This is a genomic window from Streptomyces sp. NPDC023838, assembly GCF_040639555.1.
GTDB lineage: Bacteria > Actinomycetota > Actinomycetes > Streptomycetales > Streptomycetaceae > Streptomyces.
The window spans coordinates 54,650-167,460 of record NZ_JBFAAD010000001.1 but is presented as its reverse complement, the minus strand read 5'-3'; the positions used below and the strand labels follow the sequence as shown (position 1 = coordinate 167,460).

Annotated in this window: 97 protein-coding genes, 1 tRNA gene and 10 pseudogenes (2 of these 108 running past the window's edge); 60 read left to right on the top strand and 48 right to left on the bottom strand. The window is 70.7% G+C overall.

Annotated elements, in window-relative coordinates:
• Both AB0G17_RS00820 and AB0G17_RS00815 read left to right on the top strand, forming a co-directional pair.
• Positions 1-504, top strand: partial view of a DUF1062 domain-containing protein gene (locus tag AB0G17_RS00820; RefSeq protein WP_361374048.1) — the 3' portion only. The gene continues 24 nt to the left of window position 1, outside the view; the window shows 504 of its 528 coding nt (coding positions 25-528); its start codon lies beyond the left edge, outside the window; its stop codon occupies positions 502-504.
• A 207-nt stretch (positions 505-711) separates the two neighbouring features.
• Entirely contained in the window at positions 712-1,764 is a 1,053-nt protein-coding gene (locus AB0G17_RS00815; RefSeq protein WP_361374046.1) for a PHB depolymerase family esterase, read from the top strand.
• A gap of 72 nt (positions 1,765-1,836) precedes the next feature.
• Here the strand turns inward: AB0G17_RS00815 and AB0G17_RS00810 are convergent, their stop codons facing one another.
• Positions 1,837-2,769: a hypothetical protein gene (locus AB0G17_RS00810; protein WP_361374044.1), complete on the bottom strand. Its 933-nt coding sequence runs from the start codon at positions 2,767-2,769 to the stop codon at positions 1,837-1,839.
• A gap of 283 nt (positions 2,770-3,052) precedes the next feature.
• Here AB0G17_RS00810 and AB0G17_RS00805 point away from each other — a divergent pair, with 283 nt between their 5' ends.
• The 4 genes from AB0G17_RS00805 (at position 3,053) to AB0G17_RS00790 (ending at position 8,395) form a co-directional block, all read left to right on the top strand.
• A complete protein-coding gene (locus AB0G17_RS00805; RefSeq protein WP_361374042.1) occupies positions 3,053-5,194 on the top strand; it encodes a M4 family metallopeptidase in 2,142 nt (713 codons plus the stop codon).
• Positions 5,195-5,503: 309 nt separating this feature from the next.
• The gene (locus AB0G17_RS00800) at positions 5,504-6,775 is read left to right on the top strand and encodes a MalY/PatB family protein (RefSeq protein WP_361374040.1); all 1,272 of its coding nucleotides are present in this window, start codon (positions 5,504-5,506) and stop codon (positions 6,773-6,775) included.
• 136 nt (positions 6,776-6,911) lie between these two features.
• Complete coding sequence (locus AB0G17_RS00795; RefSeq protein WP_361374038.1) at positions 6,912-7,841, top strand: class I SAM-dependent methyltransferase; 930 nt, start codon at positions 6,912-6,914, stop codon at positions 7,839-7,841.
• Entirely contained in the window at positions 7,838-8,395 is a 558-nt protein-coding gene (locus AB0G17_RS00790) for a hypothetical protein (RefSeq protein ID WP_361374036.1), read from the top strand. The genes AB0G17_RS00795 and AB0G17_RS00790 overlap by 4 nt, the downstream gene beginning before the upstream one ends.
• A 296-nt stretch (positions 8,396-8,691) precedes the next feature.
• Here the strand turns inward: AB0G17_RS00790 and AB0G17_RS00785 are convergent, their stop codons facing one another.
• A complete protein-coding gene (locus AB0G17_RS00785) occupies positions 8,692-11,421 on the bottom strand; it encodes a discoidin domain-containing protein (protein WP_361374034.1) in 2,730 nt (909 codons plus the stop codon).
• A 649-nt stretch (positions 11,422-12,070) separates the two neighbouring features.
• On the opposite strand from AB0G17_RS00785, the gene AB0G17_RS00780 reads away from it, so the two are divergent.
• A complete protein-coding gene (locus AB0G17_RS00780; protein ID WP_361374032.1) occupies positions 12,071-12,313 on the top strand; it encodes a hypothetical protein in 243 nt (80 codons plus the stop codon).
• 90 nt (positions 12,314-12,403) lie between these two features.
• Here AB0G17_RS00780 and AB0G17_RS00775 read toward each other — a convergent pair.
• Together AB0G17_RS00775 and AB0G17_RS00770 are read right to left on the bottom strand one after the other, a co-directional pair.
• Positions 12,404-14,212: pseudogene (locus AB0G17_RS00775) on the bottom strand (glycoside hydrolase family 3 protein); the annotation flags it as partial.
• A gap of 685 nt (positions 14,213-14,897) precedes the next feature.
• Positions 14,898-15,773, bottom strand: a complete 876-nt coding sequence (locus AB0G17_RS00770) for a LysR family transcriptional regulator (RefSeq protein WP_361374030.1) — start codon at positions 15,771-15,773, stop codon at positions 14,898-14,900.
• A gap of 232 nt (positions 15,774-16,005) precedes the next feature.
• Between AB0G17_RS00770 and AB0G17_RS00765 the strand changes: the two genes are divergently transcribed.
• Positions 16,006-16,701, top strand: a complete 696-nt coding sequence (locus AB0G17_RS00765) for an SDR family oxidoreductase (RefSeq protein WP_361374028.1) — start codon at positions 16,006-16,008, stop codon at positions 16,699-16,701.
• A gap of 90 nt (positions 16,702-16,791) precedes the next feature.
• On the opposite strand, the gene AB0G17_RS00760 is transcribed toward AB0G17_RS00765, so the two are convergent.
• Positions 16,792-17,271, bottom strand: coding sequence for a polyketide cyclase (locus AB0G17_RS00760; protein WP_361374026.1), 480 nt, complete (start codon positions 17,269-17,271; stop codon positions 16,792-16,794).
• Positions 17,272-17,386: 115 nt separating this feature from the next.
• Here AB0G17_RS00760 and AB0G17_RS00755 point away from each other — a divergent pair, with 115 nt between their 5' ends.
• Positions 17,387-17,623 (top strand): hypothetical protein, encoded by a 237-nt coding sequence (locus AB0G17_RS00755; RefSeq protein ID WP_361374024.1) that lies wholly within the window; start codon positions 17,387-17,389, stop codon positions 17,621-17,623.
• Positions 17,624-17,630: 7 nt separating this feature from the next.
• Here the strand turns inward: AB0G17_RS00755 and AB0G17_RS00750 are convergent, their stop codons facing one another.
• Positions 17,631-20,012, bottom strand: a complete 2,382-nt coding sequence (locus AB0G17_RS00750) for a phosphoketolase family protein (protein WP_361374022.1) — start codon at positions 20,010-20,012, stop codon at positions 17,631-17,633.
• A 52-nt stretch (positions 20,013-20,064) separates the two neighbouring features.
• On the opposite strand from AB0G17_RS00750, the gene ppk2 reads away from it, so the two are divergent.
• Positions 20,065-20,868: a polyphosphate kinase 2 gene (gene ppk2 / locus AB0G17_RS00745; protein ID WP_361374020.1), complete on the top strand. Its 804-nt coding sequence runs from the start codon at positions 20,065-20,067 to the stop codon at positions 20,866-20,868.
• 92 nt (positions 20,869-20,960) lie between these two features.
• Here the strand turns inward: ppk2 and AB0G17_RS00740 are convergent, their stop codons facing one another.
• The 3 genes from AB0G17_RS00740 to AB0G17_RS00730 all read right to left on the bottom strand — a co-directional run bounded on the left by AB0G17_RS00740 (position 20,961) and on the right by AB0G17_RS00730 (position 23,321).
• Entirely contained in the window at positions 20,961-21,701 is a 741-nt protein-coding gene (locus tag AB0G17_RS00740; RefSeq protein WP_361374018.1) for a universal stress protein, read from the bottom strand.
• Between the two features lie 43 nt (positions 21,702-21,744).
• Entirely contained in the window at positions 21,745-22,287 is a 543-nt protein-coding gene (locus tag AB0G17_RS00735; protein ID WP_361374016.1) for a ricin-type beta-trefoil lectin domain protein, read from the bottom strand.
• 332 nt (positions 22,288-22,619) lie between these two features.
• Positions 22,620-23,321 (bottom strand): universal stress protein, encoded by a 702-nt coding sequence (locus AB0G17_RS00730; protein ID WP_361374014.1) that lies wholly within the window; start codon positions 23,319-23,321, stop codon positions 22,620-22,622.
• Between the two features lie 395 nt (positions 23,322-23,716).
• On the opposite strand from AB0G17_RS00730, the pseudogene AB0G17_RS00725 reads away from it, so the two are divergent.
• From AB0G17_RS00725 to AB0G17_RS00705, 5 genes and pseudogenes are all read left to right on the top strand, one after another.
• A pseudogene (locus AB0G17_RS00725) lies at positions 23,717-23,932 on the top strand (universal stress protein); the annotation flags it as partial.
• Positions 23,933-24,012: 80 nt separating this feature from the next.
• Entirely contained in the window at positions 24,013-24,291 is a 279-nt protein-coding gene (locus tag AB0G17_RS00720; protein ID WP_361374012.1) for a glycosyl hydrolase family 65 protein, read from the top strand.
• A gap of 86 nt (positions 24,292-24,377) precedes the next feature.
• Positions 24,378-24,842: a cyclic nucleotide-binding domain-containing protein gene (locus AB0G17_RS00715; RefSeq protein ID WP_361374010.1), complete on the top strand. Its 465-nt coding sequence runs from the start codon at positions 24,378-24,380 to the stop codon at positions 24,840-24,842.
• Between the two features lie 466 nt (positions 24,843-25,308).
• Positions 25,309-25,941 carry a hypothetical protein gene (locus AB0G17_RS00710; protein ID WP_361374008.1) on the top strand — a complete coding sequence of 211 codons (633 nt, stop codon included), beginning with the start codon at positions 25,309-25,311 and terminating at the stop codon, positions 25,939-25,941.
• 28 nt (positions 25,942-25,969) lie between these two features.
• Positions 25,970-26,092 (top strand): annotated as a pseudogene (locus AB0G17_RS00705) (regulator); the annotation flags it as partial.
• Between the two features lie 32 nt (positions 26,093-26,124).
• Here AB0G17_RS00705 and AB0G17_RS00700 read toward each other — a convergent pair.
• A complete protein-coding gene (locus AB0G17_RS00700) occupies positions 26,125-26,697 on the bottom strand; it encodes a dihydrofolate reductase family protein (RefSeq protein WP_361374006.1) in 573 nt (190 codons plus the stop codon).
• A 316-nt stretch (positions 26,698-27,013) separates the two neighbouring features.
• Positions 27,014-27,133, bottom strand: a pseudogene (locus AB0G17_RS00695) (pectate lyase); the annotation flags it as partial.
• A 367-nt stretch (positions 27,134-27,500) separates the two neighbouring features.
• Between AB0G17_RS00695 and AB0G17_RS00690 the strand changes: the two are divergent.
• The 7 genes and pseudogenes from AB0G17_RS00690 to AB0G17_RS00660 all read left to right on the top strand — a co-directional run bounded on the left by AB0G17_RS00690 (position 27,501) and on the right by AB0G17_RS00660 (position 31,802).
• Entirely contained in the window at positions 27,501-28,157 is a 657-nt protein-coding gene (locus AB0G17_RS00690; protein WP_361374004.1) for a GntR family transcriptional regulator, read from the top strand.
• Positions 28,154-29,077 carry a dihydrodipicolinate synthase family protein gene (locus AB0G17_RS00685; RefSeq protein ID WP_361374002.1) on the top strand — a complete coding sequence of 308 codons (924 nt, stop codon included), beginning with the start codon at positions 28,154-28,156 and terminating at the stop codon, positions 29,075-29,077. The genes AB0G17_RS00690 and AB0G17_RS00685 overlap by 4 nt, the downstream gene beginning before the upstream one ends.
• Positions 29,074-30,840, top strand: a complete 1,767-nt coding sequence (gene araD, locus AB0G17_RS00680; RefSeq protein ID WP_361374000.1) for an L-arabinonate dehydratase — start codon at positions 29,074-29,076, stop codon at positions 30,838-30,840. Before AB0G17_RS00685 ends, araD begins: the two co-directional genes overlap by 4 nt.
• A 19-nt stretch (positions 30,841-30,859) precedes the next feature.
• Positions 30,860-31,090 (top strand): annotated as a pseudogene (locus AB0G17_RS00675) (gfo/Idh/MocA family oxidoreductase); the annotation flags it as partial.
• 1 nt (position 31,091) lies between these two features.
• Positions 31,092-31,253: pseudogene (locus AB0G17_RS00670) on the top strand (sugar ABC transporter substrate-binding protein); the annotation flags it as partial.
• Between the two features lie 53 nt (positions 31,254-31,306).
• Positions 31,307-31,531, top strand: a complete 225-nt coding sequence (locus AB0G17_RS00665) for a hypothetical protein (protein WP_361374589.1) — start codon at positions 31,307-31,309, stop codon at positions 31,529-31,531.
• A complete protein-coding gene (locus tag AB0G17_RS00660) occupies positions 31,518-31,802 on the top strand; it encodes a hypothetical protein (RefSeq protein ID WP_361374563.1) in 285 nt (94 codons plus the stop codon). Before AB0G17_RS00665 ends, AB0G17_RS00660 begins: the two co-directional genes overlap by 14 nt.
• 78 nt (positions 31,803-31,880) lie before the next feature.
• Here AB0G17_RS00660 and AB0G17_RS00655 read toward each other — a convergent pair whose 3' ends face one another.
• The gene (locus AB0G17_RS00655; protein WP_361373998.1) at positions 31,881-34,799 is read right to left on the bottom strand and encodes a glycoside hydrolase family 48 protein; all 2,919 of its coding nucleotides are present in this window, start codon (positions 34,797-34,799) and stop codon (positions 31,881-31,883) included.
• 291 nt (positions 34,800-35,090) lie between these two features.
• Here AB0G17_RS00655 and AB0G17_RS00650 point away from each other — a divergent pair, with 291 nt between their 5' ends.
• Together AB0G17_RS00650 and AB0G17_RS00645 are read left to right on the top strand one after the other, a co-directional pair.
• The gene (locus AB0G17_RS00650; RefSeq protein WP_361373996.1) at positions 35,091-35,591 is read left to right on the top strand and encodes a hemerythrin domain-containing protein; all 501 of its coding nucleotides are present in this window, start codon (positions 35,091-35,093) and stop codon (positions 35,589-35,591) included.
• Positions 35,592-35,733: 142 nt separating this feature from the next.
• A pseudogene (locus AB0G17_RS00645) lies at positions 35,734-35,826 on the top strand (cupin domain-containing protein); the annotation flags it as partial.
• Between the two features lie 33 nt (positions 35,827-35,859).
• Here AB0G17_RS00645 and AB0G17_RS00640 read toward each other — a convergent pair.
• From AB0G17_RS00640 to AB0G17_RS00620, 5 genes are all read right to left on the bottom strand, one after another.
• The gene (locus AB0G17_RS00640) at positions 35,860-36,633 is read right to left on the bottom strand and encodes a metallophosphoesterase (protein WP_361373994.1); all 774 of its coding nucleotides are present in this window, start codon (positions 36,631-36,633) and stop codon (positions 35,860-35,862) included.
• Complete coding sequence (locus tag AB0G17_RS00635) at positions 36,630-36,887, bottom strand: BON domain-containing protein (RefSeq protein WP_361373992.1); 258 nt, start codon at positions 36,885-36,887, stop codon at positions 36,630-36,632. Before AB0G17_RS00635 ends, AB0G17_RS00640 begins: the two co-directional genes overlap by 4 nt.
• Positions 36,884-37,579, bottom strand: coding sequence for a hypothetical protein (locus AB0G17_RS00630; protein ID WP_361373990.1), 696 nt, complete (start codon positions 37,577-37,579; stop codon positions 36,884-36,886). Before AB0G17_RS00630 ends, AB0G17_RS00635 begins: the two co-directional genes overlap by 4 nt.
• A 454-nt stretch (positions 37,580-38,033) precedes the next feature.
• The gene (locus AB0G17_RS00625) at positions 38,034-38,225 is read right to left on the bottom strand and encodes a CsbD family protein (RefSeq protein ID WP_361373988.1); all 192 of its coding nucleotides are present in this window, start codon (positions 38,223-38,225) and stop codon (positions 38,034-38,036) included.
• A 232-nt stretch (positions 38,226-38,457) separates the two neighbouring features.
• The gene (locus AB0G17_RS00620; RefSeq protein ID WP_361373986.1) at positions 38,458-39,102 is read right to left on the bottom strand and encodes a LysE family translocator; all 645 of its coding nucleotides are present in this window, start codon (positions 39,100-39,102) and stop codon (positions 38,458-38,460) included.
• A gap of 137 nt (positions 39,103-39,239) precedes the next feature.
• Between AB0G17_RS00620 and AB0G17_RS00615 the strand changes: the two genes are divergently transcribed.
• The 4 genes from AB0G17_RS00615 (at position 39,240) to AB0G17_RS00600 (ending at position 42,799) form a co-directional block, all read left to right on the top strand.
• Positions 39,240-39,314: transfer RNA gene (locus AB0G17_RS00615), tRNA-Trp, on the top strand.
• Between the two features lie 427 nt (positions 39,315-39,741).
• The gene (locus AB0G17_RS00610) at positions 39,742-40,203 is read left to right on the top strand and encodes a hypothetical protein (RefSeq protein WP_361373984.1); all 462 of its coding nucleotides are present in this window, start codon (positions 39,742-39,744) and stop codon (positions 40,201-40,203) included.
• Entirely contained in the window at positions 40,203-42,272 is a 2,070-nt protein-coding gene (locus AB0G17_RS00605; protein ID WP_361373982.1) for a hypothetical protein, read from the top strand. The genes AB0G17_RS00610 and AB0G17_RS00605 overlap by 1 nt, the downstream gene beginning before the upstream one ends.
• Positions 42,269-42,799 carry a hypothetical protein gene (locus AB0G17_RS00600; RefSeq protein ID WP_361373980.1) on the top strand — a complete coding sequence of 177 codons (531 nt, stop codon included), beginning with the start codon at positions 42,269-42,271 and terminating at the stop codon, positions 42,797-42,799. The genes AB0G17_RS00605 and AB0G17_RS00600 overlap by 4 nt, the downstream gene beginning before the upstream one ends.
• Before the next feature lie 98 nt (positions 42,800-42,897).
• Here AB0G17_RS00600 and AB0G17_RS00595 read toward each other — a convergent pair whose 3' ends face one another.
• Positions 42,898-43,434, bottom strand: a complete 537-nt coding sequence (locus AB0G17_RS00595; RefSeq protein WP_361373978.1) for a DinB family protein — start codon at positions 43,432-43,434, stop codon at positions 42,898-42,900.
• Positions 43,435-43,614: 180 nt separating this feature from the next.
• Here AB0G17_RS00595 and AB0G17_RS00590 point away from each other — a divergent pair, with 180 nt between their 5' ends.
• Both AB0G17_RS00590 and AB0G17_RS00585 read left to right on the top strand, forming a co-directional pair.
• Positions 43,615-43,845, top strand: a complete 231-nt coding sequence (locus AB0G17_RS00590; protein WP_361373976.1) for a hypothetical protein — start codon at positions 43,615-43,617, stop codon at positions 43,843-43,845.
• A 111-nt stretch (positions 43,846-43,956) separates the two neighbouring features.
• Positions 43,957-44,289: a hypothetical protein gene (locus AB0G17_RS00585; RefSeq protein ID WP_361373974.1), complete on the top strand. Its 333-nt coding sequence runs from the start codon at positions 43,957-43,959 to the stop codon at positions 44,287-44,289.
• Positions 44,290-44,324: 35 nt separating this feature from the next.
• Here AB0G17_RS00585 and lanL read toward each other — a convergent pair whose 3' ends face one another.
• From lanL to AB0G17_RS00565, 4 genes are all read right to left on the bottom strand, one after another.
• Positions 44,325-47,048, bottom strand: coding sequence for a class IV lanthionine synthetase LanL (gene lanL / locus AB0G17_RS00580; RefSeq protein WP_361374561.1), 2,724 nt, complete (start codon positions 47,046-47,048; stop codon positions 44,325-44,327).
• A gap of 109 nt (positions 47,049-47,157) precedes the next feature.
• The gene (locus tag AB0G17_RS00575; RefSeq protein ID WP_361373972.1) at positions 47,158-47,319 is read right to left on the bottom strand and encodes an SflA family class IV lanthipeptide; all 162 of its coding nucleotides are present in this window, start codon (positions 47,317-47,319) and stop codon (positions 47,158-47,160) included.
• 157 nt (positions 47,320-47,476) lie between these two features.
• A complete protein-coding gene (locus AB0G17_RS00570) occupies positions 47,477-48,757 on the bottom strand; it encodes a GNAT family N-acetyltransferase (protein WP_361373970.1) in 1,281 nt (426 codons plus the stop codon).
• Positions 48,758-49,001: 244 nt separating this feature from the next.
• Positions 49,002-49,415, bottom strand: a complete 414-nt coding sequence (locus AB0G17_RS00565; protein ID WP_361373968.1) for a hypothetical protein — start codon at positions 49,413-49,415, stop codon at positions 49,002-49,004.
• 368 nt (positions 49,416-49,783) lie between these two features.
• On the opposite strand from AB0G17_RS00565, the gene AB0G17_RS00560 reads away from it, so the two are divergent.
• On the top strand, positions 49,784-51,757 hold the full coding sequence (locus AB0G17_RS00560; RefSeq protein ID WP_361373966.1) for a translation factor GTPase family protein: 1,974 nt from the start codon (positions 49,784-49,786) through the stop codon (positions 51,755-51,757).
• A gap of 105 nt (positions 51,758-51,862) precedes the next feature.
• Here the strand turns inward: AB0G17_RS00560 and AB0G17_RS00555 are convergent, their stop codons facing one another.
• The 4 genes from AB0G17_RS00555 to AB0G17_RS00540 form a co-directional block, all read right to left on the bottom strand.
• Complete coding sequence (locus tag AB0G17_RS00555; protein WP_361373964.1) at positions 51,863-53,359, bottom strand: IMP dehydrogenase; 1,497 nt, start codon at positions 53,357-53,359, stop codon at positions 51,863-51,865.
• A gap of 239 nt (positions 53,360-53,598) precedes the next feature.
• Positions 53,599-54,651, bottom strand: coding sequence for a proline racemase family protein (locus AB0G17_RS00550; protein WP_361373962.1), 1,053 nt, complete (start codon positions 54,649-54,651; stop codon positions 53,599-53,601).
• Between the two features lie 143 nt (positions 54,652-54,794).
• Entirely contained in the window at positions 54,795-55,577 is a 783-nt protein-coding gene (locus tag AB0G17_RS00545) for an SDR family oxidoreductase (protein ID WP_361373960.1), read from the bottom strand.
• Positions 55,578-55,694: 117 nt separating this feature from the next.
• Complete coding sequence (locus tag AB0G17_RS00540; RefSeq protein WP_361373958.1) at positions 55,695-58,790, bottom strand: DUF4157 domain-containing protein; 3,096 nt, start codon at positions 58,788-58,790, stop codon at positions 55,695-55,697.
• A gap of 613 nt (positions 58,791-59,403) precedes the next feature.
• Here AB0G17_RS00540 and AB0G17_RS00535 point away from each other — a divergent pair.
• The 9 genes from AB0G17_RS00535 to AB0G17_RS00495 all read left to right on the top strand — a co-directional run bounded on the left by AB0G17_RS00535 (position 59,404) and on the right by AB0G17_RS00495 (position 75,065).
• The gene (locus AB0G17_RS00535; protein ID WP_361373956.1) at positions 59,404-60,744 is read left to right on the top strand and encodes an MFS transporter; all 1,341 of its coding nucleotides are present in this window, start codon (positions 59,404-59,406) and stop codon (positions 60,742-60,744) included.
• A 94-nt stretch (positions 60,745-60,838) separates the two neighbouring features.
• Positions 60,839-62,146, top strand: a complete 1,308-nt coding sequence (locus tag AB0G17_RS00530) for a non-ribosomal peptide synthetase (RefSeq protein WP_361373954.1) — start codon at positions 60,839-60,841, stop codon at positions 62,144-62,146.
• Positions 62,147-62,305: 159 nt separating this feature from the next.
• Entirely contained in the window at positions 62,306-65,467 is a 3,162-nt protein-coding gene (locus tag AB0G17_RS00525) for an amino acid adenylation domain-containing protein (RefSeq protein ID WP_361373952.1), read from the top strand.
• A complete protein-coding gene (locus tag AB0G17_RS00520; RefSeq protein ID WP_361373950.1) occupies positions 65,467-67,359 on the top strand; it encodes a non-ribosomal peptide synthetase in 1,893 nt (630 codons plus the stop codon). Before AB0G17_RS00525 ends, AB0G17_RS00520 begins: the two co-directional genes overlap by 1 nt.
• A gap of 1 nt (position 67,360) precedes the next feature.
• On the top strand, positions 67,361-69,238 hold the full coding sequence (locus AB0G17_RS00515; protein ID WP_361373948.1) for a non-ribosomal peptide synthetase: 1,878 nt from the start codon (positions 67,361-67,363) through the stop codon (positions 69,236-69,238).
• Positions 69,228-72,278: a condensation domain-containing protein gene (locus AB0G17_RS00510; RefSeq protein WP_361373946.1), complete on the top strand. Its 3,051-nt coding sequence runs from the start codon at positions 69,228-69,230 to the stop codon at positions 72,276-72,278. Before AB0G17_RS00515 ends, AB0G17_RS00510 begins: the two co-directional genes overlap by 11 nt.
• Before the next feature lie 414 nt (positions 72,279-72,692).
• Positions 72,693-72,896, top strand: coding sequence for a cold-shock protein (locus AB0G17_RS00505; protein ID WP_361373944.1), 204 nt, complete (start codon positions 72,693-72,695; stop codon positions 72,894-72,896).
• A gap of 313 nt (positions 72,897-73,209) precedes the next feature.
• Positions 73,210-74,673: a DEAD/DEAH box helicase gene (locus AB0G17_RS00500; protein WP_361373942.1), complete on the top strand. Its 1,464-nt coding sequence runs from the start codon at positions 73,210-73,212 to the stop codon at positions 74,671-74,673.
• An 83-nt stretch (positions 74,674-74,756) separates the two neighbouring features.
• Positions 74,757-75,065, top strand: coding sequence for an SCO5918 family protein (locus AB0G17_RS00495; protein WP_361373940.1), 309 nt, complete (start codon positions 74,757-74,759; stop codon positions 75,063-75,065).
• A 98-nt stretch (positions 75,066-75,163) separates the two neighbouring features.
• On the opposite strand, the gene AB0G17_RS00490 is transcribed toward AB0G17_RS00495, so the two are convergent.
• On the bottom strand, positions 75,164-75,598 hold the full coding sequence (locus AB0G17_RS00490; RefSeq protein WP_361373938.1) for a helix-turn-helix domain-containing protein: 435 nt from the start codon (positions 75,596-75,598) through the stop codon (positions 75,164-75,166).
• Positions 75,599-75,706: 108 nt separating this feature from the next.
• Between AB0G17_RS00490 and AB0G17_RS00485 the strand changes: the two genes are divergently transcribed.
• The 3 genes from AB0G17_RS00485 (at position 75,707) to AB0G17_RS00475 (ending at position 78,821) form a co-directional block, all read left to right on the top strand.
• On the top strand, positions 75,707-77,233 hold the full coding sequence (locus AB0G17_RS00485) for a tetratricopeptide repeat protein (RefSeq protein WP_361373936.1): 1,527 nt from the start codon (positions 75,707-75,709) through the stop codon (positions 77,231-77,233).
• 95 nt (positions 77,234-77,328) lie between these two features.
• Positions 77,329-77,856 (top strand): hypothetical protein, encoded by a 528-nt coding sequence (locus AB0G17_RS00480; RefSeq protein ID WP_361373934.1) that lies wholly within the window; start codon positions 77,329-77,331, stop codon positions 77,854-77,856.
• 323 nt (positions 77,857-78,179) lie between these two features.
• Entirely contained in the window at positions 78,180-78,821 is a 642-nt protein-coding gene (locus AB0G17_RS00475) for a DUF1772 domain-containing protein (protein WP_361373932.1), read from the top strand.
• Positions 78,822-79,018: 197 nt separating this feature from the next.
• Here AB0G17_RS00475 and AB0G17_RS00470 read toward each other — a convergent pair whose 3' ends face one another.
• The 4 genes from AB0G17_RS00470 to AB0G17_RS00455 form a co-directional block, all read right to left on the bottom strand.
• Complete coding sequence (locus tag AB0G17_RS00470) at positions 79,019-79,468, bottom strand: SRPBCC family protein (RefSeq protein ID WP_361373930.1); 450 nt, start codon at positions 79,466-79,468, stop codon at positions 79,019-79,021.
• A 187-nt stretch (positions 79,469-79,655) separates the two neighbouring features.
• Positions 79,656-80,147, bottom strand: coding sequence for a hypothetical protein (locus tag AB0G17_RS00465; protein ID WP_361373928.1), 492 nt, complete (start codon positions 80,145-80,147; stop codon positions 79,656-79,658).
• Complete coding sequence (locus tag AB0G17_RS00460; RefSeq protein ID WP_361373926.1) at positions 80,144-82,528, bottom strand: nitrate reductase; 2,385 nt, start codon at positions 82,526-82,528, stop codon at positions 80,144-80,146. Before AB0G17_RS00460 ends, AB0G17_RS00465 begins: the two co-directional genes overlap by 4 nt.
• Before the next feature lie 204 nt (positions 82,529-82,732).
• Positions 82,733-83,386 carry a type III effector protein gene (locus AB0G17_RS00455; RefSeq protein WP_361373924.1) on the bottom strand — a complete coding sequence of 218 codons (654 nt, stop codon included), beginning with the start codon at positions 83,384-83,386 and terminating at the stop codon, positions 82,733-82,735.
• 128 nt (positions 83,387-83,514) lie between these two features.
• On the opposite strand from AB0G17_RS00455, the gene AB0G17_RS00450 reads away from it, so the two are divergent.
• The 3 genes from AB0G17_RS00450 (at position 83,515) to AB0G17_RS00440 (ending at position 84,952) form a co-directional block, all read left to right on the top strand.
• The gene (locus AB0G17_RS00450) at positions 83,515-83,946 is read left to right on the top strand and encodes an Hsp20/alpha crystallin family protein (protein ID WP_361373922.1); all 432 of its coding nucleotides are present in this window, start codon (positions 83,515-83,517) and stop codon (positions 83,944-83,946) included.
• 105 nt (positions 83,947-84,051) lie between these two features.
• Complete coding sequence (locus AB0G17_RS00445; protein ID WP_361373920.1) at positions 84,052-84,447, top strand: DUF2267 domain-containing protein; 396 nt, start codon at positions 84,052-84,054, stop codon at positions 84,445-84,447.
• A 67-nt stretch (positions 84,448-84,514) separates the two neighbouring features.
• Positions 84,515-84,952: a DUF2267 domain-containing protein gene (locus tag AB0G17_RS00440; protein ID WP_361374559.1), complete on the top strand. Its 438-nt coding sequence runs from the start codon at positions 84,515-84,517 to the stop codon at positions 84,950-84,952.
• 94 nt (positions 84,953-85,046) lie between these two features.
• On the opposite strand, the gene AB0G17_RS00435 is transcribed toward AB0G17_RS00440, so the two are convergent.
• Positions 85,047-85,583 carry a hypothetical protein gene (locus AB0G17_RS00435; RefSeq protein ID WP_361373918.1) on the bottom strand — a complete coding sequence of 179 codons (537 nt, stop codon included), beginning with the start codon at positions 85,581-85,583 and terminating at the stop codon, positions 85,047-85,049.
• 256 nt (positions 85,584-85,839) lie between these two features.
• Positions 85,840-87,057 carry an erythromycin esterase family protein gene (locus AB0G17_RS00430; protein ID WP_361373916.1) on the bottom strand — a complete coding sequence of 406 codons (1,218 nt, stop codon included), beginning with the start codon at positions 87,055-87,057 and terminating at the stop codon, positions 85,840-85,842.
• A 58-nt stretch (positions 87,058-87,115) separates the two neighbouring features.
• Between AB0G17_RS00430 and AB0G17_RS00425 the strand changes: the two genes are divergently transcribed.
• Complete coding sequence (locus AB0G17_RS00425) at positions 87,116-87,907, top strand: TioE family transcriptional regulator (protein ID WP_361373914.1); 792 nt, start codon at positions 87,116-87,118, stop codon at positions 87,905-87,907.
• 87 nt (positions 87,908-87,994) lie between these two features.
• On the opposite strand, the gene AB0G17_RS00420 is transcribed toward AB0G17_RS00425, so the two are convergent.
• Both AB0G17_RS00420 and AB0G17_RS00415 read right to left on the bottom strand, forming a co-directional pair.
• Positions 87,995-89,065, bottom strand: coding sequence for a M14 family metallopeptidase (locus tag AB0G17_RS00420; RefSeq protein WP_361373912.1), 1,071 nt, complete (start codon positions 89,063-89,065; stop codon positions 87,995-87,997).
• Between the two features lie 21 nt (positions 89,066-89,086).
• Positions 89,087-89,401 (bottom strand): hypothetical protein, encoded by a 315-nt coding sequence (locus AB0G17_RS00415; RefSeq protein ID WP_361373910.1) that lies wholly within the window; start codon positions 89,399-89,401, stop codon positions 89,087-89,089.
• 203 nt (positions 89,402-89,604) lie between these two features.
• Between AB0G17_RS00415 and AB0G17_RS00410 the strand changes: the two genes are divergently transcribed.
• The gene (locus AB0G17_RS00410) at positions 89,605-90,012 is read left to right on the top strand and encodes a L,D-transpeptidase family protein (protein ID WP_361373908.1); all 408 of its coding nucleotides are present in this window, start codon (positions 89,605-89,607) and stop codon (positions 90,010-90,012) included.
• Between the two features lie 148 nt (positions 90,013-90,160).
• On the opposite strand, the gene AB0G17_RS00405 is transcribed toward AB0G17_RS00410, so the two are convergent.
• The 3 genes from AB0G17_RS00405 to AB0G17_RS00395 all read right to left on the bottom strand — a co-directional run bounded on the left by AB0G17_RS00405 (position 90,161) and on the right by AB0G17_RS00395 (position 92,660).
• Positions 90,161-90,853, bottom strand: coding sequence for a DUF6766 family protein (locus tag AB0G17_RS00405; RefSeq protein ID WP_361373906.1), 693 nt, complete (start codon positions 90,851-90,853; stop codon positions 90,161-90,163).
• 81 nt (positions 90,854-90,934) lie between these two features.
• Positions 90,935-91,318: a hypothetical protein gene (locus AB0G17_RS00400; protein WP_361373904.1), complete on the bottom strand. Its 384-nt coding sequence runs from the start codon at positions 91,316-91,318 to the stop codon at positions 90,935-90,937.
• Positions 91,319-91,796: 478 nt separating this feature from the next.
• Positions 91,797-92,660 (bottom strand): LysR family transcriptional regulator, encoded by an 864-nt coding sequence (locus AB0G17_RS00395; RefSeq protein WP_361373902.1) that lies wholly within the window; start codon positions 92,658-92,660, stop codon positions 91,797-91,799.
• Between the two features lie 163 nt (positions 92,661-92,823).
• Between AB0G17_RS00395 and AB0G17_RS00390 the strand changes: the two genes are divergently transcribed.
• The 3 genes and pseudogenes from AB0G17_RS00390 to AB0G17_RS00380 form a co-directional block, all read left to right on the top strand.
• Positions 92,824-93,423 carry a short chain dehydrogenase gene (locus AB0G17_RS00390; RefSeq protein ID WP_361373900.1) on the top strand — a complete coding sequence of 200 codons (600 nt, stop codon included), beginning with the start codon at positions 92,824-92,826 and terminating at the stop codon, positions 93,421-93,423.
• A gap of 142 nt (positions 93,424-93,565) precedes the next feature.
• Positions 93,566-94,693, top strand: coding sequence for a glutamate--cysteine ligase (locus tag AB0G17_RS00385; RefSeq protein WP_361373898.1), 1,128 nt, complete (start codon positions 93,566-93,568; stop codon positions 94,691-94,693).
• 256 nt (positions 94,694-94,949) lie between these two features.
• A pseudogene (locus AB0G17_RS00380) lies at positions 94,950-95,462 on the top strand (isochorismatase family cysteine hydrolase); the annotation flags it as partial.
• Between the two features lie 201 nt (positions 95,463-95,663).
• Here AB0G17_RS00380 and ligD read toward each other — a convergent pair.
• The 3 genes from ligD to AB0G17_RS00365 form a co-directional block, all read right to left on the bottom strand.
• The gene (ligD, locus tag AB0G17_RS00375) at positions 95,664-96,581 is read right to left on the bottom strand and encodes a non-homologous end-joining DNA ligase (RefSeq protein ID WP_361373896.1); all 918 of its coding nucleotides are present in this window, start codon (positions 96,579-96,581) and stop codon (positions 95,664-95,666) included.
• 20 nt (positions 96,582-96,601) lie between these two features.
• Complete coding sequence (locus AB0G17_RS00370) at positions 96,602-98,068, bottom strand: ornithine decarboxylase (RefSeq protein ID WP_361373894.1); 1,467 nt, start codon at positions 98,066-98,068, stop codon at positions 96,602-96,604.
• Positions 98,069-98,264: 196 nt separating this feature from the next.
• A complete protein-coding gene (locus AB0G17_RS00365; protein ID WP_361373892.1) occupies positions 98,265-99,458 on the bottom strand; it encodes an amidohydrolase in 1,194 nt (397 codons plus the stop codon).
• A gap of 315 nt (positions 99,459-99,773) precedes the next feature.
• On the opposite strand from AB0G17_RS00365, the gene AB0G17_RS00360 reads away from it, so the two are divergent.
• On the top strand, positions 99,774-100,190 hold the full coding sequence (locus tag AB0G17_RS00360) for a CBS domain-containing protein (RefSeq protein WP_361373890.1): 417 nt from the start codon (positions 99,774-99,776) through the stop codon (positions 100,188-100,190).
• Between the two features lie 137 nt (positions 100,191-100,327).
• Here the strand turns inward: AB0G17_RS00360 and AB0G17_RS00355 are convergent, their stop codons facing one another.
• The 3 genes from AB0G17_RS00355 to AB0G17_RS00345 all read right to left on the bottom strand — a co-directional run bounded on the left by AB0G17_RS00355 (position 100,328) and on the right by AB0G17_RS00345 (position 101,994).
• Positions 100,328-100,825 (bottom strand): N-acetyltransferase, encoded by a 498-nt coding sequence (locus AB0G17_RS00355; protein ID WP_361373888.1) that lies wholly within the window; start codon positions 100,823-100,825, stop codon positions 100,328-100,330.
• A gap of 215 nt (positions 100,826-101,040) precedes the next feature.
• The gene (locus AB0G17_RS00350; RefSeq protein ID WP_361373886.1) at positions 101,041-101,490 is read right to left on the bottom strand and encodes a MarR family winged helix-turn-helix transcriptional regulator; all 450 of its coding nucleotides are present in this window, start codon (positions 101,488-101,490) and stop codon (positions 101,041-101,043) included.
• Between the two features lie 3 nt (positions 101,491-101,493).
• Positions 101,494-101,994, bottom strand: a complete 501-nt coding sequence (locus AB0G17_RS00345; RefSeq protein WP_361373884.1) for a MarR family transcriptional regulator — start codon at positions 101,992-101,994, stop codon at positions 101,494-101,496.
• Positions 101,995-102,418: 424 nt separating this feature from the next.
• Between AB0G17_RS00345 and AB0G17_RS00340 the strand changes: the two genes are divergently transcribed.
• From AB0G17_RS00340 to AB0G17_RS00330, 3 genes and pseudogenes are all read left to right on the top strand, one after another.
• Entirely contained in the window at positions 102,419-102,796 is a 378-nt protein-coding gene (locus AB0G17_RS00340) for a hypothetical protein (protein WP_361373882.1), read from the top strand.
• 193 nt (positions 102,797-102,989) lie between these two features.
• Complete coding sequence (locus AB0G17_RS00335; RefSeq protein ID WP_361373880.1) at positions 102,990-103,481, top strand: Gmad2 immunoglobulin-like domain-containing protein; 492 nt, start codon at positions 102,990-102,992, stop codon at positions 103,479-103,481.
• Between the two features lie 114 nt (positions 103,482-103,595).
• Positions 103,596-103,748, top strand: a pseudogene (locus AB0G17_RS00330) (LysR family transcriptional regulator); the annotation flags it as partial.
• Between the two features lie 524 nt (positions 103,749-104,272).
• Here AB0G17_RS00330 and AB0G17_RS00325 read toward each other — a convergent pair.
• Positions 104,273-104,875 carry a TetR/AcrR family transcriptional regulator gene (locus tag AB0G17_RS00325; protein ID WP_361373878.1) on the bottom strand — a complete coding sequence of 201 codons (603 nt, stop codon included), beginning with the start codon at positions 104,873-104,875 and terminating at the stop codon, positions 104,273-104,275.
• A gap of 72 nt (positions 104,876-104,947) precedes the next feature.
• On the opposite strand from AB0G17_RS00325, the gene AB0G17_RS00320 reads away from it, so the two are divergent.
• Positions 104,948-105,775: a class I SAM-dependent methyltransferase gene (locus tag AB0G17_RS00320; protein ID WP_361373876.1), complete on the top strand. Its 828-nt coding sequence runs from the start codon at positions 104,948-104,950 to the stop codon at positions 105,773-105,775.
• Positions 105,776-106,137: 362 nt separating this feature from the next.
• Here the strand turns inward: AB0G17_RS00320 and AB0G17_RS00315 are convergent, their stop codons facing one another.
• Both AB0G17_RS00315 and AB0G17_RS00310 read right to left on the bottom strand, forming a co-directional pair.
• Positions 106,138-108,534 carry an Orn/Lys/Arg decarboxylase N-terminal domain-containing protein gene (locus AB0G17_RS00315; RefSeq protein WP_361373874.1) on the bottom strand — a complete coding sequence of 799 codons (2,397 nt, stop codon included), beginning with the start codon at positions 108,532-108,534 and terminating at the stop codon, positions 106,138-106,140.
• A 159-nt stretch (positions 108,535-108,693) separates the two neighbouring features.
• Entirely contained in the window at positions 108,694-109,167 is a 474-nt protein-coding gene (locus AB0G17_RS00310; protein ID WP_361373872.1) for a helix-turn-helix domain-containing protein, read from the bottom strand.
• Positions 109,168-109,276: 109 nt separating this feature from the next.
• Between AB0G17_RS00310 and AB0G17_RS00305 the strand changes: the two genes are divergently transcribed.
• Both AB0G17_RS00305 and AB0G17_RS00300 read left to right on the top strand, forming a co-directional pair.
• On the top strand, positions 109,277-110,158 hold the full coding sequence (locus AB0G17_RS00305) for an SDR family NAD(P)-dependent oxidoreductase (protein ID WP_361373870.1): 882 nt from the start codon (positions 109,277-109,279) through the stop codon (positions 110,156-110,158).
• 281 nt (positions 110,159-110,439) lie between these two features.
• Positions 110,440-111,165, top strand: a complete 726-nt coding sequence (locus AB0G17_RS00300; protein ID WP_361373868.1) for a DinB family protein — start codon at positions 110,440-110,442, stop codon at positions 111,163-111,165.
• A gap of 71 nt (positions 111,166-111,236) precedes the next feature.
• On the opposite strand, the pseudogene AB0G17_RS00295 reads toward AB0G17_RS00300, so the two are convergent.
• Positions 111,237-111,683 (bottom strand): annotated as a pseudogene (locus tag AB0G17_RS00295) (DUF4291 domain-containing protein); the annotation flags it as partial.
• A 135-nt stretch (positions 111,684-111,818) separates the two neighbouring features.
• On the opposite strand from AB0G17_RS00295, the gene AB0G17_RS00290 reads away from it, so the two are divergent.
• Both AB0G17_RS00290 and AB0G17_RS00285 read left to right on the top strand, forming a co-directional pair.
• Positions 111,819-112,511: a hypothetical protein gene (locus tag AB0G17_RS00290; RefSeq protein ID WP_361374587.1), complete on the top strand. Its 693-nt coding sequence runs from the start codon at positions 111,819-111,821 to the stop codon at positions 112,509-112,511.
• On the top strand, positions 112,397-112,811 hold the 5' portion of the coding sequence (locus AB0G17_RS00285; protein WP_361373866.1) for a site-specific integrase. It continues 149 nt past the right edge of the window; only the first 415 of its 564 coding nucleotides appear in the window; it begins with the start codon at positions 112,397-112,399; its stop codon lies off the right edge, out of view. Before AB0G17_RS00290 ends, AB0G17_RS00285 begins: the two co-directional genes overlap by 115 nt.

Below are 112,811 nucleotides of genomic sequence, written 5' to 3'. Positions count from 1 at the left end.
CTCCGCCGTTGCCACGCGTGCGCGTCCGAACGCTTCCGGGCCAACGGCAAGTTCCGCGTCAACGCCAACCACAAGCTCCTCGACGCCTGGCTCCTCGTGCTCTGTACCGCTTGCGGGGACACGGCGAAGCTCACGATCCTGGAGCGGGTGAACGTGCGCTCCGTACGGCCTGAACTGCTGGACCGGATGCACGACAACGACCCTGGCCTGGCAGCCCAGCTGCTCCAGGATCCGGTCGTGCGACGCCGCAATCGCATAGCCCTCGACTGGAACAACGCCTGGCGCCTCGACACCGGCGGATCGGACCACCTGGACCGCGAGGTGATCGACATTTCGGTCCGCTTCGCGGCGCGGATCCCTGTCCGGCCGGTGCGACTGATCGCTGAAGGCTGCGGTCTGTCGCGGGCCGAGGTCGAGAGGCTGATCGCGGAGGGGAGCCTCGTTTCGGCAGTCCGGCTGAGCGGCAAGCTCTCCGGCGACTTCACCTTCACGCTCAAGCGCTGAGCCCTCCTCGGGACCGGGCCTCCTCGGGACCAGGGGCCTGTCCGGCGGGATCCGCCGGACAGGCCCTGACGGTGTGTCCGGCGTGTCCAACAATGGCGACGCGCGCCACCCGAGGCCTGTCGAATGTGTCGCGCCCCCACGTCGCGACGCCAGGTGGCCGCTCCCAAACTGAGGGAAACCTGCCCCCCACCCGCACTTGGAGCCCGCATGCTTCACGTGAAGCGCCTCCGCGTCAGGAATCTGCTCGTGGCGGCCTCAGCGGCCGTCGCCCTGTCCATCAGCCCGGCCATTGACGCCGGTGCGGCCGTCCCCGCCCCCACTCCGGGATCGCTGCAGCCCCTCCACATCGACTCGGTCTACGTGTCCGGCGTCTCGTCCGGCGGATTCATGGCCAACCAGCTGCACATCGCGCACTCCGACATCTTCCGAGGTGTCGGGATCTTCTCCGCGGGGGCGTACGACTGCGCGCAGGGCAACCTCACCACCGCGTTGTACGCGTGCATGAACACGCTCCTCCCCCGCAAGACCCCCGCCCAGCTGGAGCGGGAAACGCGCGACCGGGCGGCGTCCGGCAGCGTCGCCCCGGTCGCGAACCTGTCGGGTGCGCCCGTCTGGCTCTCCCACGGCAGCTCCGACCGGACCGTGGACCGCAAAGTGAACGATGATCTCGCGACCTACTACCGCGACTTCGGAGCCGACGTCTCCTACGACACCACGTCGAGCGCCGGGCATGCCTGGGTCAGCCCACTCGGTGAGGTGTCCTGCACCGCAACGGCGGCGCCCTACGTGAACAACTGCGGCGGCGACCCCGAAAGGGCCATGCTCACCCACCTGTTCGGCACGGTCCGGCCCGCCACCACGACCACGCTGACCGGCAAGCTCGTTCAATTCGACCAGAACGCGTACGCGCCCGGCGCGAGCGCGTCAGCGATCAGCATGGGAAACGAGGGGTTCGCCTACATCCCCCAGTCCTGCGCGACGGGCGTCTCGTGCAAGCTGATGGTGGCGCTCCACGGCTGCTACCAGTACTACGGCCTGATCGGAAACACGTTCATGGCCGAGGCCAACCTCAACGAATACGCCGACACGAACAGCATGGTCGTCCTGTACCCCCAGGCCACCACCGCGAGCGACAACCCCCGTGGCTGCTGGAACTGGTGGGCGTACGGGGGCGACACCCACTACGCCGAAAAGGGCGGCCGGCAACTCACCGCGGTCACGAACATGGTGAACGCGATCGCCGGTACCCCGCGCGGGTGACCGCGGCCGGGCGTCCACCCGGGGGGCGCTGGTCAGGCGGCGGACCTGCGGCGGTCGCGCGCAGCGGTCCCGTCACTCCCATTCCCAGCGCATGGCCTGGAAGCCGGGGCCGGGGTCTTCGACGGTGAACGCGGCGCGGCCGGAGGCGCTGATCCAGACCTGTTCGGCGGGGTCCATGGGCCCGCCGGCGGTGGTGCCGGAGTAGCGGTGGCACCGGACGGGCACGGCGTCGGGGTGGAACTGGACTTCGAGGGTGTAGAGCCGGGCGGGGGCGCGGAAGCCGGTGCCGACCTCGCTGGTGCGGGCGCCGGTGGTCGAAAAGGCGTAGGTGTACTCGATCACGTCGGTCTCGCCCTTGGTGAGGACCCGGTCCAGGAGCAGTTCCGCGACGGACAGCGGTACGGACGTATCGGAACGTACCCGGCCTTTACGGGCATTGCGGATGCCGGTGATCTCGGGCAGTGCGCGCTGCGGGTCGTCACCCCGGCTGATGAGCACCAGCCGGTCCACCCGCTCGTGCTCGGCGCGCAGCACCATCGTGACGGTCAGCCGCCGTTCGGCGCCGTTCTCGTCGATCTCGTACCTGTCGTGCACGGCGAGCCGGGTCAGCCCGTCGTCGGTGGAGCCCATCGCGTCGAGCAGGCCGGGCAGGCTCTTGTACTGCTGCCACAGATGCTCGGTCTCCAGGGTCCGGGGCGGGCGGTTGACCCAGCGTCCGCGCGGGCGCTGGGGGCCCAGCAGGGAGACCAGGGAGTCGGTGGGCAGCCCCAGCAGTTCCTCCAGCAGCCGGACGGCCTGGCGGGACTGAGGGCGTTCGGGGCGGCTGCGGCCGCGACGCCAGTAGCTGAGCGTGGTCACGCTGACGGCGACTCCGCGGGCCGCCAGCCGGTGCTGGATACGCTCCAGGCTGAGGCCGCTGGCGCGCACAGCACAGTCGAGCGCGGTCTCGAACGGGCCGTGGCGCAAGGCGTCGGCCAGTTCGGGCAGCGGGGCTTGAGAGGGCACAGGTGATCCGTCCTGCGTGCCGTGCGGGGTTATCACATGCTAGCGACTTCCAGCCAAACGACGGGTGACGCACGTCACGATGTGAACAGTCTTGACCAAGGCCCCGGTTGCGCCGGAGCGAGCACCGACCGTTCGGTCTGCCCTGTGCACACACGCCCATCAGGGCAGGAAACAGCGGGGACACACCCCCGTTACTTGTCATGGCCGTTTCACAGGGATCCTTATTAAACAGAATTGGCATCTCATTGCCCCGGAGACGCAAATCCCGCCATTCTCCGGGCTCATGAAACGATCTCTGTACGTCGGCACGCTGTCCCTCGCGGTCAGTGGCCTTCTCATAGCCGGCGCGGGCAGCCCCGCCTCCGCCGCCAAGGGCCCCCGGACCGTCTCGCCGAAGGCGAGCAAGGCCCAGGCCCTGCGGGACGCCACCGCCGAGGTGGCCGCGAGCCCCGACGCGGTCCGGGCAGGCGTCCACGACACCTTCCTGTCGCACGACGTGACCGTCGACAAGGACGGCACCCGCCACGTCCACCTGGACCGCCGCTACCAGGGCCTGCCGGTCCTGGGCGGCGACGTCATCGTGCACTCGGCCCCCAACGGCGAGCTGCGCTCCACCTCGCTGACCCTCAAGGCCCCGCTGACGCTCTCGGTGACGCCCAAGGTCGGCAAGGAGCGCGCGGTGGCCGTGGCCGTCGCGCGGTTCAAGGGCGCCAGGAAGGGCAGCAAGGCCGAGCTCGTCGTCGACGCGACCTCGGCCACGCCGACGCTCGCCTGGCAGGTCGTCGTCGACGGCACCGCCCCCGACGGCTCGCCCAGCCACGTCCACACGCTGGTCGACGCGACGACCGGCAAGGCCGGGAAGTCCTGGAACACCTTCCACAGCACGGTGGTCCCGGGTCAGACCACCACCGCTCCGCAGACCACCACCGTCGCCGGTGCCGCCGCCTCGGGCACCGGCCACGGCTACCAGGTCGGCGACGTGACGCTGGGCACGAGCAGCGTCTCCGGCGGATACGAGCTCAAGGACCCGACCCGCGGTAACGGGGAGACGCGGGACGCCCAGAACAAGACCGTCACCAACGACTCGCCGCCGGCCGGCTGGGGCGTCGCCTTCACCGACACGGACAACGTGTGGGGCAACGGCACCCTCAGCGACCGCGCCACCGTCGCCGTGGACGCCCACTACGGCATCCAGGCCACCTGGGACTACTACAAGAACGTCCACGGCCGCAACGGCATCAAGAACGACGGTGTCGGCGCCCGTTCCTTCGTCCACTACGGCGTCAACTACGCCAACGCGGGCTGGGACGACGACAGCTTCAGCATGATCTACGGCGACGGCGCCTCCGGCCAGAAGCCGTTCACCGAACTGGACGTGGCCGGCCACGAGATGAGCCACGGCGTCACCGCGGCCACCGCCGGCCTCAACTACTTCGGTGACGCGGGCGGCATGAACGAGTCCACCTCGGACATCTTCGGCACCCTGGTCGAGTTCAACGCCAAGAGCCCCGCGGACACGCCCGACTACCTCATCGGCGAGAAGATCGGCACCACGCCGCTGCGGTACATGGACGACCCCAAGAAGGACGGCGTCTCCCAGAGCTGCTGGACCACCAACACCAAGAACCTGGACCCGCACTACTCGTCCGGCGTGGGCAACCACTGGTTCTACCTGATGGCGGTCGGCTCCGGCGCGTCCAGCTACGGCAACAGCCCGACCTGCGACGGCGGTACGGTCACCGGCCTCGGCAACGACGCCGCCGGCAAGATCTGGTACCGCGCGCTCACCACGTACCTGACGGCCGCCTCCACGTACGCGGACGCCCGTACCGCGACCATCAAGGCCGCGACCGACCTGTACGGCGCCACCAGCACCCAGTGCACCACCGTGGAGAAGGCCTGGAGCGGCGTCGCCGTCGCCCCGACCGCGACCACCTGCGGTGGCGGCGGCACCACTCAGCCGCCGAGCGGCTCCAACCTGCTGCTGAACCCCGGCTTCGAGTCGGGCGCGACCAGCTGGTCCGCGACCTCCGGCGCCATCACCAATGACACCGGCGCCACCGCCCACGCCGGCTCGTACTACGCCTGGCTGGACGGCTACGGCTCCTCCCACACCGACACCCTGTCCCAGTCGGTGACCATCCCGGCGACGGCCACGGCCCCGAAGCTCTCCTTCTGGCTCGCGATCGACACCAAGGAGACCGGCACCGCCGCGTACGACACCCTCAAGGCGCAGGTCGTCTCCGGCACCACGACGACCACCCTGGCGACGTACTCCAACGCCACGCCGAGCGGCTACGTCCAGCGCACCCTCGACCTGTCCGCCTTCAAGGGCAAGACGGTCACCATCAAGTTCACGGGCGCCGAGGACTCCTCGCTGGCGACCAGCTTCCTGATCGACGACACCTCGGTCACCACCGGCTGATCCAGCGCTCAACGCTGCACCGGCTTTGATCGACGGCCCGGGCGGGATGGCGGACAACGCCCCGCCCGGGCCGGGTCCGGCCCAGTGAGCGGGTCTCGCCCTGGCACGACCCCTTCGACAACCGCGTCAAGATCGGCTGGGGCTACAACATCTACAACCTGATCTGACCGTACGGAGAGGGCGTACCGGGCGGTGTGACCCACCGGCCTGCCGTGTCCGGCTGACAGCAGTGCGTCAGCCGGACACGGCGCTGCTCGGCATGGCGCCAGTCCCGTTCGGCACTTGCGCCGGGATCACGATGGCGGTCCAATGCTGAAGGTGACTGATGTTGGTGGGCGCGGCTCCCCGGACGCCGGGGCCGGGGCCGGTGAATACGCGAACCCTCTTGAGGAGCTCTCGCTCAAGCAGCTCCGTCAGCGCAGGAGCATGAAGTGGCGCACCCATTCGGCCGATGTGCTGCCGCTGTGGGTGGCGGAGATGGACGTCCCGCTCGCGCCCCCGGTCGCCGACGCGCTGCGCGAGGCCATCGATACCGGTGACACCGGATACCCCGCCGGTACCGACTTCGCCGAGTCGCTGGCCGGCTTCGCCTCGCGCCGTTGGACCTGGGACGGGGTGGCGCTCGACCGCACCGCCGTGATCCCGGACGTGATGATGGGCGCGGTCCAGGTGCTCCGGCTGATCACCGACCCAGGCGACCCGGTGATCGTCAACTCCCCGGTGTACGCGCCCTTCTACGCCTTCGTCACCCATGACGACCGCCGGATCGTGGAGGCCCCGCTCGGGCGGGATCTGCGGATCGACCTGGCCACGCTCGACGAGACGTTCCGGCGCACCCGGGAGCGGAGCGGCAAGGGAAAGATCGCCTATCTCCTCAGCAATCCGCACAACCCCACCGGCACGGTTCACACCATCGAGGAGCTCGCCGCCGTGGCGGAGCTGGCCCGCCGGTACGGAGTCCGTGTCGTCGCCGATGAGATCCATGCCCCACTCGTCCTGCCGGGCGCCGAGTTCACGCCCTACCTCAGCGTGCCCGGGGCGGAGGACGCCTTCTCCCTCATGTCCGCCACCAAGGGCTGGAACCTCGCCGGAATCAAGGCGGCGCTCGCCCTCGCCGGGCCGGAGGCCGCTGCCGATCTGCGCCGGATGCCCGAGGAGGTCCAGCACGGCGCCAGCCTCCTGGGCGTCGTCGCCCATATGGCGGCCTACCGCCACGGGGACGCGTGGCTCGACGCGCTGCTGGCAGGGCTCGACGCGAACCGGGCCCTGCTGGGCCGGCTCATCGCCGAGCATCTGCCGGAAATCGGCTACACCAGGCCGGAGGGAACGTATTTGGCCTGGCTCGACTGCCGGCCCCTGGGCCTCGCGCCGGACGAAGGCCCCGCGGACCTCGCGATCGTCACCGACCTGGCCGGCCCCGCGCGGGTGTTCCTGGAGCACGCCAGGGTGGCTCTGTCCTCCGGCCACATCTTCGGAACGGGAGGAGCCGGGCACGTCCGCCTGAACTTCGCCACGTCCCAGGCCGTCCTCACCGAGGCACTCACCCGAATGGGACACACCGCGGCTCGCCACAGGCGCTAGCGGACGAGCGCCGCCTCACCGTCGCGGCGCCCCCCAAGGGCGGCACAGCGCCCGCGCGAACGTGGCCCGGCCCGGCCCGCGGTGGGGCCGCCCAGGCCGGTGCGCGGACGAAGCCGTAGGGTTCTGCCTCGTGCCCGTGCTGGAGATTTCCGACCTGATCACCGCGGTGGATCCCCACACCGGCCGACGCCTCCCGGTGTCACGTAGCGAGGTCGTCCGCCGGCTCGACGAGGCCGGGGACGAGCGCGCCGCCCGGATCGTCGCCGGGCTGCCCACGGACCGGGACGGGCTACTGGACCCGCAGGCCGTGGACGATCTGCTGGTCAGCGTGCACACCGAACTTCAGCGTCTCAGCGAGGAGCTCCGGATCGGCGAACGCCTCCTGCACCTGCTCGGTCCGCTCTTCGAAGCGATCAGATCGACCAGCGGGAGGCCGGGCCGGTACCGCCTGGTCGATGTCGGCTGCGGTCTGGGCTACGCCGTTCGCCGGCTGGCGGCCACCGACGCGCTGGGACCGGAGGTCGATCTCGTCGGAGTCGACCTCGACGCCGCACTGGTGGCCGAGGCCGGCCGCCTGGCCCGCGCCGAGGGACTCGACTGCCGCTTCATCCACGGAAACGCGTTCGATCTGCCGGAGGCGGCGACCGTCTACATCTCCACCGGCCTGCTGCACCACTTCCCCGGCCCCGCCCTGGACGGGTTCTTCCGGTCCCAGGCCGCCTCGCCCGCGCAGGCCTTCTGCCACTTCGACATCGCCGCGACCCGCATCGCACCCCTGGGGGCGTGGATCTTCCACCGCGCCCGGATGCGCCATCCCCTCGGCCGCCACGACGGCGTCGCCTCCGCACGGCGCGCCCACAGCGACGAAACACTGCTTCGCGCCGCCCACGTCCCCGGGATCACACCACTGTTGTACGAGCCCCGCGGCGCGGCGAACCCGTTCTGCACCACGCTGCGCCCGGTCATCGGTGTGCGCCCGCACTTGGAGGAGCCGTTCCGACGGTCCCTGGGACGTGCCGCCCGCAGACTCGTCGGCCCCGAGTACCTCATCGAGTCCACCCGATGACACCGGCCGTGCCGCTCGCCCTGCTCGGCCTCGTCGACGCGGCGTTCAGCGGCTTCCGCGCCTACGCCGGCCGCGACGCCCGCATCCGCAAACGCCGTGCGACCACCCGAGCCGCCGTGCGTGGACTGGCCGTGGGGGCCGCCCTGCTGCTCGCTCCCGCGCTGGCCGCGGCCCTCCTGCTTCTTGCGGCGCCGGACGGATCTTCGATGTACGACTCCCTGACGGCCGGCGGGATCGGCTACATGGTCCCGCTCGCGGTCTACGCCACCGCCGTCCTGCTCTCACTCGCCGCCTACTTCCTCCTGCCGTTCCGCGCCAGCACGCTCGCCGTGGTCATCGGCCTCGGCCCGCTGACACTCCTACGCCCTGTCGCCGTCGTCGCCGCCTGCCTGGGCGCGCTCTTCAACGGCGGCGGTTGGCCCGCCCTTCTGGTAGGCGCGATCGCGGGAGCCGCCGTGCTGAGTGTCGAACCCGCGGTGCACCACCGCTGGTATCGCTACGTGCTCAAGCCGCGGTCTGCCGACGCCATGACGCGTGCCGCCTTCGGCGAATGAGCGTGCCTCGCGCAGGCTCGACTGATCTGACCTGCGAAACCCTGGTGCGCCCGGTCAGTTCGTCAGTGGACACTGGGGAAATGGAACAGATCACCGAGCTCGTCGAGCTGATCGACGACGTATGACTCGATGTGTGCCTGTACACGGCCGGGTGATGAAGCGCGCGCGCCGGCTGCCGCGACTCCACCGCCTCCCCCTCGGCGGAGGGCCTGTGCGGGCGATGCGCCCGGAAGGCGGTGGAGGCGGAGTAGCGGGCGACCGGCGTACACGTCACCACCGGACCCACCGGACAGGCCCTAGTTCACCGTCAGCTCCGCGATGCCCGGATGCTTCTTGGCCGCCGCGTCACCCTGCACCGTGACCCGTACGTACCGCGCGAGCCGCGCATCACCCGCCACGGCACGCTGCCAGTGCCGCCCGTCGAGGGAGAGCTCGACGCTGTACGAGGCGGGCTTGGTGTCGTTCCAGGTCGGGGTGACCTTCTTGACGCGGACGGGCCTGGCGAGGTCCGTCGTGAGCTCGCCGCGTGCGCCGTCGGGGACCCAGGCCGTGGCGCTGTTGCCGTCGACCGCGGCGCCCGCGTACATGCCGGGCTGCTGGGAGGAGGCGGTGGCGGTGGTGCAGCGGGCCGCGTTGGTGGTGGGGGTGAGGTCGGGGCGACGGGTCTTGAGGACGGCCGGGACGTCCCTGCTGACGGTCTGCTCGCCCTGCGGCGTGTCGAGCGTCATCGGCGCGCCGCTGGTGAGACGCACGGTGGTGTGGTGGGCGCCGAGTTCGACATCGTAGGTGCGTCCCTGCCAGGTCAGGCCGTGCAGGGTGACGCCGCGGGCCAGCTGCGGCGGCAGCATCGGGTCGAGGTGCAGACGGTTCTCCCGCATCCGCATGCCGGTCAGGCCATTGGTGAAGACCTGGAGGAAGCCTCCCTTACCGGTGAGGAAGTCGTGGGCGGGCGAGCCCGCCAGGGGGTCCGCGGCGCCCGCCTTGTCGCCGCGGGCCTCCGAGAACTGCGCGAAGGGTCCGCGTACGAACGGCTTGATGGAACGCTCCAGATAGGTGTACGTGGAGCAGCCCGGCTCGCCGATCCCGGCGGCGTCGATGGCGTGTACCGAGTCCGTCATGGCCGGGCCGTCCGGGTCGGTGCGCTGTGCGTAGTAGTCGAGGGTTGCGGTGTCGGAGCCCTTGGGCATCGGCCACTCCAGCGGGTACATCAGCAGGACCGTGTCGGCCTGCTTGATGGTGCTGCCGCCGTAACCGTCGTACTGCTGGAAGACCTTGCGCCGTGCGTCGTACGGGATACGGATACGGTCGGCGATCGTCTTCCACGCGGCGGGGGCCTGCTTGCCGAGCAGCTCGGCTGCGCGGGTGGCGTGGCGCAGGGCGGTGGCGGCGCCGGCGTTGGTGAAGACGGCGTCGTCCACGCCATTGCTGTACTCGTCGGGCCCGGCCGTGTCCTTGATCGAGTAGCTGCCGTCCGCGTTGGGGCTGACGCGGCCCGCCCAGAACTCGGCGATGCCCTGCAGCACCGGCCAGCCGCGCTCACGCAGCCAGCGCGTGTCCTTGGTGGCCAGATAGTACTGCCAGGTGGCCAGGGAGATGTCGGACTGAAGGTGGATCTGGGTGCGGCAGTGCGGTGGGTCGACGCTGTGGCACTCCTGGGTCAGATCGCCCGAACTCCCGCTGTTCCAGGGGTAGAAGAGCCCTTGATAGCCGAGCTTGCGGGCGTTCTCGCGCGCCCCCGCGCGGGTCCGGTAGCGGTAGTCGACGACGGACTTGGCGAGCTCGGGCCGGGTGGCGAGCAGGCCCGGGTACATCCAGGTCTCGGCGTCCCAGAAGATGAGGCCCGCGTAGTTGTCGCTGGTCAGGCCCGCCGGGGCGATGCTGTTGGCCGCACCCTCGCGGGTGTTCGACAGCAGCCCGTACTGGGCCGAACGCACCCACGACTGCATCTCGGGCTGTCCGGGCACCTCGATGTCGCTGCTCCAGAGCCGCGACCAGGCCGCGGTGTGCGAGCGCAGCAGGGCCGCCCAGCCACGGTCGGCGGCACGCCGCGAGGTGGCGGTGGCGTCACGGCGCGGTGCGCGTGAGGTGAGCGCCGTGTCGACGCCGACGTACTTGGTGACGTCGTACGACTGCCCGCTCCGGACCGGCAGAGTGAGGGCCTGTCGGGCGGTCATGTCCTTTGCCTGCCCGGCGCGTTGGGCCTTGACGCCAGACGTCCCGCCCCCGGCGCGCAGGGTGGAGGCCACAGCTCCGTCCACGTTGGTGCCGTCCGTACGGAAGGCCACATCCATGGTCGGTGCGGTCCTGCCGTCGCGGTGGGACCCACTGGTCCGGTCTCCGCCGCCGGTCTGCCGCATACGCCGCGCACCGCGACCGTCCAGCATGTCGGTCACGGTCGCCTCCCCGCTCCAGTGCGGCGTCATGCTCATACGTACGGCGCCCACGTGCGGATTGACGCGGTCGGCGAGCACCTCGTACACGAGGTCGGTCCGGCGGCCGTCGGCGGCGGTCCAGGTGAGCGACGTGCGCACCAGTCCGCAGTGGAGGAAGAGCGACTGCCGGTAGTGGGAGATCCGGCCGGACGGCGTCGAAGAGTTGAAGGTATCGCCGGTGGCGCCACCGGTGGTGAGGGCGAGCGCGGTCCAGGTGGGCAGCGCCGCGACGGCCTGCCGGTCGCCGGCGGTCTGCTTGTTGTGCGCGTACAGGCCGGAGACGAAGGAGCCGTCGTAGCGCGGGGTGAACAGCGGCCAGCCGGTCTTGGCCTCGCTGTCGGCGTACCCGGCGCCGTTGGGCGGCACGCGCTGGCCCAGGTAGCCGTTGCCGACGAAGGCATGGTGGGTGTCTGCCGCGTCCACACGGGTGGTGCCGAGCGTCCAGTCGTCGCTGTCGCGGCAGGTAGCGGTCGTGGCGGCGGTGTTCTTCGTCGGCTGCGAGGCCGCCGATGGCGCTGAGGTGACAAGCGCTCCGGCCAGCAGCACCGCGGTCAGTCGGGCGGCGCGCGGCCGCACACCGAGGGAGTACGTCATTGTTCTCCGTCACTCTGGTTCGCCTGCGAGGTTCCTGGGACCATAAATTTCCTGAACGATCCGCGTCAATAGCTGTGCGTTCTTCGTCAAGTCCCGAATTCATGGACGGGACGGTTCGGTGAGCGGGCTCAGATGTGTCAGTCAGTGCGCGGGGGCAGTGCGGCTGGGCCGAAGGGATGGCTGGGCCTGGGCGACTCTCCACCTCGTGGAGCCGCGCCCACTCGCCCGTCCAGGCCCGACAGTGGCCCTCGGCAGGGGTGAGGCTACGCATTCGGCGCAGGAGCAGTAGCTGAGGTGGTCGTCGTGTCGCACGGTGTGATGTGGACCAGGAGACGGGGTGTCCTTTCCCGTCGCCCCGGTATCCGCCGACCGATCACATCTCGAACAGGAGAACCATCTCTGATGCGTGCCACTTGGACCGCTGCCGTCCTGACCGCAGCCCTCAGCCTGACCCCGGTCGCCTCTGCCGCCGCTGTCGCGCTTCCCGGCATCGACACCCCGTAGCCGGTCACGGCCCCTGCCGCACCCATGTGGCAGCCGTCGGCGCCCCTCCCGGTGAAGCCGCTGCCGACAGGGGCGGATCCGGCTGCCCAGGGAAAGGCGCCGAGCCCGCCGACACCGCTGAGCACCGTGCCCGCGGCGCCCGCCGATGACGGAGGCGAGAGGCGGGCTGTTGTCGATCGTGACGGGGCTGGTGAAGACCCTCCAGGACGTGCTGGGCGGCCTCCTCGGCGTCAAGCTGCCGCCGTTGCCCAAGCTCCCCGCGGTGCCGGGCGCGCTCAACGGCCAGGCCACGACGACCCGGCACGTCCCCCTGGCCACGCTGGCCGAACTCCAGCGGACGCTCGACGCACTCCACGCCGCCGAAGCCGCCGCCCGCCCCACGCCCTGACCACGCGATGGCCGTGTCTGACCCGCCCGTGCCCGCCGCGCCGGGGTGGCGCGGCCGGCACCGAGGGAGTGGGGCGGGGGTTCAGGGCCTGGTGGTCAGGCCGTATCCATAGGGGAACAGCGGGTCGTAGTGCGCGTCGCCGATGTTGATCGGCTCCTGGGCCTCGCTGCGGGGCCAGGTGACGGGGAGCTTGCCGGTGAAGGGGCGCTTGCCGAAGAGGACGTCGGCGACTCCGTCGCCCTCGCTGCCCGGCAGCCAGGACATGACGAAGGCGTCCACCTTGGGCAGTTGGCCGGTGATGATCTGCGGGCGCCCCGCCACGTCGAGGACGAGGCAGGTCCTGATCGCGGAACATACGCGGTCGATGTTCGCCTGGTCCGTGGCGGAGAGGTTCAGGGTGTGCCCGCCAGTGCCGACGTCGCCGACGCCTTCGGCGTAAGGGGTTTCGCCGACGACGACGATGCCGACGTCGTGTCCGGCCGTGGGGGCGGTGGCGTCGGCGCTGTAGGTGACGTCCTTCGCGTCGCGCTGGATGCCCTGCAGGATGGTGGTGCCGGGGAAGGCGGTGTTGCCTGACTGGCCCTGCCAGCTCACCGTCCAGCCGCCGGCCTGGTTGCCGAGGTCGTTGGCATTGGCTCCGGCGACGTAGATGTGCTGGGAGGGCTTGAGCGGCAGTGTGTGGTGATCGTTCTTGAGCAGGACCTGGGATTCGGCGACCGCGCGGCGGGCCACGGCCCGGTGGGTGGGCGAGCCGACGGTGCCGATGCCGGCCCGGTTGGTGTAGGGGTGCTCGAACAGGCCGAGTTGGAACTTCGCACGCAGGATACGCGAGACCGCGTCGTCGATGCGCGACATCGGGACGCGGCCGGCCTGGACTTCGGCGGTGAGCGCCTGCTCGAACTCGGGGGCGTCATACGGCTGCATGAACATGTCCATCCCGGCGTTCACGGAGGTGCGCACCTGGGTGGCGAAGTCGCCCGGCAGCTGGGTGATGGCGTCCCAGTCGCTGATGAGGAACCCTTCGAAGCCGATCTTCCGTTTCAGGACGTCGGTGAGCAGTTCGTTGCTGGCGCTCATCTTGACCGGCCGGCTGCCGGGTACGTCGGTCCACTGGACGGACGAGTACGACGGCATGACGCTGCCCACCCCGTGGACCTGGACGGCGGTGACGTACGGCGCCAGGTCGACGGCGGCGAAGCGCCGGTGGCTGGTGACGGTGGTCCCCTGGTCGACGGTGTAGTCGTTGGTGGTGGAGGTCCCGTACGTGGTGTCACCGTCACCCGCGTAGTGCTTGACGGTGGCCAGCACCCGGTCGGGCTGGGCCAGGTCCTTCGCACGGGTGCCCTGGAAGCCGTCGATGGCGCTCTCCATCCGCTGCACCAGGGCGGGGTCCTCGCCGAAGCTCTCATACGTACGGCCCCAGCGGTCGTCGCGGGCGACGCACACGCACGGCGCGAAGACCCACTGCGGGCCGGTGGCCCGGGTCTCGGTGGCCGTGATGTGCTCTTCCTCGGCCACCAGTCGGGGATCACGCGTGGCGCCCATGCCGATGTTGTGCGGAAAGATCGTCGCGCCGATCAGGTTGCCGTCGCCGTGGACGGAGTCGATCCCGTACAGCAGCGGGATGTGCAACCGGGTGGCGAGAGCGTGGCTCTGGTAGCCGTCGACCATGTCCGCCCACGCCGCGGGCGTGTTGGGCGTGGGAGTGGATCCGCCGCCGGACAGCAGCGAACCCAGCTTGAGGTCCGTGATACGGGCGGGGTCGGCGTCGACCGAGCCGCGTTCGGCCTGGGTCATCTGGCCGATCTTCTCCGCCGTCGTCATACGGCCGAGAAGGTCGGAGACCCGCCGCCCCACGGGCAGTTCCGGGTTGAGATACGGCAGCAGGCGGCCATGGGAGACGGCGGCCGCGGAGTCGGGAGCGGCCAGGGCCGGGGCAGCCGGGACGGCGGTGGCGACCAAGGCGGCGGCGGTCAGCAGCAGGCCTGCCGTGCGCCGTCGGCCGGTGGTACGAGCGCGCGGCACGGTGCCGCGTACGGGCTGATGTGTCACGTCGGTACTCCTTGAGGTGACCCGGCGCCGAGTCTCGCAGCGCCGGGGGCGCTACTTCTGTTTCCAGACTTGGTTGGGCTGGGTTCCTTGGCACCGTTGGCCGTGGAACCGGCGGCCGTGTCGAGGCACTTGCCGCTGTGCGGGTTGACGATCCGGCCAATGGGGAGAGCGCTCCCCATGTGAGGCAGCGCCGACATCGACTCCTTTCGGGATCGATGCGAGGGGGAACTCGGGGGCAAGCGGCCCACGAGAACCGTCTCCGATAGATCCGGCACATCCGAACAGCCGGTACATCCAATACAGAAGGACCAGTGCGGGGCAGCGACATGCGAGCTCGCGCGGCTCGCTTACGCTGCGACAAATGAAGCCAGTGCCGCTGATTGACTGTCAAGCGGTCTGCATAGCTTCACCTTGTGAAGCCAAAGCGGCGTGCTTCTGACAAGCGCGAATGGGGCAGAGCTCACGACGTACCGCCGTGCGGGCCTGTGTTGCCTGCCGCTGGAGCGCGCATGCTCGGGCGTTGGACTCCCGGTCAGTCCGTGGCGGCCGCGAGTCCCGGGGGCACGGCCCCGAGTTCGTCCTCGCTCTCCGAATCGCCGGAGTGCCCGCGCAGTGTTGTGGTGGCGATGTCCAGGAAGTCGGCTACGGGGCCCGAGCAGTTGCTCTCCGGTACGGCCAGGCACGTCTCGACCGACGGGGCGTCGGTGACGGTCAAGAAAACGAGGTCGGGGCGGGAGTAAGAGCCCGCGATACTGGCGGGGACGAGCGCGATGCCCTGTCCGGAGGCGACGAGTTCGAACTTCTCCTCCAGCGACGACGTCCGTCGCGCCCTGACATCGAGGATCGTCTCCCTGTCGAGATCGGCCGGGGTGAGGGCGTCGCGGCCGGCCAGCGGGTGCGTCACCGACAGACACGCGACCTTGGTCTCGTGACCGATGGGGACGATGCATAGCCCCGAGTCTTCGAAGGGGCGCCGGAGGTACCCCACGTGCGCGCGGCCGTCGCGGAGTGGCGCGTCCCGCTCCCACCAGCGCAGCGGAAGGACATCGACCTCGATCTCGGGATGACTCGCCGTGAACGCCCGGATCGTGTCCGCCACGTGCAGGCCGGCCGCGAAGGCGACGACGAGCCGCCGTTCGCCGCGCTCGGCCTCCTGTACGCGCCGCAGCGCCATGTCCACCACCGTGGTGATCCTTGACGCCTCGTCATACAACTGCTGCCCCGCAGGGGTGAGCTCGACGCTGCGCGTGGTCCGCGTGAACAGGGAGCATCCCAGCTCCTGCTCGAACGCGCGGATCTGCCGGCTCAGAACCGGCTGCGCGATGAACAGCTCCTGTGCCGCCCGGCCGAAGTGGCGGTGCTCGGCCACCGCGACGAAGTAGCGGAGCTTTCGCAGATCCAGGTCCATGCCCTCACGGTATCAATGTGGTTGGAAGGGTATTGGACGCCCGCCTCGGACGCTCGGAGACTTGCAACGTGATCGCTCGCCGGCATCGCCGCAGCAGCCGGCGTCGACAGTCGGTTCCTGTGCTCTCCGACTGGAGAGTGCCGCTTCCACCGACGAACGATCGCCCATCGCGACGACCGCCGTCAACGACGCTTCGCGGCAGTCCTGACGCCCTGACCATCCAAGGAATCACATGAACGACACCCGCAAGACCGCCCTCGTCATCGGGGCTTCACGGACCCTGGGCCTCGGGCTCGCCGCCGAGTACCTCCGTCGGGGCTGGGACGTCATCGGCACGGTCCGTGGCAGCCGGCGCACCGGTCTCCACGACCTGGCCGACGCGTCCGGGGGGCGGCTGACCATCGAGTCGCTGGAGATGACCGACCCGGAGCAGATCTCGGCACTGCGCGACCGACTGGCGCGACGCGCTCTCGACCTGCTCTTCGTCAACGCCGCCATCACGCGCGGTGATCTGCCGATCGGCGAGGTCCCGACGGACATGTTCGCCGAGGTCATGATCACCAACGCGCTCAGCCCGATGCGCGTCGTGGAGACCCTGCGCCCGCTGGTCGCGCCGACCGGAACCATCGGCATCATGTCCTCGGACCAGGGAAGCATCGCCTTGAACACCGAGGGCGGACAGGACCTGTACCGCGCCAGCAAATCCGCGCTGAACCAGCTGATGCGCAGCTACGCCGCCCGCCACGCCGGTGACTCGCGGACACTGCTCCTCATGGACCCGGGCTGGGTCCGCACCGAACTCGGCGGCCCCCACGCCGAGCTCAGCGTCGAGGAGAGCGTTCCCGGCGTGGCGGAGACAATCGAGCGCCAGCAGGGGAAGCCCGGCCTCCAGTTCCTGGATTACGAGGGGCAGGTCGTGCCCTGGTAGGTCTGGGGCCACAGCGGCACTTCTTCCGCTGCTCGAGAAGTCGCTGACAGGGCAGGTCTCCGGTTCTGGTGCTCATCCTGGTCGGCGACATCACCTACCGGAGACCAACTCGGCTAGGTGCCGCAGCGAGTTGATGAGGTGGTCAGGGCCGAATGGCGGGAACTGGATGCCCCGGTCCCGGATGAACTGCGGCACCGCCGACCAGTCGTAGGTGAGCGTGACCTCGGTCTCCGACGGACCGAGCGGCTCAAGGTCGTAACGCCAGATCCAGCCGCCGAACTCCAGCCGCCCGTCGCCCTTCTCCGTCCCCGTCAGCCAGCCGATGGTGCGCGGCGGGTCGAACATGTGGACCTTGTTGACCACCCGGTAGTCGCCGTCTGGATGGCCAGGGTGATACATGTCCATCCGGAAGATCTGACCCGCCTCGGTCAGCGGCGCCCGGTCGGCCGCTTCCTGGACCCAGCCGGTGCCGTCGATCGCGGCATGGGCCGTCGGATCCGCCAGCACCGCGAACACCCTCGCGGCCGGCACAGCGACCGTGAGGGTGGCGCTCACTCTCTCCTGGTCCACGGTGTGCACGCTCCTTGTCGTCTCGTCCCGGGCCTCCCCCACGAGCAGAAGGAGGACGTTCCCCACATACAGACGACGCGGCGGGGCGGAACTCATCGGTCGTGGGGGGGGCATCGTGGGGGGCGTCAGGGGAGGGGGCATCCTGCGGCGGCGCCGGGAGCCGGTCACCATCCAGGTCATCGACGGCGTCGAACCCGAACCCCGCATCGACTCCGTCCGCCGCGGCGCCCGCCTGATGGGCCACCCGGACGCCCGCCGGGGCCGGTCGGCTCTTCCGCGGCAGCCGATCGGCCCCCTTCCGCTCCGCGCGGCCCGCTCCGTGTCGGCCGTCCGCGACCGGCGCCGGGAGTGAACGGCGGTCAGGCGTTCCAGGCCCACTCCGCGATCTCCGGCAGGTCGGTTCCGTGCTCACGGATCCAGGCGTGGTGGCGCGTGCGGGCGTCGGCCATCTGCTGGCGTACGGCGGCGGCGCGCACGGCGAGACCGGGGACGCGGTCGATGACGTCCATGACCAGGCGGTAGCGGTCCAGGTCGTTGCGGACGACCATGTCGAACGGCGTGGTCGTCGTACCGGACTCCTTGTAGCCGCGCACGTGCAGGTTCTTGTGACCGGTGCGGCGGTACGCGAGGCGGTGGATCAGCCACGGGTAGCCGTGGTAGGCGAAGATCACCGGCTTGTCCTGGGTGAACAGCCCGTCGTACTCGAAGTCGCTCATCCCGTGCGGGTGTTCCTCGTGCGGCAGGAGCCGGGTCATGTCGACCACGTTGACCATACGGACCGCGAGGTCGGGCAGGTGTCGGCGCAGCAGCTGCGCGGCGGCCAACACCTCCTGGGTGGGCACGTCGCCGGCGCAGGCCAGGACGACGTCCGGCTCGCCGCCGTTCTCCGTTCCCGCCCACTCCCAGATCCCGGCTCCCCGGGCGCAGTGGGCGCGGGCGGCGTCCATGGACAGCCAGTCGAAGCAGGGCTGCTTGCCCGCCACGACGACGTTGACGTAATCGCGGCTGCGCAGGACGTGGTCGGCCACCGCGAGCAGCGTGTTGGCGTCCGGCGGCAGATAGACCCGGACGACCTCGGGGCTCTTGTTGAGGACGTGGTCGACGAAGCCGGGGTCCTGGTGGGAGAAGCCGTTGTGGTCCTGCCGCCACACGTGCGAGGTCAACAGGTAGTTCAGGGAGGGGATCGGGGCGCGCCACGGCAGCCCGCGGGACGTCTTCAGCCACTTGATGTGCTGGTTGACCATCGAGTCGACGATGTGCACGAACGCCTCGTAGCAGGAGAACAGTCCGTGCCGGCCGGTCAGCAGATATCCCTCCAGCCAGCCCTGGCAGGTGTGTTCCGACAGGATCTCCAGCACCCGGCCGTGGTGTTCGAGGTGTTCGTCGACCGGAAGGTACTCGGCCTGCCAGGCCTTGCCGCTGACGTCGAAGACGGCCTGGAGCCGGTTGGAGGCGGTCTCGTCCGGCCCCACCAGCCGGAAGTCCCGGCGCCCCGCGGTGTCCTTCATCACCCGGGCCAGGAGGTCGCCGAGGACACGGGTGGGCTCGTGCAGGGTCGTGCCGGGCTTGTCGACGGGGACGGCGAAGTCGTCGAGCGGGGCGATGGGCAGCTCCCGCACGAGGAGTCCGCCGTTGGCGTGCGGGGTCGCGCCGAGCCTCCTGGCGCCCTCGGGGAGGCAGGCGAGCACGTCGGCGACGGGGCGCCCGTCCGGCCCGAAGAGCTCCTCGGGCCGGTAGGAGCGCAGCCAGCTCTCCAGCTGCCGCAGGTGTTCGGGGTTCTCGCGGACGCCGGCCAGCGGGACCTGGTGGGCGCGCCAGGTGCCCTCGACGGACACGCCGTCGACCTCGGCGGGGCCGGTCCAGCCCTTGGGCGTACGCAGGACGATCACCGGCCAGTGCACGCGCTCGGTGATGCCTTCCTCGCGGGCGGTCCGCTGCATCAAGGCGATCCGGTCCAGCGCGTCGTCGAGGGCGGCGGCCATGTCCCGGTGCACCTGCGCCGGGTCGTCGCCGCTCACATGGATCGGCTCGTGCCCGTACCCCCGCAGCAGCGCGTCGAGTTCCTCTTGCGGGATACGGGCGAGCACGGTCGGGTTGGCGATCTTGTAGCCGTTGAGGTGCAGGATCGGGAGCACCGCGCCGTCGTGCACCGGGTCGAGGAACTTGTTGGAGTGCCAGGCGGCGGCGAGCGGTCCCGTCTCCGCCTCGCCGTCGCCGATCACACAGGCGACCAGCAGGCCCGGGTTGTCGAAGGCCGCGCCGTAGGCGTGGGACAGCGAGTAGCCGAGCTCACCGCCCTCGTGGATCGAGCCGGGTGTCTCGGGCGCCACGTGGCTGGGCACTCCCCCGGGGAAGGAGAACTGCCCGAAGAGCCGCCCCATGCCCTGCGCGTCGCGCGGCACGTCCGGATAGATCTCGCTGTAGCTGCCCTCTAACCAGGAGTTGGCCAGCACGGAGGGCCCGCCGTGCCCCGGCCCCCACACGCACACGGCGTCGATCCCCCGTGCCTTGATCACCCGGTTGAGGTGGGTGTACACGAGGTTCAGGCCGGGCGAGGTGCCCCAGTGGCCCAGCAGCCGGGGCTTGATGTGCTCGGGCCGCAGCGGCTCGGTGAGCAGCGGGTTGGACATCAGGTAGATCTGGCCCGCGGCGAGGTAGTTGGCGGCGCGCCAGTGCGCGTCCAGGGTGCGCAGTTCGTCGTCGGAAAGTACGGTGGCGTCCTGGTGTTCGACCTTGGACATGGATGGGGCTCCAGAAGTCGTCGGGGGCAGGTCATCGGGTGGTGGAGGCGGCATGGCCGACAAGAAGGCGGCGGCGCTGCCGCGCAAGGTCTACGAGCGCGAACTGCTGCGCCTGCAGACGGAGTTGGTGAAGCTGCAGGAGTGGGTCCGGGCGAGCGGCACCCGTCTGGTGGTGGTCTTCGAGGGGCGGGACGCGGCCGGCAAGGGCGGCACGATCAAGCGGGTGGCCGAGCACCTCAACCCGCGCGTGGCGCGGATCGTGGCGCTTCCCAAGCCGACCGAGCGCGAGCGCACCCAGTGGTACTTCCAGCGGTATGTGGAACATCTGCCGGCCGCCGGGGAGATCGTGCTGTTCGACCGGTCCTGGTACAACCGGGCCGGCGTCGAGCACGTCATGGGCTTCTGCACGCAGGAGGAGTACCAGCGCTTCCTGCGCCAGTGCCCGATCTTCGAGCGGATGCTGGTCGAGGACGGGATCCTGCTGCGCAAGTACTGGTTCTCGGTGAGCGACACAGAGCAGCAGGACCGGTTCCGGCGCCGGCTGGAGGATCCGCTGCGGCGCTGGAAGCTCTCGCCGATGGACCTGGAGTCGATCACCCGCTGGGAGGCGTACTCCCGCGCCAAGGACGACATGCTGGTCCACACCGACATCGGCGAGGCGCCCTGGTACGTCGTGGAGAGCGACGACAAGCGGCGGGCACGGCTGAACACGATCGCCCATCTGCTGGCCTCCGTCCCGTACGAGGAGGCCGCGCCGCAGGTGCTGCGGCTGCCGGAACGGCCGCCGTCGACCGGTTACGAACGCCCGCCGCGCAACCTGCAGACGTATGTCCCGGACCACGCGGCGACCCTCTGAACAGCCGGCCACCCCGCTCACGTCCCTCCTGGTACGGCATCACATGCTCGTGCGGCCTCCGCCTTCGCCAGAGTTCTCCTCCTCGGAGTGTGTCAGCCGTGGGGGACGACGGCGACGGGAGCCGCGCAGTGGTGCAGTACCGCGTGCGCCACATGGCCGACATGGGCGCCCAGCGGGCCGCGCCGGGTGCGCCGGCCGACGACCACGAGGGAAGCCTCCTGCGCGGCCTCCAGGAGCAGCACGGCGGCGCTGCCGTAGCGGGAGTCCTCGACGACCTCGGCGTCCGGGAACCTCTGCCGCCAGGGGCGCAGTGCCTCGGCCAGCGCCTGCGATTCGCCCAGGGCGACGGCTTCGTGCAACGGAGGATTCGCGGCCATCCCGTACGCGTAGTACGGAGGCGGGAACCAGCCGTGCACGACGTGCAGCGACGTGGCGCGGCGCCAGGCGGCGTCGAACGCGAACTCGATCAGCGTGTCGTCGGGGCGGGAGGTGTCCAGCCCCAGGACGACGGGCCGGAAGGACGCCGCGGCGCCGGGGATTCCCGCCGGGTCGCTCTCGTGCTCGTCGGCGGCCTGCTCCCCCGGCCTGACCAGCACCACGGGCCGCCCGGTGCGGGCCACGACGCTGAGCCCGATGGAACCGACCATGAAGCCGCCGATTCCGCTCAGGCCACGCGATCCGAGGACGAGCAGTTCGGCGGTCTTCGCCACCTCGCAGAGCACGTCGCCGGGGTGCCCGGATCTCTGCTCGCTCGTGAACTCGACGCCCGGATGACGCAGACGGAGCCCCTCAGCGGCTTCCCGGCCGCGGTGCTCGCCTCCCAGCTGGAACATCCAGAGAGGGGCGAGCGCCCGACAGCCTGACGCGAGGCGGGGGCTACTGCTGATGCCACCTCTCGTACCTGACGGAGGCGTCACACGTGATCGTCTGCACGAGAGTGCCGTTTCCCACGCTGGGCGTGGACAGGCAGTACCCGCTCGACACGTTCTGCCAGACGTCGTACCAGCCCGAGGGCGGCCCATTGGGGTTGTCCGCGTAGAAGACGCGCCACTGCTGGCTGGGGTCGGCCGCGTTGCAGAACGCCATGGTGGCCGTCCCCGGCCCCCAGGCCGGCGCGGTGATGCACAGGCCCGTGCGCTGATTGGTGAAGGTGAACAGGCTCGTCTGGGTGTTGAACCCCTCCAGCCACTTCTGTTCGGTCGCGCCGCTGCACGACCACATCTGCAGCCGTGAGGCGTTCTGGGTGGCGTTGTCGAGGCAGTGGCTCGAGTTCCAGACGTTGATCGGGGTGAAGCCCGCGGCCTGCGCGGGTGTGCCGGTCACACCGATCGCCAGCACCGCCAGCCCGGCGGTGACCAGCGCGAGCAGGCCACGTCGTTGACGCCTGGGTCTGCTCCGGGTGTCTCGTTCGAAGATCACTGGCAGTTCCTTCCGGGTCATCGTGGTGTCCCAGGGGAAGGGCCCCCGATTGCCACGTCGTGGCATGGGCGATCGTCCAGGCAGTGCAGGTGGTGCGGAACTCGGTCACTGACGCCGCGGACCCCGGGTTGTCCCTCAACCGCCCGTCTCAGTAGGGCCGTTGTCCCCCGTTGTCCGTGCGGTGCGGTCGGGCATCCGGTCGGCGCGGGTCGCCACGCTACTCGGAACCGGGGAACCCCGACAGCCTCCGGACAAGGAAGCCGGGCCTCCGGGGAAGGCCGACTGTACGAGACGCCTCGGCGTGTATCACGCCGCCCCGGACGGCACCGGCGTCAGTCGTGCGGAACCACCGCCACCGGGCACAGCACATGGTGGGTCACGGAGTGGGCGACCGGGCCGAGGCGGGCGGCGCGACGGCCGACGACCAGGAGACTCGCACGGGTGGAGGCCATCACGAGATGGCGGCCGGCCCGGCCGTGGACCGTACGCTCCACCACCTCCAGGTCGGGGAACTTCGGCCGCCAGGGAGTCAGCGCCGCCGCCAGGGCGCGGGTCTTCTCCGCCACCAGGTCCTCCGCGTCCGCCGACGGCACCAGGGGAAAGGTCCAGGCATGCCAGACGTGGAGCGGGGCGCGCCGGGTGGCGGCCGCGTCGAAGGCGTACGCGAGCAGATCGTCGCAGGGGTGGTCCGGATCGAGACCGAGGACCACGGGCCGGTACGCCCCGGTGCCCGCCTCCCCCTGCCGCTCGTCCTCCGGACACTCCCCGGCCCGTACGAGGACGACCGGGCTCGCCGACCGCGCCGCCACCTCCAGGGCGACCGAACCGACGAGGAACGCGGCGCAACCGGTGAAACCGCGCGAGCCGAGGGCGAGGACCTCCGAGGTCGCGGCCGCCTCCAGGATCGCGGCCGTCGGTGGACCGGGCTCGACGGCCGGACGGATCTCCAAGGCGGGGTGGCGGTGGGCGAGTTGGACGGCCACCCCCTCCAGCGCCGTCCGCTCGCGCCCGCCAGGGCCGTCCAGCTCGGGCAACCCCGCCGCGCGGTGGGTCCGTCGTCCACATGGAGAAGGTGCAGCGGCAGGCGGCGTACCGCTTCGCGGGCCGCCCAGCCGGCCGCGTCCACGCTCTCGCGCGAACCGTCGATGCCTGCGGTGATGTGGCGTTGCATGATCAACCTCCGGTGTCGAGTCCGCCGGGCGGGGCCCCACGGCCCCACGCGCACAGTCCCACCGGCGCGCCCGCGCCGGGCAGGGGCGAACCGACCCTGCCCGTAGGGTCGTTCGGCCCCGCACCCGGCCCGATACACCGTCAACGGCTGCTGAGCACCGCACTCGACCGCGTCCGGCGCCGCGTACCGGACCTGGAGGCCCGTACGGCGAAGCTGACCGAGGACCCCGAGGCCACACTGCTGAAGGAGGCGCGCACCGCCTCCGCGCTGATCAACGAAGCGCTCCGAGTCCCGGTCGCCGAGCATCCCGGGGTCGAGGTGGTCCCCACGGCCGTCGAAGGCCCGGCCCACAAGGTGCTCCGCGACCGGTCGGCCACGGCGGATCTCCTGGTCCTGGGCGCCCGCCGGCGCCACAGCCACCTCGGCCTCCAGCTGAGCCGAGTGCCCCACGCCCTCCTCCACCACGCCGAATGCCGGTGGCGAACCTCCCTCAGCACGGCTGACCGCCGCATGATCCGCTGGAGCGAAGGAGGCGGCCACGGCCGTACAGGGCGGTGCCCGGGGGCACCCTGGACCTGGTCGAGCGCGGGCTCACCGGCCTGCGGGTGCGGCGGGACGCGCTGTGTCTGGATCCCGTACCGCTGCCGGAGCTCTCCGAATACGGCTTCGCTATCCGCTTCCGAGGCCACTGGGACGTACGGCTGCGCATCAGGCCCGGGCTGCTGCGCGTGGAGGTGCCGCCGTCCGGCCTGCCCCCTCTGGAGCTCGGGGTTCCGGACCGCTGCGTACCCGTACGGCCGGGAGAGGTATGCGACCTCCGGCTGCCCGATTGACGAGGCACACCCCTCCTCGGCGCTGGTGCCGCGCGAAGACCACTCCAGGGCGACACTGGAGAGGGAACCGGACAAGGAGGCCGTCCATGAGCAATCCGACCTCGATCACCACCGCGCTTTCGGTCGAGTACCGCGACCGCCTCATGGGCATCGCCCGCGAGATCAATTTCCCGGCCGGAACGCGGCTCTTCAGCGAGGGCGGCCACGCCGACCGGTTCTGGATCGTGCGCTCCGGCACCGTGACCCTCGACATGCACGTTCCGGGCCGACGCCCGGCCGTGATCGGGCAGCTCGGCTCGGGCGAGCTGGTGGGCTGGTCGTGGATGTTCCGGCCGTTCGTGTGGCAGCTGGGCGCCGAGGCGATGACGCCGGTCCGTACGTACGAGTTCGACGCGGCCGCCGTGCGGACCATGATGGACGACGACCCCGCTTTCTCCGCCGCGATCGGAGCATGGGTGGGACGCGTCCTCGCCCACCGCCTCCACGCGGCCCGCATCCGGCTGCTCGATCTGTACGCCCCGCACGGCAGCGGCAGCGACACCGTGCTGTGACCGCGTCGGCAGCGGCCGGTCAGCCCGCGGACCAGGAGCCTCGCACGACGGGCGCCGACCGGACCCGGCTGGGGGTCGGGCCGAACGGGTCGGGCGCGGCGACACGAGCACCCGGTGCCCAGCCGGCCGGCCCCTGGGACCCGGGCGGCCTCGACGGCGTAGTCGATCAGCGGGTCGCAGGGACGCGAGGGGGCAAGCCCCCGTGAGCCCAGGACCAGCGCCTCGGCCTCGTCGGCGGCCGCATGACGTCCTCCATGGGTACGGGACCTGGCGACCGGTCCCACCCTGTTCCGCACCCCGCCTCGGCCGCGAGGGCCGAACGGTCCTGACCGGCCCCACCCGTGGGACCAACGGTCCCACGGGTGGCCCGAACGCCCCCATCACAGCGGCCCGCGCCCGGCGCCACATTGTCCATGTCCACGCACTGGGCGTGAACATGAAGAACATGAAGAGAGGGCCGAGGACCATGGCAGTACATGGGCACCCGCATCCGCACGCAGACACCCGCTTCACCTTCCGGCGCGCGAACAGGGCGGACGGCACAGCGCGGACCGCGTCGGCCGACCGCGCCCTGGCGGCATCGCCGACACTCGGGCGCACACTGGCCGGACTGCGGCTCGTGACGGCGTTCACGTTCCTGTGGGCGTTCTTCGACAAGACCTTCGGCTGGGGCTACGCGACGCGCTCCGGCAAGGGCTGGATCGACGGCGGCTCCCCCACCAAGGGGTTCCTCAGCGGCGTCGCCGCCGGCCCGCTGGAGTCCACCTTCCACTCCTGGGCCGGTGACACCTGGGCCGACTGGCTGTTCATGCTGGGCCTGCTCGGCATCGGCATCACCTTGGCAACCGGCGTGGCGCTGCGCCTGGCCGCGGTGGCGGGAACCACCCTGATGGCGCTGATGTGGGCTGCCGAATGGCCCCCGGCGCGCCACCTCTCGGACGGCACCCTCAGCGCGTCCTCGAACCCGCTGATCGACTACCACGTCCTGTACGCGGCCGTCCTGATCACCCTCGCCGTGGCCGGCGCCGGCCGCACCTGGGGGCTCGGCCGACTGTGGGAGCGCCTGCCGTTCGTCGGCGACCGGAGCTGGCTGCGGTGAACCGCGAAGCCGGCGCATGCGCGACAGCGACCCACAGCTCGGTTCCTCGGTCGCGCTGTGGGTCGGCCGGGTCGTAGCCCACCGACTGCAGCAGGCTCGGACCCGGCTCCTCGACCTGTACGCACCGTACGGCAGCGGAGTCACGCGCTGACGGGCCTGTCCTCGACCGGTCGGCGTCACCTGTCAGCGGAGCACGTCGAACACGTTCTTCTGCAGGCCGTTCGCGTACGCCTCGTGCTCCACGAGCTTCAGCTTCTGGGTGTCCTTGTCCGTCGTGCTGAACAGGCGCTTGCCCGCACCGAGCAGGAGCGGGAAGACGAGCAGGTGGTAGCGGTCGATCAGGCCGGCGTCCGAGAGCGCCCGGTTCAGGGTGGCGCTGCCGTGGACGATGATCGGGCCGCCCTCGGTCTCCTTCAGGGCGGCGACCTCGTCGAGCGAGCGCAGGATGGTGGTCTCGCCCCAGTTCGCCACCAGGTCGTCCTCGGTGAGGGTGGTGGAGACGACGTACTTCGGCATCACCTTGTAGTCCGCGAAGTCCGCCATGTCGGGCCAGACCGGGCTGAACGCCTCGTAGCTGGTCCGACCCATCAGCATCGCGGTGGCTTCCTGCTGCTCTCGGCCCTTGATGTCGAAGGCCTCCGGGAGGAACTCGATGTCCTTGAAGGTCCACCCGGAGTTCCGGTAGCCGGGCTCGCCGCCCGGGGCCTCGACGACTCCGTCGAGAGAGATGAAAGCGGTGCTGATCAGGGTGCGCATCTAAGTTCCTCGGTGTCTGGTATCCGGTGACTGGTTCTCAGCAGGTCGGGTCGGTGCGTGGTTCGGCCGCACTGGCGGCCCGGCCACGTACCGACCATGATCTCTGACTGGGAACCGTGGAGAAACTCATCGGCCGTCGCTCTTCTCCTTTTTGCTCCTCCATACGGGCACCGACAGGTGCGCCGTTGCGGGGGGTGAGGAAGGCAGGGGCGGAGGGGAGCGAGCCATCGGGGTGCGCGGGCCGCCGCCCGGCATGGCCCGTCGCCGGGCGCGCGGCTTGCAGCTGAGCTACAGCTGAACCACAGCTGACAACCGGTCAGTTGTAGGTGATGTCGGCGGCCGAGTAGCGGCAGTACGCGCCGTCCGGGCCGCTGCCGAGCACCTTCGGCTCGGCGCCCGTGTTGTTGCCTTCGTAGCGCACGCACGGCTTGATCTGGTGGTGGGGGGAGGCCAGGCGGCCGCGGCGGTGGCCGCGTTCGCCGTTCCGGTGAGTGCGCCCCCGAGGATCGCGGTGGCGGCCAGGCCGAACGCGGCGGCGCCCGCCGCGAGGGCGCGGTGGCCCGCGAGCCGGCGGGGCCGCCGCATGCGGGTCTGCGCTGGTGAAGTCATCTCTCGTCTCCTTGTGTCGCTGGGCCCGCGGCCGTCAGAGCTTTCCGGCCCCGGCTCCCGCCGACAACGCCCCGGGCGGATCTGATGCCAGCGCGTCAGATCCGTTGACGGGCCCCGGAATCCGCCCTACTTTCATCGCGTCGTACCTGATGCGTCATATATGAGATGCCATACGTGACAGTCGAGAGGCGCGCATGACCTCTGTGCCCACCCCCATTCCCTCCCGGACCCAGTTCGTATTGGAGGCCGTCAAGCACCGCATCCTCACCGGCCAGTTGGCCCCGGGCCAGGCCCTCGTCGAGGTCGAACTCGCCGCGCAGTACGGGGTGTCCAAGACCCCCGTACGCGAGGCGCTCAAGACGCTGGCCGGCACCGGGCTCGTCGTGATGAACCAGTACAAGGGCGTCACGGTGCGCATGGTGGACGCGGACATGGCGCGCGAGGTGTACGACGTGCGGCTGCTCCTGGAACCCGAGGCGCTGCGCCGCACCGTCCACGGCGCCGCGGACCTGGACGCCGCGCGCGAGGCGCTGGCTCGCGCCGACACCGCGGCGGACACCGCCGAACGCTCCCTGGCCAACCGGGAGTTCCACCGCTCGCTGTACCTCCCGTGCGGCAACCCGCTGCTCGCGCGCATGCTGGACGAGGTGCGCGACCAGGCGGCCCTGGTCTCCGCGGTCGCCTGGGCGGCCGAGCCGTCGTGGGAGCGGGAGGCCGCCGAACACCGGGAGATCCTGCGGCTCGCTCTGGCCGGCGACGCGGACGGCGCCTCCCTCGCCCTGCACGCCCACATCGCGTCCTTCGTCGACCGGGCGTTTCCCCGACCCCAGGGAGAGGACGCGGCGCTATGACGAAGTACGAATCCATGCGCGCGGCCCTGGCCGATGTCGTGGCGATCCCGGTGACCCCGTTCGCCGAGGACGGCTCGATCGATCACGACACCCATCGCGCCCTGCTGCGCAGGCTGCTCGACGACGGCGTACGGACGCTGACGCCGAACGGGAACACCGGGGAGTTCTACGCGCTGACGCCGCAAGAGCGCAGCGTCGTCGTGGAGTTGACCGTCGCGGAGGCCGCCGGCCGGGCGGCGATCGTCGTCGGTGTCGGGCACGATGTGCCGACCGCCATCGACGCCGCCCGGCACGCGCGGGAGGCGGGCGCCGACATGCTGATGGTCCATCAACCCGTGCACCCCTATGTCGCGGCGGGCGGCTGGGTCGACTACCACCGCGCCATCGCCGACGCCGTCCCGGAGCTGGGCGTCGTCCCGTACATCCGCAACACGCGCCTGGCGGGCAGGCACATGGCGACGCTGGGCGAGGCGTGCCCGAACGTGATCGGGGTGAAGTACGCGGTGCCGGACGCGGCGCGGTTCGCCGCCTTCGCCCGCGACGCCGGGCTTGAGCGCTTCGTGTGGGTGGCCGGTCTCGCCGAGCCGTACGCGCCCTCGTACTTCTCCGCCGGGGCCACCGGATTCACCTCCGGCCTGGTCAACGTCGCGCCCAAGATCTCCCTGACCATGCTCGAAGCACTGCGGTCGGGCGACTATCCGGCCGCCATGCGGGTGTGGGAGCAGATCCGCCGTTTCGAGGAGCTGCGTGCCGCCGACTCCTCGGCCAACAACGTGACGGTGGTCAAGGAGGCGCTGGCCGTGCTCGGCCTGTGCCGCCGCCACGTGCGTCCCCCCAGCAGACCGCTCGACGCGGCCGGGCGCGCGGAGGTCGCCGCCATCGTCGAGGCGTGGGGCGCGGTCGCGGGGTGGGGCAGATGAACCCCGCCGCGTCATCCACCCCGCCGCCCGAGGGGACGCGTCGCCGTGCCCCGGAACAGCTGCGCAGCCATCAGTGGTACGGCGCCGACGGGCTGCGCTCGTTCAGCCACCGCGCCCGCACCCGCCAGCTCGGCTATCTGCCCGAGGAGCACCTGGGCAAGCCGGTCATCGCGATCCTCAACACCTGGTCCGACATCAACCCCTGCCACGTGCACCTGCGCGAGCGCGCGCAGGCCGTCAAACGCGGGGTGTGGCAGGCAGGGGGTTTCCCCCTGGAGTTCCCCGTCTCCACCCTGTCCGAGACCTTCCAGAAGCCCACCCCGATGCTCTACCGCAACCTCCTGGCCATGGAGACCGAGGAGCTGCTGCGCTCGTATCCGGTGGACGGGGCCGTGCTGATGGGCGGCTGCGACAAGTCGACGCCGGCGCTGCTGATGGGGGCGATCTCGGTCGACCTGCCCACCGTGTTCGTGCCCGCGGGGCCGATGCTGCCCGGCCACTGGCGCGGCGAAGTCCTCGGCTCCGGCACGGACATGTGGAAGTACTGGGACGACAAGCGCGCCGGACTGATCGGCGACTGTGAACTGGCCGGTCTGGAGAACGGCCTGGCCCGCTCCCCCGGCCACTGCATGACGATGGGCACCGCCTCCACGCTCACCGCGGCCGCCGAAGCCCTGGGGGTGACGGTTCCCGGCGCCTCCTCCATTCCCGCCGTCGCCTCCGAGCACGACCGCATGGCGGCGGCTTCGGGGCTGAGCATCGTCCAACTGGTCCACGAGGACAGGAGGTTGTCGGAACTCCTCACCCAGGACGCCTTTCACGACGCGGTGACCACGGTCCTCGCACTGGGCGGTTCCTCCAATGCCGTCATCCACCTGATCGCGATGGCCCGGCGGGCGGGCGTCGAGCTGACCCTCGACGACTTCGACCGCATCGCGCGGACCGTCCCGGTGCTCGCGAACGTGCGGCCCGGCGGCGACACCTACCTCATGGAGGACTTCCACTTCGCCGGCGGACTGCCCGCCCTGCTCTCCCGGATCACCGACCTGCTCCACCTGGACCGGCCGACCGTCTCGTACGACACCCTGCGCGAGCAGCTCGCGACCGCCGAGGTCCACCACGACGACGTGATCCGGCCCCGCACCGATCCGGTCGCGGCCGAGGGCGGGCTCGCGGTGCTGCGCGGCAACCTGTGTCCGGACGGCGCCGTCATCAAACACATCGCCTGTGAGCAGCGCCTGCTCAAGCACACCGGCCCGGCGGTCGTCTTCGACGACTACCGCGAGCTCCAGCGCACCATCGACGACCCGTCGCTCGGTATCACCGCCGACAGTGTCCTGGTCCTGCGCGGCGCCGGCCCCAAGGGCGGCCCCGGCATGCCCGAGTACGGGATGCTGCCGATCCCCGACCACCTGCTCAAGCAGGGGGTGCGGGACATGGTGCGGATCTCGGACGCCCGGATGAGCGGTACGTCGTACGGCGCGTGCGTCCTGCACATCGCGCCCGAGTCGCACGTGGGCGGCCCGCTCGCCCTCGTCCGCACCGGCGACCTCATCACCCTCGACGTCGCGGCCCGCAGCCTCCACCTCAATGTGCCGGACGAGGAGCTGGCCCGTCGGCGGGCCGAGTGGACGCCGCCGCCCGCCCGGTTCGAGCGCGGGTACGGAGCGCTGTACACCGACCAGATCACCCAGGCCGACACCGGCTGCGACTTCGCCTTCCTCGCCCGGCCCGGCACGGTGCCGGATCCGTACGTCGGCTGACTCCCGCACCAGCCTCGTGGCACTCACCGCCTCGGGACAAGGGGTGCACCTCCTCCTGGAGAAGCCGCCCGCCCCTTCGTACGCGGAGTTCCGACGGATGGCCGACGCCATCGCCACAGCGGGCACAGCCGCGCAGATCGGCTTCCAGTCGCTCGGCTCACACGCGATCGGCGCGGTGCGCGACCTGATCGCGGAGGGCGCGATCGGTGACCTGCTCGGCATCGGCGCGGCGGGCGCGTGGACGCGCGACGGGTGGCGGGCTGCCCGACGTGGGCGGGGTCGGCGCGGCCATGCTGGCGGGGATCGTGGGGCAGAACGCGCTCGATCCGGTGGGCGACCGCGTCGCGACGAGCCCGGCGCTCAACGGCAAACTCAACGCGGGCGTGGTCGAGTCGGTGAAGGCGGCCGACGGCAGGAAAGACGCCCGCGGCCCCCTGACCCGTACCGCCCCGATGAGGAGAACCGTATGTCGCACGCGAGGCACGCCCACCGGGCGGCCGCCACGGCCGCATGCGCGGCGCTGGTGCTCGCCCTGACGTCCGGCGCGGGCTCCGCCCAGGCCCGCAGCCGTGACGTGGGCCGTCAGTCCCTGCCCTCGGGGGACGGCTGGGGGTCGATCGGCTCCGGCACCACCGGCGGCGCCCGGCCGACGCCGCGCACGTCTCCACCGTCACCACCTGGGACGGTCTGAAGGCCGCGCTCCAGAAGGGCGGCGACGCCCCGAAGATCATCAAGGTGCAGGGCACGCTCGCCGCCGCCGCGTCCGGCTGTCTCCTGGAACGCCCTTCAAGGACCACGACAAGACCCTCATGATCGGCAACAGCGACGGCGCCGGCGACGCGGGCAGGCTGAAGGTCACGCTCCACCACAACCTCTTCGTCGGCGTCGAGCGCGCCCCGCGCGCCCCGCGCGCCCTGCCCGGTCTCGTCGGCAAGCGGGCGGGCGCGGGAGGGGCCGGCTGAGACCCCGTACGCGTGAGGGCCCCGGTCCGTCCGTGCGGGGCGGGCAGGACGGACCGGGGCCGCGGAGCTGTCAGCCGGTTATTCGAGCAGCTCCGCGTACGCGCCCATGGCCATCGCGATGTCGGCCTGGGCCCAGAACCGGTGGTAGGTGAAGACGGGGGCGGCGCCGCCCGCGAGATACGTCTCGATCTTCGACCAGGCCGGGTCGTTCTTGTAGAAGGAGCGCAGGGAGAGGAAGGTGGACGACGAATCGATCTTGTCGCCGTTGGGCATCGTCCCGCTCCAGCCGCTCGGCACGTACACCGGGTCGGCGAACCGCTTGTAGTCGGTACGGGTCTCGGGCACCGCGATGCCCAGGGTGTCCTGACTGTGGTCCCACATGCCGTCGAGCAGCTTCTTGGCCATCGACTTCGCCGCCGCGTTTCCCGACTTGGCGCCGTAGTAGGTCAGGGTCTTGGCGTAGGCGGCGGCGACGCCCACGTCGTCGGTGTAGTCGGCGACGTGGGCGTGCAGGGCCGCATTGGCGCCGGGGGACGCCGAGTTCCAGGTGTCGGGCTTGCCGGACCACTGGAGGGTGGCGGGGATGCGGTAGGTGCCGTCGGGGTTGACGGTGGTCTTGGACAGCGCCCAGGTGACCCACTTGTCCAGGACCGTCTTGGCGGCGGTGTCACCCGTCTGCTGGTAGTACTCGGCGACCCGCTCCATCGACCAGGCCTGGAAGCCGAACCACTGGTTGGAGGGCGGGTCGTGGTAGACGGGGGCCTCGTCGTAGTACATGCCGTAGAAGGTGGGTGTGCCGCTCGGCGGCGCCGCGTACCGGCCCTGCCAGCTGTTGGTGGCGCCACCCGCGATGGCTCCTTCGTCGGACTGCAGCCAGCGGTAGAACTCCAGCTGCCGCTTCAGGCTGGTGCCCCAATCGGCCGAACCGGTGGCGGACTTGGGCTTCAGATCGGCGTACGAGCTGAGCGCCCAGGCGGCCAGGGGGTTCTGGTAGCCGCCGTGCACATGGCTGGATCCGATGCGCCAGGCCCAGCCCGCCGAGGTGTCGGTGGCTCCGCCCCAGGCGTAGTACCAGGACAGCAGATAGCTGGAGCTGTTCTTGCCGCTGCCGGCCGGGCAGGTCGTGGGCCCCACGCAGTTGCCCTGCTGCTTGAAGTACTTGTCGTACATCGCGTAGCGCAGGTAGTCACCCATCTTCGCCGCCTTGGCGACGGTCGCGGTGACCGATGCTCCGTTGCCCTGCTGCTTGGCCCACACGTCCGCCCAGTACGCGGCCTGCACGGCACGTGCGTCGGCGTCGGGGGCGTCGGTGAACTTCCACTGCTTCGCGTACGAGGCGTCCTTGGTGAACAGGTCCAAGTACCCGTTCTTACCACCGTACTTGAAGTTGTCGCAGGTCGGCTGGGGGACGGTCTCCCAGACGGACTCCTGGGGGCCGCGCTGGAAGGTGTTGATGTACGAGGGTCCGGCCGCGGTCGGCCCGGCCTCGCACGTGCCGGGGCCGTTGCCGTACCCGTATACGTTGTCGACATCCTCCAGCCAGTGCATGCCGTAGATGTCGTCGGTACCGTACGCGCTCTTCAGCTCGCCCGCGATGGGGTCGTTCCCGACCGGGACGGCCTGGTCGAGCTGCGCCGGGTACTGGGACGGAAGGTCCGCTTCGGGCGCGTAGGTGGCCGGCTTCGAGGCGTTGTAGAAGGAGTTGGTGGGCTGGTCGACGTGGCTGGGGATCATGTATTTCTCCATGGTGTCCCAGGCACCGTTGAACTTGGACCAGTCCCCGCTGACCTTGCCGTACATGGCCTGCAGCCAGATCAGATAGCTGTACGCCTCCGAGGTCGTCTCGTGTCCCTGGTCGGGCGCCTCGACGATCAGCGTCTCCACCGAGTGGTACGGGATGCCCTTCGGCGAGAAGTAGCCGTTGGCCGGGTCGGTGATCTTCCCGTACAGGGCGAGGAAGCGTGCGTCGTACGCCTTGGACGCGGCGATTTCGGTGGCGGTGACCTCGGCCTTGGCGTGGCCGGGCGCCGTCGCCGCGAAGACGGCCGCGCCGGTGCCGGTCGCGTCGGCGGTCACCGTCGCCTGCTGGGCGGTGTTCCAGTTCGACGGGGTGAAGACCAGGCTCGCGCCGGACGTGAGGGAGAGCCCGGTGTTGCCGGAGGCGCGGGCGACACTCACGGTCACGTTCGCGGTCGGCTGGGTGGACAGCTTGACCCCGAACGTCGCCGACTTGCCCTGCTGGACGGAGAGTTGGGCGGGCGAGGCGACCACGGCGGGTCCACTGGTGACGTGGATGCCGACGGGCGCCGACTCGGCCGAGGCGCCCAGGCTGTCATACGCCTTGGCATACACCGAGTAGTCGCCGGCCGCGAGCCCGGTCGCGGAGAACGAGTAGGGCGCGGTGGTGTCGGCACCGAGAAGCGTGGTGTCGCTGTAGAACTCCACCTTGCTGATCGACGCCCCGTCCGCGGCGGCGGCCGTGGCGGCGAGCGGCACCGGGTCCCCCACCGTGTACGTGGCGCCCGCAGCCGGGCTGGTCAGCACGGTGATCGGGGGCTGGTGGGCGCCGTTGCAGGGGGTGCCGTTGAGGTCGAAGGCGGTGGGCGCCGCGTTGGTGCCGCTGTAGGTGAACTGACCGCCTGTGGTGACGGCCGCGCCCGCGGCGATCGTCTTGTTCCAGTCGGCGGCCTTGACCGTGACGGTCTTGGCGGACTGTGACCAGGTGCCGTTCCAGCCATTGGTCAGCTGCTGGTTGCCCGCGTAGGCGTACGTCAGCGTCCAGCCGTCTATCGCGGCGGAGCCCCGGTTGGTCACCGTGATGTCCGCGGTGAATCCGGAGCCCCAGTCGTTGGTCTTGTAGTCGACGCTGCACTGGACGGAGGCGGCGTGAGCTGCGGGGACAGCTCCGGCGGCGACCGCCCCGAGGGGCAGCGAGAATGCGGTGGCGTAGGCCAGCAGGCGACGCAAGCCTGGCCTGCTTCTGGTGCGCGAGGGCATGTGGGGGTCACTCCAAGCGGCTCGGTGACGGGGGCGCGGTGCGGGGGCTGTGCGCAAGCTTTGAACCTGTGGGAGCGCTCCCAAAGTGCAGGAGGGATGGAGGGGCTGTCAAGGGGCGTTGCGGGATTCAGTGTCGAATCCGTTCGGGGGGTGGGCGCGACAACTGCCGTGGTGTGAGGCACGGTTGGGGACCGGGTGACGAGCCCGCGTAGGGAGCCGGGTCGGCCCGGAGGCGAAGCGGCTCCGCCTGAGCAAAGCTGATAGAGAAGGAAACGCTGAAAGGGAGCCGTCATGTCCACCGATGCCATCGTGCTTCTCAAGGACGATCACAAGGAGATCCGCCGGCTGTTCCGGGCCTTCCAGGCCGCCGGTGAAGACGCGAAGGCCACCAAGCACAACATCGTCGACAAGATCGTGGAAGCCCTCACCGTCCACACCTACATCGAGAACCAGGTCATGTACCCGAAGGTGCGCGCGCTCGTGCCCGACCTGGAGTCCGACATTCTTGAGTCCTTCGAGGAGCACCACGTCGCCGACGTACTGTGCGCCGAACTGGACGTCATGGGCCCCGACGACGAACGCTTCGACGCCAAGACGACCGTCCTGATCGAGGCGGTGAGCCACCACATGGACGAGGAGGAGAGCGACTGGTTCCCCAAAGTGCGCGCGGCTCTGGGCCGCAAGGAGCTGCAGGAGATCGGCGCGCGCATGATCGAGGTCCGCGCGAACGCCCCCCGGCGCCCCGAGCAGCCGGGTGCGCTCAAGAAGGCCGCCACCGCCCTCTTCGGATAGCGGCGCCGCTCCCTCACGACAGGCGGCGATAGCGAGCCCGACGAACGAGCGGATCGACGGATCCGCACCGCCGCGGTTCCATGCTGCCCCGTTCCGTTCTGCCCCGTTCCGTTCTGCCCCGTTCCGTTCTGCGGCGATACGCAACATCGGGCACCGCCTCGGGCTCGCCGAGTCCGTCCTCGCACCGCACACCCCCGGACCGCCGCAGCGCCGTCACGCCCAGCACGACGAGGGTTCAAGACGAGAGCCGTTACGCCACCGAGCCCGCCTACGACGTGGCCGCGGCCTCCGATCCGTCGCCCGGCGGTGCGGCCCCGTCCGGGCCGGGCAGACAGTAGATGTGGAATGCCCCTCCGATCACGGGCTGGGCCACGTTGCGTACCCTCACTCCCCCGCTGGTGAGACCGTGTTCCGTACCGGAGTGCGCGTGCCCGTGGACGGCGAGGTCGGCACCGGCCGTGTCGATGGCCTCGGCGAGCAGGTAGCTGCCGAGGAACGGGTAGATCTCCGGGGGTTCACCGGCCAGGGTGTCCGCGACGGGGGAAAAGTGCGTCAGGGCGATCCGTACGTCGCACTCCCGCCGTCCCAGGTCCTCCAGAGCGGCGCGCAGGGTCTCCGCACGGTGGCGCGAGTAGCGCACGAACTCCTTCATGACGGGTTCGCCGAACTCGCCGGCGCACCGGCCCACGAAGCCGCCGCCGAACCCTTTGCTGCCGGCCACGCCGATACGGGCGCCGCCGTGGGTGACGACCGTCGCCTCGCCTTCCAGGACATGCGCTCCGGCATCCCTGAGGATCTCCGTCACCAGGTCCGGCCGGTCGTCGTGGTGGTCGTGGTTGCCCAGCACGGCGATCACCGGGACGCCGAGGTCCTTGATCTCCCGGGCGACGACCCTCGCCTCCTCCGCCGTCCCGTGCCGGGTGAGGTCCCCGGCGAGCAGCAGTACGTCGGCGCAGTCCGGCAGCGTCTCGAATGCGGGGCGGAGTGTGCCCTCGGTGTCGGGCGCCATGTGGATGTCACCGACGGCGGCGATCCTGATCATGGGAGGTCCTCCGCATGGGTGGGCGGCTCTGTCTCCGCGACGACGAGGTCACAGTGCACGGGCAGGTCCGCGAGCTCTTGCTCGGCGATACGGCGGATGTCGTCGCGGCACTGGGCGGACGGGACGGTCCCGGTCAGCAGGACCGAGCCGCCCCGGGCCTCGGCCCGCACCCCCAGCTCGCCGCACGGTCCCGCGGCCAGCCGCTCGGCGAGGTGGGCCACGCGGTATTCCAGGCTCTGCGGGTGGTGGTTCATGGCTGCTCCCGCTGGGGGACGGAGGGGCGCTCCGGTTCGATGACGTTCAGCCGCTCCAGGAGGAAGAGGAAGGCGGCGGGCATCGGTTCGTCCGCGCAACGGCGCCGCACATCGTCCCAGTCCACCTTCTCGCGCAGTGCGCGGGCGACCGGCAGCACGGCCCCGAAGTCGCAGTGGTGTTCCGAGAAGGCGCTGTTCAGGCTGACCAGCACGTCGGTCGCGGACAGCACCGGCATGTGCACCGAGTCCACGGGGAGCTCCTCGGCACGGGCCAGCAGGTCCACGGTGACCGGGCGGTGGGCCAGCTCGAAGATGATGTCGACGTCCTGGTCGAAGCAGCTGGTCTTCAGCAGCCAGTCCTCCGGCGGCAGCCGCACGGGGAGGCCGGCTTCGCGCAGTGACGCGGCCACGGCGTCGGCCTCTTCGGGAAGGACACAGAAGTCGGCGTCGTGCTGCAGTCTGCCGCTGCCGCCGTGGGCGTAGACGGCGACGCTCCCGGCCAGCGCGAACTTGTGCCCGGCCCGCTTCAGGATGGCGCCCACCTGTTTGGCCGCCTCAAGGATCGCCTGGCTGCGATCGCGCGGCAGGTCCTGCTCCTGGGACGGGGGCTGCGTCGACTCTTCTGTGGCGATGCGCGGGGCGGGCGCAGCGGTGTCACGGGCTGGTGGCGTGTCCTGTCCGTCGGTCCTCATGGCCACTTCCTTCGCACTGCGGCGGACGCCGGGTGTCCGTGTCGTGCTCCCGGCCGTTCGTGGTACGACCAGGTCGATCCTCGGCCGGTGGATCTCCAGCCGGGTTCTTCTTCGCATGCGAGCCGTGAATGCTGCCTCTCCGGTACCCGTCCTCATCCCCATGACACCAGGCGCGAAGGGGCGTGGGCAACGGGTTCCACGGGCCGCGTGCGACGGCACCCGCCGGGTTGTACATCCGGCTCCGCGGGCGCCGGGCCAGTGACGGCGGGGCGGACGACCTCCTGCCACCACGCACGCACGCGCATCGCCCACCGCCCGCTCTTACGCTGCCGGACGCTGCCGGACGGCACCGCAGGCGTCAGCGGAGCGGCACGTGGGGGCCCGTGCATACGCGGGGCGGGCAGTAGCCGTGGCATGCATCGCCCCGGCTACCCGCCCGCCTGTGTTCCGCTGCTTACCGCTCCGTGCCGGGCAGCGGGTGCCCCGCCTTGCGGGCCCGCTCTTCGAGGTCGGCGCGGGCCTGTTCCGCCTTCCCCTTGGCCTGATCCATCTTGCCTTCGGCCTTCATGGACTCGTTGCCGGTGATCTTGCCGGTGGTTTCCTTGGCCTTGCCCTTGGCCTGCTCCATCTTGCCCTTGCCAGCCATCGCAAACTCCCTACGTGACGATCGGACTACTGACAGCAACAATTTAGGCGCAACCACGCCATCGCGCGCGCGGAAGAGGACGCCACCGGGGGCGGCGGCGCCCCTGCACGGCGGCGTTATGCGGGTTACGCGTCAGCCCCAGCCACGAGGACTCGTCCGGTCTGTCTCCAGTCATGCGTCGGCGGCGTCGGGGGAAAGGTTCATAGCGGTCTCGACACCGCTGTCACGCTGCCTAGTCGGCGCGGCCCGTCGCTGCCACGGTCACACCCAGGCCGATCATCGCGATGCCACCGGTCCCGCCGACCATCGACAGGCGGCGGTCCGAGCGGGCGAACCAGGAGCGGGCCGCCGAGGCACCAAGGCCCCAAAGGGTGTCCGTGATCATGCCGATGGCGACCGGGACCAGTCCCAACACCATCATCTGGAGGGGGACATGGCCCGCCGAGTGGTTCACGAACTGCGGCAACACCGCCGCGAAGAAGACCACACCCTTCGGGTTGGTGACGCCCACGAAAATACCGTCCAGGACGGTACGCAGATCGCCGCGCCGCTCACCCGCCGGGGCCACCATGTCGGCCGCGCGCATCTCCTTGCGGTGCCGGAAGGCCTGCACGCCGAGGTAGACGAGATACACCGCCCCGGCCAGCTTCACGCCCATGAACACCGTCGCCGAGCTCTCCACCAGCGCGCCGAGGCCCCACGCCACAGCGATCACCAGGAGGTACGAACCCACCAGATTGCCGAGCACCGTCGCCAGCGCGACGCGGCGGCCGTGCGCGAGGGCTCTACCGATCACGAACAGCACGCTCGGCCCGGGAATCACGATCACCAAGAGCGACATCGCCGCGAACGCGAGGATGCTCCCCGTGGACACCATGTATCCGCCACCTCCTGTGATGGTTCCCGGAGGCCATACAAACAGACGTCGCACCGTTCGCTCTAGAGACATCCACCCATCGATACCAGTGGGAACCGACAGACACGGACACTTCCCCGCTACGATGCGGGGCAGGCGGATCCGTAGCGCAGAGGTCGACGCGCGCGGTCTCCAAAACCGCGAGGACGCCGGTTCGAATCCGGTCGGCTCCGTCTGCTGCGATCACGCGGTACGGGCGCGCGATCACCGCGCTTCCCGGACGCTGACCGACGCGGGGCCCATGCCGGCGCCCTGTGCCGCGCAGGCGCGTAGATGCTGATCGATGATCTCACCAGCGGAATGCGTCCGAGTGCCCGCCGTCCCCACAACCGTAGGGCCCTTTCGCGAGCATGCTGATGCCTTCCGGGCACTGCAAGCGCTCTCGTACGCAGAGCCGTGAAAATCACTGTCCGCTTGCCAGAGCACAGTGATGGACAGCCGGAGTGCAAAAGACGACGATGCCTGTCGGTCCGTCAGATGTCCCCACCCCAACCGGAGTCCGGCTCGCCGAGTTCTCCGGCAGCCCCTTGCGCGCGTCCGTAGGATGCAGCCAGATCTTCTCGATCGACGGATGCTCAATGAACGCTCGATGGACGCTCAATGGGGGAAAACGTGTCGTTCGACCAGGAGTGGGCGCAGCTGAAAAGCACTGCCGCGGAGAAGCAGGACTCCGCGCGGACGCGGCTGAACAGGGTGCCCGACGATGACAGAGGTGGGGCTTCGCCCAACGGCGACCTGGTGGTGAGTCAGGCCGACCTGGCTGCCGTCGGCGACGAGGCATTCAAGCTCTACCAGCGGCTCGACACCGACGGGGACCACGCCAAGCAGAGCACCACCGCCGCCGGTGCCGCCATGAAGTCGGACTTCGCGCTCGGCGCCGCCCTCACCACCCTCGCCGACCACTGGAACAACCAGGTCAACAGCCTCCTCCAGGCCTGCGCGCACATCTCCAACCACCTCGACTACACCAAGAACGCGCACGCGGGCGACGAGTACCACATCGTCACCAGCCTCAGCGCGCTCGACCTCAACCGGGCCTTCGGTGAAGGGAAGCAGGGCTGATGGAACTCGACGCACTCCGATTCGGGAACTTCACCCCGCTCGGCACGGCCGTCTCCGACTGGACGGCGATGATCAGCAAGCTGGAGTCGCTGAGGACGGACGCCCACGACCAGCTGGACGGCAAGTCCCAGAAGGCGAACTGGGCGGGGGTGAACGCCACGGTCACCCGGCAGTTCATCACCCGGACCGCCAAGGAATTCGGCGACGCCGTCACCGAGGCGACCAGCATCCGCAACATCCTCCAGGACACGTACCACGAACTCGTCGACTGGCAGCAGAAGTTGATCGAGGCCATCGAGCACGGCCTCAAGAACAACCTGACCGTGGTGGGCACGGGCAACGGCGGGTTCACCGTCACCATGAACATCCACCCGGACCGCGCCGCCAGGGGCACCAAGGTGGCCGAGCACTCCCAGGCCGACGTGGACAACCTCCGCGACGAGGTCCAGCGCATCCTCAGCAAGGCCACCGAGAGCGACAACAGCGCCGCGCAGGTGCTGAACGCCCTGGCGGGGCAGACACCGCTCGGCTTCTCCGACGCCTCCTACGGCGACCGGGACTCGGCGGCGAAGGCACTCAAGGACGCCCAGGACCTGGCGAACCTCATCAAGAAGAAGGGGGACGACATGTCCCCCGAGGAGTTCGACAACCTCACCCGTCAGCTCGGTGCGTACAAGAACGACCCGCTGTTCCAGGAGAAGTTCGCCACCACCGTCGGCTCGCGCGGCCTCCTCGACTTCTGGGCGGACCTCTCCGACCCGTCCGACGGCGGCAGCCTGCAGCGCGCCCGTCTCGACCAACTCGGCGATCTGCAGAAGAACTTGAGCCTCACACTGGCGGGAGCCACCCAGACCGGCAGCCCCGCGATGCAGCAGTGGGAGCAGGAGATCATCGGCCTGGGCGGCCAGCAGATCACGACGCACGGCACCCGGGTGTACGGCTTCCAGCTGATGAGCAACCTGATGCGGGTCGGCGACTACGACGACACCTTCCTGAACGGGTACGGCAATGCGCTCGTGTCCACCGAGAAGAAGATGAAGCTGCCCGACCACTACTGGAACGGCGGTGTCGGCGGCCCCCCGATGCCCAAGATGAACTTCATCGGGGACGAGTTCGGGCGCGACCCGATGACCGGTTTCATGACCGCCCTGTCCAAGTCACCCGACGCGGCGACCCAGTTCTTCAATACGACCGTGCCGCAGGACAACGCCGAGTACGTCCTCAAGGACCGCCACGCCTTCGACGACACCCCGCTCAACCACGGGGACGCCAACCAGTCCAAGGACGCCACCGGCAAGGCGCTCATCGCGGCGGCGACCGGAGTCGACCCCAACGACCCCAACGCCCGGCCCGTCGACCACACCCCCGAGCACCGCCAGGTCCTCGACCGCTCCCTCAAGTATCTGGCCGCCGCGGGCGACGACTTCGCACCCGAGCTGCGCGACGACATGGCGATCGTCCTCGGCAACCACTCCGACGAGGTGCACTACTCGATGAGCGCCCTCGCCAACGACCCGAACGACCCCAAGCTGCTCGACCGGGGCCAGCTCCTGGAAGTCACCAAGCAGGTGTCGCGCAGCCAGGACTCGTACGGAAAGCTCAACGAATTCATGAACCAGGAAATGGTGCGGGACATCTACCAGGACCATCCCAAGGACCCGCACGAGACGCTCCAGCGCGCCGGGCAGACCACCGGCTTCCTGGAAGAGGCCCGTTACCAGGCGCTCAAGACGGACAAACACGACCCGTCCTGGGACGCCAAGTGGATGTACCACGGCTTCGGCGCGGCAGTGAACTTCATCCCCGGGGTCGGCGACATCGCGCAGCGCGGGGTTGACGCGCTGACCTACCAGTGGCAGCTCGACGAGCAGGCCCGTATCAACCACGAGATCCAGGAGCAGAACGGCAAGGTGTTCGTCGGCAGGGAGGGGCAGCTCAAGGCGCTGGCCGAGCAGTGGGACAAGGTCAACCCCGACAGCGGCAAGAACGCGTACACGCTGACCAACGAGGCCAGCACCGCCGCGCTCAACGGCAACGCGGCAGCCCAGGGACTGGCGGGAGACCAGTGACCCGCACCCTCCGCGGCCTCGTGCTCTGTGCCGCGCTCTGCGTCCTCGCCGGGTGCTCGACGTCCGACGACCACACCGTGCCCGACGCCCTCTGCGGCGTCCCCGTGGGGTCCAAGCCGCTGGCCCCGCTCCTGCCGGACGGAAAGAAGCTGGAGCAGTCCGCGAAGACGCTCGGCGCCGAGAGCTCCACCTGCTCCGTCTTCGTGGACAAGCGGCAGGCGGTGTACCTCACGGACGACGTGACCGACGCCGGCACCGATCCGGTCGCCGTGCAGCGCGACGCCCTGGCGCGGATGGGCAATCCGCAGAAGGCCGCCGTCGGTGACGACGCCCGGATCGCGGACCAGGGCGCGATCGCGGTCAGCGCCTGCGCCTACCAGGGCACGCCGCGGAAGTTCGTGACCCTGATCAACCTCACCTCGCCACACCCGGTACCGAAGCCGACGGCCGACCGCAGAAAGGCGCTGGAGTCGTTCCTCCGCGCCTATCTGCCCAAGGCCCTGGAGGCGAAGGGCTGCCGGAAGTAACGCGGCGGCGGGGCGGAGGACCGCACGGCTGTCCCCCGTGGCAGTCCGCCCCCCCGCCCCGAGCCCGGCGACCGGAGCACCGCGTCATCCCGCCCGGGTCAGGCGTTCGCGAGGGCGACCAGTTCGAAGGCGGTCCTGCCGTCGAGGGACTCGCGGATGATGTCCGCATGCCCGGTGTGCCGGCCGATCTCCTCGATCAGGTGCAGCAGCATCCAGCGCATCGAGACCCGGCCGTCCTTCGGGAACCACGGCGCCGGGGGCAGGGGGAAGGTGTCGTCGAGCGACGGCACGGCGCGGACGAACTCCTCGGTCTCCTCGGCGACCGCGTCCCAGAACGCCAGCATCTGCGCCACCGTCTCGTCGCCGACCAGCACGAAGCTCTCGTGCCACGTCGACTCGTCGCGCTGCTTCTCGTTCGGCCGCTCCTGTGCCAGGCGCAGCCAGATGAGTTCGCATTCCGCCACGTGCTTGAGCAGCCCGGACAGCGAGAGCTCACTGGCGCTGGGCCGGCTGGCGGCCTGCTCCTCGGTGAGCCCGAGCAGCGTACGCCGCAGCCCGCCGCGCTGGGCCTCGATGAAGGCCAGGAGCGCGCCGCGCTCGTCGCCACGGGCCTCTGCGGGAACGTGAGTGACCATGATGTCCGCCCTCTTGATAAGCGTCGATTGACACGCGTCGATCGACACGGGTCAGTCGACGATGGATACGGGTCGTACGAGCCGAGAAGCCCTGCGCCTCCCCGCCCGCCCTACGGCCTCCACGTTACGCACGAATGAGGTCAGATTCTGTCCTCGATCCTGCTCTTTTCCTTGTCGAAGGTGAACTCGCGCAGCAACGTGGTCCACCGGCCCCCTTCCCGGCGCCACACGAAGTTGCAGAACACCGGGGCCGCCCCGCTGGACGCGGCGCACGATGACCGACCCCAGGCCGTCGTACTCACTGGTGGCCAGGAAGCTGATGTCACCGACCTGCTCGTCAACCCGGTGCCCGTGGCCCGTGCGGCCCGGAAGCGCGACATGAGCTGGGCCTTCGTCAAGTTCACCACGTGACCCGCCTCGTCACACACCTCAGGACATTTGCCAGTGACGGTTTCGGGTGTTCAACACCCTCCGGGAGGGGTAACACAGGAAGCAATGCCGTTACTGGGCTGGAGGTTCTGTATGAGCAGGAACCGTACGCGCGCTCTCCTGGCCGCGCCGCTGTTGTTGGCGCCGTTCGTCACTGGCGTGGCCGTCGCCCCCGTTGCGCAGGCGGATCCGGCCCCGGCCGCCGCGAGCACGGTCGCCGCCTGGCCGGACACCTGCGGGAATCACGTTCACGTCGTCGCGGGCACGTACTACCGCTACTGGGGCAACTGCATCAACAGCGGTGAGCGGATCAAGATCGACTACATCCTCTGGCCGGACAAAACGGTCTGTGTGCCGGGGGCCGCGGACTTCTACCTCGGTACGCAGGGCCAAGTGCGCGGAGCAACCCAGATCAGCGGCTGCTGAGAAGCGACAGGCTCAGCGGCCCGGGACGGACAGGCTCAGCCTCCCGAGACGAGCTGCGCGGGGGCCGTTGGGCCCTCGCTCCACAGGCGCGGGCCGCCGTGATCGCGCACGCGGCGCAGAAAGGACAGGACGCCCGCGCTGCCCGTGGCCCACCCCGGCCCCGAAGCGGCCAGCGTGTTGTCGGGGAACAGCGGCCTGCGCGGGGTGCCGCCGCTGCGGGCCAGGATCAGTCCCACCACGTCCTCGGCGGCGCGGTGCAGTTTGCCGTCGCCGGTGACGGCCTCGGCGTCGATGAGCAGTTCGCCGACGCCGGCCAGCCCGCAGCACTGGGACACCGGGCTCATCCGGGGCGCGAGGTCGCGGCACGCCCAGGCACACCGCACTCCCAGGTCCGTCAGGCGGCGGTCCCCCTCGTGCGCGCCCGTCTCGATCAGCAGGGTTCCGACCCCGGCGAGTCCACGGCACCACGATCCGTAGCGCCGGTGGGCCTCGGGGCGGGCTGCCAGCGCCAACAGGCGCGGGGTGTGCACGGCGAGTTCGTCCAGTCCCGAGCGTGCGGCCGCGCCGGCGGCCGGGTCACCGGTGAAGCGGTGGTAGGCGTGCAGGAAGTGGATGACGCCCGCCCGGCCGTGGGCGAAGCCGAACGGGAACGCCGCTTCGGACGCCGCCGCAGAAGCTTGCGGCTCCGGCCGCTCCCGCCCGGCTTCCATGGCCAGCAGAGTGTGGACACACTCTCCCGCAGCCGCCAATCGCGCGTCGGCCTCGTCGTGCCGCCCGACCGCGTCCGCGCGCCGGGCCAGCGCCAACAGCCCGGTCCCGGCACCCGCCGCACCGCCGATCTGGTCACCGGTGTCGTCGTAGGGCCGCAGGCTGGGCGGGGGGACGAACTCGTCCGCCAAGCCCACTGGTTCAGCGGCGGCGTCGAGGAAGAGGTCGACGCCGGTACGGCCGGTGTACAGCCCGGCGGTCAGCGTCGGCAGGACGATGTCACGGGCCGTGCGACGGGCGAGGCCGGCCACGGTCTGGGTGACGCCCGGCTGTTCGCGGTGGTGCAGCAGTTCCAGGCCCACCCCGGCCGCACCGTCGTACAGGCTCAGCCCGAAGTGCTGTTGCCCGTGCCGGGACCGCGATCCCGCGGGCAGTTCACCGGCGGCGGTCACGCAGGACGCGACCGTGTGCGCGATCAGGTCGTCCAGCAGGCCGCGGGTGACCCTCCGCGGTGTCGGGAGCCGACGCCCGGTGGCCACCGGTGCCGCCTGTCCGCGCCACCGCCGTGCGCAGGAGGCACGCCGTACAGGATCGGGGTCCAGAAGCCCGGCGACGAGTTCGCGCACCGACTGGTGCGGCCCGCCCGGGAGCACGGCAGCCAGACAAGCGAGGGTGCGGTCCCGGTTGACGGCCTCGTCGCGGTCGACGACCACCGGGTCCATGCCGGTCAGCGCGAAGTGCAGGGTCGCGCCGAGCGCGTACAGGTCGTCGGCCGGCCCGGGCGGCTCGCCCGCGCGGTACACCGGCATCGAGTAGCCCGGCGTCGCACCGGCGGGACGGTCACCGTGGAGTGCGCTGACGCCGAAGTCCACCAGGTACGCGGTGTCGTCCTCGCCGAGCACCACGTTGGACGGCTTGAGGTCGCCCACCACGATGTCGCGGGCGTGCACCGCGTCGAGCACGGCCAGCAAACGGCGTGTCAGCGTGCCGATTTCACGCTTGTTCGCGCTCGCGGCGACTGCGTCGGTGGCGGTGGGCACGCCGGTGGCCGCGGGCGCGGGTTCAGCGGCGGGCGGCGCGTACGGACCATGGCCGAGTACGTCGCGGCGGAGGTCACGGGGGCCGCAGTCGGTGGTGATCAGGTACTCGTCGTCGCCGTGCCGCAGGTGGTCGCGAACCCGCGGGACGCCTTCGACGCCCGCGAGGGCTCGCAGAACGGCGTGCTCGTGCCGCAGGCGGCCACGGGCGTCGACACCGTCGGGGCCCTCACCGACGTACGCCCTGGCCTGTTTGACGATCACGCGCTCGCCGGAGGCGGTGTCCACGGCGCGGTAGACGTCGCCGTGGGAAGAACGGGAGATGCCCGTGGTGAGCCGGTAGCGCCCGCCGATCAGGGGGGCAGGAGGGCCCGGGGCCGACGTGGCAGGCCGGAACGGGTCGGCGGCCCACGGGGGTTGGCGGTATCGCGTGCCCGCGCGCCCACGGAAGCGCACCCCGTCGGGGCCGGTCATGACGAGCGCGGCATCGTCGGTGCCGGTAGCCCGGAAGGGGCCGTAGCGGTAGTAGACGGGGGCGTCGGAGCGAATTTGCCGGTCGCTGAGCACCCGGGGGCCCGGTCGGCCTGACAGGAGGTCCGCGAGTTCACCGCCCAGCGCCGTCACATCCTCCGGTCGCGGATAGACGGTGACCGCCTTCCCGACGAGAGCGGGATCGAGCGATCCACTGTTCATCAGGCCCAACACCGCCGCGTCGCGGGCGAATTTGGCGTGGCAGACATAGCGGAGCAGCACCGGGACGACCAGATCCGCGACCTGTGAAAGGTCCTCCGGGCGGGCGGATACGTGCAGTTTCCAACCATGGTCGGGGAGCTCACGTGCCTCACGGCGCGGAGCGAACACACAGAGCCACTGATCGTCGGCGACGAGACGCCGTTCGCAGCCGGTGAGCAGGTTCCTGAGTTGCTCGTCGAGGCCGCGTTCCGGGCCCGGCCCACCGGACCGGGGCGGCGATGGAGTCTCTCGCCCGCGGGACGCACGGGAAGCGCTGGACATGTGGGACGCGCGGGACACATGGGCGCCCGTGCGGTGCGCGCCGCTGGCGGCCGTCCCGGACCCCTCCTCACCGGCCGAGGCCGGTCCGGCCGCCACTCGCGGTCCTTGCCTAGTCGCAGGCGAAGCGGGTCGTCGCCGTCACCCAGGGGTCTGCCAGGCACGCCTCCATACCGCGACTGGGGTCTGCCTGCTCCTCGAACGGGATCTCTTCTTCCTCCACGGCCGCATCGAGTGGGCCGGCGTCGCGGATCTCCAGTGCCAGGGGGCTCATGGCGGTCCTTTCTGTGCGCGGAAGGGGAAGGTTCGGCGGAGATATTGTCAAGCTCATGCCAGTTTCACCGAAGTCGAACTCCTCGGCAAGATAGGGGACTTGAGGTTTCGGAACCGGCCGACAAGACCTGTGCGGAGTCGGGTCGGCCGGGGCGCGGTCAGAACCAGTGCAGGCAGTGCGGGGAGCGCTCGGCGCGGAAGAGGGCATCGGCTAGGGTGGCCGCGCCCGGGCGGTGGGCCTTGATGTGTCCGGCGCGTACGAGCCTGCTCGGGGCGGTGCCGCCGAGGTAGATCGAGCCGAGGTCGCTCACGTTCAGGGACAGGTCGGGCTCCCGGTCCGTCGGGACGCAGTCGGCCTTGCTGTCCCGGACGGTCAGCAGGTAGCGGCCGTGCTCGCCGAGGAACGGGTCGTCGACGTCGAGGACGAGCTCGCCGTCCGTGGACCAGCCGCGCGCGGTCAGCGCGCGCGGGACGTCCAGCAGACGCACCCAGAGCCAGTCGGTGTCGCCGCTCACCTCGCCGGCCCGGAAGTCCTCGAACTGCCAACGCAGCGGGTGCCCGGGCGGGACGTGCTTGAACACGACCCGAGAGACCAGGTCGTGTCGGAGTACGAACCGGGCCAGGGCCGTGAAGACGGCGTCATCGGTGGCGATGGTCTCGTCGACCGTCAAGGTCTCCGACTCGCCGATCACGTAGCTGGCGTACCCGTCCGGGACGCCGTCGGCGTCACGGTGGACGGCGACGTAGCGTTGCGCCGGAGAGATGGGGGGCTGCCCCGCGCCCAGGGCCCACCAGCGGTGCGGCCGGGACAGCGCGCCGGGCTGTGCGCGGCGGTACCGGTCGTAGACCTCCTCCAGGATCTCGCCGCACTGGGCACGTCGCAGCACTTCGACCGAGCCGTTGTCCGGGCCATTGTCCGAGCCTGTGGCCGAGCCGTTCTCCGAACCGTTCTCCGAACCGGCCGACGACGCGCCTGCCTCGCCGCGTGCCCGGGGCGGAGCGAAGGCCGCCCGGTGACGCGGAACCGTCAGGCGCTGCGTATAGGTCGCCGGCCCGTACCCGAACCTGCGGTAGATCAGCGCCTCGGACGCCAGCAGTACGGAAAGGAACTCCCCTCGGGCCCGCAGCTCGGTCAGCTGATGCCGCATCATCGCGCGCAGCACGCCCTGACGCCGGTGCGAGGGCAGAACACCGACGGCGGTCACTCCGGCGGCCGGGACGAGGATCTCGCCCGGCAGGGTGAGCTCGAAGGAGTACGCAGCGGTCGTGCCGACGGGACGCCCGTCCGCCGTCATCGCGAACAGGCCGCGGTCCATTTCGAGCGCCGACCACCACACCCCGCTGCCCTCGGCCGGGGTCTCCGGGAAGCGCCCGAACGCGGCATGGAGGGTGTCGACGAAGACATCCTTGTCCTGGTCGGTCGTGGAACGGATCTCCATGGCTGCCGCTGCCTCCCCGCGATACCGGCACCACCACGCGTGGTACCCCGCCACAGTGCAGCGTTGCCCCAACAGCCAGGTCAAGCGAATTACGACCGGGCCCGGGGGCACGCTGAACCACCCACCGACTGTCGTGTTCAAGAACGGTGACACCGCCGGGGCAACGGCCGCTTCGGCCGGACTCTCCTACGTTCCGAAGAGCCCGGCCGGGCTCGGTCAGGAACCTGACCAACCTGAGCTCGGCTCAGTGAACGGTCACGTTGAACACCGGCGAGGCGGTGCTCCCACTCACGATGCGCAGGTCGTTCTTGCCCTTCAGGCCCAGCTTGACGCCCAGCGAGTAGGTGCCCTTGGAGCTGAGCGGGGTCACGGCGGGCAGGCTGACCCACTTGGCGCCCTGCTTCTGCTGCAGGACCATCTTGCTGCCCGCCTTCAGACCGGTCGCGGTGCCGGTGACCCGGAACAGCTGCCACGCCTTCACCGAGGTCACCGACGGCTTGGCGGTGATACCGGCCTTGGCGGCGGTCGTCTGCGCGGCGGAGACTCCGGTCGCCGCAGGGGTGGCGGCCGAGGCGACGGTTCCCGCGAGAACGACGGACGCCGCGCTGATGACGCCCACGGCGGCGATACGCAGGGAGTGCCGCTTGGTGATGGCCATGAAGATCCCTCTCAGTCGAAAAGCCCCAGATCTCACGCTTCAGCGAGTTGGTGCTATTTGATCGCTTCTTACTTGAAAAGATGTTCCTCGCCCCGAAGGCGTTGCCCTGCCTTTGTCACCGTCGTGCAACAGCGACCCACGGCCCCCAACGTCCGGTACGGGACAAGTACTTGACATACCGTCAACGCAACGCGGCAGCCCGACCGCAATCCGCGGCGGGAAAACCCGTGGCGCTCCGCCCAGCCGGCGTGCGAACCTGCCCGCCGAAGGTTCCTGGTCCCCTTCCCATCACTGAGGAGCGAGCATGCGGCAGACGTTGATGTCCCCCACCTACGGAACGGTCATCAACGTGAAGGACATGACGCTCTGTGCACAGCACACCACGCACACTGAACCTGGGAATCCTGGCGCACGTCGACGCCGGTAAGACGAGCCTGACGGAGCGGCTGCTCCACGCGGGCGGGGTCATCGACGCGGTCGGCAGTGTCGACGCGGGCAGTACCCGCACCGACAGCCTGGAGCTGGAGCGCCGCCGCGGCATCACCATCCGCTCGGCCGTCGTCAACTTCCGTCTGGGCGAAGGCGATGCGGCGCGCTCGGTGAATCTGGTCGACACTCCCGGGCACCCCGACTTCATCGCCGAGGTCGAGCGCGCGCTCGGCGTCCTGGACGGGGCCGTGCTCGTCGTCTCGGCCGTGGAGGGCGTACAGCCGCAGACCCGCGTGCTGATGCGGACCCTGAAGCGGCTCGGCGTGCCCACGCTGGTCTTCGTCAACAAGGCCGACCGGCGCGGCGCGGACGACGCGCGCGTCCTGGGCGAGATCGCACGCCGCCTGGACGTGCCGGTCGTGCCGATGGCGCGCGTCGTCGAGGGCCTCGGTACGCGGTCGGCCCGGGCCGTCCCGTACACGGGTGCCGACCCGGACTTCACCCGCCGCCTGCTCGACGTGCTCAGCGCGCACGACGACGCGCTGCTCAGCGCGTACGTCACCGACCCGCAGGCCATCACGTACGGGCGTCTGCGCGCCGCGCTGGCCGCGCGGACCCGTGGCGGGCAGGTGCACCCCGTCTACGTCGGCTCCGCGATCACCGGCGCGGGCGTGGGCGCCCTGCTGGAGGGGATCCGGCAGCTGCTGCCGCCCGCCGAGGGCGACCCCGAAGGGCCGCTGTCCGGGCGGGTGTTCAAGGTCGAGCGCGGCGAGAGAGGCGAGAAGCTCGCCTACGTCCGGGTGTTCTCCGGCACGCTGCGGGCTCGCGAGCACGTCCCGGTCGGGGGTATACCGGCGCGGGTCACCGATCTGGCCGTCTTCGAGCCGGGCGTGCTGGAGCGCCGGGCTGCGGCACGGGCCGGGGAGATCGCGGTGGTGCGCGGCCTGACGACGGTCCGGATCGGGGATGTGCTCGGCCGAGTGCCCGAGGGGCGCCCGTTCGGCGACGTCTTCGCGCACCCGTCGCTGGAGACGGTGGTGGTACCGGCCGATCCGGACGACCGGGGCTCCCTGCACCAGGCGCTGACCCGCCTCGCCGAGCAGGATCCGCTGATCGGCCTGCGGCGTGAGCCCGGCGGCGAGCGCCTGTCGGTCTCGCTCTACGGGGAGGTGCAGAAGGAGGTCCTGGCAAGCACCCTCGACGAGGAGTTCGGCATCGCGGTCGGCTTCGAGGAGACGACCCCCATCTGTGTCGAGCGCGTGCGCGGAACGGGCGCGGCGCACGAGATCCTCGACGCGGCGGGCAACCCGTTCTTCGCCACGGTGGGTCTGCGGGTGGGCCCCGCCCCGGCCGGGAGCGGCGTGCGTTTCGGCCTGGAGGTGGAACTCGGCTCGCTGCCCCTCGGGTTCGTACGCGCGGTCGAGGAGGCGGTGCACGCCACCTTGCGGCAGGGGCTCTCGGGGTGGCGGGTGCCGGACTGCACGGTGGCGATGACCCACTCGGGTTTCTGCAGCATCCGCAGCACGGCCGGCGACTTCCGCGCGTTGACCCCGCTGGTGCTGATGGCCGCGCTGCGACGGGCGCGGACGGTGGTGCACGAGCCGATGCACCGATTCCGTCTGGAGTGCCCACAGGAGGCGTACGCGACGGTCGCCCTCGCCCTGTCCCGCCATCGGGCCGTCCCTGGCTCGCCCCGGGCGCAGGGCGAGTCATACGTCATCGAGGGCCATCTGCCCGCCGACCGGGTCCACTTCCTGGAGCGGGAGCTGCCCGGTTTCACGGGCGGCGAGGGCGTCCTGGAGACCGCCTTCGACCACTACCGCCCGGCCGCCGCGCCGCGCGTACGGGAGCGGACCGACCACAACCCGCTGCGGCGCGAGGAGTATCTGCTCCATGTGCAGCGGCGGGTGTAGGACTGGACTCCCGGATGGTGTGGGCGGCCCGTGTCACCGGGCGGCCCGCACCATCGGTCACAGCGGGCGGCTCACGAAGTCCTCGCGTCGGGGCTCAGCGTTCCGTCAGGAGACCGTCGTCGGGGTGTCCCGCAGGGCGACGTTGGCGTGGCTCTCCTGGAAGCTCTGGTCCGAGACGAGCGTCAGGCGGGCAGTGGACTGGAACTCGGGCAGGGTGGTGGAGCCGCAGGAGACCATCGTGGTCTTGAGTTTGGCGATGGTCAGGGCGAGCCCTTCGTTGAGGTCGCCCGCGTAAGGAACGTAACCGTCGACGCCTTCCTCGAAGAGCAGCCCCTGGCCACCCTGGCCGTAGCGCTGCCAGTTGCGGGCCCGGTTCGAGCCCTCGCCCCAGTACTCCTTCACGAAGCCGTCACGGGTGGGCAGCTTCGCGCCCGCCGCCTGGTCGAAACGGGCGAAGTAACGCCCCATCATGACGAAGTCGGCTCCCATCGCCAGCGCCAGGGCCACGTGGTAGTCGTGCACGAGACCGCCGTCGGAGCAGATCGGCACGTACTCACCGGTGCGCTCGCGGAACGCGTCCCGGGCCGCCGCGACGTCCAGCACAGCGCTGGCCTGGCCCCGGCCGATGCCCTTCTGGTCCCGGGTGATGCAGATGGAACCGCCGCCCACCCCGACCTTGACGAAGTCCGCTCCCGCCTCTGCGAGGAAGGTGAACGCCTCGCCGTCGACCACGTTGCCGCCGCCGACCGGGATCTCCGGATAGTGCTTCTTCACCCAGGACAGCGCCTGCGCCTGCCAGTCGCTGTAGCCGTCGGAGGAGTCGAAGCACAGCGCGTCCGCGCCCGCCTCCAGCAGGGCCGGGACGCGCTCCTGATAGTCGTGGGTGTTGATGCCCGCGCCGACCCGCAGACGCTTGGCGGCGTCGACGAGCTGGTTGGGGAAACGCTTGTTGTCCGCGTAGTCGGAACGGAAGACCAGGTGCTGCAGGTGCCCCTCGGTGTCCAGTACGGGAAGGCAGTCGAGCCGTTCGTCCCACAGCCGCGCGTTGGCCTCGGAGAGCGTGATGTCGGGCCCGGCATGGGCCAGGTCGGCGACAGCGGTCATCCGGCCGCTGACCGGTCCGTCCAGATCATGACGCTGGGGGTGGAAGTCCCGGGAGGTGACCAGGCCGAGCAGACGGCCGGTGGCGGTCCCGTCATGGGTGACGGCGGCGGTGCTGTGACCGGTGCGGCGCATGACGTCGACCAGGAGGCCCAGGCTGTCGTCGGGGCGGACGTTGGTGTCGCTGGTGACGAACCCGGCCTTGAAGTTCTTCACCTGGCGGACCGCCGCAGCCTGGTCCTGGATCGGCTGGTTGTGGTGCAGGAAGCTGAAACCACCGTTCCGCGCGAGCGCGATCGCGAGATCGGGGGTGCTGACGGCCTGCATGATCGCGGACGTGAACGGGGACTGCAGCTCGATCGCCGACGCCTCACCCGCGATGTGCCGCACCAGGGGCGTGCGCAGGTCGACCGTGGCAGCCGAGCAGTCGGTCCGCGTCCGATTCGGCAAGAGCAGAAACTCGTTGAACGTCCGTGAGACCTCGGCGATGATCTGTGCCACTCGTTCCTCCTGACCCGTCGGCCGGGGCCCGTCTGCCCGGCCGTGAGTACCGCCCCCGTATCCCGGGGCCCGGGCAGGCAGAGTCCGGCGCGGCAGCCGTGGAGTGCCACCAACTGCGGCAGAGCCCTGACCAGCCCGTTGATCGAACGGGGTGCGGTCGTGACCCGGAACCTTATCGATCAACCCGGCCGCTGCACCAATCGTGACCGTCACCGAGCCGACCACGTCGGAGGCGGGGTCTACGGCAGGAATCCCTCCGGCAGGTCGTCGTGCGGGTCGAGGACGAAACGGTGCACGCCGGTCCGGTACGCGGTACCGGTGATTTCGGTGATTGTTCCGTCGGCGGCGCCGGACACCGTCCGGCCGGTGAAGACCGTGCCCGCGATCGACTCGTGGCGCAGGGTCCGGCCGGGTGGGAGGTGGCCGTCCTCGGCGAGCAGGGCGAGCCGGGCGGAGGTGCCCGAGCCGCACGGGGAACGGTCGAACTGGCCGTCGGCGAAGACCGTGACGTTGCGCTGCGCCGGGCCGTCGCCGGTGTGAGGGAGGTCTTCGTGGAGGATGACGCCGTAGACGCCGGACAGCAGCGGGTTGTCCGGATGCCGGCTCCCCGGATGACCGGCGAGCGCGGAGCGGATCTCCCGTCCCGCCGCGACGAGTTGGGTCAGCTCGGCGCGGTCCACGGCGAGCCCGAGCCGGGCCGCCGGCACGGAGGCGTAACACGCCCCGGCGTAGGCGAGATCGACGTCGACGGGACCGAGCGCGGTGACGACGCGGACGGCTCGGGCGGTGACGCGGGCGGGTACGTTGCGGAAGGTGACCGCCGTCGTACGGCCGCCCTCGCGGTGCACGGTGGCGGTGACGCGCCCGGACGGGACGTCGATACGGACCTGGGCGGCGCCGTCCTCGGGCGCGGCCACCACACCCTCCTCCACGGCCCAGGCACCCAGGGCCATGGTGCCGTGGCCGCACGCGGTGGAGTAACCGTCCTTGTGCCAGAACAGGACGCCGAAGTGGGCGCCTTCGTCGTCGGGCGGGACCACGAAACCGCCGTACATACCGGCGTGGCCGCGCGGCTCACGTACCAGCATCCGACGGACGTCGTCGAGGGGGCCCCGGCGGGGCGCGGTGGGGGCGCCTCCCGCACCGAGGGCGTTGGCGAAGCGCTCGGCGACGGTGTCGCCGGGGATCGGGGGAAGCCCCTCGTGGACGATGCGGAAGGGCTCACCGGCGGTGTGGTAGTCGACCGTACGGACTTCGGTCACAGCGGCAACCTCGCAGGAAGGAAGGGGCATGTGAACTCACCTTATGGCGCAGTAATATGTCACATTCCAACGGAGTGCCCAGGGCACGGCCGCAGCTGCTGTGATCCTCCGGCGCGGCCGTCTGCGTCCTGCTCGCGGCGTGAGTGCTGGAGGTCGGTCCGCCGGAAGGCGGCTCAGGTCCTCAGGTAGGAGGCCCCGTTGACGTCCAGGACGGCGCCCGAGCTCCAGACGGCCGCAGGGGAGGCCAAGTAGAGGACGGCGGCGGCGATTTCACTCGGGTCGGCGACGCGACCGAAGGGGCTCTGGGCCCGGATGCCTTCCCCTTCGGGTCCCTCCAGGCGGTCCGCGACCCGCTCGGTCGCGACGAAGCCGGGGGCGACGGACGCCACGGCGATGCCGTGAGGGGCGAGGGAGACCGCTAGGGACTGGCCGAGGGCGTGCAGGGCGGCCTTGCTGGCACCGTACGCGGGGTGGTCGGGCTCGCCCCGGAAGGCGCCGCGCGAGCCGATATTGACGATCCGCCCCTCGCGGCCCGCGTCGATCATGCGGCTTGCCACCCGGTGACTGAGGTGGGCGGGGCCCAGGAGGTTGACGTCGACGGTCTGCCGCCAGGCCTGCTGCCACTGCTCGTACGAGGTCTGCGCGAGGGGGTGAGCCACCATCATGGCGGCGTTGTTGACCAGGACGTCCACCCCGCCGAGCGCCTCCTCGGCACGGCCCGCCAGTTCCTCGACGGCATCCGGGTCCGCGAGGTCCGCGGCGATCAGCACGTGCCCCTCCCCCTCCAGCGCGGCGAGGGTCTCCTCGGCGTCAGGCCCGGGGGTGGAGCAGTGGACGGCGACCCGGTCGCCGCTGCGGGCGAAGGCGGCGGCCACGGCCCGCCCGATGCCCCGGGAGGCTCCGGTGACGAGTACACCCCGGCCGGTGCTGCCCAGCTCCGTCACGGTCCGGTCCATCACGAGGCCCCTCTCGTTGGTGTCGGCGGCGTCCCTGCCGTCCGTGCCGTCGCCGCGAGCGTACGGGTCATGATCACGATTAGTGAAGTCCGCGTCCGGATACCACGGTCCGGATGATCAGCCGGAGCCCGAGCCCTCCCCCGCCGCCTTCTTGGCCGCCTCCTTCCTCATCGTCGCCACACGGTTGCTGAACGTGGAGGGCTTTATCTTCAGATGAGCCCCCACGGACGTCCAGGAGACCCCGCGGTTGTCGATCAGATCGAGGAGCAGGTTCTTGAAGGCCGGTGAGTAGCTGGGAGACCAGGTCTCTCCCGCCCCAAGATTCGTCCATGTACGGAAGAGCTCGCCCTCTTTTTCGGCCGCCAGCGCCCTCTCGAGCTCCTTCTCTTCAGCCGCGTTGATACTCCGGGACTGTTTCCTGGGCTGCTCCGAACCACCGAGACTCTTCAACTTGTTGCCCAACGCCACCGGCTTGATGTCGAAGAACGCGGCGATCCGCGCCTTGCTGGTGAGCTTCTTCTCCGATGCGTCGTCCGTCAGTTCATAGATCTTGTTCAGCAACGCCGCAGGGAACTCTTCGCGGTACGACTTCCCCTTCTGGTGCGCCAGTCGCTCCTTCTCCAGGTCCTCGGGTATCAGCGGCCGCAGTTGCGCGATGGCCTTCTCGAAGTCGACCTGCTCCCGCTTGCGTTTCGCCTCACCGAGTTTGACGACGGGCCCCTGGCGGGCGTGCGTGTCGAGGTTGATCCGGCGGGTACCGGTCACCAGATCGGCCATCGCCTGCGCGTTGGCGTGGCCGTCCTCCTCCACCTCGCTGTCCGACGGGGTGTCCACCATTCCCTGGAGGCCCCGGTGGGCCGGATACCTGCGCATGGTCTCCTTCGCGTCGACCTCGCTCTCCTCCCCGCTGCTGACCTCGGCCGGCCTGCCCTGCGACGCCACCTCCTCCAGCGTCAGCCGCTGCTCCCAGCCGCCGTGCGCGAGCCGGACGGCCGGATGAATGTGGTCGCCCTCGTCGGGCAGGACCTTGCGCGGCGCGGAGACGTACGAGGGCTCCATGTCCGTCATCTCCTCACGGAACCAGTCCACGTCGACGGTCCCACCGAAATTCTGGAACACGGTACCGAGCGAACCCTTGAAGAAGTGGTTTCCGTTCTCGTTGTAACGGAGGTCGATTCCCACGTTCTCCCGGAAGTACTTCAGAAGGGCGAGACATGCCTTGCACGGCCGTTTCCGGCCGCGGATCAGTACGGGGTCGTGCGGCGTATCCCGGGTGATGTCCGCATTGTTGATCATCATGAGGAGCTTCTGCTCCGCGTGAAGGATGTCCTTTTTGTTGCTGCCGTTGTACAGGAGATACGCGTAGCCGGTGAACTCGTTCTCCTCCTTGGAGAGCAGCTGCGCCAGATAGGCCCGGTGTGCGGGGTCCTCGGCCGCCTCGTTGGAGATGTCGACCTTCCGCAGGAACTTCACGTTTCGCAGGGCTTGCGTGGTGCGGTTGTCCCTCTTGTATGCACCGGCCTCCCCCGGCGCCAGGTCGTCCACGTCCATTTCCGTGCCCAGGGACACCGGCGGCATCGCTTCGATGCGCGGGCGCGCGATCAGTCCCTCGCCGAGCTTCAGCCGTGCCTGACGGTCCCGCTGCTCCTGGTCGTCCTTGTACGTGGGCGCCGGTGGCGCATCCGTGTGCGCGTCCTTGTCGGTCTTGCGGCGCTTGCCGCCCTGACGCCCGCTCCCCGCGGCCGCGCGCTTGCCCGACCCCGCGGCGGTGCCCTCCTGTTCCTCCTGCCCCTCGTCCTCGACCACGGCCCCGGGGTGGTCCCGGACCATGGACCGACGCAGACTGTCGCCCGTGGGCTCCGTCACCTCCGCGTCCTCACCAGAGGCGTCGCGGGCGCTGTCGTCCAGAAGGAAGTCATAGAGCTGGTGCACGGTCTGGTTCATGTTGGTGGCGAACGCCAAGTGGCCGTTGCAGAGCATCGCCTGGAATTCGTCGTCCTTCGACGCCGGCGCCTTCTTCTTCTCGCCCTTGCCCTGCGCCGCCTGGCTCTCCTGCGTCACCGCCTTCGCCGCCAGTTGCTGCTGCTTCTCCAGGTGGGCCACGATCGCGGCCCCCTGACGGCCGACGTGCCGCAGGCTCTGCTCGTCCGTCTGGTGCTTGTACGAACGCTCGTAATGGATCAGTACGTCGGGGGTGGGCCGGCCTCCCCGCGGGTTCGGCTGCCGACAGGTGCACTGCTTGGCCAGGCGGGCGATCTCGTTGGTGACCGTCTTCCAGCTGGGCTCCCTGGCCTTCCCGGCACCGCTCGCCTTGGCCTTGCCCTTGTCCTTCACGTCCTTGGTGCTGCTCGAGGCGCCGCCTTTGCCGGCCATCCGCTGGAGGGTGAGGGCCTTCGTGGCCCCGCTCACCGTCCGGGGCGAGGCGCGGCGCGCCGAGCGGGCGACCACACCGGGCGCGGCGCCCTGGCGCCGATGCTCGGCGCCGTGGCCTCCCGCGCCCGTCTGCGCTTCCCGCTCGCCGCCGTCCGCGTGGCCCGGCTTGACGCCATCCGCGTGGCTCGGCTTGACGCTTCGCTGCGCGGTGACGGAGGAGGCCCGTCCGAACCCGGCGGCGAAGTCGGCTCCGTCGCTCGTCGCCTCCCGTTCGGAGCCCTGTCCGGGGTCGGTGATGGTCACCCCGGCGCCGTTGCTGTTGCCCGTCTCGCGGTCGCCCAGGAGGTTGTGGTTCACATGGCTGAGCTCGTGGCCGAGGATGTCCATCCGGCCCGCGACCTTGGGCGGAAGGAAGATGTGATGTCCCACGGTCATCGCCTCGGCGCCCAGCGCGGCGGTGGCGCGCTGGGCCACCGGGTCGTCGTGGACCCGTGTGGGAGACAGGTCGTTCTGGTAGAACGCCTCCGCGTTCTTGAGCACCGGCTCGGACAGCGGGCGGCTCGGTGAGGCGAGGGCGGCATCGAGCAGAGCTCGCTGACCGGCGGGGCTGGTGTCCTCCATCCCGGGCTTTCCGGAGGGACTTGTTCCGTTCACCCCGTCGTGACCGCAGCCACCGCCGTGGACGTGCTGCTCCTGGTCGTGACCCCAGCCATCGTCATGGACGCGCCGCTCCTGCCGGACGCGGCGCGCGACGACTCGATTGCCCACCAGACCTTGCAGCGTCGCGAGCTGCGCGGGGCCGAGCGGTCCGCCTACTGCGCCCGGGGGCGTCGTCGGCACCCGCCGCGCACTCCGTCCGTCGCTCCCGGCCTTCTGGCCGGCGCCTTCGTCATGTGCCCGCATCGCCTGTCCCTCCGGTCGGCAAGACCCTCAAGGCCCCTGTGCGACCTCGCCGCACCACCCAAGGGGCGCCTCTGCCCGGTCTCAGGACGGTCCCCGTCGTGTCGTTGTACCGGCCCGTACCCCTTGGGCGGAACGACCGTTGAGGCAGTCTTCGGGGCACAGCGGGCAGACCACACCGGGCACACCTGGGTCCCGCCGGGGCGGCTCAACGACAGGCTTCCCCGCACCCAACGGCACGCGCGTCGCCTCTACTTGCGCCCGTAGCCTACGGAATTGACGATTCCGCAACAACATGATCGCAAGTGGTCGTTTTCGGTCAGGATCGAAGCGAGCGCGCTGTGCAGGGCGGTGACCTCCACCCCTCTCCACCCCTCCACCGCCACTCCACATATGCCAGCCCCGCAGCGATCACCGAGTGACGGGCGTTTATGCGGACTTACCGTGAGTTCGCTAAAAATTCTTCTGACTTTTCGTCAAACGGGTACCGGATTCGACCGAAACTGACCGGGACCCTTTGACTCCGGATCGGCGACTCGGTGAGGGTCTTCACATGTCCGTCACATTCGGAGCCTCCGCCGTCAGCCCGACGCGCCGACGCGACTTCCGGCTGTTGCTCGCAGGAGCGGCCGCCGGACAGCTCGGCGCACAAGTCACGCTGGTGGCCCTGCCCCTGGTGGCCGTCCTCGAACTCGAGGCCTCCGCCTTCCAGGTAGGTCTGCTCACCGCCGCGGAGACCGCGGCCTTCCTGCTCATCGGGCTGCCCGCCGGGGCGCTCACCGACCGTATGCGCAAGCGTCCCCTGATGATCCGGGCGGACCTGGTGCGTGCCGTCGCCATGGCGAGCGTTCCCGCCGCCGCCCTCGCCCACGTACTGACGATGGCCCAGCTCTACGCCGTCGCGCTCGTCACCGGCGTGGCGACCGTGTTCTTCGACGTCGCCCACCAGAGCTATCTGCCGCAGATCCTCCATCGCGACCAGCTCATGGCAGGCAACGGCGCGCTGGAGACGGTACGTTCCACCGCGCAGGTGACCGGCCCCGGGCTCGGCGGCGGGCTGGTCCAGCTCGTCGGAGCCCACCTCGCCGTCCTCGTCGACGCCGTCGGCTACACCCTCTCCGCGCTGTTCCTCTGGCGCATCGAACAGCCCGAGGAAGAGCCCGAGGCCCCCGTGGTCGGCGGTTCCCTGCGCAAGGACATCGGTGAGGGCATCCGCTTCGTCACCGGCCATCCACTGCTGCGTGTCATCGCCCTCACCACCGGCCTCGCCAACCTGTGCGCGGCCGTCCTGATGGCGACACAGACCGTGTACCTCGTCCGGGTCGTCGGGCTGCGGCCGGGCGCGCTCGGGCTGGTGCTGGCCGCGTCAGCCGTCGGTGGTCTCCTGGGCGCGCTCTGCGCCGGCCGCCTCGCCGCCCGGCTGGGGCAGGCCCGGATCATCCTCCTGTCCGTCATCGCGACCGGGCCGTTCGCCGTACTGTGGCCCCTGTCCGGTCACGGCGGCCTCGGCGCGGCCGTGTTCGCCACCGGGTCGGCGGCCGTCTCGTTCGGCGCGGTCGTCTACAACATCGCCCAGGTCAGCTTCCGGCAGGGCCTCTGCCCGCCGCGGCTGCTCGGCCGGATGAACGCCACCCTGCGCTTCCTGATGTGGGGCACCCTGCCGCTCGGCGCACTCCTCGGCGGCGCCCTCGCCGAGTCGTTCGGGCCGCGCACGGCACTCGCCTGGTGTGCCGCCGGCTTCTTCGCGGTGCCGCTGCCGTTGCTGTTCTCCCCGCTGCGCCGGATGCGGGACCTGCCCGGCCCGGACGAGCCTCTCGCGAGTACTCCCGAGACGCCACGGGAGGACACCACGCCGGACGGCGACGAAGAGCCCGCGCCCGCACCCAGCCGCTGAACCACCCGTACCGCTCAGCCGGGACATCAGTGCGCGGCGGCCGCTGCCCGCCCTTTCACCCCGTACCCGTACATACCCGACAGAAGAGGACCACGTGCCCAGCATCACGAGCCAGTACCTGGCCCGCTGCCGGCGGCTGACCGCCGGCGACCGGGTCGGCCCCCTGCTGCCCGTCACCGGGGCGCAGCGCCGCTTCGTACTGGTGCGTTCGCTGGACCCGTCGGGACGCCCCGACCTGGTGCCGATGTTCTTCGCGTTCCCGTACGACACCGTCGACCCCGAGCGTCTGCGCGCAGCGGCCCGCCGGCTCGCCGCGCGGCACACCGCCCTGCGCTCACAGCCCACCGTCGTCCGCGGCACTCCCGTCCTGCAGGTCGGGGAACCGGACGTCCCCGTGAGCCGGCTGGCCCCGGCCCCCGGCGAGCAGGCCGTCGATGCGCTCCGCCGCGCGCTGGCCTCCTGGGATCCGCAAGGTCCGCCGCTGCGGCTGTTCCTCGTCCGCGACGACGACAGCAGAGACGACAGCCGAGCGGAGGACATCGTCGCCGTCGTCCTGGACCACGCCGTCTGCGACGGCCGCTCGCTGGCGCGGATCGTCGAGGAGCTCGGCGCCGCCTACGCCGAGGACCTCCAGGAGCCCCTCCCCTCGCCCGAGGAGATGAGCGCCGAACGCGCCGCCTATGAGGCGGCCGTACTCCTCCAACTCGGCGCCGAGGAAAGGGCGGACACGCCCGAGGCGGCCGCGTACTGGGCGGACCGGCTGAGCGCGGTACGCGCACACGCGCCGCTGCCTCGTCCGGAGCGCGTGCCCGAGGGCTCGCTTCCGAGCGGCGCGACCGAGGCCTTGCTGCCCTCGTACGACGGCGGCGTCCCCTTTCCCGGACTGCTCGACGCCTGCCGCTCCGCGGCCCACACGCTGTACGGCCCGGATCACGTCGTCCCGCTCGGCTATCCGTGGGGCGGCCGCCCCGCCGGTGCGCAGCCGGTGATCGGCTGCTTCCTCAACACTGTCGTCTTCCCGGCCGTCACCGGGCACGACGCCGGCCCGCACGCCACGGCCGACCTGTGGTGGGACGACCTCGACCGGGCCGACGCGCCCTTCGACGCGGTCGTGACCGCCGCGCGATCCGCCGGATCGAGCTGGAACGGCCTTTTGGACGGGCTGTTGACCGTCGACGACGACCGTCGCCGGCCGCCCCTGAACCTGGCCGGTGTCGAGGGACGGGAAGTCCACGTCGACGGCAGACCGGTCCGCGCGCCCTTCGCCGTCTCCGTCACCCAGGGGGCGGAGATCCAGCTGCGGATGGTGTGGGACCGCACGGTCCTCGACGACGACCACGCGCACCGGGCGTTCGAGGCGCTGGTGCACGCGCTGCGCCCGGCGGCGCGGCCCATGGGCTGACTCACGACCGTGGGCTGAGTCCCCGTCGCCCCCACCGCCCCCGACGCCCGCCCCGCCCCACGCGGCCCCGTGCGATCCACGGAGCCGTCCGCACGACCGCCTCCGGCCACGACCGTGACCGGGGCCCCGCAAACCGCCCCGACGACCTCAGGGACCACCATGCTTCCCCTCTCCGCCTCGCAAGAGATCGTCTGGCTGCACGAACAGATGCAGCCCGGCAGCCGTGCCTACAACTTCACCGCCGCACTCGACCTGTGGGGCCCCCTCGACACCGAGGCGCTGCGCCTGGGGCTCGCCGCCACTCTGGCGCGCCACCCCGGTCTGCGGCTCGAACTCGTCGCCTCCACCGGGTCCGTGCCGGGGCAGCGGGTCGCGCCGCAGGTCGCGCCGCGGCTGCACACGCGTGACCTCAGCGGGGAGGACGACCCGGAGGCGGCCTTCGCGGACCTGCTGCGCACCGAGGCGGAGACGCCGCTCGACACCTTCGAGGCGCCGCTGATCCGCTGGACGCTGGTGCGGCTCGCCGACCGCCACCACCGGCTGGTGCACGTCGAGCACCACCTGATCCACGACGGGCACTCCTTCGCGATCCTGCTCGACGACGTCTTCCGCGTCTACCGCGCCCACGTGCTGGATGAGAGCCTCACGCTCCCGCCCGCCCCTTCGTACGCGGACCACGTCCAGGCACAGGCCGAGGCCGCGTACGCACCCGAGTCCTTGGACTTCTGGCGGACCGAACTGCGCGACCAGCCCCACGACTTGCCGCTTCCCGGCCTCGCCCGGCCCGGTGCCCGGCGCAGGCACCACGGCGGACAACTGCGGCAGACGATCGGCGCCGATCTCGCCGAGCGGCTGCGTGAGCACGCCCGTACGCGCGGCCTCACCCCGTTCGCGACGCTGCTCGGCCTGTTCGCCGAGCTCCTGCGGCGGCACAGCGGCCGCTCGCGGATGGTCATCGGCACGGCGGTGGGAAACCGGCCGCGCGGTTACGAGGACGCCGTCGGGATGTTCGTCAACACCATCCCGCTGGCGCTCGCCCTGGATGCCTCGGTCCCCGCGCAGGACACCATGGACGAGGTCACCGACATCCTCATCCGCGCCCTGCCGCATCAGGACGTACCGGTCCAGGAGCTGACCCGGGCCCTGGGCATGCACACCTCCGGCGCCGACAACCCGCTGTTCTCCGTCATGTTCAGCGCCCATGACGCGCCGCTGCCCGAGATCGACCTGCCCGGCCTCGACATCACCCTCTTCGAGGGGTTCAACACCGGCACCACCCGCTTCGACCTGGACGTGGTGCTCCTGCCGGACGACCGGCGCGGGGTGACCACGCGCCACGGCGCGCCCGGTATGACCCTGGTGTGGGACTACGACGCCGACCTCTTCGGCGAGGACGTCGCCCGGCTGCTCTCCGGCCGCTTCCTCGATCTGCTGCGCGCCTATCTCGACGCCCCCGAGGCGGCCCTGGCCGATCTGGCTCCGGCCGCCGTGGAGCCGCCCACCGAGGCGGTTCCCGTGCCGGCCGACCGCGATCCGCTGGACCCCGTGGCCGCCCACCACCCGTCGCTGCCCGCGCTGCTGTGCGGCGCACGCCGCCTGACGTACGGCGAACTCGACGAGCGTGTCGCCTCGCTGGCCAAGCGGCTGCGCGCCTCGGGCGTGCGGCCCGGCCAGCCCGTCGCCGTCGTCCTGCCCCGGGGGGCCGACTCGGTCCTGGCCCTGCTGGCGTGTCTGCGCACCGGCGCCGTCTACTGCCCGCTGTCCCCGTCCGACCCGCCGGCCCGGCTCGCCCTGCTGCTGGAGCGGCTCGCCCCGGCGCTGGTCCTCACCGGCGACAGCACCCCGGCCCTGCCGGAGTCGCTGCCGGCCGCCCGGATCGACGCGACCGTGCTGCCCCCGGCCCGCGCGGCCGACGTCCTGCCCGCCACGACGTACGTCATCCACACCTCCGGCTCCACAGGCACACCCAAGCCGGTCGCCGTCGGGCGCGCGGCTCTTGAGCACCACATGACCGCGACCGCCCACCGGTTCGGCCTCAGCACCGCGGACCGGGTCCTGATGTTCGCCCAGCCGTCCTTCGACGTGGCCCTGGAGGAGGTGCTCCCCACCCTGCACGCCGGCGCGTGCCTGGTCGTGCCCGAGTACGAGGTGCCCACCGGCGCGGAACTCGCCGAACTGCTCGCCTCCGCGCGTGTCACCGTCGCCAACCTGCCCACCAGCTACTTCCTCGCCATCCGCGAGGAGTTGCGGCCCGCACTGCGCGACGAGAGCTGGGCGCCGAGGCTGCTGGTCCTCGGCGGCGAGCGGCTGCCCGCGCAGGCCCTGCGCGGCATCCTCACCGACACCGACGCCACCGTCCTCAACGTGTACGGAGTCACGGAGGCGGCCATCAGCTCCACCGTCCACGAGATCGCCCGTGACGCCCTCATCGAGGACGCCGAGATCCCTCTGGGCACCGAACTGCCGGGCGAGCGCGTCCATGTCCTGGACGCCCACCACCGGCCGCTGCCGTCGGGCGCCGTCGGCGAACTCGCCATCTCCGGACCGGGCCTCGCCGAGGGCTACCCCGGCAACGCGGAGGTGACGGCGGCCCGCTTCGTCACCGTCGAGGCACTCGGCCACCAGCGCGTCTACCTCACCGGCGACCTCGGCTACCGCGGCTTGGACGGTCTGCTGTACTTCCTGGGACGGCGCGACAACCAGATCAAGCTGCGCGGCCACCGCATCGAACTGGAGGAGATCGAGGCGGCGGCGTCCGCCGCGCTCGGCGGCCGGTCCTGCGCCGTCGTCGTGGACCGCGACAGCCCCGCCGCACCCCGGCTCGTCGGCTTCCTCGAATACGGCGCCGACCAGGGGGACTTCGACGAGAAGGCGCTGCACGCCGAGCTGAGCCGCCGTCTGCCCGGCCCGTTCGTGCCCGCGGTGTGGGACCGTCTGGACAGCATGCCGACCCTCCCCGGCGGCAAGCCCGACCGGACGGCGCTGACCCGCCGTGCGGCGGCGCTCGCCCCCGTGGGCCCCGCCGCGCCCGAGAGCGTGACGGAGGGCGGGCAGGGGCCGGAGACGGCAGCCGTGCCGGACGATCCGATGACGGCCCTGCTCACCCAGGGCTGGCGCGAGGTCCTGGGACACAGCCGCTTCGACGCCCGCTCCCACTTCTTCCACAGCGGCGGCCACTCCCTGCTCGCCGCCGAGCTCGCGGCCTGGCTGGAGCCCCACCTGGGCCTGCGCCCGCCGCTGAAGGTCCTCTTCCGCAACCCGGTGCTCGCCGACCAGGCCGACGCGCTCGCGGCCACCGCCCCCCTCACCACGGAGTCGTGATGACCCAGACCACGCCCACCCCCGACACCGCCGCCGCGCCCCTCGCCACCGCGAGCGCGCCGAGCGTCTTCCACGGCCCCGCCGCCGAGCCGACCACCGTGCTCGCCCGCTTCGAGGACTGGGTACGGCGCACCCCGCAGGCCCCCGCCGTCATCGACGGCGCGCGCACCTGGACCTACCAGGACCTCGACACCGCGGCCGCGCGCGTGGCCACCGCTCTGCGCGACCACGTGCGGCCCGGAGACCTGGTCGGCGTCTGCCTCGACCGCTCCACCGCCCTGGTGGTGACCGCCGTCGCGCTCGCCCGGATCGGCGCCGTCTATCTGCCGCTGGGGCCGCGCCCCGGCGAGCGGCGCACCCAGGCCGTCACGGAAGACCTCGATGTCGCCTGCCTCATCGGCGACCCCAAGATCCTGTCCGAAGGGCACCGCGGCGGGCGGCAGGCTCCGCTGCCGCTGCCCACCGACGGCGTGAACGCCCCGGCCGCCCCGGTGGCGGCGTTCGCCGCGCACGACCGCGGTACGCGGCGCGCGCCGCAGGGCGCCCTGTACGCCGTGCTGACCTCCGGATCCACCGGGCGCCCCAAGGCGGTCGCCGTGGCCGAGGACTCGCTGTCCGTCGCCCTCGACTGGTACCGGGCCGAGACCGGCCTGGCTCCCGGCGACCGTCAGTCCCTGCTCATCGGCGTGGCCTTCGACCCGCACCTGCTGGAGCTGTGGGCCGGACTGACCTCCGGTGCCGCACTCGTCCCGGCGCCCGACGACACCCGCTGGGACTCCCACGTACTCACCGACTGGTGGCGCGACGCCGCCGTCACGGTGGCTGTGGCGGCCACCCCCACCGTGGAACCGCTCCTGGACCGGCCGTGGCCCGAGGGCCTGAAGCTGCGTCACCTCGTCGTCGGCGGCGACCGCATGCGCCGCCGCCCCGGACCCGACGTCACCGCCACCGTGCACAACGCGTACGGTCCGGCCGAAGCCACCGTCGTCACCACCACCTACGCCATGCGCGGCACCGACGCGCAGGCGGGTGAGGTCGCACCGCCGCCGATCGGCACCGCGCTGCCGGGCGTCACCGTCGCCGTCACCGACCCCGAGGGCCTGCCCGTCGCCCGTGGGCAGGACGGTGAACTGCGCATCGGCGGCCGCTGCCTGGCACTCGGCTACCTCGACCCCGACCTCACCGCACACCGCTTCACAACTCCGGCGCAGCACCCGGCACTGGCCGGGGTCGACCGCCTCTACCGCACCGGCGACCGCGTACGGATGAACGCCGACGGCAGCCTGGAATTCCTCGGCCGCCTCGACGACCAGGTCAAGATCAGCGGGGTGCGGATCGAACCGGCCGAGGTGGAGGCCGCCTTCGAGCAGGACCCCCGCGTACGCAGCGCCGTCGTCACCGTGGCGCGCGACGGCCTGGACCACGCCCGTCTCGTCGCGCACATACGCCCCGCCGAGGGCTCCGAGCCGGTGGCCGGCGACCTGCTCGCCGCGGTCCGCGCCTGGCTGCCCGAGCAGGCCGTGCCCGCAGCGGTACGAATCGTCGACGGCTACCCCCTCGACGCCAACGGCAAGGTCGACCGGGCCGCCCTGGCCTCCCAGGACACAGCCCCCGCGCCCTCGGTCACCGTCGACGACCTCGCCGCCGCCACCCCCACCGAACAGCTCGTCCTCGCGACCGTACGCGACCTGCTCGACCGGCCCGAAACCACCCTCGGCGACAACTTCACCGACATCGGCGGCACCTCCGTCGTCGCCGCCCGGCTGCTTGCGGTCGTCGAGCGCGAGACAGGGCGACGTCCACGCGCCCACGAGCTGCTGCGCAGCACCGACCTGCGCGCCTTCGCCGCCCTCCTCGACCAGCGTCGGACCCCGCAATCGGCAGGAGCCTGACATGACTTCCACCCTTCCGCAGCCCGCCGACACGGCGGATCGCGCACCCGCGACCCCTCCCGGTGCCCACACACCCGGTGCCGCGCCGGCGTCGGCGGCGGCTTTGCCGGCACTCGTCGCCCAGCACGCCGAACGCACCCCCGACGCCCTGGCCGTGGTCGACGGCGACACCATCCTCACTTACAGCCGTCTCGCCCAGGAGGGGCGCGCCCTCGCCGCCCACCTGCGGGACCACCAGGTGGTCCCCGGCGACCGCGTGGCACTCCTGACGGCCCGCTCCGCCCGCACCCTCATCGCCCAGCTCGCGCTGTGGTGGGCCGGAGCCGTGTGCGTGCCGCTCGACCCCGCCCAGCCCCGGCCCCGTACCGAAGCGGTGATCGCCGACGCGGACGTCACCCTCACTCTCGGGGACGCGAAGCTGCTGGACGCCGCCGCGCTCACCGGCCCGGTCCTGGCCCTGCCCGAAGCGCCGCTGGGCGACGGTGACTTGGTGGACGAGGCCGACCCGGAGAGCCCGGCGTTCATCATGTTCACCTCCGGCTCCACGGGGCGCCCCAAGGGCGTCACCATCGCGCACCGGGCCATCGCCGAACTGGTCACCGCACCGGACTACCTCACCGTCACCGCCCGCGACCGCGTCCTGTTCCACTCCCCGATGACCTTCGACGCCTCGACGTTCGAGGTGTGGGCCGCACTCGCCAACGGCGCCGCAGTCGTCGTCTGCACCGTGCAGCGCCCCTCCCTGGAGGACCTGGCCCGGCACGTCGAACGCCACGGGGTGACCGTCGCGTTCTTCACCACCGCCCTCTTCCACCAGCTCGCTGCCCGCCGCTCCCGCGTCTTCGCCCAGCTCCGCTCGGTGATCGTGGGCGGCGAGGCCATGGCCGCCGCGCCCGCCCGTGACGTGCTGACCGCCTTCCCCTGGCTGGAACTCGTCAACGGCTACGGGCCCACCGAGACGACCACCTTCGCCACCGCCCACACCGTCGCCCCGCACGACTGCGACGCACCGCTGCCGATCGGCAGGCCCATCGCCGGAGCCACCGTCCACGTCCTGGACGCCGACCGCCGGCCGGTCCCCGACGGCGCGCGGGGCGAACTGTGGATCGGCGGCAGCAGGCTCGCCCACGGCTACGCGGGCCGGCCCGACCTCACCGCCGAGCGGTTCGTCGACCACCCCGACGCCGGCCGCCTCTACCGTACGGGCGACATCGTCTCCCGCAGGCCCGACGGCATCCTGGACTTCCACGGCCGCGACGACGACCAGGTCAAGGTCCGTGGCTTCCGCATCGAGCCCGCGGAGGTCGAACACGCTCTGCGCCAGCAGCCGGACGTCGACGACGCCGCCGTCACCGTCGATCGCACCAGCCCCCTCGAAGCGCGGCTCGTCGCGTTCGTCGTCGCCGCCCCGGGGGCCACGCCCCCTGCCACGGCGCTGCCTGAGCGGCTGGCCGCCGTTCTGCCCGCCCACCTCGTGCCCGACACGGTCACCCTGGTGGAACACCTTCCACTCAGCCCCACCGGCAAGGTCGACCGGCGCGCGCTCACCGAACTCGCCCGCACGGCCGCCCATGGCCCCGCCGAAGCGCCGGTGGCGGCACTGACACCACTGGAGCAGGCCGTCGCCGAGGTGTGGAGCCAGGCACTGGGCAGCGAAGTCACCCGTGCCGACGCCGACTTCCTCGCCCTGGGCGGCCACTCCCTCCTCGCCCTCGCCGTCACCGACGACCTGCGCGAGGAACTCGGCGTCGAGCTCGCCCTCGCCGACTTCTTCGCCGCTCCGACCGTCGCCCAGCAGGCCGCCCTGGTCGAACGCGCCCTGCTGGCCGCCCACAGCGACCTTCACCCCGAAACCCCGGAGCACAGCGATGCCCACTGACGCCGACCCCACGGCGCGCACTCCCCAGCAGCAGCTCCAGCGGGAACTGCTGCGCCGGGCCCGCGCCAAGGCCGCCGGGCACCCCCCGGCAGCACACGACGCGTCCCCGGACGCGCGCGTCCCCGCGCCGGGGGAGCCCAGTCGGCGCGGTGGCCGCCTCCCGCTCTCCCGCGCCCAGCGCCGCCTGTGGCTGGTGGAACGGCTGGGCGGTGCGGGCGACTCGTACCACGTCCCCTTCGCCACCCGGGTGCGTGGCCCGTTCGACGCGGCCGCGTTCGCCACCGCCCTCACCGCGCTGGTGGCCCGCCACGAGATCCTGCGCACCCGCTACACGGAGCAGGAGGGCGAGCCCTGCCAGGAAATACTGCCGCCGCCGCGGACCGTGTCGGTCCCCGTCGTCGACAGTCCCGCCGCGCACGCCCCGGCGCTGCTGCGGCAGGAGGCGGCGCGGACGTTCGACCTCGCGGTGGGCGAGGCCGTACGGGCACTCGTCCTGCGCCACGGGCCGCAGGACCACACCGTACTGCTGACGCTCCATCACATCGCTGTCGACGGTGGCTCACTGCAAACCGTCGCCGACGAACTCGCGGTCCTGTACACGGCGGCCACCGACGACGGCAGCCACACCCTGGCCACACCACCGCAGTACGCCGACTACGCGCGCCGCGAGCACGACCAGATCCCCGGTCTCCAGGCGGAACTCAAACAGTGGAGCGGCCTGCTGGCCGACGCCGCCCCGCCCCGGCTGCCTCTCCCGGCCCAGGCGGCGGCGCACGACCCCGCCCGTCCGGCAGCGGTGCACACCGTGCCGCTCGCGCCCCAACTCCCCGACACCCTAAGGACACTGGGTGCCGAGCAGCGCGCCACCCTCTTCGCGGTGTCGCTCGCCGCGGCCTTCGCCGCGCTGCACCGCGTCACCGGCGACGACGACCTCGTCATCGGCGTCGCGGGCACCCACCGCAGCGGAACCGCCATGCGCGGCCTGGTCGGCCTGTGCGTCAACACCCTGCCCGTACGGGTCGACCTCTCCGGCGACCCGACCTTCACCCACCTGCTCCACCGGGTGCGGGACGCGCTGCTGGAGGCTCAGCGCCACCGGCACATCCCCTTCGACCTCGTCCTCGACCACCTGGGCGCCACAGCGCGCGGAACCGATGGCACCGCACTGGTCGGCGTCACCTGCGACGTCCTCGGCGAGCCCACGGTGCTCCGGCTGCCGGGCACGTCGGCCGAATACGTCGACATCCCCACCGACGGCGCGAAGTTCACCCTCTCGTACGGCCTGGACCTGAGCAAGGCCAGGCAGCCCAAGGCACTCGTCCAGTACGCCCCCAACGCGCTGGACGAGGCCGCGGCGCTGGCGACCGTACGGGATTACGCCGCTGTGCTCGACGCGGCGGCGGGTGACCCGAAGACCGCGCTGAGCAAGCTGCTCGGCCTCAGCACACAGCCGGCTTCCGGCAACCAGCCGGGTCCACACGCACCACAGCCGGCCGACCCGGACGGTGTCCCCGGGGCGCGGACTCAGCCGGTGGGCCGGACCGCCCCAGCGGCTCAGTCCACCCCTGCCGCAGGGGACGGTGCCCCGGGCGGCGCCGAGCACCCTGCGGCGCAGGCCCTGCGCGCCCATCCCCAGGTGGTCGACGCCATGGTCGTCCAGCCCGCCCAAGGGCCGCCCGTGGCCTATGCCGTCCTGAACGACAGCGTCGGCCCCTCCGGCAACGAACTGCTCGCCCTGCTGCGCCGCTCGCTCGCGCCCGAGACCGTACCCGCCGCGGTCACGCTGCTCGACGCACTGCCGAAGACCGCCGGCGCCACCCTCGACAGCACCCGGCTACCCAGGCTGCCCGCGCCCAGCGCCCTGTCCGGGCCGCGAGCCGAAGCCGTCACCGCGACCTTCGCCGCGCTGCTCGGTCCGGTCCCCTCGCCCGACGACGACTTCTTCGCGCTCGGCGGCCACTCCCTGGTCGCCGTGCAGCTCGCCGAACGGCTGCGTACACAGCTCCAACTGCCGCTCACCGGCCTCGATGTGCTCCAGGCCCGTACGCCCCGGGCGCTGACCGCACTGCTCGACGAGCGTGCGGCGCAGCAGAGCGCCGCGAAGGCCGCGAAGGCCGCGCGCAAGCCGGGCCGGTCCCGGGCCGTCCGCCCCGGCACCGTGTTGGTCACCGGCGCGACCGGTGGTGTGGGCGCGTTCCTGCTGCGCGAACTGGCCGCCCAGGGACGCCCCGTACTGGCCCTGGCCCGCCCCGAGTCCGCCCATCTGATCGCCGCCGACGGCGTCGACGTCGTCGAGGGTGACCTCTCCGATCCGGCCGGACTGCGGGACGCCGTCGCGAACGCCGACGCGATCATCCACGCCGCCTCCACCTTCACCCGCCCCGAGGTGGACCTGGCGGCGATGGAGGCGATGACCGGAGCCTGGCGGCGCGGCCCGTTCGTCTTCGTCAGCAGCGTCGACGCCTACGGGCACCCCCAGGCGGACCAGATCGCCGAGGAGTCACCGTCCCACGAGCCCGTCAGCCCCTATGGGCGGGCCAAGCTCGACTGCGAGGAGATGGTGCTGCGCGCCGCGGGAACCGAAGGGCGCGGCGGAGCGAGCGCCGTGCGGTCACCGCTCGTCTGGGGCGCGCACCAGCGGCTGCGCGAACAACTGCGCTGGGGAGCGATCGGCAGGCTCTACCAGTCCGCTCACGAAGGCGGCCCCATCGAGGTGCCGCGTCCCGGCACCGGCGGACACCCCTGGTACGGAGCCGCCTGGGTGCACGCGGCCGCCTTGGCCCGCGCGGTCACCGAATGCCTGGACCGCCCGCTGCACGGCGTCGCCAACGCCTGCAGCGGCCACGTGTCCTGGCACGACCTCGCCCACGACCTCACGGAACTGCTCGGCACCCGCGCCGAGATCCGCGAGATCGATGAGGTTCCGCAGGACCTCGACCACCGCTGGCACTACGACAGCCGACGCCTGGCCCGCCCGCTGCGGGCCAGGCCGGGCGAGGAGCGGCGGACGGTGCTGGCCGAGATGATCGACGGCCCGTGACGGTGAGCGCCTGAGGGCGTGACTCACCGGTGAGGGGCGCGACGCGATCGTGCGGACCCGGCCCTCGCCTCGCAGCGCGGGGCCGGGGGCCCGGGCGGGGCGGGGCGGTAAATGCCGTCCCGCCGGGCAATCAAAAACTGTTCCCGCCGTAGGAGAATTCGGTGCACCACGCGCTCAGAATTTCTCGCCCGACCGGGCGGAAGCGCATTTTGTGCAGTGCGGATTCCCCCATGCCGTGCTACTGTCGATCTCAGTTGCAGTTGTGGTTCCCAAAAACTTCAAGTGCCCTCGCCGCCCGTCAAGGCTGGTGGGAGCGCTTTTGTATGTCCCGGTTTTTCTCCGGGTGGGGTAATCATCGCAGTGACACGGCGTCCGCACAGTGCGGGTTCCGAGAATGCCCCGAAGGAGATTGACATGGCTGCTGGCACCGTGAAGTGGTTCAACGCGGAAAAGGGCTTCGGCTTCATCGAGCAGGAGGGTGGCGGTCCGGACGTGTTCGCCCACTACTCGAACATTGCCGCCCAGGGCTTCCGTGAGCTTCAGGAAGGCCAGAAGGTGAACTTCGACATCGGTCAGGGCCAGAAGGGCCCGACGGCCGAGAACATCGTTCCCGCCTGATCTTGACGTAAACATCGACGTAGACGCGGACGCGTCCGTCGCAGCTGGGGCCCGCACCTTGGGGTGCGGGCCCCAGCTCGTTTCATTTTCGGGCCACGGCCACGGTCCAGCCCGCATTCCAGCGGACCGCCGCGAGGAACACCTCCCGGTCCGCACCCACCCCGCGCTTCGCGCTTCGTACGCTGCGCTTCGTACTCCGCGTTCCGCGCTCCGCGCATCTGATCGGCTCGTTCTTGCGATTCCCCGTGCAGACCATTTTCCCCGGGAATTCCTTGATACGTGCCGCAGCAAGCAGCATCAAGGAAGGTTCCCCATGAACCGCTCACGCTCGAACGACCGTTTCACCCGGACACGCTCCGAAACACGCACGGGTATGCGGTCCGGCCCGCGCACCGGCTACGGCCGCCGCCCCTCCGCCCCCCAGGGTGAATTCGCGCCGCCGGTGACGCTCACCCCCGCACTCCCGGCCGTCGAGGCCTTCGCCGACCTGGACCTCCCCCGCCCCCTGCTCGCGGCGCTCACCGCCGAGGGCGTGACGGTGCCGTTCCCGATCCAGGCGGCCACCCTGCCGAACTCGCTCGCCGGCCGCGACGTCCTGGGCCGAGGCCGCACCGGCTCCGGCAAGACCCTCGCCTTCGGCCTCGCGCTCCTCACCCGTACGGCAGGACAGCGCGCCGAGTCCAAGCAGCCGCTGGCGCTGGTCCTCGTCCCCACCCGCGAGCTGGCCCAGCAGGTCACCGACGCGCTCACCCCGTACGCCAGGTCGCTGAGGCTGCGCCTCGCCACCGTCGTCGGCGGCATGTCGATCGGCAAGCAGGCCGGCGCGCTGCGCTCCGGCGCCGAGGTCGTGGTGGCCACCCCCGGCCGCCTCAAGGACCTCATCGAGCGCGGCGACTGCCGGCTGAACCAGGTCGCCATCACCGTCCTCGACGAAGCCGACCAGATGGCCGACATGGGCTTCATGCCCCAGGTGACCGCGCTCCTGGACCAGGTGCGCCCCGAAGGGCAGCGGATGCTGTTCTCCGCCACCCTGGACCGCAACGTGGACCTGCTGGTGCGCCGCTATCTGACCGACCCGGTGGTCCACTCCGTCGACCCCTCGGCGGGCGCGGTCACCACCATGGAGCACCACGTGCTCCACGTCCACGGCGCCGACAAGCACCAGGCGACCACCGAGATCGCCGCCCGGGACGGACGGGTGCTGATGTTCCTGGACACCAAGCACGCCGTCGACCGGCTCACCGAGCACCTGCTCAGCAGTGGCGTACGAGCCGCCGCGCTGCACGGCGGCAAGTCCCAGCCCCAGCGCACCCGGACGCTGTCCCGGTTCAAGACCGGCCATGTGACGGTGCTGGTGGCCACCAACGTGGCGGCCCGCGGCATCCACGTCGACGACCTCGACCTGGTCGTCAACGTCGACCCGCCCAGCGACCACAAGGACTACCTCCACCGGGGCGGACGCACCGCCCGGGCGGGCGCCTCCGGCAGCGTCGTCACCCTGGTGACGCCGAACCAGCGCCGCGACATGAGCCGCCTGATGGCCACCGCCGGGATCGTCCCCCAGACCACCCAAGTACGCGCGGGCGACGCCGAGTTGAACCGCATCACCGGTGCTCAGGCCCCCTCCGGCATCCCGGTCACCATCACCGCACCGGTGGCCGAACGCCCCCGCCGCAGTGCCGGCGCCCCGTCGCGTGGCCGCCGCGGCCGTACGGGACGTGACCGGCGCGTACGCGGTACGGACCAGCAGCGGCCGAGCGCGGAAGCGGCGGCGTAGCACCCGGCACAAGGCAGGGCCGGCACCGGCGCCGACCCCGCCCCTCTCCCCCCTCACTTCTCTCCACTCCCCCTGGAGGCACCATGCGCTGCGTCATCGCCCGTTTCCCGTTCGACCTCACCAAGAGCGGGGTGGAGGACGCGATGAAGGGCATCAAGCCCCAGCCCGTCGACGGCCAGTCCGTGCTCATCGGCCGCCGCCGCTACCCCGTCATGCAGGTCGGCGAGGTCATCACCCGGCAGGACCGCCGCGACTTCAGCGCCCGGGAGGTCGTCCGCGCCATGACCCTCCTCGGCTTCGCCTGCCGCGCGCTCCCCGAGGCGATGCCCGTCCGTGCGATGACGCCGCTCCAGACGGCGTCGGCGATGCTGGGCGCGCCCACTCCCGCGTAACACCCCAGCCGGGCCCCCGTGCTCGCACCCGAACGGATGAGGGCCCTGCCGACGCGCGTCGGCAGGGCCCTCATCGCTGTCCGGACTCGTCCAGAACGTCATCGGCGCGGAACGGCCACCACGGCTTGCGTCGGCATCTGGGACCGGGCGTCGTAGTCCTGGCGGGCAGCCAGGATCTCCCGGGCGTGTTCGACGGACCAGTCGGCGATCGCGGTGGTCAACCTGCCTGCGGCGAGGCCGACTTCGGTCAGCGCGTACTCGACGCGCGGCGGAGTGGTGGGATACACGGTGCGTTCGACGAAGCCGTCGCGCTCCAGGGTGCGCAGGGTCTGCGTGAGCATCTTCTGTGTGATTCCGTCGAGGAGTCGGCGCAGTTCGTTGAAGCGCATGGGGCCCTGCGCCCGTCGCAGTGCGGCCAGGACGTACATCGACCACTTGTTGGCCAGTACTTCGACGACAGTGCGGGAGGGGCAATCGCTGCGGTAGGTCGCATGCAGCGCCTCCGCCTCGGAGTGCTTCGACTCGGTATCCATGAGGTACCTAGATATCAAAAGGGTGCCTACTTTACAATCGGTACCCCTCCTCCCAAGATGAAGATCGTCGCCCGCTCGCAACGCTCACACATTCGAGGAGGAGCTCCTGTGGCCAGCACCAGCACCATGCGCGCCGTGGACCTCAACGCTTACGGAGGCCCCGAGGTCCTGGAACTCGTCGAGGTCGCCAGACCGGAACCCCGCGCCGGCGAAGTGCTCGTACGGATCAGCGCCGCCGGGGTCAACCCGGCCGACTGGCGCATCCGTTCGGGCGAGGTGCGCCGGTTCGGTGAGCCGCCGTTCACGCTCGGCCTGGACCTCAGCGGCACCGTCGAGGCGGTCGGCTCGAACGTCTCCCGGTTCCGGCGGGGCGACCGCGTCTTCGGGGTCGCCTTTCCGCCTCACGGCTCGTACGCCGAGTACGCCGCGGTGCCCGAAAGCTCCCTCGCCGCCGCCCCGGCCGCTCTCGACCTCGCGCACGCCGCGGCGCTGCCCGTCACGGGACTCACCGCATGGCAGGCCCTCGTACGCACCGCCGGGGTCCGCGAGGGACAGCGTGTCCTCGTCCACGCCGCTGCCGGGGGTATAGGCCACCTCGCCGTCCAGATCGCCAAGGCGCACGGCGCGTACGTCGTCGGCACCGCCCGCTCCGCGCACCACGCCTTCCTGCACGATCTCGGCATCGACGAAGTCGCGGACTACACGGCCACCGACTTCACGCAGGAGGTGCGCGGCATCGACATCGTGATCGACCCCATCAGCGGGGACCACGGCCTGCGTTCACTGCAAGTGCTGGCGCCCGGCGGCATCCTCGTGGACGTACGGGGCACCGGGCCGGACCGCACCGAACTCCGCGAGCGCGCCCAGGCAACCGGCCTGCGCCTGGTGGAACTCGGCTTCACCCCGTCGGGCACCGACCTGGAGGACATCGCCGCCCTGGTGGACCGGCACGCCCTGAGGGTCGCCGTCGAACAGGTCCTGCCGCTCGAAGCCGCCGCCCGGGCCCACGAATCCAGCGAGTCCGGCCGGACTCGGGGCAAGATCGTCCTGACAATGGCATCGACCGGCACCGGCCGCGAAGAGCCCGAACCGGCATCGGTATCCGCATCGGCATCGGCATCGGGAAGGTCCGAGCCCTCCCGCCCGGCGCCGAAGCAGGAGTGGCTGCGGCGGATGGACGCCCTGTGGGCCGAGTTCGACAGCTACGACCGCGACGACTTCGTGGCCGCCGTACGCGCACTGGTCGACGAGCGTCCCCCGGGCGACGCCCTCGCCTCGTACTGGATGGGTTCGGCCTACGACTCGACCGGATACGAGCGAGAAGCCGCACCGCACTACCGTGACGCCTTCGCAGCGGGCCTGCCGGACGACCTGCGCCGCCCCGCAACGATCCAATTCGCCAGCACCCTGCGCAACTTGGGCGAACTCAAAGAGAGCACCGCCCTGCTCACCGCCGAGCGCACCAGGGGCTCCGACGAACTCGACGACGCCCTCACCGCTTTCCTGGCCCTGGCCCTGGTGGACTCAGGACGCGAACGCGAAGCCGTCTCCCTCGCACTCAGCGCCCTCGCCCCCCACCTGACGCGCTACAACCGCTCCCTGAGCAACTACGCACGGGCATTGCTGGAGGATTAGCGTTCCCAGCCCTCTACGGGGCCGGGCTCGGTCGGCGGCACCACTCCCTGGATATGCGCTCGAGCGGGATCGGCGCTCCTGCCATGATTCCGATCATGGGAAACACGCAGGCATACCCCGTTCTGAGGACGACAGAACTGCCCGAGGCGCTCGCTCTGGCGCAGGAGCTCCTCATGGTCGCTTCCTCGTACGTGTCAGCGGCCTGCTACCTGGAGGCGTGGGCACGGACGGAAACTGATCTGGAGCGACTGACCGCACTCTTCCCGGATGCGCGCTTCCAGTCCTACGGCAAGGGCGGCAGCAAGATTCCCATCTCGGTGAACATGGGCCTGAGTACCTTCGGGCAGGCAGCGGAGGCCCTTCGGGCCGGCGTGGACATCTGCCCGCTCTACGTGCTCTGGCACAACATGACATGGCCTCGTGTACCCGAGCTGGGTCTCGAAGAGGAACACAAGTACGCCGAGCTGGAGATCGCTTGTAGCAGCCACGACATCTACTGCGAGACTCCCGCCCGCGAGCACACCGTGTTCATCCACTCGCGCCACGGAGACGACGGGCGCGTCGCGTGGCTGGCGTCAAAGGTGGGAGCACGCATCGTCGGACCGGCACAGGACGGGTGGTAGCAGTCGCGCGGTCAGCGTGCCTGTGACGGCACCCTGGGCTCCCCGGACCGCGCTCTGTTCGTCGGTGGCTCAGGGGCGCTAGGGCCAGCTGTAGTTCGACTGAGGAATTCGCCCAGCCCTCACCCGGCCGCTCTGGACACTCGCGTATGCCGTTGAGCGTCTGCGCCATGTTCGGGCGGGGGGTTTCGCGGTGGGATGAGTGCGTCACCAGGTGCGGCGGGGGCCTTGTCCAGTACGGCGCCCCCGCGCCCCGGTGGCCGCGATCGAGCAACGCGCCGGACGCGTATGGCCGGTCAGACTGTCAATGCCACCCGGAGGGCTTCATGAGTCACGCACCGATGTCCCGCAGTACTTGCCCGCCCGCCGACGTGGCCGGCGGGGCGTCGGCCGGTCGGCCGGCCGCGAAACTCCGCTCTCGCAAGGCCCCCGCACCGGACACGCACGACTCCCGGGACCGGCTGACGGGAATACTTCTGGGCGCTGCCGCCCTGACGATGGGTCTGATGGCGGGTCTCTTCTTCGCCTTCGACGTCTCCGTGATGCCGGGCCTCGGCAAGGCGGATGACCGTACGTACGCCACCGCCATGCAGAACTTCAACTCCGTCATCGACGGCAGCGGCCTGTTCGCGTTGGTCTTCATCGGCGCGCTGGCCGTCACCACGTGGGTTGCGGTCCGCGCTTTCCGCAAGGGGCGGCGCACGATGGGGTGGTGGCTCCTGGCCGCCGCGCTCTGCTACCTGGCCGTACTGCTGTTGACCATGGGGATCAACATCCCTCTCAACAACAAGCTGGCCGACCTGGGCCACCCGGGCCCCTCCACCGACTACTCGGTGATCGAGGACTTCAAGGGAACCTGGGAGACCGCCAACATCTTCCGTACTCTCCTGTGCCTCGCGGCCCTGGGCGGCATCGTACGTGCACTGGTGCTCCACGGTCGCGCCACACCCCAGCCCGGCAACGGGTGAGAACTCCAGGCCCGCACTGGCCATTGCCTGCGGCGGGGCCGCCGCGGTCCTCCCGCGGCGGCCCCGCCCGTGGCCGCCTCCTCGGCGGGGCCGTCATACCCGTGGTCCAGCCGCCGCGCAGGGAGCCGGCCACGGTCCAGAGGGGCGCGACGGCTACCGGCCGCTGGAACAAGCACCTCGCGGCAGACGCCGACCAGTCAGACGCTGCCGCGCCACGCGCCGGTCGCGGCGCCGCGGTCCTCGATGAAGTGCTTGAAGCGCTGCAGATCACCCTTGACCTGGCGGTCGATGAAACCGAACTTGTCGCCGACACTCTCCGCCATACCCTCGGGGTCGAAGTCCATCATCAGCGTCACCTCGGTATGGACCGGGTCGATCGGCCGGAAGGTGACCAGCCCGGACTGCTCGGTCTCCCCTCCCACCGTCACCCACGCGACCTTCTCGTCGGGGATCTGCTCGGTGATCTCCGCGTCGAACTCCCGCTCCACCCCGGCGATCTTCGTCACCCAGTGCGTCAGTGTGTCCGTACGCTGCTCGATCCGCTCGACACCCTCCATGAACTGCGGATACGACTCGAACTGGGTCCACTGGTTGTAGGCCGTCGTCACCGGCACATCAACCTCGATCGATTGCTTCACCTGCGACATCAGGAACATCCCTTCACGACTCGGGTCACCCCCGGCAGCTGCCGACGGACGCGGACATACCTTCCCCTGCCGCCGCGCCTGCCCCGCCGGGCCGTGCCGACACCACCCGCCCGGGCGGGGACGCCAGGCGTGTACGCGGCAACCGGCCCAAGCCCGACGCCGCGGTCGCGGATGCCCCGGCATCGGTCTATGTGCTGGTGAGGAGCTGCGGTGACACCTCCTTGAGCATGGTGTTGGTCCAGCGCATCTGGCGGAGGGTCTGCGGGTGGCAGGACGTGGCCAGGCCGAGGAGCCGCTCGTCCCGGGTCGCCTGCGCGGCTTGGGCGAGCATCTCCCAGTACAGGGAGTTGCTCGCCGCCGCCAGGTGCAGGTGGCGCAGATCGTGCAGCAGGAGCAGACCCGGCTCGGGTCGCCCGCCGAGCGCTTCGGTGCCCTTCTCCCGCAGGGCGCCGAGCGCCGCGGGTGACGGGTCGTCAGGTGGCGCGGACAGCTCCAGGCCGTGGTGGCGGGCGACGTCGGCGAGACGTGCGGCGTGCTCGTGCGACCAGCGTGCGACATCGGTGGCGACGTGGTGGAACTCATGGTCGGTACGGTGGCGGTCGGCGGCGGCCAGCAGCTCTCGCTCCAGGTCGCGTTCGCCGTGGTGCAGAGCGCGCAGCGTCACGGTGATGCCCGTCATGACCTGCCTCTCGTCGCCTCGTCGCTCTGGGGCCCGCCGGGGGTGTCATCGCGGGTGACGCGGGCCGCGGCCGTCTTGAACATGGGCTGTTTGGAGACCGGGTCCCAGTCGCTGATGGTCGTCTCATTGGCCGCCCGTCCGGCTCCGTCTTCGGCCGGCCGGTACCCGCCCGGTGTGTCCCAGTAGCCGTAGTGGAAGGGCATGAACACCATCCCCTCGCGCATCCCGGTGGTGCGCAGCCGGGCACGTACCGCCCCGCGCGCGGTGCTGACCCGCACCATGTCACCGTCGGACAGCCCCAGGTCGGCGGCTTGGGCGGGTGACATCTCGGCCCATACGTCGGGGGCGGCGGCGTTCAGTTCGCGGACGCGTCCGGTCTTGGTGCGGGTGTGGAAGTGGTAGACAGTGCGACCGGTGATCAGCTGGAGAGGGAAGTCGGCGGAGGTTCCCTCGTGGGGCGGCAGGTACTCGGCTGCTTTGAGGACCGCCTTGCCGTCCGGATTGAGGGACCGGTATTCGACGGGATCGACCGAAGCCCCGGTCACCAGATCCTTCCCGTAGGTCTCGCAGATGTCGGCAGCGGCGAAGGTGATCCCGTCGGTGTACAGGCGGGCGGTGCCGTGGGGGGCCTGCTCCGTGCACGGCCATTGGATGCCGCTGCCTTCGCGCAACTTCGCGTAGCTGAGGCCGGTGTAGTCACAGGGGCGCCCGGCGCTGCACCGCTGCCAGGCGGCGAACGCCGATTCCGGGTCGCGCCAGGTGATCAGGGGCTCGCCGTCCTTGTCGCGGAAGTCCATGCGGGCGGCGTAGTCGAGGAAGATGTCCAGGTCGGTGCGGGCTTCGCCGGGTGGCTCGACCGCCTTCTCCGACAGGTGAACGGTGCGGTCGGCGTTGGTGAGGGTGCCCGTCTTCTCCCCCCATGTCGCGGCGGGCAGGACCACGTCGGCCAGCTGGGCCGTCTCGGTGAGGAAGAGATCCTGCACCACGACGAACAGCCGCTCCTGGGAAAGGATCGAGCGGATACGGGAGAGCTCCGGCAGGGATACCGCCGGGTTCGTGCCGCTGATCCACAGCATCCGCAGCGAGCCCTGCTCGGCGTAGCGGAACATCTGCATGGCGTGGGTGGGCGGTGCGTAGTGCGGGATGCGGTCCGGGGTGACGTTCCAGATCCGTGCGAGGTCGGCGACGTGCTTGTCGTTCTCCCAGTTGCGAAAGCCCGGCAGGTCGCCGTTGGCGCCGCATTCTCGGGTGTTCTCCGCGCTGGGCTGACCGTTCATCTGCAACAGCCCGCGACCGGGTCGGCCGAGCATGCCACGGATCAGATGGAGGTTGTTGACCTGGACGGCGGCCGCGGTGGCCTGGTGGGACTGATACACACCCTGCAGGACGGTCGAGGTCAAACGCTGGGCGCCACCGATGATTTCGGCGGCGTGCTCGATGGCCGCGGCGGGTACGTCACAGATCCCGGCGGCCCACTGGGGTGTGCACGGTTTCACCCGTGCGGCGAGTTCCTCGAAGCCGACGGTGTGGGCGTCGATGTAGTCGCGGTCGATCCGGCCGGTGCGGATGACCTCGTGCAGCAGTGCGTTGAGGAGGGCGACGTTCGTGCCCGAGCGCGGCCCGAGGTGGACCTCGGCGCGCTGGGCCACCGGCGTGCGGCGCGGGTCCACGCACACCAGCCGCGGCGGTGTGGCCCCGGCGAGGCGGTCCAGGACGCGCATCCACAGTACGGTCTGCGTCTCGGCCATGTTGTGGCCGAACAGAGCCAACACGTCGGCGTGGTCGATGTCCTCGTACGATCCAGGCTGGCCGTCGCAGCCGAAGGTCTCCTTCAGGGCCTCGGCGGCGGTTGCGGTGCACAGGCGGGTGTTGCCGTCGAGATGGTTGGTGCCGATGCCGGCGCGGGCGAGCACGGTGAGGGTGTAGTACTCCTCCAGGAACAGCTGCCCGGTGGTGTAGAAGCCGATGGATCCGGGCCCTTGGTGCTCCAGCAGTTCCTTGGAGCGGGTCACGATCCGCCCCATCGCCGTCTCCCAGTCGCACTCCACCAGGCGCCCGCCGTCGCGTACGAGCGGGCGGGTGAGCCGGTCGGGGGCGTGGTTGGCCTGCCAGCCGTACAAGTCCTTGGGCCCGAGCCGGCCACGGTTGACGCGGTCGGTGGTGCGGCCCCGTACCCCCACGATGCGGCCCTCGCGTACGGCGATGTCCATGGCGTCGCCGTTGGAGTGCAGCAAGGAGGCGGACTGCACCCACCGGTCCACGTCCTGCTCGCTGAGTCCGGGAGCGAGGTGGGAGTCGGTACGGTCCGGCCAGGGGGTGCCCGGTGCGTAGGGGGTACGCGGGCCCCACGGGTTGTCGATGCGCTCGGGGCGGGTGGTCACGGGCACACCTCCACAGACAGATCCGTCACGGGCGCGCGGGCGCCCTCGTCCGCCGCGTCCCGCATCCCCACTCTTGCAGCGCGCAAGAGAATCTGCGCGCGCTCATCGCCCCACACGGAGCCGTTCCAGCTAATACGAGCGAGCGCCCGCGCCGGAACGAGAACAGGTTCCTGGAGCGCGGTGTATTGGCCGGGCCGACGGCTGTCACTCGTCGGCAGGTGGGGTCGTCGCGGAGTTCGTGAGGGTGTCGAGCTGGGCGGCGAGGTCGGGGTGGGTGCCGGTCAGGTGGGGGCGGGTGGCGTTGAGGGGGTGGATGAGGTCGGCGGGGTTGTCGTGGGCGAGGGCCGCGTGAAGTTCGCTGAGCGAGTGACGGGTGGCGGTGGGGAGGTCGGTGAGCGCGGTGATCTGGCCGGCGATGCGGCGCAGGTCGGCCGCGTTGCGGCGGGCCCAGGTGGCGGCGGTGCGTTCGGCGGCGCGGCGGTCGCGGGTGGCCTGGACGCGTTGTTCGCCGGTGGTTCCGGCGGGGCCGGGCCGGTTGCGCAGGTATCGGCGTTCGGCGGCCTGGCGGCTGGCGACGCCGAGGGGGTGAGCGAGGTCGGCCCAGCTGGCGCCCGCGTCGCGGGCCGTTTCGATCAGCCCCGTCTCCCATGCGGCGAGCTGCTCGCGGACCTGCCGCAGGAGCAGCAGCGAGGCCAGGGCCTGCTCCGGTCCGGGGCCGGCGTCAGCGGCGCCGGAGCTCTCTTCCCGGGCCGCGCACAGAGCGTCGTCTATGGCTTCCAGGGCCGCCGCGGCGGCGAGGAACGAAGCCGGGCGGCCGCCGTCGGCGCTGGACGAGGCCTGCTCTTCGGCTGCTGTCACGGGCACCTCCCTCAGGATGTCATCGTCTGGACGACACGGGGTTTGTCATCCATTGGATGACATGTTACAACGGTTTCAGTGAAGCGCATTGGCAGCAACTGCCCGAACCTGCTGGAGGTGTTTTCACGATGTTGATGCGCACCGACCCGTTCCGCGAGCTCGACCGGCTGGCTCAGCAGCTGGTGGGCCCGAGCACCTGGTCACGGCCGTCCCCCATGCCGATGGACGCGTACCGCGAGGGTGACGAGTACGTGGTGGCGTTCGACCTCCCCGGCGTCAGCGCGGACGCGATCGACATCGACGTCGAACGGAACATGCTGACCGTCAAGGCCGAGCGCCGTCCCGTGGCGAAGTCCGACGACGTACAGATGGAGCTGTCGGAACGGCCTCTGGGCGTGTTCTCCCGCCAGATCGTGCTGGCCGACACGCTGGACACCGAGCACATCAAGGCCGACTACGACGCCGGGGTGCTCACCCTGCGCATCCCGATCGCCGAACGCGCCAAGCCTCGTAAGATCGCCATCGGCGTCGGATCCGGCCACAGGGAGATCTCCGGCTGAGCCGGGCGGCGACGACCGGCCCTACCAGCGGCGGAGGACGGGTAACTGATCTCCCCCCTCTCCCGTCCTCCGCACCCCATGGACCGAGGAAGGGTGGCGGCAGAGGTGACCGTGCGATGGGAAGCGTTCCTCGACCAGGTGAAGGAGCGCGGTGAATACGGCAGTCGGCAGGAAGCCGAGCGCGCGGCCCGTGTGGTGATCGCCCTGCTGGGCGCCCATCTGGTCGGCGAGGTGCGGACCCGGCTCGCGGCCCGTCTGCCGGAAGGCTTCGCCCTGATCCTCCTCAACCCCCTGCAGAGCGCCGAACCGCTGTCACCGGAGCGGTTCGTACGGGCGACGGCGGCCTGGATCGAAGGGGCCACCGAGCAGACCGCCGCCTGGGACGTGAGCGCCGTTCTCAGCACGGCGGCCGATGCGGCCGGCGACGAGCTGCTCCACCAGATCCTGCTCCAACTCCCCGCGGGCTACGACCTCCTCTTCGGTCGCCCCCAGCCCGCCTGACCAACCAACCCCGGTGCCCGCACGGCACCGGCACCACGACTTCGGCGACAGAAAGGCACCCACCGCAGTGATCTCCGACCCGCGTACACCGCTGCAGCCGCTGCACGTCACGACGTACGAGCAACTGCTGGAGAAGGTCCGCTACGAAGGCGCCTACCCCACCCGGGAGCGGGCCGAGGAAGCCGTCCGGCTGGTCCTCGCGGGGTTGGGACGTCAGCTGACGGGCGACGAACGCGTCGAACTCGCCGCTTGCCTCCCCTTCGAAGCAGCACGCGTCCTCACCGCGCAGATCCCCGACCCCCAGCCCTTGACCGGCTGGGCCTTCGTCAAGGACCTCGCCGCCCGCACCGACGCCTCCCTGGCCACCACCCGATGGGACACCGGAGCCGTCTTCTCCGCCGTGGCCACCCTGGCCGGCCCGGAGCTCCTCACCCGCATCCTGCACCAACTCCCCTCCGGCCACGCGCTGTTGTTCGGCCGCGCCGAGCTCACTGCCGCCGCGTAGAGGGGTGATGCCCCTTCCGTGTCGGGCGAGTTGGAGGCGCCGGACCACAGGCCGGCAGGGGCAGGTAGGCAGGCCCGCAGGACAAACACGCAGCTCAGTCGTCGTCCAAACGGGACAGCGCTTCGGTGATCAGGCGCGTGGCGAAGTCCGGGTCCTCGGTGACGCGATTGATGTACTCCGCGAGCAGAAGAGCGGTGGCCTCCAGGGCGGTCATCTCCTCCTCGGTCCAGTCTCCGTACTGCTTGCGCCACAGGGTGGGGCTCAGACCGGTGCCTGCCGCGATGACCAGGCCGGCCATGGTGGGGATGGCCTCGGGGCGGACGCTCTTGGGCATCATGCGCATCGAGCCCACGAGGTTCGGCACCACGTACTCAAGGACGTCCTTGCCGTGTTCCTCGTGGGCCTGCCGCAGCCACGTCATGAACATGTAGATGAGGGTGCCGGCGCCGTCCAGTAGGTCATTGGCCTGTTTGGTGTCCATGGACGCGGTGAAGTTGTTGATCAGCTCCTGCTGTTCGGGGTCCGGCTCGGCCCTGCTGCCGTGGATCTCTTTGAGCCGAGAGTCGATCACCATCAGCGCCGCACCCACGTCGCCGGCGGGAGCATGCTGGGGGCCAAAGCGTGATGACACAGGGTGCCTCCTCAAGTGGCTGCGACGGGCAGCACGCGGGGGTCTGTACGATAGTCGACCGATGAGTCGGGGATCTGGCGAATCCGTCCTCTCGACGGGACGATGCCCGCTCCTGCTTCGACTGTCCTGCGGCCCCCGCGGTCCCCCGCGTGGGCCCCTCGCCATACACCTAGCGCGACTTGACTGCGTCGCGTGGAGATCACCAGGTGAGGTCGCCCGGATCGGTGACGCACCGAACGCTCGTCGCAGCCTGTTCTCAGCTCTGCGGGACGTCTTTGACGAACACGATCCCCTCACTGTCCGCCAAGTGGGCCGGGTCAAGCGGGGCGTAGCCGAACCAGGGAGATACGCGGGGCGCGGGCGGCGCTTCGGCGAGGGCGGTGGCCAGTCGCGGGGCGTCGATGAGGCGATGGTCCTCCGCGAGCGCGTACAGGAGTCCTTCGACGGTGTCCGGCGACGGGGCGTCCACTCCGTGGTGCCGCATCGTGCCGAGAGCCGTGGCCACGAAGGCGTACTCCTCGCCCAGTTGGGCGCTCACCAGTGCACCGGCGCTCCACCACTCCACCGGCCCCTGCCACATCCGCATGGCGCTCTTGCCTCGCTGGAGATGGCCGTTGTGGGCGTGGACCAGCGCCGGGCCCCGTTCGGCGACAGCGAGGAGGTTGTGCGCCATCATCAGATCCCGCAGCGCGCACAGGCGTGTCATGCGCGCCGGTGAGGTGTCGGCCATCCAGTGGTGGTAGCGCAGCAGGCCGGTCGCGGTACGCCCGTACAGCCGTGCCCGGTTCCAGTCGTCCCGCGAGGCCGCTGCGAGCAGGTGGGGTGTCTGCGCGTCGAGCAGTGCGACCAGATCGTCGGCGAGCAACCGCAGTTGGCCGGCCTCGGGCGTCTGTCCCACGGACTGGGACGGGTCCGTCATCGCGGCGCGGTTGGTCCACAACTCGTCGCTACCGAGCAGGCGGTCGAGCGTTTGCGCGCTGCAGGGGAGCAGGTCCGCGTCCACCCGGGCCGCGAGGCAGCCGTGGAGTGCGGTGAGGGCCTGCCGGGGGCTCGCGGCGTGGGTGATCTCCAGCGGGCCGTCGAAACCGGCGAAGCGGAGCCGCTCGGACGCGGGCCGACCGTCGTTGACGGCGCGCACATTGTAGGCGCGCATCCAGCGCACGAGTTCGCGGTTGGCCGCGAAGGTTCCCCAGCCGTGGCTGATTCCCTGCTCCATGACCTCGTCGAGGGTGCCCGAACCGGAGGTGACGTACTCGTCCACGAGCAGGCCCATCATGCAGTCGCTCTCGATCGCGATCGTCCGGTAGCCCTCCTGCTCGACGAGTTGCCGGAAGAGCTCGTTGCGCAGGTCGAGCAGCGCGTCCTCACCGTGGGCGGGCTCTCCCAGGGCGAGCAACTGGGGCCGGGCCGGGAGCAGTCGCATGAGGGCGGCCGCCTCGACGGCATGGGCGGTGTCCTTGATGTCAGTCGCCATGCCTTCAACGGTATCGTTGAACCTTCGGTTGAGACTTTGCCTCGATATTCTCAGCACTATGGGGAAAAACCTTCAAAGCGGGGAGCGACTCAGGCCGGTAGATCTGGCGCGGGAGCACGGCCTGTCCACGCAGGCGATCAGGAACTACGAGGAGGCCGGCATCCTTCCGGCCGCCGGTCGCACACCGCACGGCTACCGCACCTACACCTCGCTGCATGCGGGAGCCCTGCGCGCGTTTCTCGCCCTGGTGCCCGGCCACGGCCACCGGACAGCGACGTCGATCATGCGGGCCGTGAACGAGGACGCGGCCGAGGCTGCGTTCCGCCTCATCGACGAGAGCCACGTCCAGCTCCTCGACGACCGCCGGACCCTCGAAGCCGTGGAGCGCGCCCTCCGTGACCTGGAGCCCGCCACGGCGCCCGAGCCCGGCGTGGGGCATGAGCCCGGTGCGGTGTCCGAATCCGGCGTCACGTTCATCGGGCCGCTGGCAGAAACGCTCGGCATCCGGCCCGCGACACTCCGCAAATGGGAGCGCACCGGGCTGGTGCGGCCGCGCCGCGACCCGTTGACCGGGTACCGCGTCTACGACGAGGCCGACGTACGGGATGCCCGGCTGGCCCACCAACTCAGGCGGGGCGGGTACCTGTTGGGGCAGATCGCCCCGCTGATCGTCCAAGTGCGGGCGGCCGGCGGGCTGGAGCCGCTGGAGGCCGCTCTGCACGACTGGCACGGTCGGCTGTCCGCCCGCGGACGTGCGATGCTCGCCGGGGCCGCAGAGCTGGAGGCGTACCTGCGCGAGCGTAGGCCAACCACGGCGGGAGTGGTGCCGCCACCCACGTCTCACCACTGACGCCGACGTGTGCGGTGTTCTGGCCACCGCCCCTGACGATGTCTACGGAGTCGCGGGCGGTGTTCTGGCCACCGCCCCTGACGATGTCTACGGAGTCGCGGTCAGGCAGAACTGCACGAGTCCGGAGTCCACGTCCAGGATGATCCGTTTCATCTCCGCCCACGGCGGCTGGAAGCTCGTGCCCCACTCGATGGTGAAGCCGAGGATCTTGCCCTTATGGGGGTCGACGATGTGCCGGGAGTAGGCGTAGTCGTCGCTGGTGCCGCTGGTCGGGTAGAGGTGGAAGGCCGACATCGGGTTGTAGGGACGGCCGCGTACGCCGTGCAGGCCCTTGCAGAACTGCTCGGCGAGGACGGCGTTGTCGTCGGCGTCGCCCTTGGCGATGAACTCCGCGTACGCCAGGTCGCCGGCCACCCCGCGCTTGCCGTCGAAGGCGGTGTTGCGGAAGTTCTTGGCCGGGTCGAGCGACTGGTTCTCGTCGTCGCCCCATACGAAGACCATGTCCTCGGAGTAGCTGTGCACATCGACGAACCAGCGGGTCCGCGGGAACGTGTCGAGCAGCCAGCGGACGTTGCGGGTCTCGGGCTCCGAGAAGGGGCTGGGTCCCTGGTACACCTGGACGTCGCCCGGGTCGTCGGAGACCTGGACGCCGGCTGTCGGGTCGAAGGCGGTGGCGAAGTCGAAGAGGAAGTCGTAGTTGCGGTTGATGTCGACGCCGATACGGGAAGGGTCGCCACCGGAGTTGGCGGGGTTGCGGTTCTTGCGCCACATCGCGTCGACGGTTTGGCTGTAGTGACGGCCGTCCGGGTTGACGAGCGGGAAGACGACGACGTCCAGGTGGTCGAGGAGGTGGCGTACCTGGGCGGCGGTGTAGGTCCTGGCGCCGTAGGCGAGCCCGCTGCCGTCGGCACCGGCCTCCAGGAGGTCGGCCGCGAGGTGTACGAGGATCTCGCAGCTGCCCCACTCGCGGGCGTGCACACCGCCGATGAGGACGACGCAGTCGCGGGTGCCGGCGGGGTCGTTGCCGATCCGCAGGGCGTGAGAGGCCCGGCCCTCCACGGACGGCTCGGGCAGGTCGATGAGGTCGCACGCGGACGGGAAGGCGGTGGCCAGGCTGGTCACGGCGGACTCGACCTCGGTGGTGTTCAAGTACGACATGGTGTCCCTCCTGGCTGCCTACTAGGCGTCCTTCACCTTGAGGGCGAGTCCGTGCGGGACCGCGTCGTCGGGGGCGAACCGGTCTCCCTCACCGACTTCGGCCTGGCGGGCGCGGCCGGTGGCCGCGGCGTCCTCGATGGTCGTGACCGACACGCCCTCGCGTTCGAGGGCTTCGGCCTGCTCGGGGGAGGCGTATGCCTCGATGCTGAACGTGCCGTCCTCGCCCCGGCGCGGGCGTCCCCCGACATCGGGACGGGCCTCGCGCAGGAGGGCGCGCAGGGTTTCGGCGTCCTTGGCCGTGACGCGGACGCGCAGGAGTTGACGAGCGGTGGACATGACGGCCTCTTCCGAGCGCCGTCCGGCCTCACATCAGCGGTGCCGACGACGCGTGGCTGACGTAAATAGATGTCCGCTGTATACCCCCGTGTCCCCAGGGTGCGCTCCAGCCGTAGAACGAGTCAAACGGAGCCTCGGGCAGCCCGCTCAGCAGCCCGTCGAGGCCGACGATCAAGCTGCGACTGAGCCTGGTCTACGTCAACATGGTCAACCCGGACCACCCCCACACCTCCACGGTGGCCTCCTGGCGCGCCGGGTCCGGCACGGGCAGCACCAACTCCTGCCTGCCCAACCGGGGTGTGCTGCCTCGTGGCACCTATCCCGTCAAGGCGTACTACCCGCACCACAACGGTGGGCTGCACGGCGTCAACGGCATCTCCTGGTACATCGGCGACAAGCGCTGCAAGCCGGGCGGCACCAACCGCACCGCTCTGTTCATCCACAGCGAGATGCTGCCCAGCGGCGGGCAGGGCTCCGCCGAGCCGTACCGCTGGAACGGCAACAGCGACTACAAGTCGAACGGTTGCATCAAGCTGAAGCCGTCCGACATCCGCGAGCTCCAGGGCTACCGGGCCAAGTTCCCGCGCCCGACCCAGCTGTACGTATCGTAAGAACCGGCACGGCGCGGGGAGCGTGCCAGGAGCCGCGCCGAGTTCCGGGGGCCGTCGCAGGACGTGAGCCGCGACGGCCCCCGGTCCGCGCCGACATGGGCCGACATGGGCCGACCGCGCCACAACTGAGCGATCGGCTCCGTCGCGTTCAGCCCTCCACTCCCGTGGAGGTGTGCGCGGCGCCGACCGGCTTGGACTCCGGGGACCCGCGCTGGCGCAGGTATACCGACAGGATGGCCATCGCCGCCACGGCCAGGAGTTCGGACTGCCAGTTCTGCAGGGAGCGGTTCCAGAAGTCGGCGGATCCCAGGTAGGCGCCCCAGGAGACGGGGGGCTGGAGTTGGCGCAGTTGCTGTTCGTCGTAAGCCGCCGTGCCGGCGATGGACTGGGCGAGCCAGGACAGGACGAACAGCAGGGCCATCACGGTCCCCAGGGAGCGTGAGTACACGTTCTGCCGCCAGTCCTTCATGGCGGCCCAACGGGGTGAGTCGGCTGCGGCATGGTCGCCCACGCGCTGCTCACGGTCGCTTTCCGGTCCTGCCTTGTGGAGCTTCTTGGACTCGGGTGAGCCGCGTTGGAGGAGCCAGACCGTGCCGAAGATGTAGAGGAAGAACTGCAGGAACTCCGACTGCCAGTTCTCGGTGACGTCGACGGCGAAGTCCGATGACATCAGGTACTCGCCGATGGTCAGCTGTTGCAGCCCGTCGACGGCGAGGTCTTCGTTGAAGCCGGCATGCCCCGCGAGCGCCTGCCCTGCCAGAACGAGCAGGAACGCGCCCCCGAAGGCGAGGGTGAGGCTGTTGTCCCGCCAGAAACCGCCGCTGCGGCGACCGCCGTTCACCGGTGCAGCGCTCCGATCGTGATGAAGTAACCCAGCCCGCCCAGGATCGTCACCAAGCAGGCAGTGAAGAGGAAGCGCACGTCAGCCGCCTTTCAGCGAGCACCGGTAGGGCTTGTCGCCCTGGGGCACGCAGCCCGCGGCGACCACTTTCCAGCCGCCCTTGAACTGCGACAGGAACAGCGTGTCGTTCCGCAGACTCAGCAGCGCCTGCCGCCCGTACATCTGCGTGCCGCGCAGCTCACCGGCCGCCACCAGCTTCTCCCCGCGCAGCGCCGAACGGCACGGCTGGTGCTGGTCGTCTTCGAGCTGCTGCCGGGTCTGCGGCGCCAGCAGCGCGCAGGCACGCGGGAAGTCGGCGTCGGCAAGCGCCCGCTCGAAGACCCGCCCGGCCTGCCGGGCACCTTCCAGCCGAGCCTCGGGTGCACCGCAACCGCACAGCACCGCCGCGACGGCTCCCACCACCATCACCGCCAGACCACGGCGTCCCGCGCCGCGCCTGAGCCGGTGTCCGCGAAGGCCACTCACGAGGCGACCACGCTGGGCACGCTCTCCGTCTCGCTCGTGTACAGCTTCTCGACTGTCCCGTCGTCCTCGCGCAACAGCACGTTCGCGTCCATGACCGTCTCCTCCGCCGGGGCGTGCGAACACCCGGTGCCGGCCGGGCCGGGCACCAACCACACCCTCACCCTGCGGGCAGGAGGACCCCTGCTTTCTCCGCCGGACACGCCGAAGACCGCCCACGCGGAGCAGCGCCCGCGCATCGTGAAAGGGGGTTTGCCACGTTTGCCGCCACGCTGGGGCTGCCCCCCCCTGGCCCCCTGGCTCGTCGCCGCGTGCCGGGCGGTGGCAGATGCGCGAGTAGGGCGCGCGGTCGCCGCCGTGACCTCGCCGGTTGTGAGACGACACCCCCGACGGCTACTTCCGCACCGGCGCCCTGGCGGCCCTAGGCGCTGACCACCTCCCGTACCGCCGCGAGGAACTCCTCTGTACGCGGGTGCGTGGGGTGGGCGGGGCGTGCGAGGTAGACCGTGGTGGGGGGTGCGTCCTCGAGGGGGACGAAGCACACCCCCGGGTGGCCGTGGCTCTGCGCCGTGCCCGCGGCGCCGACGCCGAACGCGCCGCCCGTGGCGATGAGGTTGAGCCACTCGTCGACGTTGCGCACCTCGACCGTGCGGTCCGGGCGCTGCGCCGGGGGCCAGAGGTCGACCGAGGCGGTGCCGGTGTCCGGCCACAGGGCCAAAGGGAGGGCGGGGCCGGAGGTGAGTTCCGCCAGGCGCACCCGTTCGCGGGCCGCGAGCGGGTGGTCGTCAGGCAGGGCGGCGACCCGGTCCTCGGTGTACAGGGCTTCGGTGCGGATGCGCGGGTCGGCGGGGACGGTACGGAGCACCGCCACGTCGGTGTCGCCGGTGGCCAGGCCCGCGGTGCTGTTGTCCTGGCGGACCACTTCGAGCGGCATGTGTGGGTGGGCCTGGCGCCAGGAACGCAGCAAGGGGACGGTTTGTTGTCCCAGGACCGCACATGTGTAACCGAGCCGCAGGGGCCGGTCGACGGCTCGGGTGTCGGCGAGTGCCGCGTCGAGGTGGGCGAGGATGGCGCGCCCGTGCCCGAGGAGGGTCGTCCCGGCCGGGGTCAGGTCCAGATGCCGGGAGGAGCGGTCGACGAGGCGGACTCCCACGCGCGTTTCCAGTTGCGCGAGCGTGCGGGAGAGCGCCGGCTGCGTCATGTGCAGCGAGGCGGCCGCGGCGGTGACGGTGCCCGCTTCGGCGATGGCGGCCAGGGCTTTGAGATGACGCAGCTCCACATCCATGCCTGGGAAGCATAGTCGCTGCCCAGATGGCATTTCCGGGTGCGGAGCGCGATCCGTAGCGTCGGATGCACGCCGGGCGGTTCGCCCGGCCCTCCTCCTGGGAGATCCCAGGAATCTCCCGGTGCTACCCGGGTTTCGTTTTCCAGGCATTGGACGGTGGGTTGTGAGGATTCTTCTGATCGGCGCGGGCGGCACGCTGGGCTCCGCCGCACACAAGGCGCTCGCGGAGCGCGGCCACGAGGTGATCGGCGTGGGCCGCACGGGTGGGGACCTGATCTGCGACGTCACCGATCCGCAGGCCGTGTCCCGCCTGTACGCGCAGGCCGGTCCACTGGACGCGGTGGCCGTCACGGCGGGCGACGCCGTATTCAAGCCGCTGGCCGAGCTGGCTGCGGACGACTTCGCGGCGACCTTCCGCGGCAAGGCCCTCAGCCAGTTGGAGCTGGTCCGCCAGGGCGCCCGGCACGTGGCCGCGACCGGCTCGTTCACGCTGGTCAGCGGGATCCTCACGGAGGAGCCGATCGTGGCCGGGGCCGCCGCGTCCGCGGCCAACGGCGCGGTCGAGGCGTTCGTACGGGCCGCCGCGATCGAGCTCCCGCCGCAGCGGATCAACGCGGTCAGCCCGACGGTGGCCGAGGAGTCCCTGCCTGCCTACGGGCCGTTCTTCGCGGGAATGGAGCCGGTTTCGGCGGCACGCGTCGCGATGGCGTACGTCCGCTCCATCGAGGGGGCGCAGACGGGGCAGATCTACCGGGTGCGCTAGTACTGCAGCAGCGTTCCGTACGGGCCCGTAAGCCGTGGCGCCGTCCATGGCCGCACCGGTGCCACCGAAAGACGGCCCTCCCCGACATGCTGGGACCGAAGACGGGCACACGGAGGGCTAGCGGCGGGCGAGTGGAGGCGGCATGAGAAGCGTCGGTGTGGAGGAGGAGCTGTTGCTGGTCGATGCCCGTAGCGGCCTTCCGCAGGCGGTCTCCGGGGCGGTGCTGGCGGCGGCCGAGCGGCAGGCGTGGGAGCGCCCCGGGGACGTCACCCACAGTCACCACCTGGAGAAGGAACTACAGAGGGAGCAGTTGGAGTTCGCCACCAAACCGGTGACGCGGATGGGTGAACTTCAGGAGGAGATCAGGCGCAGCCGGCGTGAGGCCGCCCGGCTCGCGGCGACCGCCGGGGCCGTGGTGGCGGCCATCGCGACGTCGCCCCTGCCCGTGAAGCCCCTGCTGAACGTCGGCAAGCGCTACCAGTGGATGGGCGAACAGTTCGGGCTGACCGCGCAGGAACAGCTGACGTGCGGCTGCCACGTCCACGTCGCCGTCGAATCGGACGAGGAAGGCGTGGCGGTCCTGGACCGCATCCGCCCCTGGCTCTCCGTGCTGACGGCGATGAGCGCGAACTCTCCGTTCTGGCAGGGCCAGGACAGCGGGTACGCGAGCTATCGCAGCCGGGTCTGGAACCGGTGGCCCTCGGCCGGGCCCGTGGAGGTGTTCGGCTCCGCGGAGCGCTACCACGAGCAGGTCACGGCGATGGTCGGCACCGGCGTGCTGCGCGACAAAGGCATGATCTACTTCGACGCCCGCCTGTCGGCCACCTACCCCACGGTGGAGATCAGGGTCGCCGACGTCTGCCTGGACGCCTCCACCCCCGTCCTGCTGGCCGCGCTCACCCGCGCCCTCGTCGAGACCGCCGCACGCGCCTGGCAGGACGGCCTGCCACCGGCCAGGATCGGCACCAGTCTGCTGCGCCTCGCCTCCTGGCGCGCCGGCCGCTCGGGCCTGGACGGCCCTCTGCTCCACCCCGACACCATGCGCGAGACATCTCCCATGGAAGCGGTGGGCGCCCTCTACCAGCACGTACGCGACGCCCTCCGGGACCACGACGACGACCAACTGGTCCAGGAGGGCATCGCGAAGCTGGAGCGGCATGGCAACGGCGCCCATGTGCAGCGCGGCCTCCTGCACAGCGAGGGTGACCTCGCGCGCGTGGTGACCCGGTGCGCGCAGCTGACCACGGACGGAGAAGACCCTCTCGCGTAAGTAGCCCTCGCCGCCTGGCCCCCGTGGGGGCCACCTGGTCCCGTGGGGGCCCCAGGTCCCGTGGGGCACCTCTCGTGGGGGCCCGCCGGTCCCACCCGCTCGGCCAGTCTTCCGGAGCACGCCCGGCCGTCCTCCGGCCGACCGGCTGCTACTCAGTGTGCGAGGGTGGAAACGCGAGGGTGGAAATACTCACCCCCCGCAGTTCGGGATGCCAGTAACGCCGCGTGTCGGCGGCACGGCGGGAGGCGTTGAACCTATGGCGCACACGGCACTCGTCGTGATCGACATGCTGAACACCTACGAGCACGCGGACGCCGACCGGCTGGTCCCCTCGATCCGCGAGGCGCTGCCGGGCATCAAGACCCTGCTGAAGCGCGCCCGCGCCAGTGAGGCCCCCGTCATCTACGTGAACGACAACTTCGGGCAGTGGCGCTCCCACCACGGGGAGATCCTGGACCGTGCGCTGTCGGGCCGGCATCCCGACCTGGTCGACCCCATCGCACCGGACGAGGACTCGTTCTTCGTCGTGAAGGCGCGGCACTCCATCTTCTTCGAAACACCCCTGGCCTACCTGCTGGGGCAATTGCAGACGCGGCGCCTCGTGCTGTGCGGGCAGGCCACCGAGCAGTGCGTCCTGTACTCGGCGCTGGACGCGCACATCCGCCACTTCGACATCAGCGTCAGCCCCCAGGCCGTCGCGCACATCGACGCCGAGCTGGCTCGCGCGGCCCTGCGCATGATGGAAGTCAACATGTCCGCGACCATCTGCCCGCTGGACGCGATCGCCTTCGACGACGATTCAGATGCCGATTCCAGCTCCGACCCCGGGTCCGATTCCGGGTCCGATTCCAGTCCCAGTTTCACTGACGCCAGCACCAGTCATCGTGGCCGCCCTTCACCCGAAGGCTCGAAGAAACCACCACCGACAACCACCCGCTGACGGCGGCCACGGACACGGCCAAAGCCCGTGTCACTCCCCCAGCGCGTCGAGAAGCCTCCCGGCCTTGTCGAGGGAGCGGGGGCGCGGAGGGTTCTGCCAGGGGTTTTTCCTCAGCAGGCGGTCGACGGTGGCCAGGGTCCAGCGGCGGGCGGTGAGCTCGGGATCGTCCAGATCGGCCCAGGCCAAGGGGGCTGCGACCGGGGCCCCGGGACGGGCACGCACGGCGTAGGGCGTGACGGCGGTCTGGGCGTAGGCGTTGCGCTGGATGTCGAGGTAGAGGCGGCCCCGGCGGGCGTCCTTCCTGGGCTCGGTGGTGAAGCGGTCGGGGTTACGGGCGGCGAGGACCTCGGCGACACCGCGCGCGAAGGTCCGTACGTCGTCGAAGGGCGCTCGCCGGTCCAGGGCCACCACGACGTGCAGGCCGCGCGAGCCGGTGGTCATGGGCAGGGACGGCAGCTCCAGCTCGTCCAGGAGCTCGTGCAGCCCCCGTGCCGCTTCGCGCACCGGCGTGAAGTCCTCGCCGGGCGGGTCGAGGTCGAACACCAGCCGGTCGGGGTGATCGGGCCGGTCCGCCCTGGACAGGAAACGGTGCGGGGTGATGCACGCCTGGCCGGCGAGGTAGAGCAGGCTGGCGGTGTCGTCGCAGACGGGGTACGTGACGGTTCCGTCCTCCTTGGGCAGCTCCACGCGGTGGAACCAGTCGGGGAAATAGTCCGGCACGTCCTTCTGCATGAAACCGTGCTGGTCGGCGCCGTCGGGATGCCGTTCCAGCATCAGGGGCCGCCCGCGCAGATGGGGCAGCATCCGGCTGCCCACCGCACGGTAGTACTCCGCGAGATCCGCCTTGGTGATGCCGTCCTCGGGGAACAGCACCTTCTCCGGGCGACTGATGGCGACGGTGTGCCGACCGGCCCGGATGCGGTGTGCGGGCTGCTTCTGGGACTTCATCGCGAACTCCGGCCCTGGCTTCAGTCTTCGGCGACGACGCGCACGCTCTTGACGTCGTCGTCGACGGCGTCCGGCACCACCATGCCCGCGTCGACCCCCGTGCGCAGATACGTCAGAACGTCGGCGTTGATTCGTTCACCGGGCAGTACGGCGGGAATACCCGGCGGATACGGGGTCAGCATCTCGGCGCTGATCCGGCCCTCCGCACGCTCCCACTCGACTTGCTCGGTATGGCCGAAGAACGCGTCGCGGGGCAACAGCGCCTGCTCCAGGCGGAGCCGGTGCGGAGGCGGGATGGTGACGTGAGGGGCGGGGCGCAGGTCCGCCGCGTGGGCGACGACATCGCGCAGTGCGGCCAGGAGTGCCGCCGTGGTGTCCTCGTCGTCGGCGTGGGTGAGTTGGGCGCTGATGCGGCGGTGGTCGGAGAGGTGCAGGTTGATCTGATGGTGCTCGCGGATCCAGTCGGCGGCCCGGTAGCCGGTGGTCTTCAAAGCGGTGATGTCGATGATGATCTGCAGGGGGTCCATGTCGGCGGCGCGTCCGGCTCCGCAGAAGTCGTCCCTGCCGTGCACGTGCATGCCGTCGATGGCGGCGATGCGCTTACGGACATCCGTGGCCAGCGCCAGGGCGTCGTCGTACAGGGCCTTGCCGTGCTCGACCATCTGCCGGCGCCAACCGTCCAGCGCGGCGTAGATGAGCACGGACGGGCTGGTGGTCCCGAGCAGGTCTGCGCGCCCCTTCAGCACCTCGGGCTTGACCAGGTCCCCCTGGAGGTGGAACACCGATCCCTGCTCCAGTCCGGACCCCATCTTGTGAACGGACGTCACGCAGACATCCGCACCCGCGTCCATGGCCCAGGTCGGCAGGCCGGAATGGAAGGGCAGGTGTGCGCCCCAGGCCTCGTCGACGATCACCGGTTTGTTCCTGGCGTGGCACACCTCGGCGATCGCGGCCAGGTCGGAGGACGTGCCGTACGGGGTGGGGCTGGTCACCAAGGCGCCTCGGGCGTCGGGGTGTTCCTCGAACGCGGCGGCGAACGCGTCCGCCGACGGCGGGTGGGCCAGATGGCGTTCGGCGTCCCACTGCGGCTCCACCCATACCGGCTCGATCCCCGACAGGATCAGCCCGGAGATCACCGCCTTGTGCGCGTCCCTGCCCACCAGGAGCTTCTCGTGCGGGCCCGCGACGGACAGCATCGCCGCCTTCACCGACAGGGAGCTGCCGCAGGTGGTGAAGAAGGTGTGCTGGGCGCCGACGGCATCGGCCATGAGCTCCTGGGCCTTCGCCAGAATTCCGTGCGTGGAGCGGCGGTCGTCGAGCCCGGAGATCGCCAGCACGTCCGACAGGAAGACGGCGTCCCCGAGGACGGCACGGACACGCGGGTCCGCGCCCCGGCCCTGCTTGTGCCCCGGCGGAGTGAACGGCGTCTGGCCGCTCTTCCGGTAGGCCGACAACGCTTCGAGTACGGGCGCCCTTGAGTGGTCCATGGGTGCCGAGTGCCCCGGGACAACTGGGAGGAAACCCGGCGTCGCTTGCCGTGCCGCCGCGTGGGTGAGCGTCCGCCAGGAGGGCATGGACGTACGGGGCCAACGGCCTTCGAGGGCGTACGGCCGAGCTTGTGAGGAGCACGAGCCGGCACGGCCGAGCGCGCCGGGCTCTGTTCGCCACGGGGTGCGCGGGGGTCTATTCGCCGGCCGCGGCCTTCGCGTGCCAGGAGCTCCATGCCTGCTCGGCCGTGCCGGGCGCCAGTAGGACGTCCGCCGCGGTGCAGGCGAGTGCCGTCGCGGAGGCGAGCATCGCCGCACGGCCGCGGGGCCCTGCGGCGGCAGCGGCGAATTCGGGTGTGTGGTCGGAGGCGTCCGGCCCCAGGATGGCCACGAAGGGATGGATGGCGGGCACCTTGGCGCTGACGTTTCCGATGTCCGAGGACCCCAGATACACCCCGGGTTCCGGCTCGCTCAGGGTGATGCCGCACCGCGCGATGTGGTCCGCGAAGCGTTGCGCGAGGACGTCGTTGTTACGGAAGTGCTCGTATCCGGCGGTCACGCGCTCGATCCGTGCCGACGTTCCCGTAGCGGCAGCCACTCCCCGCGCCGCTTCGCCCACTCCGCGGACCAGCTCCTCCAGTGCGGCGGTGGTGGCCCCGCGCAGACCGAACAGCCCCTCGGCGTACTCCGGCACGATGTTCGTGGCCACGCCGCCCTGCGTCACGATCCCCTGCACGTGAGAGCCGCGGGGCAGCCGCCGGTCGAGTACGGCGAGCGTGTTGAACAGCTGGATGAGCGCGGCCAGGGCGTCGACGCCCTCCGTCGGGTTGCCCGTGGGGTGAGCCGCCCGCCCTCGGAACCCGATCCGTATCTGCGTCTGTGCCGTCAAGGGCGCCCAGGTCCAGTCGTGCACGCCCGGATGGAACATCAGCGCGGCGTCCACCTCGTCGAACACCCCCGCGTCGACCTCGATCACCTTTCCGCCCCCGCCCTCCTCCGCGGGAGTACCCACCACCAGGACGGATCCGTCCACTTCCCCGAGTGCCGCGTGCAGCGCGAGCGCCGCTCCCAGCCCGGCGGCGGCGATCAGATTGTGCCCGCAGGCGTGCCCCAGGCCGGGCAGGGCGTCGTACTCCAACAGCAGTGCCACGCACGCCCCGCTCCCCCGCCCGGTCCGGGCCGTGAACGCGGTCGCGAGCCCCGCCACGCCGCGCTCCACCTGGAACCCGGCGCGTTCCAGTTCCCCGCTCAGCAGTCGCGCGGCGCGGTGTTCCTCGAAGGCGGTCTCGGGCGCGCCGTGCAGTTCGAGCGCCACGTCCCAGAGCCGTTCGGCGCGCGCGTTCAGCTCTTCCGCGATGCGGGCATGGACCGTGTCAAGATCGTCCGGCATTCCGCTGCCTCCTTGCACCTTGCGACTTGCGACTTGCGTCGAGGACATCGAGGACATCGAGGACGCGGACGTGCGGCCATATGGGCGCGCTCGCGCGACGCGTCCCGAGTACCCGCTCTCACCGTGCGCAAAAGATGCTGCGCGTGCTCATCGCCCGAAGGGTGGATGGGGTGAACCGGGCAGATCAGGCAGATCGGGTGGATGTGCGACGAAGGTCGTTATCCGGCACCGTCAAGGGGCACCCATGCAGTGCCCGGGTCCGCCCGCTGTGGCGGTAGGACCGTGTCCCGTCCCACGACGAAGGAGTGCTGCCGGATGACGAAGGCCCGCGAGATCATGACGGCGGGCACCGAATGCATCGGTGCCCAGGAAACGGTGCTTGAAGCCGCGAAGAAGATGACGGAGCTGGGCGTCGGCGCCCTCCCGATCTGCGGCACGGACGAGAAGCTCAAGGGCATGCTCACCGACCGGGACATCGTGGTGAAGGTCCTGGGAGCGGGCAAGGACCCAGCCACGGTGAAGGCAGGCGACCTCGCCCAGGGCGAGGCCGTCACCATCGGCGCCGACGACGACGCCGAGGAGATCCTGCGCACCATGAGCGAGCACAAGGTACGCAGGCTGCCCGTCATCGACGGGCACACGCTGGTCGGCATCGTCGCCCAGGCCGATGTCGCCCGCGCCTTGCCGGACCCCAAGGTCGGCGATCTGCTCCAGGCGCTGTCCAGCGACTGACCGGCGCCCGCACCGGCCTGCGACGTGTTGTCCACACACCTGCCCGGGAAGGCCCGGCAAGGCGCGCTGAACATGGAACCCTCCATAGTTGTTGGCCTCGGTGCCGGGCAGCAGGTCCAGGCACCCTCTCGGACGTGTCACGAGGCACGGGGCAGGGCGAGCCAGTCCTGCCAGCTGATGTCACGGCCCAGATAACGGGGCTGCTGGAAGGGCCAGTTGGCGGCGATCCACTGCGGCACCAGCGTATCCAGCGCGCGCTCCGCCTCACCTCCGACGAGGTCGTCCACCACCCACCAGGAGACTTCTCCGTCGGAGCCGGCGCGCTCGGGCGGGTCGATGTAGACGCACCCGAAGATCGCCGTCTCTCCCTCGTCGAGCAACGCATAGTTGAACGACTGGTGCGCGGCTATCTCCCTCTCGTGCCGCAGCAAGTCGATGCGGTCCTCTTCGTACGTCATCGTCTCCTTGGGCCAAGCCCAGGCCGGCCCGAACGTCTCCCACAAACGCTCTCGGGAGCCCATCACCGCGGGGTAGTCGAGCTCGGTGTCCGCCTCCCGGATGGGCCGCAGGTGGAGCGCGGTGTCGGGCACGGGCACATGGACCGGGTGAACGAAGTCGTCAGGCAGCCAATTCATAACGGTCGAGACTACAGCGGGCCCGCGCGGGACGGTCCGGGCGGTGCGAGCGCGTCGGCGGGCGACCAGCGGGCCTCGACAACTCGGCCTGCATGCCCCGCGATACCGTCGAGACCGTGGAGACCGTCGAGTGCTGCGTCACTCAATTGAAGCCGGGGCGGCATCGTCACCCGATACGCCGAGGCCGCCCGCATCTTCCAAGCGGCGCAAGGCTCCTACCTCTCCTCGCCTGCCAGTTCGGCGTTGGCGCGGGCCGTGACGAGCGACAGGACGCGTCCGGCCGTGGCCAGCTCCTCGGGGGTGAAGCCCGCGTAGACGCGGGCGGCGATCGCCGCACCGTATCCGCTGGTCTCCTCCTGCAGGGCCCGACCCTGTTCCGTCAGGCGGACGACCGACTCGTCGACTGCCTCAAGCAGGCCCGCCTCGAGCAGTTCCATGACCGGCGCAAGGGCCGCCGCCTCCTCGATCTTCAGGGCGTCCCGCAGTCGGCCTACGATGCTCTCCCGGGTCGCGGAACCGCCTTGCGCCGAAGTGAAGTTCAGCGACAGGGACTGCAGATAGGTGAGGCCCGCCGGGGCGAGCGCCTGCTCCAGAACGGCCTTGGTGGCGTAGTGCGCCAGGGCGACGACCTGGCCGTTCACGCTGGGGGTGGTGACTGTGGACATGGTTCATGACTCCTTCGAAGAGGGATCCAGGGGTACGTCGAGCAGGGTCCGCAGCTCACGGGCGAAGAGCCCGGTGCGCTGGCCGTCGAGCCCGCCGAGCGGTGCGAGCAGGTGGTCCATGAGTTCCTGGACCACCTCGATCGCCTCGGCGGTGGCCTCGCTGCCGCGCGAGGTGAGCGCGAGCTGAACCGCGCGGCTGTCCGCGGGGTCCTTGGTGCGCTCCAACAGGCCCGCACTCTCCAGGGTGCGGACGAGTTTGGACACGTAGAGGGGTTCGAGCCCGGTGTGGTCCGCGAGCTGCCTCTGACTCGGCCTGCCGCCGTCGGCCGCCATGCCGTGCAGGGAGCCGAGCAGCGAGTACTGGGCGTGGGTGAGGCCGAGGGGCGCGAGGGCCCGGTCCACGGCGACCCGCCACTTCATCGAGAGTCGCCACAGGAGAAATCCGGGGGTCGGACCGGATGGGCGGGCTGACGCGCCGTGCGGGCCGTCTGGTGTCGGGCTCATGGAAAGTACAGTACATGGACATAGTAGCCATGGCTACTAACTGGACGAGGAAGCCACCGACTGGACGAGGAAGCCACCGAGCTGTTCCTGTCCGGCAACGCAGGTCGGATTTCCCACCTCCGACCACATGCCAGCGAGGACCGCATCGAGGCGGCCGCGCCGCAGAGCGAGCTTGCTGAGGACGGACCACTCGGCTCCACTGACACACACGATGACGTTGTTGGGTGGTTGGGGGGTTGGGGGATGGGTGATACGAGGTCACGCGGTCAACTTCTCTGTGTCATCTGCCAGTACGGCGTCCGGACAGGCGCGGCGCAGACTTTCTGCCACGACAGCGGCCCGGTGACCCTCTGGATCCGGAGGGCCGGTGTGGCCACGTACAGGATGAAGCGCAGAAGGGGGCGTCGCCGAGGACATCGCGGTGATGGAGCGGATGTGCCGCAACATCCACCGGAACCTGGTGCCGGGGGGCGAGTTCTTCGTGCTCGCCCAGAAGCCCGACTACAAGTTCGACTTGTTGTCCCTGGACGAGTACGGGTTCCTCTGCGAGCCCTCCGGCGAGGAGATCGAGACGGGTCCGCGGGTGCGGATCACGGCTCTCCTCGACCCGCAGCCGATCAGCATCGTCAGCTCGGCCCCGCGCCGCGAGGTGTACGAGGAGTGCCTGCGGGCGGCCGGTTTCAGTGCGGTGGAGTGGGTTCCGCTGCAGGTTTCGGACGCCGGCATCCGTGAGTTCGGCGAGGACTTCTGGGCGGACCTCGTCGCGAACCCGCCACTGGAGCTGCTGCGCTGCCGCGCCTGACCGGCTGACCGGGCTGACCGGGCTGACCGGGCTGACCGGGCTGACCGGCTGACGGGCTGCCTGACCGACCGGAGCCGCCGGGAACCGGGTGTCGAGTCTTGTTCCGGTCGGTCGGCCGAAGCGGGCGGTTGCCTTCTGTCCGCCCGTCCCCGAAGCTGCCACTGCCGCACAACTGACCACCCGAGGAGGCGTCATGACCAATCGCGTGGACCAACCTCGCCCACTCGACCTGGTTGGCAACCCGATCCACGTCAGCGGTATCGCCACCGGATTCGAAGCGACCCTGGAGTACCGCATCGGCGACGGCCACCACGAGGTGACCGGTACCTTCACCGCGGGGGGCGGCAGCGGCGAGCTCGGGCAGTTCCATGTCGCCGTCGACGTCCACCAGGCGCCCTTCCAGCTCGACCGACTGCTCGTCCAGGTCTTCGAAGCGCGGGCCCGGGACGGTGGCGACGTCAACGCCGTCACTATTCCCGTGATTTACGGGCCCCGTATCGTGCCGGGTTACTACGGCTACCGCGAGCACAAAGTGGTGAAGGGCGACACGCTGTCGGCGCTGGCCAAGACGTACTACGGCGACGCGGCCCTCTACTCCCGTATCGTGCGGGCCAATCCGGCCCAGATCACCGACCCCGACAAGATCGTGCCGGGGCAGGTTTTCCGTATACCGATCGGGTCATAGGTCATGGCCCAAGGCCCGTGTGCGGGACCACGTTCGCACGCGGGTCTCCCGGGGGGGCGGGCCGTGGTGAGCATGGCGGACAGGGAGTCCAAACCGTACGGGTATCGTCACACCATGGAGCTGCGTACGCTGCGCTACTCCGTGGCCGTGGCCGAGGAACTCCACTTCGGGCGGGCCGCCACCCGGCTGCATATGACACAGCCGCCGCTGAGCCGGGCGATCAAACAGCTGGAAGCCGAAGTCGGCGCCACGCTGCTCGAACGGTCGCCCGCCTGAAGCTGGCCGATCTGGCCGACCGCCGCTGGTTCCTGTTCCCGGAGGGCACCGACCCGCTCTGGCAGTCGTACTGGAACGGCGGGGAACCCCGGGAGGGTCCGGTGGTGCGCACCGTGCAGGAGTGCCATCAAGCCGTTCTCTGGAACGGCACGGTCGGCGTGACACTCCTGGCCCACGAGCCACCGGGCGGGCTCACCGTGGTACCGCTGATCGACATGCCGCCGAGCCGCGCGGCGGCGGCGTGGAACGAGGGCGACACCCATCCGCTCATCCACTCACTCGTCGGGTGGCGATCGCCGTCCATCGCGACCGGGCGCCTCAAAGGGGCACGCCTTTCTCGTCATGAGCCGACCGGACAACGACCGGACCGGACCCTGTCTGTCACGAAACCCTGTCATCAATCACCAACGGATCTGATGGGATTCGCGCCGCCAACGGGCCCCGAAAAGTCCGGGTTCATTGGACACCCGCGGCGCCTGTCGTCAGGCGATCGTTTGCCGACACTGAGGGTCTCTCTAGGCCGGTCGTCGTTGCACGGCGTCGGCGATGACCGCTGTCACGAGTTTGTTGACGGCTGCCGTGGTCGGCGGGCCGATGTCGCGGTCTGCGAACAGGAGATGCCCGCCACCGACCAGGGAGAGGGTGAGTGAGTCGATGTCGGCGTCGGCTGCGACGCGGCCCAGTTCACGCTCGGCGGCCAGATAAGCGGAGATCGCGGTCGTGGCCTGGGCGAGGATCGCGATGCCGCCTCCGGGCCTGGCTTGCCGCAGCCGTGTGCGCAGCTCGTCCCGGAAGGTGATGAGCGGGATGATTGCCACCGGAATCGGTCCGAACAGGGTGGTCAGCGCGCTGGTGAGGTTGTCGGCCACCGTGCCGGTACCGGCGGTCTCGCGCAGCGCACTCGCCTGCCTCTCAAGCTGCGCGGCCCGGTCGAGCACAAGGTCGGCGAGGAAGGCGTCGAAGTCGCTGAAGTGCCGGTGCAGGACGCCTTTGGCGCAGCCCGCCTCGTCGGTGACGGCCCGGCTGGTCAGCCCGTTCGGCCCGTCCCGCAGAAGTACGCGTTCGGCAGCGTCGAACAGCTGCTGCCGCGCGTCGCGAAGGTGCACCCCAGTCGGCACTCACAGATCCTCTCGTGCGTCAGCCTGCTGGCATCCGTTGCCCAGTGGGCATGCGCCCACTAAGGTGGGCGCATGCCCATCTTACCGCGAGAGCAACCAGAACCGTCCCCGGCGGAACCGCATGAGGCCCGGCGGATGGCCGAAGCGTTCGGCGCGGACGCGCACCGCTACGACCAGGCCCGGCCCGGCTACCCCGATGCGTTGGTGGCACGGATCGTCGCCGGAAGCCCCGGGCCCCACGTGCTCGACGTCGGCTGCGGCACCGGCATCGCAGCCCGCCAGTTCCAGGCCGCCGACTGCGCAGTGCTCGGCGTCGAGCCCGATACGCGGATGGCCGACTTCGCGCGAGGCCGTGGCCTGCAGGTCGAGGTGGCGGCCTTCGAAGCCTGGCAGCCGGCCGGCCGGACGTTCGACGCGGTCGTCGCCGCCCAGTCGTGGCACTGGGTGGATCCGGTCACCGGCGCCGTGAAGGCGGCACATGTGCTGCGTCCAGGGGGACGGCTGGCGATCTTCGGGCACGTGTACGAGCCGCCTTCCGAGGTGGCAGAACCGTTTGCCGCTGCCTACCGACGGGCTGCGCCCGACTCCCCGCTCAACGGCCAACCGGCCCGCCGTCCGCTCGACCTCTACCAGGCGGCATACGCGAAGTTCGCCGACAAGATCCGCGAGACCGAACAGTTCAACGAGCCCGAACAGTGGCGATTCGACTGGCAGCAGTCCTATACGCGCGACCAATGGCTGGACTTGCTGCCCACCACCGGCGGCCTCACCCAACTCCGTCCCGATCAGCTGGCCGAGGTACTGGACGCGGTCGGGGGTGCCATCGACTCCCTGGGCGGACGCTTCACGATGAACTACACCACCCTGGCCGCGACCGCAGTACGCGCCAGCACCTCCTGAGTCCATCCGCCAAGTCGCCGCCGACCCAGGGACCCGCGCGGCCGTTCGACGCCCTGCCGGGCGTCGGCGGAGCGCGGCCGGCCAGGCCGCTGCCGCGAAGCGCTCGGCGCGCAGGTCCTGGTCGTGGAGCCGGGTGAAGTCGACGTCGAGCTTGGGGTCGTACGCCTCGAGCTGGATGCCGAGTTCGTGGATGGAGTACTCGCCGAACCGTTCGACGTGCTCGGTCAGGTACGGCGAGATGGTTGTGAAAGATCACCGCGTTCGTGAGCAGGGCATCGACAAGCCACCGCCACGCCGGACACCACCTCCACGCCACCCACGCGTGCCGCCCGACGCCGTGGGTGGCACGCGTTGTCCGGCTCCTACTCTGCCTGGGGGCGTTCCTCCCGTACGCATTCGATGAGGTAGTCCCCGGTGTCCCCGTCGATCACGACGCCGTGGGCTTCGCTGTGGAAGCCCGGGAAGGCGCGGTCGAACGCCTCAAGCGCGCCCAGGTAGCGCAGCACCGGTCCGTCGGAGGCGCCAAGTGCTTCTCCGGGCATCAGGACGGGGATGCCGGGCGGGGTCACCGTGACCATGGCGGCGGCCACCCGTCCTGGGGCCTCGGTCAGACGCAGACGCTCGGTGCCGCCCCGGATCAGCTGCTGGTAGCAGCGCTGGGGAGGGACGACGGGCTCGGGCAGGTCCCGGAAGGCGGTGTCCAGGGCGTCGATCAGGTCGGCGTTCGTGAGGTGCTCGTGCATCTCCTGACACAGGCCGCGCAGGGTCGTGCGGCCGTAGCGCTTCGGGTAGCGCTCGACCAACTGCGGCAGCACCTGCCCCAGCGGAGTCTCGGCGTCGTGGAGTGCCTTGAAGTCCATCAGGGCGTCCATGAGGGTGCCCCACTTGCCCTTGGTGATGCCCATGGAGAAGAGGATGAGCGTGGTGTACGTGTCGGTCTTCTCGACGACGATGCCGCGCTCGGCGAGGTAGGCGGTGAGGATGCGGGCCGGGATGCCCCACGGCTGGCTCTGGCCCGTGGCGGTGACGCCGGGGCAGGTGAGCGTCACCTTGATGGGGTCGAGCATGCACTGGCCCTGGCTCAGGCCTTCGAAGCCGTGCCAGTCGGCGTCGGGCTCCAGCTCCCAGTACCCCGGTTCGCGGGCCAGCAGCCCGGGCGGGACGTCCGCGAACGGCGTACGGGCTCCGGTGGCCGGATCGGTGACGGTATCCGGCTGCCACACCCCGAAGAACCAGCTCGGCCGGTCACCGGCGGCCGCGATACGGCGCCCCGTCCGGATGACGGCCTGCCGGAACCGGACGGCCTCGGTGACCGCCTCGTGGATCAGCCACTCCCCCTGCGTTCCGTCCATCATCGCCGCCGCCACGTCGAGCGAGGCGATGGCGGGATACAACGGCGAGGTGGTGCCGTGCATCATGAACGCCTCGTTGAACCGGTCGTGTTCGACCGGAGCGCGGGGAGAAGATTTCACATGCACCATGGCCGACTGGGACAGCGCGGCCAACAGCTTGTGCGTGGACTGGGTGGAGAAGACGGTGGGACGCTCCTCGCCCTCGAACGTGTCCTGGTCTACGGCCATGCCGTAACGGTTGACGTAGAGCGGGTGGAAGCGCGCGTAGGCGAACCACGCCTCGTCAAAGTGCAGCCGGGGCGTGCTGGGGGCCAGGGCGCGCGCGGTCTGCACGGTGTCGTAACACAGGCCGTCGTACGTGGAGTTGGTGATCACCGCGTACTGGGCCTGCGGGGAGACCGCTCCCGGCGTCAGGGGGTGGGCTGCGATGCGGCCCGCGACCGCTCCGGCGGCGATCTCGCGCGCGGGGAGCGGCCCCGCCAGGCCGTAACCGTTGCGCGTCGGCACGAGGTAGACGGGACGCGCGCCGGAGATCACCAGGCCGTGCAGGACGGACTTGTGACAGTTGCGGTCCACCAGGGCGATCTCGTCCGTGGTGACGCAGTAGTGGCCGACCATGCGGTCGGCGGTGGAGTCCCCGTGCAGAACGAAGTACGTGCGGTCGGAGCCGAAGATCCGGGCCGCGTTGCGCTCCGCGTCGCCGATGGGGCCGCTGTGCTCGAAGAGCGACCCCAACTCGCCCACGGAGATGGACAGATCCGTACGGAAGAGGCGCTCACCGTAGTAGTCGAAGAGCGCCCGGCCCACCGGTGACTTCAGGAACGCCACTCCGCCCGAGTGCGCGGGCGTGTGCCAGGAGTATTCGTGAGCGCCGTCGAAACGCCGCAGCGCCTTGAAGAACGGCGGCAGGACCGCCTCCCCGTAGGCGCGTGCGGCATGGGCGACGCGACCCGCGATAAAGGAAGGGGTGTCTTCCAGCGGCCAGATGTACCCGACGACACTCTCCGCCACCCACAGGGGCAGCCGGTCCAGGCCGTGGTCGGAGTCCTCGGCCATCACGACGAAGACCGGCAGGTCCTTGAACCGCCGGGAGATCTGCCGCAGGACGGCCGCGCCACCGGTCTGCCCGCCACCGCCTTCCGCGCCGTCGGCTTCGGCGCCCGCTTCGACTTCGGCTTTGGCTTCGGCGGGCCCACCGGTCTCGGACGAGAGGTCCCACGCCACCAGGGCGGCGCTGAGCCCGGCTTCTGTCCGTAGAGCCGCTCGTGCGGCCTCGGCGGTCCGCGCCCACCGCACTTCCAGGCCCTGGTTCTCCAACTCCTTGCCGATACGACGTAGTTGCTCTCCCCCGACTCCCCCGCCGAGGGGATCCTCGCGCAATGCCAGCAGGACCGTACCCTTCGCCATGCCAACCTCCACCTGCGTCGCACCGAACAGCTCGGGCTCAGGCAGCAAGGGTCCTGCGCGCGCAGGACCGCCGGGGCCGGAAGGGGCGACGATCACCCGTATGTGTCACGGGCAGCGCCACGGCGCGGTCAGGGCCAGGGGGCCGCCCACCGCGACCGGCTACCGGGCCGCCCGGTCGGCGGGCGGTTGCTTGAGTTTGGCCCACACCGTCTCCAGGGCCCGGATGTCCGCGTCGTCGAGCCTGCCGTCGAAGACGTCGGCCAGCGCGGCGCGGCGGGTCGCGTCGGCCGCGGCGAAGGCCTTGCGCCCGGCGGCCGTCAGAGCGATACGTACGGAGCGGGCGTCGCTCGGCGCGGGCGCCCGCTCGACCAGGCCGCGGGCGTGCAGCGCGTCGACCACGCGGGAGACCTGGCTGCGGCTGAGCAGGGTCTTGGCCCCCAGGTCCGAGGCGGCCACCGGCTCATCCTGCCCGTGCAGCCAGAGCATCACCTCGAACCACGACAGGGGAAGCTCGTGCGCGCGGGTCAGTGCCTGGTCGACGCGGGCACTGAGCGTGGCACCGGCCCACACCAGGCCGTAAAAGGCGTGGTCGCGGGCGGTCAGGTCTCCCAGGCTGAGGTCCGTACGGGTCATGGCGCCAGCCTACCTGCTTGCGTGCACGTACACACAAATATAGAGTGCGTGCACACACACAGATATGCGCCCGCACATCATTCACAAAACACTGGAGAACGAGGCCCTGATGAGCACCCCCAACACCGCGACCGGCACCGCGACGGACACCGGCCGGCACACCGTCGTGATCACCGGCACGTCGTCGGGCATCGGACTCGCGGCAGCCGTGGCGGCCGCCCGGGCCGGCTGGCAGACCGTCGCCACCATGCGCGACCCGCTGCGGGCCGACGCCCTGATGGAGGCCGCCGCCGAGGCGGGCGTCAGCGACCTCCTGCAGGTCAAGCGACTGGACGTGACCGATCCCGGCTCGGTCGCCGCCTGCCTGGACGAGGTCGTCGCCGAGCACGGGCGGCTCGACGCGGTAATCAACAACGCGGGTGCCGGGGCCGTCGGCACGGTCGAGCAGGACGGTATGGCCCCGGTCCGCGCCGCCATGGAGGTCAATTACTTCGGCGTCGTCGAAGTCACCCGCGCGGCCCTTCCCCACTTGCGCGCCTCCAAGGGCCGCGTCATCACGGTGACCAGCGTGGGCGGAGTGATCGGCCAGCCCTTCAACGAGGCCTACTGCGCGGCCAAGTTCGCCGTCGAGGGGTTCATGGAGTCCCTCGCGCCGGTGGCCGCCACCGTCGGCGTCCACGTCACCGTGGTCGAACCCGGCGCTGTGGCAAGCGAGTTCGTCGCCAGCCAGGAACTCGACATTCCCGCCCTGCTGGCAGCGGCGGGCCCGTACGCGCCTGCCCTGCGCGCCTACGTCGACCGTACGCTGAAGTCCTTCGCCGCCGCCCAGACCCCCGCCGAAGCGGCCGCCCCCGTCATCGAGGCCCTCACCGCCGCACACCCGCCGTTCCGGATCCAGACCTCGGACTGGGCCCGCGCCTTCACGGCTACGAAACTCGCCGACACCGACGGCTCCGCCGTCCAGAACATGACCGCTTCCTGGGTCCGCTGACGGCAGCTTCCAGCGGCCGGTACAGCACACACCGGCGGAGGGGACCTTCGGGCACGCTCGGGTCCTCGAAGTCGTCGGCCGGGTTCCCACGCCATCGCGGCAACGTCATCTACCGGTGCTGGAAGGGGTGTTGGACCGCCTATGGGTGAGAAAATCAGTGGCGGCCGGTGATGCGAGCCGTTAGCTTCCGCCTGAGCCAGGAGCTGCGGGCTACGAGCTACGTCCTACGTGCTACGAGCGATCTGTAGACGTACGAGACGCGACCGCGAAGGGAAACCAGCATGGAGATCGAGGGCGCGCGGACCAACCGTTTGGGCTTGCTGCTCGACCAGTTCGACCAGGCCAGGGAGATGGCGCAGGTACGGCTGGCGCGGCTCGGCGACGACGAGTATCTGTGGGAGCCGGTGCCCGGTTGCTGGTCGGTCCGGCGCCGAGGTGAGGAGGCGACGCCCCGGGCATTCGGGCCGGGCGAGTGGGTACTCGACCTCGGTGCCCCGGACATTCCGGCCAGTGAGTACGCCGAGGTCGCCCGGCAGGCCGCCGACGGTATGAGCGTCGCCAAGATCGCCGAAGACTGGAACGTGAGTGTCGAGCGGGTCGAGCAGGTACTCGCGCACTCCGGTACGCCGGAGCCTGACGAAACGCCGTTCACGACCATCGCGTGGCGGCTGGGCCACCTGCACTTCCACCTGGCGGGCCGCTGGGAGTGGACCTTCGGTGAACGGCGGCAGGAACCGAAGCTGCTGGTCGACTTCACCCCCTCCGCCACCGTGGCACTTGAGCGGTTCTGGGCGCTGGTCGACCGCTGGCGCGACAGTGTCGCCGCCCTGACCGACGAGCAACTCGACACGGTCGGCTTCTCGCGGTATCCGTACAGTAACGACGCGGAATATCCCTACGCGGAGGTGCTGTCCGCGGGCAACCTCGAATTTATCCACCACATGGCCGAGATCGCGCTGCTCCGCGACCTGTGGCGGGCCCGCTTCAGCTCGGGCGGGAGGAAGTAGGTCCGAGCCCGAGCCGACCGATCCAACGACCGTACGTACCCGGTGACCGCACCGGCGACCGCACCCGTTCATCATCGGTGCAGGTGAGTCAGCAACCCTGCGTCGATGGGGTAGGGCCGCTCGGCGGGCAGGAGTTGCCGGGCGGTTTCCAGGTCTCCCTCCCGTACATGGTCATGGATCGTGCGGGCGAGCGGAGTGACGTCGGTGATGGAGGCGATCCACTCGTCGGCGTAGAGATGCGCGGCCTCGCCGGCGAGGCCGAGTTGGAGCGCACGGTGGGGCAGGGGCTGGAGGTGCAGGTCGCGTTCGGGGTCCCACTGCACTCGGGCCGGAGACCGCTTCAACTCGCTCTTCCACGCGGCGCGATCGGTGTGGAGGCCCTCCTCGTAGTGGGACAGACAGGCGTGTTCCAGCGCCCAGGCCAAACCCTCGCGGGTGATCTCCACCGCCAGGACGGTCTCCTGGCCTTCCTTGGTGCCCCATCCGCAGCGGTACATCATCCACAGGAACGACGGCTTGGTCAGTTGACTGCACTAGCTCAGGCCACGGCTCGACTCCGTGACCTTGGTTCACGAGCATGCGGGTGTGCATGAAGCTCCTTCGATTCATCGAGATCTGATCGACGGCCGGGTACGGCTGCCCCAGATGGGGCGGTGGTAGAAGGCGAGTCGCCTTCGCTGCCGTGGCGGGTGGTGGATGCTGCTGGTCGGGAGATCGAGCCGGTCAGCAGTTACCTTCGGGACCGGATGCTGGGCGATGTCAGCCCGCTGACATGTCGCAGCTACGGCTTTGACCTGCTGCGCTGGTACCGGGTGCTCTGGGCACTGGATGTGGGCTGGGAGCAGGCCACCGAGGCGGAGACCGCCGCGTTGGTGGGCTGGCTCCGTTCGGCTCGCAACCCACAGCGCCAGCGCCGGGCCGGTGGCCACCGGGCCGGGACGGTGAACCCGAAGACGGGCAAACCGACGCTTCGGGCCGGGTACGCGCCGGCGACCATCGCTCACAACCTCTCGGCAGTTCATGGGTTCTACGCCTTTCACCTGCACTTCGGCCGAGGTCCGGTGGTGAACCCAGTGCCTGAGAACAGGGCACGCCGTGCTGCGCTCGCGCACCTGTCGCCCATCGAGGCTCGCGCCGCGTACCGGCGCGGCCGGCTGCGGCCGAAGGTGCCTGCCCGGCAACCGCGGGCACTGCCCGATCACCAGTGGGACGAACTGTTCACGCAGATGAAGTGCGCACGGACCGGGCATTGCTGTCCTGCTACGTCTCGTCTGGCGCCCGAGCATCCGAACTGCTCGGAGTCGAACTCGGAGACGTCGACTGGACCAAGGGCCAGTTGTGGGTGATCTCCAAAGGCAGCCGGGCCCGACAACCGGTTCCGGTATCGCCCGAGGCCCTCGCCCACCTCGCCGCCTACCTGGAGGAGGCCGGGCTCCCACCCGACGGCATGCCGCTCTGGCGCACCCGCCGCGGCCAGCCGAGACCGCTGACCTACTGGGCGGCCCGCCGCATCATCCAGCGCGCGGACGAAGCGATCGGGGCGAACTGGACGCTGCACGACCTGCGGCACACCGCCGCGACCCGACTCGCCCGCGACCCGGAGCTGACACTGGTGGAGGTGCAGACGATCCTGCGACATGCCCATA

What these genes read in the sequence shown, in the direction of transcription:
- AB0G17_RS00815 (WP_361374046.1), top strand. Translation starts at nt 712, where the DNA reads ATGCTTCACGTGAAGCGCCTCCGCGTCAGGAATCTGCTCGTGGCGGCC.
- AB0G17_RS00805 (WP_361374042.1), top strand. Translation starts at nt 3,053, where the DNA reads ATGAAACGATCTCTGTACGTCGGCACGCTGTCCCTCGCGGTCAGTGGC.
- AB0G17_RS00800 (WP_361374040.1), top strand. Translation starts at nt 5,504, where the DNA reads ATGCTGAAGGTGACTGATGTTGGTGGGCGCGGCTCCCCGGACGCCGGG.
- AB0G17_RS00790 (WP_361374036.1), top strand. Translation starts at nt 7,838, where the DNA reads ATGACACCGGCCGTGCCGCTCGCCCTGCTCGGCCTCGTCGACGCGGCG.
- AB0G17_RS00785 (WP_361374034.1), bottom strand. Translation starts at nt 11,421, where the DNA reads ATGACGTACTCCCTCGGTGTGCGGCCGCGCGCCGCCCGACTGACCGCG.
- AB0G17_RS00780 (WP_361374032.1), top strand. Translation starts at nt 12,071, where the DNA reads ATGACGGAGGCGAGAGGCGGGCTGTTGTCGATCGTGACGGGGCTGGTG.
- AB0G17_RS00770 (WP_361374030.1), bottom strand. Translation starts at nt 15,773, where the DNA reads ATGGACCTGGATCTGCGAAAGCTCCGCTACTTCGTCGCGGTGGCCGAG.
- AB0G17_RS00765 (WP_361374028.1), top strand. Translation starts at nt 16,006, where the DNA reads ATGAACGACACCCGCAAGACCGCCCTCGTCATCGGGGCTTCACGGACC.
- AB0G17_RS00750 (WP_361374022.1), bottom strand. Translation starts at nt 20,012, where the DNA reads ATGTCCAAGGTCGAACACCAGGACGCCACCGTACTTTCCGACGACGAA.
- ppk2 (WP_361374020.1), top strand. Translation starts at nt 20,065, where the DNA reads ATGGCCGACAAGAAGGCGGCGGCGCTGCCGCGCAAGGTCTACGAGCGC.
- AB0G17_RS00740 (WP_361374018.1), bottom strand. Translation starts at nt 21,701, where the DNA reads ATGTTCCAGCTGGGAGGCGAGCACCGCGGCCGGGAAGCCGCTGAGGGG.
- AB0G17_RS00715 (WP_361374010.1), top strand. Translation starts at nt 24,378, where the DNA reads ATGAGCAATCCGACCTCGATCACCACCGCGCTTTCGGTCGAGTACCGC.
- AB0G17_RS00710 (WP_361374008.1), top strand. Translation starts at nt 25,309, where the DNA reads ATGGCAGTACATGGGCACCCGCATCCGCACGCAGACACCCGCTTCACC.
- AB0G17_RS00700 (WP_361374006.1), bottom strand. Translation starts at nt 26,697, where the DNA reads ATGCGCACCCTGATCAGCACCGCTTTCATCTCTCTCGACGGAGTCGTC.
- AB0G17_RS00690 (WP_361374004.1), top strand. Translation starts at nt 27,501, where the DNA reads ATGACCTCTGTGCCCACCCCCATTCCCTCCCGGACCCAGTTCGTATTG.
- AB0G17_RS00685 (WP_361374002.1), top strand. Translation starts at nt 28,154, where the DNA reads ATGACGAAGTACGAATCCATGCGCGCGGCCCTGGCCGATGTCGTGGCG.
- araD (WP_361374000.1), top strand. Translation starts at nt 29,074, where the DNA reads ATGAACCCCGCCGCGTCATCCACCCCGCCGCCCGAGGGGACGCGTCGC.
- AB0G17_RS00665 (WP_361374589.1), top strand. Translation starts at nt 31,307, where the DNA reads ATGTCGCACGCGAGGCACGCCCACCGGGCGGCCGCCACGGCCGCATGC.
- AB0G17_RS00655 (WP_361373998.1), bottom strand. Translation starts at nt 34,799, where the DNA reads ATGCCCTCGCGCACCAGAAGCAGGCCAGGCTTGCGTCGCCTGCTGGCC.
- AB0G17_RS00650 (WP_361373996.1), top strand. Translation starts at nt 35,091, where the DNA reads ATGTCCACCGATGCCATCGTGCTTCTCAAGGACGATCACAAGGAGATC.
- AB0G17_RS00640 (WP_361373994.1), bottom strand. Translation starts at nt 36,633, where the DNA reads ATGATCAGGATCGCCGCCGTCGGTGACATCCACATGGCGCCCGACACC.
- AB0G17_RS00635 (WP_361373992.1), bottom strand. Translation starts at nt 36,887, where the DNA reads ATGAACCACCACCCGCAGAGCCTGGAATACCGCGTGGCCCACCTCGCC.
- AB0G17_RS00630 (WP_361373990.1), bottom strand. Translation starts at nt 37,579, where the DNA reads ATGAGGACCGACGGACAGGACACGCCACCAGCCCGTGACACCGCTGCG.
- AB0G17_RS00625 (WP_361373988.1), bottom strand. Translation starts at nt 38,225, where the DNA reads ATGGCTGGCAAGGGCAAGATGGAGCAGGCCAAGGGCAAGGCCAAGGAA.
- AB0G17_RS00620 (WP_361373986.1), bottom strand. Translation starts at nt 39,102, where the DNA reads ATGGTGTCCACGGGGAGCATCCTCGCGTTCGCGGCGATGTCGCTCTTG.
- AB0G17_RS00610 (WP_361373984.1), top strand. Translation starts at nt 39,742, where the DNA reads ATGGGGGAAAACGTGTCGTTCGACCAGGAGTGGGCGCAGCTGAAAAGC.
- AB0G17_RS00605 (WP_361373982.1), top strand. Translation starts at nt 40,203, where the DNA reads ATGGAACTCGACGCACTCCGATTCGGGAACTTCACCCCGCTCGGCACG.
- AB0G17_RS00595 (WP_361373978.1), bottom strand. Translation starts at nt 43,434, where the DNA reads ATGGTCACTCACGTTCCCGCAGAGGCCCGTGGCGACGAGCGCGGCGCG.
- AB0G17_RS00585 (WP_361373974.1), top strand. Translation starts at nt 43,957, where the DNA reads ATGAGCAGGAACCGTACGCGCGCTCTCCTGGCCGCGCCGCTGTTGTTG.
- lanL (WP_361374561.1), bottom strand. Translation starts at nt 47,048, where the DNA reads ATGTCCAGCGCTTCCCGTGCGTCCCGCGGGCGAGAGACTCCATCGCCG.
- AB0G17_RS00575 (WP_361373972.1), bottom strand. Translation starts at nt 47,319, where the DNA reads ATGAGCCCCCTGGCACTGGAGATCCGCGACGCCGGCCCACTCGATGCG.
- AB0G17_RS00570 (WP_361373970.1), bottom strand. Translation starts at nt 48,757, where the DNA reads ATGGAGATCCGTTCCACGACCGACCAGGACAAGGATGTCTTCGTCGAC.
- AB0G17_RS00565 (WP_361373968.1), bottom strand. Translation starts at nt 49,415, where the DNA reads ATGGCCATCACCAAGCGGCACTCCCTGCGTATCGCCGCCGTGGGCGTC.
- AB0G17_RS00550 (WP_361373962.1), bottom strand. Translation starts at nt 54,651, where the DNA reads ATGCCCCTTCCTTCCTGCGAGGTTGCCGCTGTGACCGAAGTCCGTACG.
- AB0G17_RS00545 (WP_361373960.1), bottom strand. Translation starts at nt 55,577, where the DNA reads ATGGACCGGACCGTGACGGAGCTGGGCAGCACCGGCCGGGGTGTACTC.
- AB0G17_RS00535 (WP_361373956.1), top strand. Translation starts at nt 59,404, where the DNA reads ATGTCCGTCACATTCGGAGCCTCCGCCGTCAGCCCGACGCGCCGACGC.
- AB0G17_RS00525 (WP_361373952.1), top strand. Translation starts at nt 62,306, where the DNA reads ATGCTTCCCCTCTCCGCCTCGCAAGAGATCGTCTGGCTGCACGAACAG.
- AB0G17_RS00520 (WP_361373950.1), top strand. Translation starts at nt 65,467, where the DNA reads ATGACCCAGACCACGCCCACCCCCGACACCGCCGCCGCGCCCCTCGCC.
- AB0G17_RS00515 (WP_361373948.1), top strand. Translation starts at nt 67,361, where the DNA reads ATGACTTCCACCCTTCCGCAGCCCGCCGACACGGCGGATCGCGCACCC.
- AB0G17_RS00510 (WP_361373946.1), top strand. Translation starts at nt 69,228, where the DNA reads ATGCCCACTGACGCCGACCCCACGGCGCGCACTCCCCAGCAGCAGCTC.
- AB0G17_RS00505 (WP_361373944.1), top strand. Translation starts at nt 72,693, where the DNA reads ATGGCTGCTGGCACCGTGAAGTGGTTCAACGCGGAAAAGGGCTTCGGC.
- AB0G17_RS00500 (WP_361373942.1), top strand. Translation starts at nt 73,210, where the DNA reads ATGAACCGCTCACGCTCGAACGACCGTTTCACCCGGACACGCTCCGAA.
- AB0G17_RS00495 (WP_361373940.1), top strand. Translation starts at nt 74,757, where the DNA reads ATGCGCTGCGTCATCGCCCGTTTCCCGTTCGACCTCACCAAGAGCGGG.
- AB0G17_RS00490 (WP_361373938.1), bottom strand. Translation starts at nt 75,598, where the DNA reads ATGGATACCGAGTCGAAGCACTCCGAGGCGGAGGCGCTGCATGCGACC.
- AB0G17_RS00480 (WP_361373934.1), top strand. Translation starts at nt 77,329, where the DNA reads ATGGGAAACACGCAGGCATACCCCGTTCTGAGGACGACAGAACTGCCC.
- AB0G17_RS00475 (WP_361373932.1), top strand. Translation starts at nt 78,180, where the DNA reads ATGAGTCACGCACCGATGTCCCGCAGTACTTGCCCGCCCGCCGACGTG.
- AB0G17_RS00470 (WP_361373930.1), bottom strand. Translation starts at nt 79,468, where the DNA reads ATGTCGCAGGTGAAGCAATCGATCGAGGTTGATGTGCCGGTGACGACG.
- AB0G17_RS00465 (WP_361373928.1), bottom strand. Translation starts at nt 80,147, where the DNA reads ATGACGGGCATCACCGTGACGCTGCGCGCTCTGCACCACGGCGAACGC.
- AB0G17_RS00450 (WP_361373922.1), top strand. Translation starts at nt 83,515, where the DNA reads ATGTTGATGCGCACCGACCCGTTCCGCGAGCTCGACCGGCTGGCTCAG.
- AB0G17_RS00430 (WP_361373916.1), bottom strand. Translation starts at nt 87,057, where the DNA reads ATGGCGACTGACATCAAGGACACCGCCCATGCCGTCGAGGCGGCCGCC.
- AB0G17_RS00425 (WP_361373914.1), top strand. Translation starts at nt 87,116, where the DNA reads ATGGGGAAAAACCTTCAAAGCGGGGAGCGACTCAGGCCGGTAGATCTG.
- AB0G17_RS00420 (WP_361373912.1), bottom strand. Translation starts at nt 89,065, where the DNA reads ATGTCGTACTTGAACACCACCGAGGTCGAGTCCGCCGTGACCAGCCTG.
- AB0G17_RS00415 (WP_361373910.1), bottom strand. Translation starts at nt 89,401, where the DNA reads ATGTCCACCGCTCGTCAACTCCTGCGCGTCCGCGTCACGGCCAAGGAC.
- AB0G17_RS00410 (WP_361373908.1), top strand. Translation starts at nt 89,605, where the DNA reads ATGGTCAACCCGGACCACCCCCACACCTCCACGGTGGCCTCCTGGCGC.
- AB0G17_RS00400 (WP_361373904.1), bottom strand. Translation starts at nt 91,318, where the DNA reads ATGGTGGTGGGAGCCGTCGCGGCGGTGCTGTGCGGTTGCGGTGCACCC.
- AB0G17_RS00395 (WP_361373902.1), bottom strand. Translation starts at nt 92,660, where the DNA reads ATGGATGTGGAGCTGCGTCATCTCAAAGCCCTGGCCGCCATCGCCGAA.
- AB0G17_RS00385 (WP_361373898.1), top strand. Translation starts at nt 93,566, where the DNA reads ATGAGAAGCGTCGGTGTGGAGGAGGAGCTGTTGCTGGTCGATGCCCGT.
- ligD (WP_361373896.1), bottom strand. Translation starts at nt 96,581, where the DNA reads ATGAAGTCCCAGAAGCAGCCCGCACACCGCATCCGGGCCGGTCGGCAC.
- AB0G17_RS00370 (WP_361373894.1), bottom strand. Translation starts at nt 98,068, where the DNA reads ATGGACCACTCAAGGGCGCCCGTACTCGAAGCGTTGTCGGCCTACCGG.
- AB0G17_RS00365 (WP_361373892.1), bottom strand. Translation starts at nt 99,458, where the DNA reads ATGCCGGACGATCTTGACACGGTCCATGCCCGCATCGCGGAAGAGCTG.
- AB0G17_RS00360 (WP_361373890.1), top strand. Translation starts at nt 99,774, where the DNA reads ATGACGAAGGCCCGCGAGATCATGACGGCGGGCACCGAATGCATCGGT.
- AB0G17_RS00355 (WP_361373888.1), bottom strand. Translation starts at nt 100,825, where the DNA reads ATGAATTGGCTGCCTGACGACTTCGTTCACCCGGTCCATGTGCCCGTG.
- AB0G17_RS00350 (WP_361373886.1), bottom strand. Translation starts at nt 101,490, where the DNA reads ATGTCCACAGTCACCACCCCCAGCGTGAACGGCCAGGTCGTCGCCCTG.
- AB0G17_RS00345 (WP_361373884.1), bottom strand. Translation starts at nt 101,994, where the DNA reads ATGAGCCCGACACCAGACGGCCCGCACGGCGCGTCAGCCCGCCCATCC.
- AB0G17_RS00340 (WP_361373882.1), top strand. Translation starts at nt 102,419, where the DNA reads ATGGAGCGGATGTGCCGCAACATCCACCGGAACCTGGTGCCGGGGGGC.
- AB0G17_RS00335 (WP_361373880.1), top strand. Translation starts at nt 102,990, where the DNA reads ATGACCAATCGCGTGGACCAACCTCGCCCACTCGACCTGGTTGGCAAC.
- AB0G17_RS00320 (WP_361373876.1), top strand. Translation starts at nt 104,948, where the DNA reads ATGCCCATCTTACCGCGAGAGCAACCAGAACCGTCCCCGGCGGAACCG.
- AB0G17_RS00315 (WP_361373874.1), bottom strand. Translation starts at nt 108,534, where the DNA reads ATGGCGAAGGGTACGGTCCTGCTGGCATTGCGCGAGGATCCCCTCGGC.
- AB0G17_RS00310 (WP_361373872.1), bottom strand. Translation starts at nt 109,167, where the DNA reads ATGACCCGTACGGACCTCAGCCTGGGAGACCTGACCGCCCGCGACCAC.
- AB0G17_RS00305 (WP_361373870.1), top strand. Translation starts at nt 109,277, where the DNA reads ATGAGCACCCCCAACACCGCGACCGGCACCGCGACGGACACCGGCCGG.
- AB0G17_RS00300 (WP_361373868.1), top strand. Translation starts at nt 110,440, where the DNA reads ATGGAGATCGAGGGCGCGCGGACCAACCGTTTGGGCTTGCTGCTCGAC.